Origin of the sequence: Winogradskyella wandonensis (genome assembly GCF_004346845.1) — a bacterium.
GTDB lineage: Bacteria > Bacteroidota > Bacteroidia > Flavobacteriales > Flavobacteriaceae > Winogradskyella > Winogradskyella wandonensis.
This window is the reverse complement of sequence record NZ_SMGI01000003.1, coordinates 57,672-173,014: the sequence shown is the minus strand read 5'-3', so window position 1 is coordinate 173,014 and position 115,343 is coordinate 57,672. Positions and strand designations below refer to the sequence as shown.

Annotated in this window: 113 protein-coding genes and 1 tRNA gene (2 of these 114 cut by a window edge); 41 read left to right on the top strand and 73 right to left on the bottom strand. The window is 34.5% G+C overall.

Annotated features, from left to right (window positions below; all coding sequences use genetic code 11):
- The 4 genes in view from DFQ05_RS10050 to DFQ05_RS10035 are tightly spaced (at most 4 nt apart) and all read left to right on the top strand, a layout consistent with a single transcriptional unit that may run on beyond the window.
- Positions 1-58: the 3' portion of an ABC transporter permease gene (locus tag DFQ05_RS10050; RefSeq protein WP_132705280.1), read on the top strand. 1,253 nt of this gene lie to the left of the window's left edge; the window shows 58 of its 1,311 coding nt (coding positions 1,254-1,311); its start codon lies off the left edge, out of view; the stop codon is at positions 56-58.
- A gap of 4 nt (positions 59-62) precedes the next feature.
- Positions 63-944, top strand: coding sequence for a mechanosensitive ion channel family protein (locus tag DFQ05_RS10045; protein ID WP_132705279.1), 882 nt, complete (start codon positions 63-65; stop codon positions 942-944).
- Positions 944-1,837 carry a DUF6268 family outer membrane beta-barrel protein gene (locus DFQ05_RS10040; RefSeq protein WP_241974252.1) on the top strand — a complete coding sequence of 298 codons (894 nt, stop codon included), beginning with the start codon at positions 944-946 and terminating at the stop codon, positions 1,835-1,837. Before DFQ05_RS10045 ends, DFQ05_RS10040 begins: the two co-directional genes overlap by 1 nt.
- 1 nt (position 1,838) lies before the next feature.
- Entirely contained in the window at positions 1,839-3,002 is a 1,164-nt protein-coding gene (locus tag DFQ05_RS10035; RefSeq protein WP_132705278.1) for a sigma-54-dependent transcriptional regulator, read from the top strand.
- 1 nt (position 3,003) lies between these two features.
- Here the strand turns inward: DFQ05_RS10035 and DFQ05_RS10030 are convergent, their stop codons facing one another.
- Entirely contained in the window at positions 3,004-3,735 is a 732-nt protein-coding gene (locus DFQ05_RS10030) for a hypothetical protein (protein WP_132705277.1), read from the bottom strand.
- A 196-nt stretch (positions 3,736-3,931) separates the two neighbouring features.
- Between DFQ05_RS10030 and DFQ05_RS10025 the strand changes: the two genes are divergently transcribed.
- On the top strand, positions 3,932-4,810 hold the full coding sequence (locus DFQ05_RS10025; protein WP_132705276.1) for a PPK2 family polyphosphate kinase: 879 nt from the start codon (positions 3,932-3,934) through the stop codon (positions 4,808-4,810).
- Complete coding sequence (locus tag DFQ05_RS10020; protein ID WP_132705275.1) at positions 4,803-6,215, top strand: M20/M25/M40 family metallo-hydrolase; 1,413 nt, start codon at positions 4,803-4,805, stop codon at positions 6,213-6,215. The genes DFQ05_RS10025 and DFQ05_RS10020 overlap by 8 nt, the downstream gene beginning before the upstream one ends.
- Here DFQ05_RS10020 and DFQ05_RS13600 read toward each other — a convergent pair.
- Positions 6,212-6,361 (bottom strand): hypothetical protein, encoded by a 150-nt coding sequence (locus tag DFQ05_RS13600; protein ID WP_158281908.1) that lies wholly within the window; start codon positions 6,359-6,361, stop codon positions 6,212-6,214. The genes DFQ05_RS10020 and DFQ05_RS13600 overlap by 4 nt on opposite strands.
- Before the next feature lie 54 nt (positions 6,362-6,415).
- On the opposite strand from DFQ05_RS13600, the gene DFQ05_RS10015 reads away from it, so the two are divergent.
- Positions 6,416-7,003, top strand: coding sequence for a hypothetical protein (locus tag DFQ05_RS10015; RefSeq protein WP_199221987.1), 588 nt, complete (start codon positions 6,416-6,418; stop codon positions 7,001-7,003).
- Positions 7,004-7,022: 19 nt separating this feature from the next.
- Entirely contained in the window at positions 7,023-8,564 is a 1,542-nt protein-coding gene (locus DFQ05_RS10010; protein WP_132705274.1) for a carboxypeptidase-like regulatory domain-containing protein, read from the top strand.
- A gap of 17 nt (positions 8,565-8,581) precedes the next feature.
- On the opposite strand, the gene lysA is transcribed toward DFQ05_RS10010, so the two are convergent.
- Positions 8,582-9,784, bottom strand: coding sequence for a diaminopimelate decarboxylase (gene lysA / locus DFQ05_RS10005; protein ID WP_132705430.1), 1,203 nt, complete (start codon positions 9,782-9,784; stop codon positions 8,582-8,584).
- Positions 9,785-9,970: 186 nt separating this feature from the next.
- Between lysA and sucC the strand changes: the two genes are divergently transcribed.
- Positions 9,971-11,161: an ADP-forming succinate--CoA ligase subunit beta gene (sucC, locus tag DFQ05_RS10000; RefSeq protein ID WP_132705273.1), complete on the top strand. Its 1,191-nt coding sequence runs from the start codon at positions 9,971-9,973 to the stop codon at positions 11,159-11,161.
- Between the two features lie 36 nt (positions 11,162-11,197).
- On the opposite strand, the gene DFQ05_RS09995 is transcribed toward sucC, so the two are convergent.
- Both DFQ05_RS09995 and DFQ05_RS09990 read right to left on the bottom strand, forming a co-directional pair.
- Complete coding sequence (locus tag DFQ05_RS09995) at positions 11,198-11,455, bottom strand: DUF1456 family protein (protein ID WP_132705272.1); 258 nt, start codon at positions 11,453-11,455, stop codon at positions 11,198-11,200.
- Between the two features lie 5 nt (positions 11,456-11,460).
- Positions 11,461-12,264: an alpha/beta hydrolase gene (locus DFQ05_RS09990; protein WP_132705271.1), complete on the bottom strand. Its 804-nt coding sequence runs from the start codon at positions 12,262-12,264 to the stop codon at positions 11,461-11,463.
- 147 nt (positions 12,265-12,411) lie between these two features.
- Here DFQ05_RS09990 and DFQ05_RS09985 point away from each other — a divergent pair, with 147 nt between their 5' ends.
- The gene (locus DFQ05_RS09985) at positions 12,412-12,813 is read left to right on the top strand and encodes a TerB family tellurite resistance protein (protein ID WP_132705270.1); all 402 of its coding nucleotides are present in this window, start codon (positions 12,412-12,414) and stop codon (positions 12,811-12,813) included.
- A 5-nt stretch (positions 12,814-12,818) separates the two neighbouring features.
- Here DFQ05_RS09985 and uvrB read toward each other — a convergent pair whose 3' ends face one another.
- The 11 genes from uvrB to DFQ05_RS09930 form a co-directional block, all read right to left on the bottom strand.
- Positions 12,819-14,825: an excinuclease ABC subunit UvrB gene (uvrB, locus tag DFQ05_RS09980; protein WP_132705269.1), complete on the bottom strand. Its 2,007-nt coding sequence runs from the start codon at positions 14,823-14,825 to the stop codon at positions 12,819-12,821.
- 35 nt (positions 14,826-14,860) lie between these two features.
- Entirely contained in the window at positions 14,861-17,209 is a 2,349-nt protein-coding gene (locus DFQ05_RS09975) for a T9SS type B sorting domain-containing protein (RefSeq protein ID WP_132705268.1), read from the bottom strand.
- A gap of 77 nt (positions 17,210-17,286) precedes the next feature.
- On the bottom strand, positions 17,287-22,125 hold the full coding sequence (locus DFQ05_RS09970; protein ID WP_132705267.1) for a T9SS type B sorting domain-containing protein: 4,839 nt from the start codon (positions 22,123-22,125) through the stop codon (positions 17,287-17,289).
- Between the two features lie 98 nt (positions 22,126-22,223).
- Positions 22,224-24,002 carry a T9SS type B sorting domain-containing protein gene (locus DFQ05_RS09965; RefSeq protein ID WP_241974251.1) on the bottom strand — a complete coding sequence of 593 codons (1,779 nt, stop codon included), beginning with the start codon at positions 24,000-24,002 and terminating at the stop codon, positions 22,224-22,226.
- A gap of 35 nt (positions 24,003-24,037) precedes the next feature.
- Positions 24,038-27,379, bottom strand: coding sequence for a T9SS type B sorting domain-containing protein (locus DFQ05_RS09960; protein WP_132705266.1), 3,342 nt, complete (start codon positions 27,377-27,379; stop codon positions 24,038-24,040).
- Between the two features lie 28 nt (positions 27,380-27,407).
- On the bottom strand, positions 27,408-28,235 hold the full coding sequence (locus tag DFQ05_RS09955; RefSeq protein ID WP_132705265.1) for an ABC transporter permease: 828 nt from the start codon (positions 28,233-28,235) through the stop codon (positions 27,408-27,410).
- 61 nt (positions 28,236-28,296) lie between these two features.
- A complete protein-coding gene (locus DFQ05_RS09950) occupies positions 28,297-29,196 on the bottom strand; it encodes an ABC transporter ATP-binding protein (protein ID WP_132705264.1) in 900 nt (299 codons plus the stop codon).
- Positions 29,197-29,342: 146 nt separating this feature from the next.
- The gene (locus tag DFQ05_RS09945; protein ID WP_132705263.1) at positions 29,343-29,858 is read right to left on the bottom strand and encodes an IS1096 element passenger TnpR family protein; all 516 of its coding nucleotides are present in this window, start codon (positions 29,856-29,858) and stop codon (positions 29,343-29,345) included.
- Positions 29,859-29,889: 31 nt separating this feature from the next.
- Positions 29,890-30,930, bottom strand: coding sequence for a COX15/CtaA family protein (locus DFQ05_RS09940; protein ID WP_132705262.1), 1,041 nt, complete (start codon positions 30,928-30,930; stop codon positions 29,890-29,892).
- Between the two features lies 1 nt (position 30,931).
- Positions 30,932-31,381: a GNAT family N-acetyltransferase gene (locus tag DFQ05_RS09935; RefSeq protein ID WP_132705261.1), complete on the bottom strand. Its 450-nt coding sequence runs from the start codon at positions 31,379-31,381 to the stop codon at positions 30,932-30,934.
- 51 nt (positions 31,382-31,432) lie between these two features.
- Positions 31,433-32,848 (bottom strand): CCA tRNA nucleotidyltransferase, encoded by a 1,416-nt coding sequence (locus DFQ05_RS09930; RefSeq protein ID WP_132705260.1) that lies wholly within the window; start codon positions 32,846-32,848, stop codon positions 31,433-31,435.
- 278 nt (positions 32,849-33,126) lie between these two features.
- Here DFQ05_RS09930 and DFQ05_RS09925 point away from each other — a divergent pair, with 278 nt between their 5' ends.
- The 3 genes from DFQ05_RS09925 to DFQ05_RS09915 are packed head-to-tail and all read left to right on the top strand — an operon-like array spanning position 33,127 to position 35,522.
- Positions 33,127-33,948 carry an FkbM family methyltransferase gene (locus DFQ05_RS09925; RefSeq protein ID WP_158281907.1) on the top strand — a complete coding sequence of 274 codons (822 nt, stop codon included), beginning with the start codon at positions 33,127-33,129 and terminating at the stop codon, positions 33,946-33,948.
- A gap of 20 nt (positions 33,949-33,968) precedes the next feature.
- Positions 33,969-34,754, top strand: a complete 786-nt coding sequence (locus DFQ05_RS09920; RefSeq protein ID WP_132705258.1) for a glycosyltransferase family 2 protein — start codon at positions 33,969-33,971, stop codon at positions 34,752-34,754.
- 9 nt (positions 34,755-34,763) lie between these two features.
- Positions 34,764-35,522 carry a Kdo domain containing protein gene (locus DFQ05_RS09915; RefSeq protein WP_132705257.1) on the top strand — a complete coding sequence of 253 codons (759 nt, stop codon included), beginning with the start codon at positions 34,764-34,766 and terminating at the stop codon, positions 35,520-35,522.
- Between the two features lie 2 nt (positions 35,523-35,524).
- On the opposite strand, the gene DFQ05_RS09910 is transcribed toward DFQ05_RS09915, so the two are convergent.
- Positions 35,525-36,286 (bottom strand): glycosyltransferase family 2 protein, encoded by a 762-nt coding sequence (locus tag DFQ05_RS09910; protein ID WP_132705256.1) that lies wholly within the window; start codon positions 36,284-36,286, stop codon positions 35,525-35,527.
- Positions 36,287-36,324: 38 nt separating this feature from the next.
- Here DFQ05_RS09910 and DFQ05_RS09905 point away from each other — a divergent pair, with 38 nt between their 5' ends.
- Positions 36,325-37,149, top strand: a complete 825-nt coding sequence (locus DFQ05_RS09905; RefSeq protein ID WP_132705255.1) for a glycosyltransferase family 2 protein — start codon at positions 36,325-36,327, stop codon at positions 37,147-37,149.
- Here the strand turns inward: DFQ05_RS09905 and DFQ05_RS09900 are convergent, their stop codons facing one another.
- The 4 genes from DFQ05_RS09900 to DFQ05_RS09885 all read right to left on the bottom strand — a co-directional run bounded on the left by DFQ05_RS09900 (position 37,150) and on the right by DFQ05_RS09885 (position 40,862).
- Positions 37,150-38,193, bottom strand: a complete 1,044-nt coding sequence (locus DFQ05_RS09900) for a CDP-glycerol glycerophosphotransferase family protein (RefSeq protein ID WP_132705254.1) — start codon at positions 38,191-38,193, stop codon at positions 37,150-37,152.
- Entirely contained in the window at positions 38,194-38,874 is a 681-nt protein-coding gene (locus tag DFQ05_RS09895; RefSeq protein ID WP_132705253.1) for a phosphocholine cytidylyltransferase family protein, read from the bottom strand. It abuts the gene before it with no gap.
- 26 nt (positions 38,875-38,900) lie between these two features.
- Positions 38,901-39,950 (bottom strand): glycosyltransferase family 9 protein, encoded by a 1,050-nt coding sequence (locus DFQ05_RS09890; protein WP_132705252.1) that lies wholly within the window; start codon positions 39,948-39,950, stop codon positions 38,901-38,903.
- Between the two features lie 96 nt (positions 39,951-40,046).
- Complete coding sequence (locus tag DFQ05_RS09885) at positions 40,047-40,862, bottom strand: 2,3,4,5-tetrahydropyridine-2,6-dicarboxylate N-succinyltransferase (protein WP_132705251.1); 816 nt, start codon at positions 40,860-40,862, stop codon at positions 40,047-40,049.
- A 203-nt stretch (positions 40,863-41,065) separates the two neighbouring features.
- On the opposite strand from DFQ05_RS09885, the gene ruvX reads away from it, so the two are divergent.
- From ruvX to mazG, 4 genes are all read left to right on the top strand, one after another.
- Complete coding sequence (gene ruvX, locus DFQ05_RS09880; RefSeq protein WP_132705250.1) at positions 41,066-41,476, top strand: Holliday junction resolvase RuvX; 411 nt, start codon at positions 41,066-41,068, stop codon at positions 41,474-41,476.
- A 77-nt stretch (positions 41,477-41,553) separates the two neighbouring features.
- A complete protein-coding gene (def, locus tag DFQ05_RS09875; protein ID WP_132705249.1) occupies positions 41,554-42,144 on the top strand; it encodes a peptide deformylase in 591 nt (196 codons plus the stop codon).
- A gap of 10 nt (positions 42,145-42,154) precedes the next feature.
- Positions 42,155-42,580, top strand: coding sequence for a DUF5606 family protein (locus DFQ05_RS09870; protein ID WP_132705248.1), 426 nt, complete (start codon positions 42,155-42,157; stop codon positions 42,578-42,580).
- A gap of 109 nt (positions 42,581-42,689) precedes the next feature.
- A complete protein-coding gene (mazG, locus tag DFQ05_RS09865) occupies positions 42,690-43,463 on the top strand; it encodes a nucleoside triphosphate pyrophosphohydrolase (RefSeq protein WP_132705247.1) in 774 nt (257 codons plus the stop codon).
- 283 nt (positions 43,464-43,746) lie between these two features.
- Here the strand turns inward: mazG and DFQ05_RS09860 are convergent, their stop codons facing one another.
- From DFQ05_RS09860 to recF, 14 genes are all read right to left on the bottom strand, one after another.
- A complete protein-coding gene (locus DFQ05_RS09860; RefSeq protein ID WP_132705246.1) occupies positions 43,747-45,702 on the bottom strand; it encodes a DUF349 domain-containing protein in 1,956 nt (651 codons plus the stop codon).
- 92 nt (positions 45,703-45,794) lie between these two features.
- Positions 45,795-46,553, bottom strand: coding sequence for a shikimate dehydrogenase family protein (locus DFQ05_RS09855; RefSeq protein ID WP_132705245.1), 759 nt, complete (start codon positions 46,551-46,553; stop codon positions 45,795-45,797).
- Entirely contained in the window at positions 46,522-47,541 is a 1,020-nt protein-coding gene (locus tag DFQ05_RS09850) for a DUF368 domain-containing protein (RefSeq protein WP_132705244.1), read from the bottom strand. The genes DFQ05_RS09855 and DFQ05_RS09850 overlap by 32 nt, the downstream gene beginning before the upstream one ends.
- A 1-nt stretch (position 47,542) precedes the next feature.
- On the bottom strand, positions 47,543-48,523 hold the full coding sequence (locus DFQ05_RS09845) for a DUF368 domain-containing protein (RefSeq protein WP_132705243.1): 981 nt from the start codon (positions 48,521-48,523) through the stop codon (positions 47,543-47,545).
- Positions 48,524-48,566: 43 nt separating this feature from the next.
- Positions 48,567-49,973 carry a tetratricopeptide repeat protein gene (locus tag DFQ05_RS09840; RefSeq protein WP_132705242.1) on the bottom strand — a complete coding sequence of 469 codons (1,407 nt, stop codon included), beginning with the start codon at positions 49,971-49,973 and terminating at the stop codon, positions 48,567-48,569.
- Between the two features lie 152 nt (positions 49,974-50,125).
- Positions 50,126-51,301: an aspartate aminotransferase family protein gene (locus DFQ05_RS09835; RefSeq protein WP_132705241.1), complete on the bottom strand. Its 1,176-nt coding sequence runs from the start codon at positions 51,299-51,301 to the stop codon at positions 50,126-50,128.
- 1 nt (position 51,302) lies between these two features.
- Positions 51,303-53,066: an OstA-like protein gene (locus tag DFQ05_RS09830; protein ID WP_132705240.1), complete on the bottom strand. Its 1,764-nt coding sequence runs from the start codon at positions 53,064-53,066 to the stop codon at positions 51,303-51,305.
- Positions 53,067-53,156: 90 nt separating this feature from the next.
- The gene (locus tag DFQ05_RS09825) at positions 53,157-54,431 is read right to left on the bottom strand and encodes an adenylosuccinate synthase (RefSeq protein WP_132705239.1); all 1,275 of its coding nucleotides are present in this window, start codon (positions 54,429-54,431) and stop codon (positions 53,157-53,159) included.
- A gap of 6 nt (positions 54,432-54,437) precedes the next feature.
- Positions 54,438-54,893 (bottom strand): Fur family transcriptional regulator, encoded by a 456-nt coding sequence (locus DFQ05_RS09820; protein ID WP_132705238.1) that lies wholly within the window; start codon positions 54,891-54,893, stop codon positions 54,438-54,440.
- A 90-nt stretch (positions 54,894-54,983) separates the two neighbouring features.
- Complete coding sequence (locus tag DFQ05_RS09815; RefSeq protein ID WP_132705237.1) at positions 54,984-57,191, bottom strand: RelA/SpoT family protein; 2,208 nt, start codon at positions 57,189-57,191, stop codon at positions 54,984-54,986.
- Between the two features lie 53 nt (positions 57,192-57,244).
- Positions 57,245-57,772 carry a CIA30 family protein gene (locus DFQ05_RS09810; protein ID WP_241974250.1) on the bottom strand — a complete coding sequence of 176 codons (528 nt, stop codon included), beginning with the start codon at positions 57,770-57,772 and terminating at the stop codon, positions 57,245-57,247.
- Between the two features lie 72 nt (positions 57,773-57,844).
- Complete coding sequence (locus DFQ05_RS09805) at positions 57,845-58,138, bottom strand: DciA family protein (protein WP_132705236.1); 294 nt, start codon at positions 58,136-58,138, stop codon at positions 57,845-57,847.
- Positions 58,139-58,216: 78 nt separating this feature from the next.
- On the bottom strand, positions 58,217-58,639 hold the full coding sequence (locus DFQ05_RS09800) for a lipocalin family protein (RefSeq protein ID WP_132705235.1): 423 nt from the start codon (positions 58,637-58,639) through the stop codon (positions 58,217-58,219).
- Positions 58,640-58,689: 50 nt separating this feature from the next.
- Complete coding sequence (recF, locus tag DFQ05_RS09795) at positions 58,690-59,769, bottom strand: DNA replication/repair protein RecF (protein WP_132705234.1); 1,080 nt, start codon at positions 59,767-59,769, stop codon at positions 58,690-58,692.
- Positions 59,770-59,906: 137 nt separating this feature from the next.
- On the opposite strand from recF, the gene DFQ05_RS09790 reads away from it, so the two are divergent.
- The 7 genes from DFQ05_RS09790 to DFQ05_RS09760 all read left to right on the top strand — a co-directional run bounded on the left by DFQ05_RS09790 (position 59,907) and on the right by DFQ05_RS09760 (position 66,524).
- Positions 59,907-60,671, top strand: a complete 765-nt coding sequence (locus DFQ05_RS09790; RefSeq protein ID WP_132705233.1) for a tetratricopeptide repeat protein — start codon at positions 59,907-59,909, stop codon at positions 60,669-60,671.
- A gap of 3 nt (positions 60,672-60,674) precedes the next feature.
- Positions 60,675-61,187, top strand: a complete 513-nt coding sequence (ribH, locus tag DFQ05_RS09785; RefSeq protein WP_132705232.1) for a 6,7-dimethyl-8-ribityllumazine synthase — start codon at positions 60,675-60,677, stop codon at positions 61,185-61,187.
- A gap of 404 nt (positions 61,188-61,591) precedes the next feature.
- Positions 61,592-61,897, top strand: a complete 306-nt coding sequence (locus tag DFQ05_RS09780; RefSeq protein ID WP_132705231.1) for a hypothetical protein — start codon at positions 61,592-61,594, stop codon at positions 61,895-61,897.
- Positions 61,897-63,756: a DNA mismatch repair endonuclease MutL gene (gene mutL, locus DFQ05_RS09775; protein ID WP_132705230.1), complete on the top strand. Its 1,860-nt coding sequence runs from the start codon at positions 61,897-61,899 to the stop codon at positions 63,754-63,756. Before DFQ05_RS09780 ends, mutL begins: the two co-directional genes overlap by 1 nt.
- 6 nt (positions 63,757-63,762) lie before the next feature.
- Positions 63,763-64,515 carry a rhomboid family intramembrane serine protease gene (locus tag DFQ05_RS09770; protein WP_132705229.1) on the top strand — a complete coding sequence of 251 codons (753 nt, stop codon included), beginning with the start codon at positions 63,763-63,765 and terminating at the stop codon, positions 64,513-64,515.
- Positions 64,516-64,517: 2 nt separating this feature from the next.
- A complete protein-coding gene (locus DFQ05_RS09765) occupies positions 64,518-65,390 on the top strand; it encodes a rhomboid family intramembrane serine protease (RefSeq protein ID WP_132705228.1) in 873 nt (290 codons plus the stop codon).
- A 120-nt stretch (positions 65,391-65,510) separates the two neighbouring features.
- Positions 65,511-66,524 (top strand): endonuclease/exonuclease/phosphatase family protein, encoded by a 1,014-nt coding sequence (locus DFQ05_RS09760; RefSeq protein WP_132705227.1) that lies wholly within the window; start codon positions 65,511-65,513, stop codon positions 66,522-66,524.
- Here the strand turns inward: DFQ05_RS09760 and DFQ05_RS09755 are convergent.
- From DFQ05_RS09755 to DFQ05_RS09680, 16 genes are all read right to left on the bottom strand, one after another.
- Entirely contained in the window at positions 66,516-66,830 is a 315-nt protein-coding gene (locus tag DFQ05_RS09755; protein ID WP_132705226.1) for a DUF6122 family protein, read from the bottom strand. The genes DFQ05_RS09760 and DFQ05_RS09755 overlap by 9 nt on opposite strands.
- Positions 66,815-67,444: a WbqC family protein gene (locus DFQ05_RS09750; RefSeq protein WP_132705225.1), complete on the bottom strand. Its 630-nt coding sequence runs from the start codon at positions 67,442-67,444 to the stop codon at positions 66,815-66,817. Before DFQ05_RS09750 ends, DFQ05_RS09755 begins: the two co-directional genes overlap by 16 nt.
- A gap of 12 nt (positions 67,445-67,456) precedes the next feature.
- Positions 67,457-69,079 (bottom strand): signal peptidase I, encoded by a 1,623-nt coding sequence (lepB, locus tag DFQ05_RS09745; RefSeq protein ID WP_132705224.1) that lies wholly within the window; start codon positions 69,077-69,079, stop codon positions 67,457-67,459.
- A gap of 66 nt (positions 69,080-69,145) precedes the next feature.
- Positions 69,146-69,847 (bottom strand): 4-hydroxy-tetrahydrodipicolinate reductase, encoded by a 702-nt coding sequence (gene dapB, locus DFQ05_RS09740; RefSeq protein ID WP_132705223.1) that lies wholly within the window; start codon positions 69,845-69,847, stop codon positions 69,146-69,148.
- A 10-nt stretch (positions 69,848-69,857) separates the two neighbouring features.
- On the bottom strand, positions 69,858-70,460 hold the full coding sequence (locus DFQ05_RS09735; protein WP_132705222.1) for a DUF5683 domain-containing protein: 603 nt from the start codon (positions 70,458-70,460) through the stop codon (positions 69,858-69,860).
- Complete coding sequence (locus tag DFQ05_RS09730; RefSeq protein WP_132705221.1) at positions 70,450-71,352, bottom strand: ParB/RepB/Spo0J family partition protein; 903 nt, start codon at positions 71,350-71,352, stop codon at positions 70,450-70,452. Before DFQ05_RS09730 ends, DFQ05_RS09735 begins: the two co-directional genes overlap by 11 nt.
- Positions 71,352-72,116 carry a ParA family protein gene (locus tag DFQ05_RS09725; RefSeq protein ID WP_132705220.1) on the bottom strand — a complete coding sequence of 255 codons (765 nt, stop codon included), beginning with the start codon at positions 72,114-72,116 and terminating at the stop codon, positions 71,352-71,354. The genes DFQ05_RS09730 and DFQ05_RS09725 overlap by 1 nt, the downstream gene beginning before the upstream one ends.
- A gap of 135 nt (positions 72,117-72,251) precedes the next feature.
- Positions 72,252-72,647: a hypothetical protein gene (locus DFQ05_RS09720; protein WP_132705219.1), complete on the bottom strand. Its 396-nt coding sequence runs from the start codon at positions 72,645-72,647 to the stop codon at positions 72,252-72,254.
- A 61-nt stretch (positions 72,648-72,708) separates the two neighbouring features.
- Complete coding sequence (gene scpA / locus DFQ05_RS09715; protein WP_132705218.1) at positions 72,709-74,838, bottom strand: methylmalonyl-CoA mutase; 2,130 nt, start codon at positions 74,836-74,838, stop codon at positions 72,709-72,711.
- A complete protein-coding gene (locus DFQ05_RS09710; protein ID WP_132705217.1) occupies positions 74,838-75,479 on the bottom strand; it encodes a hypothetical protein in 642 nt (213 codons plus the stop codon). Before DFQ05_RS09710 ends, scpA begins: the two co-directional genes overlap by 1 nt.
- Before the next feature lie 3 nt (positions 75,480-75,482).
- Positions 75,483-76,841: a methylmalonyl-CoA mutase subunit beta gene (locus DFQ05_RS09705; protein WP_132705216.1), complete on the bottom strand. Its 1,359-nt coding sequence runs from the start codon at positions 76,839-76,841 to the stop codon at positions 75,483-75,485.
- Positions 76,834-77,160, bottom strand: coding sequence for an FtsB family cell division protein (locus DFQ05_RS09700; RefSeq protein WP_132705215.1), 327 nt, complete (start codon positions 77,158-77,160; stop codon positions 76,834-76,836). Before DFQ05_RS09700 ends, DFQ05_RS09705 begins: the two co-directional genes overlap by 8 nt.
- A gap of 7 nt (positions 77,161-77,167) precedes the next feature.
- Positions 77,168-77,773, bottom strand: a complete 606-nt coding sequence (gene udk / locus DFQ05_RS09695) for a uridine kinase (protein WP_132705214.1) — start codon at positions 77,771-77,773, stop codon at positions 77,168-77,170.
- A gap of 46 nt (positions 77,774-77,819) precedes the next feature.
- Positions 77,820-78,263 (bottom strand): c-type cytochrome, encoded by a 444-nt coding sequence (locus DFQ05_RS09690; protein ID WP_132705213.1) that lies wholly within the window; start codon positions 78,261-78,263, stop codon positions 77,820-77,822.
- A 10-nt stretch (positions 78,264-78,273) separates the two neighbouring features.
- Positions 78,274-79,455 (bottom strand): PQQ-dependent sugar dehydrogenase, encoded by a 1,182-nt coding sequence (locus DFQ05_RS09685; protein ID WP_132705212.1) that lies wholly within the window; start codon positions 79,453-79,455, stop codon positions 78,274-78,276.
- A gap of 38 nt (positions 79,456-79,493) precedes the next feature.
- Positions 79,494-81,716 (bottom strand): TonB-dependent receptor domain-containing protein, encoded by a 2,223-nt coding sequence (locus DFQ05_RS09680; RefSeq protein ID WP_241974256.1) that lies wholly within the window; start codon positions 81,714-81,716, stop codon positions 79,494-79,496.
- A 308-nt stretch (positions 81,717-82,024) separates the two neighbouring features.
- Here DFQ05_RS09680 and DFQ05_RS09675 point away from each other — a divergent pair, with 308 nt between their 5' ends.
- Both DFQ05_RS09675 and DFQ05_RS09670 read left to right on the top strand, forming a co-directional pair.
- Positions 82,025-82,267 (top strand): GIY-YIG nuclease family protein, encoded by a 243-nt coding sequence (locus DFQ05_RS09675; RefSeq protein WP_132705210.1) that lies wholly within the window; start codon positions 82,025-82,027, stop codon positions 82,265-82,267.
- Positions 82,258-82,332: transfer RNA gene (locus DFQ05_RS09670), tRNA-Pro, on the top strand. The genes DFQ05_RS09675 and DFQ05_RS09670 overlap by 10 nt, the downstream gene beginning before the upstream one ends.
- 92 nt (positions 82,333-82,424) lie before the next feature.
- Here the strand turns inward: DFQ05_RS09670 and DFQ05_RS13595 are convergent.
- The gene (locus tag DFQ05_RS13595) at positions 82,425-82,574 is read right to left on the bottom strand and encodes a hypothetical protein (RefSeq protein WP_158281906.1); all 150 of its coding nucleotides are present in this window, start codon (positions 82,572-82,574) and stop codon (positions 82,425-82,427) included.
- Positions 82,575-82,649: 75 nt separating this feature from the next.
- The gene (locus DFQ05_RS09665) at positions 82,650-83,123 is read right to left on the bottom strand and encodes a hypothetical protein (RefSeq protein ID WP_132705209.1); all 474 of its coding nucleotides are present in this window, start codon (positions 83,121-83,123) and stop codon (positions 82,650-82,652) included.
- Between the two features lie 164 nt (positions 83,124-83,287).
- On the opposite strand from DFQ05_RS09665, the gene trxB reads away from it, so the two are divergent.
- The 4 genes from trxB (at position 83,288) to DFQ05_RS09645 (ending at position 87,005) form a co-directional block, all read left to right on the top strand.
- Complete coding sequence (gene trxB / locus DFQ05_RS09660) at positions 83,288-84,271, top strand: thioredoxin-disulfide reductase (RefSeq protein WP_132705208.1); 984 nt, start codon at positions 83,288-83,290, stop codon at positions 84,269-84,271.
- A 172-nt stretch (positions 84,272-84,443) separates the two neighbouring features.
- Positions 84,444-85,028, top strand: a complete 585-nt coding sequence (locus DFQ05_RS09655) for a YceI family protein (RefSeq protein ID WP_132705207.1) — start codon at positions 84,444-84,446, stop codon at positions 85,026-85,028.
- Positions 85,029-85,054: 26 nt separating this feature from the next.
- Positions 85,055-86,317: a hypothetical protein gene (locus tag DFQ05_RS09650; RefSeq protein WP_132705206.1), complete on the top strand. Its 1,263-nt coding sequence runs from the start codon at positions 85,055-85,057 to the stop codon at positions 86,315-86,317.
- 133 nt (positions 86,318-86,450) lie between these two features.
- Positions 86,451-87,005 (top strand): YceI family protein, encoded by a 555-nt coding sequence (locus DFQ05_RS09645; RefSeq protein ID WP_158281905.1) that lies wholly within the window; start codon positions 86,451-86,453, stop codon positions 87,003-87,005.
- Here the strand turns inward: DFQ05_RS09645 and DFQ05_RS09640 are convergent.
- The 5 genes from DFQ05_RS09640 to DFQ05_RS09620 all read right to left on the bottom strand — a co-directional run bounded on the left by DFQ05_RS09640 (position 87,002) and on the right by DFQ05_RS09620 (position 91,704).
- A complete protein-coding gene (locus DFQ05_RS09640) occupies positions 87,002-87,844 on the bottom strand; it encodes a GIN domain-containing protein (RefSeq protein ID WP_132705204.1) in 843 nt (280 codons plus the stop codon). The two genes, DFQ05_RS09645 and DFQ05_RS09640, sit on opposite strands and share 4 nt — an antisense overlap.
- A gap of 193 nt (positions 87,845-88,037) precedes the next feature.
- The gene (locus DFQ05_RS09635; RefSeq protein WP_132705203.1) at positions 88,038-88,772 is read right to left on the bottom strand and encodes a head GIN domain-containing protein; all 735 of its coding nucleotides are present in this window, start codon (positions 88,770-88,772) and stop codon (positions 88,038-88,040) included.
- A 189-nt stretch (positions 88,773-88,961) separates the two neighbouring features.
- Complete coding sequence (locus tag DFQ05_RS09630; RefSeq protein ID WP_132705202.1) at positions 88,962-90,824, bottom strand: PspC domain-containing protein; 1,863 nt, start codon at positions 90,822-90,824, stop codon at positions 88,962-88,964.
- A complete protein-coding gene (locus tag DFQ05_RS09625) occupies positions 90,821-91,162 on the bottom strand; it encodes a PadR family transcriptional regulator (protein WP_076620721.1) in 342 nt (113 codons plus the stop codon). Before DFQ05_RS09625 ends, DFQ05_RS09630 begins: the two co-directional genes overlap by 4 nt.
- 95 nt (positions 91,163-91,257) lie before the next feature.
- Positions 91,258-91,704 carry a DUF4870 domain-containing protein gene (locus tag DFQ05_RS09620; protein ID WP_132705201.1) on the bottom strand — a complete coding sequence of 149 codons (447 nt, stop codon included), beginning with the start codon at positions 91,702-91,704 and terminating at the stop codon, positions 91,258-91,260.
- A gap of 169 nt (positions 91,705-91,873) precedes the next feature.
- Between DFQ05_RS09620 and DFQ05_RS09615 the strand changes: the two genes are divergently transcribed.
- The 3 genes from DFQ05_RS09615 (at position 91,874) to DFQ05_RS09605 (ending at position 93,658) form a co-directional block, all read left to right on the top strand.
- Positions 91,874-92,338 (top strand): DUF4442 domain-containing protein, encoded by a 465-nt coding sequence (locus DFQ05_RS09615; protein ID WP_132705200.1) that lies wholly within the window; start codon positions 91,874-91,876, stop codon positions 92,336-92,338.
- A 169-nt stretch (positions 92,339-92,507) separates the two neighbouring features.
- Positions 92,508-93,308: a TIGR00266 family protein gene (locus DFQ05_RS09610; protein ID WP_132705199.1), complete on the top strand. Its 801-nt coding sequence runs from the start codon at positions 92,508-92,510 to the stop codon at positions 93,306-93,308.
- 152 nt (positions 93,309-93,460) lie between these two features.
- Entirely contained in the window at positions 93,461-93,658 is a 198-nt protein-coding gene (locus tag DFQ05_RS09605; RefSeq protein WP_132705198.1) for a hypothetical protein, read from the top strand.
- Between the two features lie 28 nt (positions 93,659-93,686).
- On the opposite strand, the gene DFQ05_RS09600 is transcribed toward DFQ05_RS09605, so the two are convergent.
- From DFQ05_RS09600 to DFQ05_RS09565, 8 genes are all read right to left on the bottom strand, one after another.
- On the bottom strand, positions 93,687-94,625 hold the full coding sequence (locus DFQ05_RS09600; protein WP_132705197.1) for a LysR substrate-binding domain-containing protein: 939 nt from the start codon (positions 94,623-94,625) through the stop codon (positions 93,687-93,689).
- Between the two features lie 150 nt (positions 94,626-94,775).
- A complete protein-coding gene (locus DFQ05_RS09595) occupies positions 94,776-95,189 on the bottom strand; it encodes a DUF2141 domain-containing protein (protein ID WP_132705196.1) in 414 nt (137 codons plus the stop codon).
- A gap of 124 nt (positions 95,190-95,313) precedes the next feature.
- Positions 95,314-96,645 (bottom strand): DUF58 domain-containing protein, encoded by a 1,332-nt coding sequence (locus DFQ05_RS09590; protein WP_132705195.1) that lies wholly within the window; start codon positions 96,643-96,645, stop codon positions 95,314-95,316.
- Positions 96,645-97,703 carry an AAA family ATPase gene (locus tag DFQ05_RS09585; RefSeq protein ID WP_132705194.1) on the bottom strand — a complete coding sequence of 353 codons (1,059 nt, stop codon included), beginning with the start codon at positions 97,701-97,703 and terminating at the stop codon, positions 96,645-96,647. Before DFQ05_RS09585 ends, DFQ05_RS09590 begins: the two co-directional genes overlap by 1 nt.
- Complete coding sequence (locus tag DFQ05_RS09580; protein ID WP_132705193.1) at positions 97,703-98,902, bottom strand: DUF4350 domain-containing protein; 1,200 nt, start codon at positions 98,900-98,902, stop codon at positions 97,703-97,705. Before DFQ05_RS09580 ends, DFQ05_RS09585 begins: the two co-directional genes overlap by 1 nt.
- On the bottom strand, positions 98,895-99,623 hold the full coding sequence (locus DFQ05_RS09575; protein WP_132705192.1) for a hypothetical protein: 729 nt from the start codon (positions 99,621-99,623) through the stop codon (positions 98,895-98,897). Before DFQ05_RS09575 ends, DFQ05_RS09580 begins: the two co-directional genes overlap by 8 nt.
- On the bottom strand, positions 99,610-100,536 hold the full coding sequence (locus DFQ05_RS09570) for a hypothetical protein (protein WP_132705191.1): 927 nt from the start codon (positions 100,534-100,536) through the stop codon (positions 99,610-99,612). The genes DFQ05_RS09575 and DFQ05_RS09570 overlap by 14 nt, the downstream gene beginning before the upstream one ends.
- A complete protein-coding gene (locus tag DFQ05_RS09565; protein WP_132705190.1) occupies positions 100,533-101,516 on the bottom strand; it encodes a stage II sporulation protein M in 984 nt (327 codons plus the stop codon). Before DFQ05_RS09565 ends, DFQ05_RS09570 begins: the two co-directional genes overlap by 4 nt.
- Before the next feature lie 36 nt (positions 101,517-101,552).
- Between DFQ05_RS09565 and DFQ05_RS09560 the strand changes: the two genes are divergently transcribed.
- On the top strand, positions 101,553-102,278 hold the full coding sequence (locus DFQ05_RS09560) for an RDD family protein (RefSeq protein WP_132705189.1): 726 nt from the start codon (positions 101,553-101,555) through the stop codon (positions 102,276-102,278).
- A gap of 211 nt (positions 102,279-102,489) precedes the next feature.
- Positions 102,490-103,101 carry a trimeric intracellular cation channel family protein gene (locus tag DFQ05_RS09555; RefSeq protein WP_132705188.1) on the top strand — a complete coding sequence of 204 codons (612 nt, stop codon included), beginning with the start codon at positions 102,490-102,492 and terminating at the stop codon, positions 103,099-103,101.
- 1 nt (position 103,102) lies between these two features.
- Here DFQ05_RS09555 and DFQ05_RS09550 read toward each other — a convergent pair whose 3' ends face one another.
- On the bottom strand, positions 103,103-103,792 hold the full coding sequence (locus DFQ05_RS09550; protein WP_132705187.1) for a peptidylprolyl isomerase: 690 nt from the start codon (positions 103,790-103,792) through the stop codon (positions 103,103-103,105).
- Positions 103,793-103,794: 2 nt separating this feature from the next.
- Between DFQ05_RS09550 and DFQ05_RS09545 the strand changes: the two genes are divergently transcribed.
- Positions 103,795-104,436 (top strand): NUDIX hydrolase, encoded by a 642-nt coding sequence (locus DFQ05_RS09545; RefSeq protein WP_132705186.1) that lies wholly within the window; start codon positions 103,795-103,797, stop codon positions 104,434-104,436.
- A gap of 49 nt (positions 104,437-104,485) precedes the next feature.
- Positions 104,486-105,295 carry a lysophospholipid acyltransferase family protein gene (locus tag DFQ05_RS09540; protein ID WP_132705185.1) on the top strand — a complete coding sequence of 270 codons (810 nt, stop codon included), beginning with the start codon at positions 104,486-104,488 and terminating at the stop codon, positions 105,293-105,295.
- 85 nt (positions 105,296-105,380) lie between these two features.
- Here DFQ05_RS09540 and DFQ05_RS09535 read toward each other — a convergent pair whose 3' ends face one another.
- Positions 105,381-106,022, bottom strand: coding sequence for a hypothetical protein (locus DFQ05_RS09535; protein WP_132705184.1), 642 nt, complete (start codon positions 106,020-106,022; stop codon positions 105,381-105,383).
- 4 nt (positions 106,023-106,026) lie between these two features.
- The gene (locus tag DFQ05_RS09530; RefSeq protein WP_132705183.1) at positions 106,027-106,521 is read right to left on the bottom strand and encodes an RNA polymerase sigma factor; all 495 of its coding nucleotides are present in this window, start codon (positions 106,519-106,521) and stop codon (positions 106,027-106,029) included.
- A 308-nt stretch (positions 106,522-106,829) separates the two neighbouring features.
- On the opposite strand from DFQ05_RS09530, the gene DFQ05_RS09525 reads away from it, so the two are divergent.
- Positions 106,830-108,980 carry a TonB-dependent receptor gene (locus DFQ05_RS09525; protein WP_132705182.1) on the top strand — a complete coding sequence of 717 codons (2,151 nt, stop codon included), beginning with the start codon at positions 106,830-106,832 and terminating at the stop codon, positions 108,978-108,980.
- A 91-nt stretch (positions 108,981-109,071) separates the two neighbouring features.
- The gene (locus DFQ05_RS09520) at positions 109,072-109,797 is read left to right on the top strand and encodes an energy transducer TonB (RefSeq protein ID WP_132705181.1); all 726 of its coding nucleotides are present in this window, start codon (positions 109,072-109,074) and stop codon (positions 109,795-109,797) included.
- A 152-nt stretch (positions 109,798-109,949) separates the two neighbouring features.
- Here DFQ05_RS09520 and DFQ05_RS09515 read toward each other — a convergent pair whose 3' ends face one another.
- A complete protein-coding gene (locus DFQ05_RS09515; RefSeq protein WP_132705180.1) occupies positions 109,950-110,507 on the bottom strand; it encodes a thioredoxin family protein in 558 nt (185 codons plus the stop codon).
- A 22-nt stretch (positions 110,508-110,529) separates the two neighbouring features.
- Here DFQ05_RS09515 and DFQ05_RS09510 point away from each other — a divergent pair, with 22 nt between their 5' ends.
- Positions 110,530-110,865, top strand: a complete 336-nt coding sequence (locus tag DFQ05_RS09510; protein ID WP_132705179.1) for a tRNA-binding protein — start codon at positions 110,530-110,532, stop codon at positions 110,863-110,865.
- A 66-nt stretch (positions 110,866-110,931) separates the two neighbouring features.
- Here DFQ05_RS09510 and DFQ05_RS09505 read toward each other — a convergent pair whose 3' ends face one another.
- The 3 genes from DFQ05_RS09505 to DFQ05_RS09495 all read right to left on the bottom strand — a co-directional run.
- Positions 110,932-113,436, bottom strand: coding sequence for a M14 family metallopeptidase (locus DFQ05_RS09505; protein ID WP_132705178.1), 2,505 nt, complete (start codon positions 113,434-113,436; stop codon positions 110,932-110,934).
- Positions 113,437-113,529: 93 nt separating this feature from the next.
- The gene (locus tag DFQ05_RS09500; protein WP_132705177.1) at positions 113,530-113,919 is read right to left on the bottom strand and encodes a PUR family DNA/RNA-binding protein; all 390 of its coding nucleotides are present in this window, start codon (positions 113,917-113,919) and stop codon (positions 113,530-113,532) included.
- A 66-nt stretch (positions 113,920-113,985) separates the two neighbouring features.
- Positions 113,986-115,343: the 3' portion of an ABC transporter ATP-binding protein gene (locus DFQ05_RS09495; RefSeq protein WP_132705176.1), read on the bottom strand. 397 nt of this gene lie beyond the right edge of the window; 1,358 of the gene's 1,755 nt are visible here — the last part of the coding sequence; its start codon lies off the right edge, out of view; the stop codon is at positions 113,986-113,988.

Genomic DNA, 115,343 nt, shown 5'->3' with positions numbered 1-115,343 from the left:
TTTAATGTATGGTAAAAAACCAACGTATAAAGAGATTTTTAAATGGTTAAAATATTAGGGTCATGATATTTCAAGATTTAGGAAAAATAGAGGAAGCCATTACAGAAAGTTCTGTTTGGGAGAAAGTGCAATCCTTTTTAAACTTACATGTTGACTTAACTAAAGAGATTTCGATATCTGTTTTAGATTTACTTGTATTAACTACGGTAATTTTTATTACTACCATAGTGTTAAGGATAATATATCGCATTCTAACTCGTAAAATACCAGAGAACGATACAGGAAAATTTCAGGTGGTATTTGGCTATTTTAGGTGGTTAATTTATGTAATCATCCTTCTTGTCACTTTAGATTCTATTGGCATTAACCTTAATGCTGTATTCGCAGCTTCAGCAGCATTGCTTATTGGTGTTGGTTTGGCGCTTCAAACATTTTTTCAGGACATTATTTCTGGAGTTTTTATACTAATTGACCAATCAGTTCATGTTGGCGATATCATAGAACTTGACGGAAAAGTGGGGCGCGTTGAAGAAATTAAACTACGGACAACAAGAGCAGTGACCATAGACAACAAGGTTTTGGTAATTCCAAATCATTTGTATTTAACAAATACGCTGTACAATTGGACTCAAAACGGAACATTGACCCGCGAGAGTGTAGACGTAGGTGTCGCTTACGGCAGTGACGTAGAATTGGTTAAAAAGTTATTAATTGAGGCCGCTAGGAGTCATGAGTCTGTTTTAGGGTATCCAGAGCCTTTAGTTCTGTTTACTAACTTTGGCGATAGTTCGTTAAATTTTAGATTAATTTTTACTTTAGACGATAGTTTTATAGGAGCTATTCCGAAAAGTGAGATACGATTTACAATAAACCGATTGTTTACCGAGAATAATATTACCATACCCTTTCCTCAAAGAGATATACATATCAAACAAGGCAATTAATGAAGTTAGCACAAGTCATAATTATCAAGCTTTTTTTAGGGTTAGCCTGCTTTTTAATATGCCAAAGAATAAATGCCCAATTGACGGATTTAGCTCGCCTAGAGTACTCATTTATTCCCAGCAGTAAATCCGAAGACCAGTACACGCGTCTTAGAGCTTTATTAAATTATCCTATAAAGGTTGGAGACGAAAATTATCTTGTTGTAGGGGCAGAATATAATAGGATATTACTAAACCTTGAAGAAGATTATCCGTTTAACACACAGGAATTAAGTGCGCTAAATATTATTGATTTAAATCTAGGTTACACTTTTAAAACAGGAGAAAATACAAGACTAGGTTTTAAAATCAATCCACGTATTGCCTCTACACTAAATGGTACGGTGACTATGGATGATGTGTTTCTTAATGGAGGCGTATTTTACATTAAAGACAGAACTAAAGCAGATGATTTAAAAAAGCCATATAGATTGGTATTAGGATTAACTTATAATACCACAGCAGGGATACCTTTTCCTTTACCATTTGTAAATTACTTTAGGCAAATCAACAAAAATTGGTCGTTTAGTGCAGGAATCCCCAAATCTAATCTTAAGTATTATTTTAATAGTAGTAGTATCTTACAGCTGTTTACAACCTTAGATGGTTACTTTGCAAACCTGCAAAGTCCAATTGTAGTTGATGGCAAAGAGGCAACAAATATATCCTTGTCTGTAGCAGTAGGAGGACTTGGGTACGAATATTGCTTTACAGATAATTTGGTAGCCTACATGTACTCGGGTTTTACCTTTAGATTAAACAACATTCTTAGAAATAGTGATAGAGATAATATTTTTCAATTAAATCAAAGAAATGCTTTCTATCTTAGAACGGGAATAAAATTTAAAATATAATATGCAACATATATTAATTATAGAAGATGAAGCGGCTATTCGTCGTGTACTAGTAAAAATTTTATCTGAAGAAAGTGATACCTACGCTGTTGAAGAGGCCGAAGATGGATTGGCAGGTGTAGAAATGATTAAAAAGAAAGATTACGACTTAGTACTCTGCGATATAAAAATGCCTAAAATGGATGGTGTTGAGGTATTAGAGGCTGTGAAAAAGATAAAACCAGAAACGCCAGTGGTTATGATTTCTGGTCATGGCGATTTGGATACAGCTGTAAACACAATGCGTCTCGGTGCTTTTGATTATATCTCTAAACCACCAGATTTAAATCGTCTTTTAAATACCGTACGTATTGCATTAGATAGGAAAGAATTAGTTGTAGAGAACAAAAGACTAAAGAAGAAGGTATCTAAAAAATACGAGATGATTGGAGATAGTCCTGCCATTGGTCGTATTAAGGAGATGATAGATAAGGTAGCGCCAACTGATGCTCGAGTTTTAGTCACTGGACCTAACGGAACGGGTAAAGAACTTGTTGCGCATTGGTTACACCAGAAAAGTGAGCGTAGTAAAGGCCCAATGATTGAGGTTAATTGCGCGGCAATTCCTAGCGAGTTAATTGAAAGCGAATTATTTGGTCATGTAAAAGGTGCCTTTACCTCTGCGGCAAAAGACCGTGCAGGTAAATTTGAAGCTGCCAATGGCGGTACCATTTTTCTTGATGAAATTGGAGATATGAGCCTTTCTGCCCAAGCAAAAGTATTACGTGCACTTCAAGAAAGTCGTATTCAACGTGTAGGTAGCGATAAAGATATAAAAGTAGATGTCAGAGTTGTAGCAGCTACAAACAAAGATTTAAAAAAGGAAATAGAAGACGGTAAGTTTCGTGAGGATTTATACCATCGTCTAGCTGTAATACTTATAGAAGTTCCAGCCCTAAACGACAGACGAGAAGATATTCCGTTATTAATAAATCATTTTGCAAAAAAGATTTCTGAAGAACAAGGCTCAGCACCAAAGTCATTTTCTGATAAAGCCATAAAACTGCTTCAAAATTACGATTGGACTGGTAATATACGAGAGTTGCGTAACGTTGTAGAACGTTTAATTATTCTTGGTGAAAAAGAAGTTAGCGAAGCCGATGTTAAATCTTTTGCGTCTAAATAATTTATTGACATTCTTCAAGTAGCTTAATATAATTTCTAGCTAAACGGATTGATTTATTTAGATATAGAATTTTCAACGCATCTATGTTTTTTTCTGCAATATCAATCATTTCATTTGGCTCATTGATTTTTCCAGAGCAATTGCAAGATTTTAACAAAGAATTGTAACTACTAATACTAGCTAGAACTGTTGCCTTGTTGCGCTTAACAAACTCTAGTTTTTCGAGTTGGGCTTTCTTTTTATTTTGTTTAATAAGTTGTTGTTTTAGTTCTTGTTCTTTTTTCTCAAGAACTTCTTGTTGTTGTTTTAAAGCGTCCTGCTGTTCTTCTAATTTAGATAAGTCATTTGTATTAGAATCTTCTGAAACTTCGCTACCATTGTTTAGGCTACATAGGTTATAGGCATTAAAAATTTCTACACTAGTCTCTTCAACCTTAATTAGGTGTGCCTTTGCTGTCGCAAAATCTTCAGTCAATAAGGCAGATTCTAAATGTATTGTAATACTCTTGGATAAATCGTACGCAGCATCACAAGTTATAAAATCGGTATTAGCAACAAGTTGGTCAATAGCATTTTTAGAGCGATTTGCATAGTACTTTAAATTCCCTAGATTATAGGATTTATGTCCAGAAACTGCGTTTCGACTGCATTTTCCTAAAATAACATGTACATCTTGAGCCGTTGCATAAAAACATAAAAATAGCGGTAGGATAAGTAGGTAATACTTCTTCATAATTTGGGGTTTGGTTTGGGTAAAAACGAAAATACTAAATCTAAATAGCTAGACAACTTTTAAGAGAAATAATCGATATACGGTAGTTTCTAGACCTAATATTTGTTTTCCGATGTAGCGTCACCTTACAATTTTTTATAATTACATTATATTTAAGGTTTAGTTTCAAAACATTAGTAAATAATAAACCGTTTTTATGAAAAGCATTAGTACGGACGAATTTAGAATTTCAGCACCAATTAAAATCAATGAGCTTACTACTAAGTATAATTTAGAAGAGGAAGAGAAAGTCATTGAAAAGAAAATGAATAAGCTCAGTAAAAAGCTTGCTGATATTCAAAATACTATGTATGCGCATGGTAAATATTCGGTTTTAATGTGTATTCAAGGTATGGATACCGCTGGGAAGGATAGTTTAATAAGAGAAGTTTTTAAAGAATTTAATGTTAGGGGAATTGAAGCACACAGCTTTAAAAAACCAACCGATTTAGAGTTAAAACACGATTACTTATGGCGTCATTATTTGGCTCTACCAGCACGTGGAAAATTTGGAATTTTTAATCGAACACATTACGAAAATGTTCTTGTAACGCGCGTGCATCCCAATTACTTGTTGTACGAGAATATGCCAGATATCCAGTCAGTAGAAGATGTTACTTATGATTTTTGGCAACGTCGTTTTCAAGAAATAAATAATTTTGAAAAACACATTGCAGATAACGGAACTATTATTTTTAAGTTCTTTTTAAACTTATCAAAAGATGAGCAAAAAAACAGACTGTTACGTCGCTTAAACAAGCCAGATAAAAACTGGAAATTTGAAGCTGGAGATTTAAAAGAGCGCAAACTTTGGGACAAATATCAAGACTGTTACGAAGATGCGTTAAACAACACGTCCAAAGACCACGCACCATGGTTTAATATCCCAGCAGATGACAAGCCAACCGCGCGATATATTGTTGCAAAAATCTTGTACGATACACTAAGAGAATACAAAGATATCGTTGAGCCAGTAATGCCAAATGACGAAAAAGAAAATATAGAATTATATAAATCCCAATTAGAAAATGAATAGAATAGCAGCCTTTATTTTTACGTTTTTAAGCATTTCACTTTTTGCTCAAGACGATGCCGCAACATTAAAAAACATCTACAAACAATCCTTAACCAATGGGCAAAGCTACGATTGGTTAGATTATTTATCTAACGAAATCGGAGGTCGTTTGTCGGGCTCTGAGAATGCTCAAAAAGCAGTAGAATATACAAAAGCTGAACTAGAAAAATTAGGACTTGATAAAGTTTGGTTACAAGAAGTTATGGTCCCAAAATGGGTTCGTGGCGAAAAAGAAGAAGCATATATTATAGTTGGTAATAATGATTTGAAAATTAAAGAATCTGTTAATATTTGTGCTCTTGGTGGTTCAACAGCGACTTCTGATAAAGGTTTACAAGCCAAAGTTGTTGAGGTCAAAAGCTTTGAAGAGCTCGCTGAGCTTGGTGAAGAAAAAGTCAAAGGCAAAATTGTATTCTTCAATGGCGCAATGCAAGCAGATTTAATCAACACGTTCGAGGCTTACGGCGGTTGCTCAAAGCAACGTTATGCTGGTGCTTATGAAGCATCAAAATTAGGTGCTGTTGGTGTTATTGTTAGGTCATTAAATTTACGTCAAGACGATTTTCCGCACACAGGAAGTATGGGCTATTTAGACTTACCAGAAGATAAGCGCATTCCCTCTGCAGCAATAAGTACTAATGATGCCAATACGCTTTCGGAAATAATTGCAAGCGGAGCAAACCCAGAATTTTATTTCAAACAAAGCTGTCAACAATACGATGATGTTTTATCGTACAATGTTATTGGTGAAATCACAGGAAGTGAATTCCCTAACGAATTTATGGTCGTTGGTGGACATTTAGATTCTTGGGATTTGGGCGACGGCTCGCATGATGATGGTGCAGGTGTTGTACAATCTATGGAAGTTTTGCGACTACTAAAAGAAAGTGGAATAAAACCAAAGCGAAGCATCCGTGTTGTATTATTTATGAATGAAGAAAATGGTCTTCGTGGTGGTCGTAAATACGCTGAGATTGCCAAAGAAAAGGGTGAAAACCATATTTTTGCTTTAGAAAGTGATTCAGGCGGATTTACACCTAGAGGTTTTAGTTTTGATTGTAGTGATGCTAACTTGGCTCAAATAGAGCAATGGCGTAGTTTATTTAAGCCTTATCTTATTCATTTTTTCGAAAAAGGATACAGTGGTGCAGATATTGGTCCGCTCAAAAACGATAATATTGTTTTAGCGGGTTTAAGACCCGATTCTCAACGTTATTTCGATTATCATCATGCCTCTAATGATACATTCGATGCAGTTAATAAACGTGAATTAGAATTGGGTGCAGCCACAATGACCTCACTTGTATATTTGTTTGATAAATATGGTGTGAATCAAATTAAAAATGTACCTCAGATAAAAGATTAATTAGACTTTTTTTGAGCAATTTTTTGTTTTTGAAGTTCTTTTTGGCGTTTTTTAGCCAAAAGGTCTTCATTAAAATATACACCATCGCCATGCATGTCGGCTGGAGTTCTGTGAGTCATGTAATTTTCGTTTTTATCTTTTTTCATTTTTTCCTTTAATATAATATATTGAAGGCTTAATCTCCGTTAAAGAAAGTATAAATGGTCTTAAAGAAATATAAAATAATCTGTGTTGTATTGGTTTCAATGGTCGGAAATTCAGTTTTATCAGCGCAAAGCAAAAAAGAATTACCATACTACGAAGTACCAGAATATTCAAAAGAATTTACAGCAGGAACTATGGCGGCTCGGATGGTTGATGCTTTGGGCTTTCGGTTTTATTGGGCGTCTAAAGATTTAACCGAAAAAGATTTAGCTTACAAGCTTAATTCTGATGGCCGTTCAACAGCTGAAACATTTGACCATATTTACGATTTGTCTAAAATCATTGTCAATTCCACTTTAAAAAAGGCTAATTCTAGAGGAGAGAAAGAAGAAATGACTTATGAAAAAAAACGTGCAGCAACCTTAAAGAATTTAAAAATTGCGGCGGATATTCTTCGCGAAAGCAATGACATTTCTGAATATAAAATCATTTTTGGAGAACAAGAAATCCCATTTTGGAATCAAGTTAATGGACCAATAGCCGATGCCATTTGGCATTGTGGACAGCTAGCCGTTTACAGACGTGTTACTGGCAATCCTATAAATCCGAAGGTTAATCACTTTACTGGGAAAGTAATGCAGTAACTATTAAAAAATAATTTACATGAGTTTAAATAGTAAATTTATAAAATCAATTCTTATACTATTCTGTTTTGTAGCCCACTCTCAAAATGAAAGTAAAGAACTACTCTTCAAAGTTGTTGATAAGGAAGATAATTTTCCAATTGCTTATGCTACTATACAATTTAGAGTAAGCCCTAATGGGATTATTGCTGATGAAGAAGGCGATTTTAGAGTTCCTTATAAGTATAAAGTTATTAATGACAGCCTTATTATCACGTCTATTGGGTATAAGACCAAGATAGTTGACTTGGAATCTGTAAAGGATAATAAGATTAATTTGATTCTCATGGAATCTAAGACCGAAGAATTAGACGAAATTATTATAACAACCAAGAAAAAGGATACCGATTTTGGCCCAGGTGCAAATGCAATAGTTCAAAAAGCTATAGAAAGGATTTCAAGCAATTATCCTATAGAACCTTTCTCTTACATCAGTTATTATAGAGATTATCAGCTTATTGATAATGTTTATTATAATATGACTGAGGGTATTATAGAATCTTTTGATCAAGGCTTTCAGACAGATAAAGTAAAGTATTATAAGAATAAAGATGCTTTATATAGTTATAAAGTTAATAAGGACTTCCCCGTAGACTCATTGTTAGCAAATTCAATTTATAATGATACTAAAGAAATAAAGGATGCAAATATGCGGAGCACTCTTGATAATGAGTTAAGTATTTTAAATATACATGATGCTATAAGAAATTATAACAATGATAGTTTCTCTTTTGTAAATGTATTTAAAGAGAATTTTATTGAGAACCATGATTTAACAAGAAGAAGAATAACTTATTTAGATGATGAACCATTATATGAAATAAGGTTTGTTGCTAATGATATTGCTTCAGGAAAAACATATGATTCTAAAGGAACTATCTATATTTCTAAACAGGATTTTGCTATACATAAGTTCAACTATTCGCTTTTTAAAAAAGATGAGAATACTCCAGTTTTTGAAGTTGTTATAGAGTATAAAAAAAGGAACGAAAAAATGTATCTTAACTATATTACATTCAATAACAACTTTATTATAAAACAAAAAGATGCTTTTAGAATTATCAAGGCTGACTTCGATTCTGGTGATAAGTCGTTTTATCTTACTTTCAATAAGAAAATAGATGAAGCATCTATAAAACGAAAGAGCAATATAAAACTATACTATAAGCGTCAGAAAATGTTAATTAGTAATGTCGCTTTACACAGCGATAAAGTCATAAAAGTTGAACTCGCTAATTGGAATTCTAGCATCACAGATGATAGTAAAATTAATGAGTCTGATTTTAGTTATAAATTAAAAAACATTAAAGATAAAGCTGGTTTTAAGATTAATAAACTCACTAAAATTGAAGGGTATCAATTTAGAGAATTGTTTGTGCAACAAGTTAATATTGAAAAAGCTCTAGATGAAAATTTGATATATATACAAAAAGATAAACCTATTTATCGCACTAGAGTAAATAAAAGTATCATAGTTGAGGATTTCTGGCTCAATTCACCTCTTAAAACAACGAAGGACTAAATTTGTTGATGTATAAATTAAATTGTTATCTCTATTTGCTTATTCAAAATATCCTCAAATGTTTCTCTTTCTCTAATAAGATGCGCTTCGCCATTATGGATTAAAACTTCAGCAGGTCTGTAACGTGAGTTGTAGTTGCTTGCCATTGTAAAGCAATAAGCACCTGCATTTTTAAAGCATAAAATATCACCTTCATTTATTTCTGAAATTCTACGGTTATTAGCAAACGTATCCGTTTCGCAGATATAACCAACAACAGAATAGAAACGCTCGCGACCTTCAGGGTTAGAGATATTTACAATTTCATGCTGAGAACCGTAAAGCATTGGTCGTATAAGATGATTGAAACCAGAGTCGATTTGTGCAAAAACAGTAGAGGTTGTTTGTTTAACCACATTCACTTTTGCCAAAAAGACTCCAGCTTCACTCACTAGAAATTTACCTGGCTCAAAGGCCAAGGTCAACTCTTTTCCATAGCTAGAGCAAAATTCATTAAATCTTTTGGAGAGTTTTTCCCCCAATTCTTCAATATTGGTTTCTATATCTCCGGTTTTGTATGGTACTTTAAATCCTGAACCAAAGTCTATAAAGTCAAGATTTTTGAAGTTTTTTGCCGTTTCAAACAAAATTTCACTGGCGTAGAGAAATACATCAATGTCTAAAATATCACTACCAGTATGCATATGTATACCGTTGATATTCATTCCTGTATTTTCAACAATACGCAACAACAAAGGAATTTGATGGATTGAAATCCCAAACTTACTATCAATATGTCCAACAGAAATATTTGTATTTCCTCCAGCCATAACATGCGGATTAATACGAATACAAACAGGGACTTTTGGGTGTTTCGTACCAAATTGTTCTAAAATAGAAAGATTATCAATATTTATCTGAACACCCATTTCTGCCACTTCTTCAATTTCTTGCAATGACACGCCGTTTGGAGTAAATATGATGGATTCTGCGGCAAAACCTGCTTTTAAACCTAATTTTACCTCTTGTATGGATACCGTATCTAATCCAGAGCCTAAAGAATTAAATAATTTTAAAATTGAAATATTAGATAGTGCTTTTGCGGCATAATTTAGTTTTAAACTCTTAACACCTTTAAATGCATTTTTAAGTCTGTCATATTGTGTAATTATTTTTTCTGAATCGTATACGTAGATAGGACTACCAAATTTTTCTGCTATTTTCAAGAGCTGCGTATTCATTAATTTTTTATTCAAATGTATTTGTTTTAGGAATATTGAAAGCTTTTTTCAGAGATAAAAATCATATTTAAAACAAAATGTTAATTATATAACATTTGAATTACGCTCTCTTTTTTACTTTGTAAATATTAGCGTAAGTAATAGCTATTAATTATTTTTGCGCAACGAATAAATTTCTGATTACAAATGAATCTACACGAATATCAAGGTAAAGAATTATTAAGCAGTTTTGGTGTACGTATCCAACGTGGTATTGTAGCACAAAGTGCTTCTGAAGCTGTTGAAGCAGCTAAAAAATTAACTGAAGAAACTGGTACAGGTTGGCATGTTATAAAAGCACAAGTTCACGCTGGTGGACGTGGAAAAGGTGGAGGCGTTAAGCTTGCTAAAAATCTACAAGAAGTAGAAGAATTATCTGGACAAATTATTGGTATGGATTTGGTAACACCTCAAACGTCTGCTGAAGGTAAACGTGTACACCAAGTTTTAGTTGCTGAAGATGTTTACTATCCTGGAGATAATGAGCCAGAAGAATATTACATGTCAGTACTTTTAAATAGAGCAACAGGAAAAAATATGATTATGTATTCTACTGAAGGTGGAATGGATATCGAAACCGTTGCAGAAGAAACACCACATTTAATCTTTACAGAAGAGATTGACCCAGCTTTAGGTCTTTTAGGCTTTCAAGCGCGTCGTGTGGCATTTAACTTAGGCTTATCTGGTACAGCATTTAAAGAAATGACAAAGTTTGTTTCTGCTTTGTATACGGCTTATGTGAAGTCTGATGCTTCTTTATTTGAAATTAACCCTGTATTAAAGACAAGTGATGATAAAATCATGGCAGTAGATTCTAAAGTAACTTTAGATGGCAATGCCTTATTTAGACATAAAGATTTAGCAGCTTTGCGCGACAAACGTGAAGAAAACCCTATTGAGGTTGAAGCTGGTGAACTAGGTCTTAATTACGTAGATTTAGACGGTAACGTTGGTTGTATGGTTAACGGTGCTGGTTTAGCTATGGCTACCATGGACTTGATTAAACAAGCTGGTGGTGAACCTGCGAACTTCCTTGATGTTGGTGGTACCGCCGACGCAGCTAGAGTAGAAGCGGCTTTCAAAATTATCCTTAAAGACCCAGCTGTAAAAGCAATTTTAATTAATATTTTTGGTGGAATTGTACGTTGCGACCGTGTAGCGCAAGGTGTTATTGATGCTTACAAAAATATGGGTAATATTAATGTACCAATTATTGTACGTTTACAAGGTACAAATGCAGACATTGCCAAAGAGTTAATCGACAATTCTGGGTTGGATGTCTTAAGTGCAACAGAATTTCAAGAAGCAGCAGATAAGGTTCAAGCTGTATTGGCTTAATCTCTAATTTTAGATATAATTAAAAAGAGCAACTATTTAGTCGCTCTTTTTTTGTGGTTTATTTTCACCTTTTTTAGGCATTGGACCTCGAAGATGAATAATAAGTCCGTTTAAAAAGTTACGCAAAATCTGGTCGCCACATTCCATATATTTTGGGTGGTCTTCACGTCTAAAAAAGGCACCTAGCTCACTCTTGGTAATTCTAAAATCTACAAGCGCCATGATTTTTACAATATCATCATCTCTTAATTTGTGTGCTACTCTAAGTTTTTTAAATATGTCGTTATTGGTCATCTTATTTAACGGTTTAACCAGAGATAGGCATCTCCAAAATATTCACCCCAAAAGGCTTCATTGTGTCTACCACCTTTTACGATAGTATTTTTTATTTGATTCTCTTTAATTCCTTTTTCTTTTAGGATTGTTACCATGCGTTCTACATTAGATACCATATTTTGGCCCTCTTCTGCGCCAACAAGGAAGTAAAATTTCTTTAATGCAGATATGTCCGTAGTTTTTACAAAATCATAAATCTGTTCATTTATCCAAAACGAAGGAGAAAATACACCAGCTTTTCCAAAAGTATCAGGATATTTTATCACACCATAAAATGAAATTAAACCGCCTAAAGAAGCCCCAAACAGTGTTGTATGCTCAGCTGATTTAATAGTTCTGTAGGTAGAATCGATATGAGGTTTTAAGGTGTTTTTTATAAAATTAAGATAATTATCTCCCAATCCACCACCGTACTTTTCGTTAGTGTAAGGAGTAAGTTCATCAATGCGTTTTTCGTTACCATGCTCTATACCAACAACAATACTATTTTTAGTTCTTAGTTTATCCAAAAATTCATCAACTTTCCATTCTCCGGTATAAGACGTTGCATCGTCGAAAATATTCTGTGCATCGTGCATGTAAATTACAGGATAAGAAATTTTAGAGCTATTATAATTTTTAGGAATATAAACCCATATTGTCTTGCTAGCATCTAATTGAGGCGCTTCAATATCAAAAGATTTAACTTGTTCTGATGCTGTATTCTGAGGAAACGCTTGGAATGTTTTAAGCAGAAGAAATAAGAAGAATAAAACGGCGTATCTCATAGATATTTAGAAAGTTACAAATGATAAAGGTTTAAAAATACCGATTAAATACATGAAACTTTTCGACAAGATACAATTTATGACTGACAATAAAATCTTACATCTATTTAAATTTGTATAATTCAAAAACCCTCGGCATACCCATATATGATTAATCGCGTTGAAAAATTAAGTTTGTTATCAGAAATGATAGCTTTTGCTCAGAACGGAGAAAATATAAACTCTATAGAGCATAAATTTTTAAGAAGTATTGCTAGACAGTTAGAGATTTCTGATGACGATTTTTATTATCTTTTCAAGCATCCTGTAACCTATGTCAACTTAAAATCGCATAGTGAGCGTATTGTACAATTCCATAGGTTAATTTTATTAATGAATTTAGATCAAAATGCTTCAAATAAGCAGTTGATTAAAATTCATAATTTCGGACTTAGAATGGGTTTAAGCCAAGAAGCAATAAATCGTGTTCTGGATTTAATGGATAGCTTCCCTAATAAAATTGTACCTCCAGATTTCTTAATTGATATTTTTAAAGTACAATACAACTAAAGACATTATTTTACTTTTAGTTTTTCTAGTCGCTCCTGATAGGCTGTTATTTCATCTCTAAAACGAGCAGCCTCCATAAAATCTAGAGCTTTCGCGGCCTTCTCCATTTGTTTACGCGTGTTTCTTATTTTCTTTTCTAATTCACTTTTTGTTAAGTATTTAGATTCTGGCTCTGCTGCTAGTTTAGCATCTAATTCAGTTTTATAAGTACTTACCGAGTTTTTTGCTAAGGCACTATCCAAACTCTTATTTAATGCTTTGGGAGTGATATTATTTTCAGTATTGTAGGCGATTTGTTTTTCTCGACGGTAATTGGTTTCATCTATTGTTTTTTGCATACTCTGCGTAATAACGTCGGCATACATAATGGCCTTCCCGTTAAGGTTTCGAGCTGCTCTACCAACTGTTTGAGTAAGCGAGCGATTACTTCGAAGAAAACCTTCTTTATCAGCGTCTAAAATGGCTACAAGAGATACTTCAGGTAAATCTAAGCCTTCCCTAAGAAGGTTGACACCAACTAAAACATCGAAAATCCCTTTACGTAAATCTTGCATAATTTCTACACGCTCTAACGTATCAACGTCACTATGAATGTAACGACAACGAATTGAGATTCGGGTTAAATACTTTACCAATTCTTCCGCCATACGCTTGGTCAACGTTGTAACCAATGTGCGTTCATCTTTTTCTACCCGAGTTTGTATTTCTTCGATTAAATCATCAATCTGGTTCAAGCTTGGACGTACTTCTATTATTGGGTCCAATAGCCCAGTTGGTCTTATCACTTGCTCCACATAAACCCCATCAGTTTTTTGCATTTCGTAATCTGCTGGAGTTGCAGAAACGTAAATAACTTGATTTTGTAATGCTTCAAATTCTTCAAACTTTAGCGGTCTGTTATCCATTGCTGCTGGCAAACGAAAACCATACTCAACTAGATTTTCTTTTCGGCTTCTATCTCCGCCATACATAGCGTGTACTTGGGATATGGTCACGTGGCTTTCGTCAACGACCATTAAATAGTCCTCGGGAAAATAATCTAATAAGCAGAATGGACGTGTGCCTGGAGCTCTGCCGTCTAAATAACGTGAGTAATTTTCGATACCAGAGCAATAGCCTAATTCTCGTATCATTTCTAAATCAAACTCCGTACGCTCTTTTAGACGTTTGGCTTCAAGATGTTTGCCAATATCTTTAAAGTAGTCGTGTTGCTTTACTAAATCATCCTGGATTTCTCTTATAGCATTTTGAAGTACATCTGGAGACGTTACAAACATGTTTGCAGGATAAATATTCAATCTATCATAACGCTCAATTATTTGATTGTCATAAGGATTAAAAGCTTCGATTTCTTCAATCTCGTCTCCAAAAAAATGAATTCTGAAGGCATTGTCTGAGTATCCTGGAAAGACATCTACCGTATCACCTTTAATTCTAAAGTTTCCGTTTTTAAAATCAGCTTCGGTACGCGAATACAAACTTTGAACGAGCATGTGCAATAGCTTAGTCCTAGAAATCACTTGGTCGCGTTCTAAAGTGATAACGTTTTTCTGAAATTCAACAGGATTCCCAATACCATACAAACAAGAAACGGAAGCCACTACCAAAACATCTCGACGACCGGAAAGTAGGGAAGATGTGGTGCTGAGACGCATTTTTTCAATTTCTTCATTTATAGATAAATCTTTTTCGATATAAACCCCAGAAACGGGAATGTAAGCCTCAGGTTGGTAATAATCGTAATAAGACACAAAGTATTCTACCGCATTGTCTGGAAAGAACTGCTTAAACTCCGAGTATAATTGTGCTGCCAAGGTCTTGTTGTGCGCCAGAACCAAAGTTGGTCTTTGCACTTTTTCAATAACATTAGCAACCGTAAAGGTCTTACCAGAACCTGTTACGCCAAGAAGTGTTTGGTATCTCTCGTTATTGGTTATGCCATCTGCTAATTGTTTGATGGCTTGTGGTTGGTCACCAGTTGGCTTAAATTCGGATTTTATCTTAAAACGCATAGCGCAAAGTTACGATAAAGATGAGCAGGAATCAATTAGCGTTTTAAGGCAAAATGCCCTGTAAAAGTTCTACCATCTCCAAAGTTTGCAGTAAACCAATAGTCAGAATTTGGCATTAAAGTACCATTGTAATTACCATCCCAACCAGAGCTTCTAGAGTCTTGCCTCGTCATGAGTTTTCCAAAACGGTCATAAATTGTTACTTCTAGATCTGGATATAGCTGAAAATTAATACCATCTAACTGCCAAAAGTCGTTTTGTCCATCGCCATTTGGGGTGAAGAATTTAGGAAAACCAAGTACTGAAAAAATTTCCGAATCTATTCCACAACCATTCTTATCACGAACAAAAACTGTGTGAAATCCCGGTAGTATGTTGTTGAATACATTTTCATCTTGATAAGGACCATTTTCATTGTCAAGTGCATATTCATAATCACCAAGGCCAGAAGCGACAATTGTAATAGTATTTATAGTATCTGAGCCAATTACATCAACAGCATCTATCTGAGCAATTTCTGATGGTACTACTATAATATCTCTAGTGTTACTACAGCCGTTAGGGTCTGTAATAATCACAGTGTAAGTACCTATTTCATTAACATCTATAAAAGAAGTGGTCGTGGTTAAAGGTGTTCCGTTTAATTGCCACTCGTAATAATAGTTGTTAGGTAAATCGTTAAGGACTCCACCAAAAAGTCTTATGGTTTCAGGAAAGGTGTTTGTACAATAAATTACAGTTATATCTTCTGAAACTGCTGGTGTAAATTTTACTTGTAAGTCCACTTCCGAAATTGCATAACACACATCATTATTTTCAACTTTTACAAATATGGTTTGAAAATCTGGAACACTATTATCAAAGTTTATAGTTAATGAATTGTTTCCTGTAAACGCATCGTTTTCCGTTTCGAAAAAATTAATTGTAGCACCTGTTGGTATTTGACTATCAATAGCAGTAATGACTTCGTTAAGGTCAAATGTTGTTAATCCGTCAAGCTCTCCAAAATCACAAGCTTCAATGGTAGGAATATTAAGTGTATTATTCGAAATTTGAAGCTCTAATTCTGCAACATCAAAACATCCAAATGGATTTTCTACTCTGGCGTAGACAATTTGATTCGGTATGGTATTTTCAAAGCTTGTAGGTGTCTCAATAGGGTTAATATTATCGATAGCTTCCATTTCCGATAAAAAGAAATTGCTTACGGTTAAATCAGGATCGTTATTACGAATGTCTGCCGCCAACTCTAACAAATTATAAAAGGTAAGTCCGTCTTGGTTGGCATCGCATTCCACCTGAATTACGTCTGAGCCTTCGGGATTTGGGCTATATTCTATAGTTATTTCTCCATTGGCCACGCACGTACCATCTAAGTTAACTTCTAAGGTATAAATGCCGGGTTGAGTCACTTCGTAGGTGCCACAATTAGTACAACCTACTGGGTCAGATTGTACAAGTACACCGTCCCTATACCAATCGTAACCGTTATTTCCTGATATGGTACCATCTAACAAAAGTGTTTCTCCTTCGCACAAAGGATTATTAGTTGCCAATAATCTATTTTGTCCTAAATCTCTAGAGGCCTGAAAACTACCTGCTTCAAGAAATACAGCTGAGTCAAATCTAAAATTTTGTTCGTCGGCAATCACCAATTTTATAGTGTATTCTTGACCTGAAATTATATCTGCAGTTGCTGTTAAAACTGCAGTTTGTCCATTGAAATTTATCGGTGACATAGCACCATTAAATCCACCAAAAAAAGTTTCATTCTGTGATGGGCAACTTCCTGATATGCCAGGCGTCACTGTTGTAACTTTTACAGGTGTGTTAGTACCAGGTATCACTGCGATGTTTTGAAAAGGCTGGGAATTATCAGACGGTTTAATTAGAAAGCCAAATAAATCTGAAAAGATACACGTATTAGAATTATTTTCTTGATATTCTTCTGATGCGAAAAGATATCTAAAGCTTATTTGATTGGTAATTGCTGTAAAATTAAATTCTAAAATGGTTGCATTAAATGTGTTATTTTCATCCAAAATCTCCTCTAAATCATCATCGCCATTCCAATTTGGAGCGTCATCATCGCTTAACGAGTTGTTTGGTCCAGGAACATTACTTAATCGTCCGGTACTCATCACTATACCACTTTCAAAAGGGAAAGTAGTTCCAGTACCATCAAAAAAACCATAACTGAATTCAACGCCTCCAAAGTCTCCACTTTGCGCATTAGTTACAACCACATTGTCGATGCAATCACTGTCTATCAAGATATCTTCTATAAGTTCTTGTGGATTGTATAATTGACTATCAACTGTAATGTTTTGAGAATTACTAAGTAAAAAGAAGAAAAAGCTAATAGCAAGAAAGTAATACCGCATTTTTTACATTGAAAATTCTTTGCAAATATACGGATAGGCTATAGTTTGAAATTTTTGAAGACTGTTAAATTTTATAGCTAGCGTCTAAGTGCAAAATGTCCTGTTGCTGTAAATTCTATATCACCACCTCTAACCTCTGCAGACCACCAGTAATCCGATGCTGGCATAAGTTTCCCATTGTAGGTTCCGTCCCAACCCAAAGAATTATGATTTAGTTGCTTTAAGAGTTTTCCGTACCTATCAAAAATATAAACTACAGTTCCAGGAAGTGTTTCTACTCCTATAATATGCCATCTATCGAAAGCACCATCGTTATTTGGCGTCATAAACTTTGGTGCATCTATAACAAGTACTTCTCTAGTGACAGATGCGCAACCATTTTGGTCAATTATCGTTAGCGTATGATAACCAAGATTCACATTTTCGAAGAAACCAGAATCTTGTGGTTCACCATCATCTAGCTGATATAAATAATCTCCTATACCAGATACTGTAATGGTTATGTTATTTGGGTCGGAAAAATCTACAGTCTCGACAGTTTCGATATTTGCTGGTTCAGACTCAATAACATTAAATTCACTAGTCCACTCACAACCGTTGGCAGTGGTTACCCTAACACTGTAAGGGCCTATTTCCGTTATCTCTATTTCTGATGTTGTTTCGCCTGTAGACCATAAATATGCATCACCCTCAAAACCAGTATCTGCATTAACTCGCAATGGGAAATTTTCTGGACATATAGCTTGATTTTCTATGTCGACTAGTGGTAAAGGATAAATTACTACATTGAATTGAGTAATGCTATAACATTGTGAATTTACGTTTGTAACTCTAGCAAATAGCGTTTGTCCGTCAAAAGTAGTGTACGGGCTTTCTAAAGCGTTGGCGTTTGCATTAGCATCAACCTCTGAAAGATGATAAGTCACATTTAAAAAAGTAGTGTCTTGAGATCCTAAAATTGAAGATGTCTGCGTTTCTAAATCAAATTCTAATCTTCCGTCGAAGTCGTCATCACAAGAAATCAAGTCGCTCGGTGTATTTGCAATTGGTAAGTCGTTTACGATAAGGGTAAAAGGATAGACAAAAAAACAGCCTGTAATCGTATCTTCAAGTCTAGCGTAAATAATATCGTTATTCGATTGATATTGATAATTTAATAGAAGAGGGTTGAGGTTACCTAAGGCATCTGATTCAGTTACATGATATGACAGATTTGTAGTGTTAGTATCATTTATAATAATTTCGCTTACTTCTTCTAAATCGAAAGAATTATCTTGATTATCGCAAATGGTTACCGAGTCAAATGCATTAAAATCTGGTGGTAAGTTGACATTTAATTCAATAGGTAAGACTAATGGACAATTAAAATCCGTGTTTGTAACCTTTACGAAAACTGTTTGTGGGTTTGAGGTGTTAGTAAAATTCTCTGGATTCTGAATTACGTTTGCATCATCATTCGCATCATCTTCTGTTGGGAAATAAGATACAACAACGTTGTCATCTCTTATATCTAAAATATTAATTTCTGCTTCTGTCAAGTCCCAAGAAATGCTTCCATCATAATCTACATCACAATCCGTAAAAGGCTCGATTTCTAAAACATTTGGAACTGGAATAACATTAATTATAAATGACGTGATAGATGTACAATTACTGCCGTTACTTATTTCTACATAAACTTCTTGCGGGTTTGTTGTGTTTGTAAAAGTTCCTCCAGTAATACCATTTGTCCCTGCTTGTATATCTTCTATGGTAGGATAATATATGATGTCTAAAGTTTCAGAAATAGTCTGAGTTATTTGAGCCGTTTTTTCATCCAAGTTTATTGTTGTAAACGTATCGTTAGAGCCGTCATCACAGTCAAAAATATCTGTAGGCTCATTAAAAGTAGGGTTAGTACCGACCGAAAGCGAGAAAGAATCTATACCATAACAATCTGTATCTGTGATATTCTGAACTCGCACATAAATTACCTGAGGATTTTCAGTATTCTGAAAATTACTATTCTTGTCAATCGGGTTATTACCAGTATTAGCATCAGACTCTGATAAAAAGTAGAGAACTTCTTTGCCTGTTTGTCCGTTTAGGATTTCATCGTCCTTAGAACTTAACAAAAATTCTCCGATATTATCGGTAGAATCTTCACAAAACTCGTAATTAGATATTACAGGGAATATTGGTAATGTATTTACAATAATTTCTAAAGGTTCTATAGAGAAGCATCCCGTATTTTCGTTTTCAATTCTTACGCTAAGACTACTTGTAGAAGCATTATAATTTGTTGGGTTTGGAATGGCATTACTACCATTTTCAGCATCTTCAACACTATTATAGAATGTAAACAATAGCCCAGAAGTGGATGTGGTAATCTCCGGTATTGTATTTTCTAAGTTAATTGTAGAAATACCATCATCGTTATCGTCACAAACTACAATAGAGTTTGGAGGCGATGTTAGAGGTGCTGGATTAACCAAAACCTCAAAGGTTGAAATATCTACACAGAAGGTTACGTTAGACATAATCCTAGCATAAACATTAAATGGATTTTGGGTGTTTGTGTATATCGTAGAAAGTTGATTATTCTGCGTTTCTGCATCAGATAAGGATTCAAAATACGTCACTGTATAATCATTTTCTTGACCTTGAGTAATGATACTGTTGTAAATAGATAAGTCGATTGTTGTTATTCCGTCTTGGTCCTCGTCGCAAACCAATTGTTGAGGTAAATCTGGAAACTCTGTTATAGCCAGAATATTAAGAATAATATCTTCTGCCTCGGTACATGTTGGGCTTGTTAACGTAATGTATAATGTTTGTGGTAAACTAGCTGGAACGTAGTCCACACTTGTATCTATTGGATTAACACCATTATCACGGTCATCCTCGGTCTCATAAAAAACGATATCTACATCTTGTATATCACCTAAAATAAAGCTTTCTACACCATTAAGATTAAAGGATTCGATACCATCATTATCTTCATCACAAATTTCATTTACAGAAAAATTAGGTCCTGATAAAAGTAGATTTGGATGAATCTCGAATGACGCTATTGAAGGGCAACCAGTAGTATTATCGACGACTCTTATGTATATAATTTGTTCTGTTTGTACTGTATTAGCAAAATTAGTTGGGTCTGGTATAGGGTTAGCTCCAGATAGTGCATCTTCTTGGGATAAATGGTAGGTAATTGTAACATTAGACAAACCATTTACAATATCTGCTTCTACTTCAGTTAAATCAAAATTTGCAAAGCCATCGTAGTCTTGGTCACAGGCATCAATAAAATAATCTTGAGCATTAGAAATTGCAGGTGGGTTAAGCACAGAAATATCTAAAGTTGTGGTTGTATTACACCCAGATGTTGGGTCTGTTACATTCACAAATACCATATCAAGCTGTGAGTCATTCACATAAGGTATAGGTATAGGATTAGAGCCAGAATCTGCCTCGGCTTGGGTATAATGATAGCTAACGACCAGGTTATTCTGACCATTGGTAATTAAATCATCATTTTCACTTAAATCAATAGTTGTAAATCCGTCGATGACTTGATCATCACATACCTCCATTAAAGGTGGTACTGAAATAACTGGTCTTGGTCCAACGACTAATTGAAATTGATTGATAGCCAAACAGCCTGTATCAATATCTTCAATCCTTACAAAAATTAGCTGAGGACTAACAACGTTAGTATAATTACCATTGATTGGGTTTATATTATTCTGAGCGTTTGAAATAGACGTATGATAGCTTACGACATAATTTCCTGGAACTACAGAATTTATGGCCTCAGCATCTTTTGTGTTCAAATCAAAAACTTCAACACCATCGTTGCTTGGGTCATCGCATAATTGATAATTAGTCATCGGAGAAGTACTTTGAGTATTACTAATATCAATTGTAATTTCATCGGTAATAGTACAAAAACCACTACCTAAAGGAATATTAATTTCTACGGAATAAGTTCCGCTTGATGTCACTTCATATTCAGGTAGATTCGCTTCTGAAATAGGATTATTATTTAAAAACCATTCGTAAGTGGCGTTACTATTGTTAATATTTGCATCAAGATATACGCTACTGGCACAAGTTGAAAAATCTTCACCAAGTTCTACCAAAGGGTCAAAACTATTGGCCTCTATAAATATTGCGGAGTCGTAGGTTTCGAAACTTTGGTCTGCAATGACTAATTTAACATGATAGGTTACATTAGGAATAATGTTAGCAGTTGCAGAAAGTACGGTAGTACGACCATTATAGTTCGTGTCGCCAATGTTATAACCTTCAAAAAACTGAGGATTTTCTTCTGCACAAAACCCTTCAATTTCATCATGAATCGTCATTGAATTGACTGGTGTTGAAGTACCTGGTATAGTAGCAATATTTATATAGGGGTTAGAAGTACCAGCTTCGCGAATTAAAAAGGCAAATGCATCTGTATATTGGCACGGAAAGTTAGCAAAGTATTCTTCCGAAGCAAAAATGTAATTAAATTGTAATACGTCTGAAACCGATATAAAATCGAACTCAATTGACGTCGCATTTTGGGTGTTTGTAATTCCTAAGGCGTTTTCTAAATCTACATCTGTACCCCAAGAATTATTTCCATCGCTTAAAATATCGTTATTAAATGTATTACCAGCAGAGGACGCGTCTCCAGAGGTTAATAGTATTCCACTCTCGAAAGGAAAATTTGAAGAAGCTCTATCAAAAGAGCCAAAGCTCCCTAGACCAACAACGCTACCATTAATAGTTGAAGATACATTAGAGATTTGAATGCATTGCGAAGCAAGTGTATTCTGAATAAGGTTTTCTATAGGTACAGCGTTATCTACCGTTATTTGCTGAGCAAATGCGAAGTTAATAAGCCATAGCCATACAAAATGGAATATTGATTTGAAACCTTTGGGCATTTAGCTAACTGTTTATTATATAACACATTCGAAGTCTGTTATACGCTCAAAAGTAATTAAAATTAGATGAAATGCAAAAAAAATCGTTATAATGTAATTTAATAGTTCACATAAACCCAGCCAACGATTGGCTCAAAATCTAAATCGTTAAGATTTAAAACGTAATAATATGTCCCTACAGGTATCAATTTTCCATGGTTAATACCTCTATTAGAAATGCCGTCCCAAGGCTTTTTATTGCTGCCTTCAAAGATAAGTGTGCCAAGACGGTTGTAGATTTTTAATTTGTGTTGCTCAAAAATATTGTACAAGCCTTGAATGTTAAACCAGTCGTTTATGGTGTCATTGTTAGGTGAAAACCCCTCAGGAATAACAGGAGGACAGTTTTCGATTTCTATATTAAACTGAAAAATCTCGTAGCATATATCTTTTTCTAAACGAATATAAATAGTTTGTGGATTTGTTTCATTTTCAAAATCTTCTGGAAAAGGAATATTGTTTATACCTTCTTTTAAATCTTCTAAACTTGTGTAGAATTCAAAACTATTGTTTTCAAATTGAATATTATTCTCGGTAGCTTCAAATAGGTTAAAAAAGGCTTTTTCAAATCCTAAATTACATTCAATTAGATTAGGGAGAATTACTATTTCAGGAATGATAAGAAGTGCTACATCTTCAAAATCTAAGTTGTTGTTTTCGTTAGTTTCAGTTATAATTCCATTTCCGCTACCATCGTCATCAACAATTATATTTAATACAAATTCATCTGGAATTGTCTCAGGAATCTCCAGTGTTATTACTGAAACTTCCGAACCGCCAATAGGAATATCGCTATTGGTTTGCGATTGCCCTATTAGAGTTGTGTTGGCATAAAAGGCTATAGGTGTGTTGTTTTCTAAAACACCAGTGCTGTTGGTGTTGTTTACTGTGTATTCTACCTCTATCGTTCTACTATCACATTCTAAATTAATGCTATCAATAACTACAGTAGCATCTGGTAATTGGCTATTTAGTACCGTAATTATATTATTAATCATTACAAAATCTTGACCCGATGTAAGACTTATGGTCGCAGACGTATCTCCAATAGCAATATTGTCTTGTATGTTGTAAACATCAATATCCATGTTGAATAAATCTGTAGCGCCAGTAAAGCTGATTGTGCCATTAAAAGCGTTATTGCTCGGGTTTAGAGGCGGATTACCAATAAGGTTTCCATTTATAGTCAATTGTTCATTCACTGCTAAAGCGCGGTCGCCTTCCCATGCAATAAAGCCAATTTTAGCATTATCGTTATCTAAAACATTAAGATTGTCTAGAGTGATTGTAAGCGATTCTGGAACACTCTGTAAACCGTCATAGACATTGAGTTGATTTAGTGGTAAAGCATCGTCTTCATAAATAACGGTTAGTGCCCAACCACCGAAATTTGTACCTGTAGGGCAGTAAGGTGCAATAACGTCTGTAATATCAAATTCTGAAAGTGTGTATAATGTATTTCCTTCTGCCGCAACAATACCAGTCACGTCTGCAAAAGCGGCGAAAAATACACGCGTATCATCTAAGCTATCACTAAATGTTCGTTCTGCTGTTACTACATTGTTATTGAGAGAAACCTCAAAATCTCCATTACCTGAGCCAGCCCAATACAAATAGGCAGCAATTATAGTTTGATTTGTGTCTAAGTCTAAATTGGCAGAAGAACTTGTGAGTATGTCACACACAGCCAAACTTCCATTTTCAGAGGTGTTTAATGTATTACCTATTGCAGTATAGTCATAGCGACCATTAAACTGTCGATATAGTGCAATATCTTGCGCATAGCCATTGTAACAGCTAAAAATAAATAAGAATAAGCCAAAGAGTTTTAGTTTCAAAAGACAAACTTTTACTAACTAAAAATACGTTTTATTTAGCGTTTTAAAGCAAAGTGACTCGAAAAGCGTCTACCATCTTGCAGAGTAACAGAAAACCAATAATCGCTGCTAGGCATCGGAGCGCCATTGTATGTGCCATCCCATCCAGAGCCTGTTGGATTAATTTTTGAAATCAGTTTTCCGTATTTATCAAAAATATAGATGATTGTATCTGGTTGAAATTGTGAAGAAATCCCTTTAACTTGCCAGAAGTCGTTTTGGTTATCGCCATTTGGTGTAAAGAATTTAGGGAAACCTACTACAGAAACCATATCTTCTGTAATACCACAACCATCTTTATCTCTTACATAAACGGTGTAAATACCTGGTCTTACGTTTTCAAAAACATTGCTGTCTTGGTATAGGCCGTTAGGGTCATCTAAAGAAAACTCAAACTCCTCAGGATTATTAACTAAAACGGTTATTGTATTATTTTCTGAAGCATCGGTGACTTCAATATCATTGATAGTCGCAACGTCAGAACCTCTAACAATAACAGTGCGTTCTTTGGAGCAACCCGCAACATTAGATACAGTTACAGTATATGTGCCTGGTTCATTAACTTCAATTTCTATTGTAGTCTCGTCGGTTGACCAATCGTAATAATAATTATTTGGTATATCGTTTATAACACCACCATTAATTACAATTGGCTCTGGAAAATTATTTAAGCAGTATAAGACTTCTTCCATTATTTCTATATTAGGCAGCGTTAATACTTCTAATTCTACCTCATTAATACCATAACAATTATTATTGTTTTCTACGCGAACAAAAATTGTTTGTCCACCTTGTATAGTATTTGTAAAGTTATTTGACAGTGGATTAACTTCTAATAAAGCATCGTCTAATGTTTCGTAATACACCAAGTCTAAGCCTGTTGGTAAACCATCTAAGACTTGAGCATCGGCTTCAGACAAATCGAACTCTACAAAACCATCTTCTACGTCATCTGTATCACAGACACCTAAGTACGCGTTGTTTGCAGAAGTAGCGCTAACTTCTAGTGTAATTTCGCTATAACTAAAGCATCCAGATGTAATGTCTGTAACCTTAGCAATAACTATTTGTGGATTACTAGTGTTATTAAAATTACTTGCATCTATGGTTGGTCCTCCAGCGTCTGCATCGGTTTGATTTAAAAAGTATTCAACACTAAAATCTGGGTTTCCTCCAGTAATATCTTCTTCTTTTTCAAGGATATTAAATAAGGTTCTTCCATCAGGCGTACCATCTTCGTCACACTGAAAAAGTCCGATGTCATTAACTTCTGGGGTTAGGTTTACTGTTATTAAAAAACTACCTATATCAAAACAGTCTGTATTGTTATTGTTTTCTATTCGTATAAAAACTTCGTCATTAAACGGTACGTTTTGGTAGCTATTTGGTAAAGGATTAGCGCCTGTTTGCGCTTCTGCATCTGTATCATGGTAAGTAACAGTAAAATCCGTTGGGTTTTGCGTGCCTAATACGGTTAATGTATAATCTGAAAATGTTAATGTAATGACCCCATCTGTTGTATCGCCTTCTAAATCACATTCATCAATATTGGTTACAATATTTACTCTAGGCTGGTCGTAAACCTCAATAAGAAAGCTAACGGTTAAGCCAGTATTCTCATCAGTCGTACTAAAACAATTTTCGTTGTTTACGTTTTCTACTCGAACAAAAATCTCTTGAGGATTTATAATGTTTTCATAAAACGTTGGGAGTTCGTTTACATCATCAATAGCATCTTGTTCACTGGCATAGTAATGTACTGTATATTGATTTGGGTCTTGACCTCCAAGAATATCAGCATCTTGTTGGGATAAATCGAAACGAAAAACACCATCGTTTAAATCATTATCACACTCGTCAATTTTTTGAGGTGTGTAGGCTTCAGGAAAAGGCGAATATTCTACTTGCGCAACACCCTCAAATATTTCACAATCACCAGTATTTAATTCAATCAAAACTTCGTATAAACCATTTTGAAAAACTTCGAATTCATAAGGGATAGGAGGTGTGGGTTGCACTGTACCATCAAAACTCCAAGTGTAAGTTGCTCCAGGGATATTATCTGCCGTAAGTGTATAAGACTCGCCTTCGCAGAGCGGTAAAAAGGTTGTTGTTATTTCCGGGTCGTTTATTATATCAATGGTTTCGGAGAAAAATGAGGCTATAAACGGCGGAAGGCCTTGTCTAGAATTATTTATTAGTTGAACTTGATTTTCTACGTAATTACATGCTACACCCAACTCGTTAGGGTTGTTTATAACAGATAAAAATGGCAGTCCTTGATTGTAAGTGGCGCTGGTGCTTCGATATATTTTTCCGTCTGGGCCTAGTTGTAATGCCGAACGATAGCCATTTCTTTGATTAATTGGAAAAAGACTAGCTTGAATATTTGCCGCTGTTAAATCAAATTGAACTAAAGACGAGAAATGATTAGAAGGAATCTCGTTCTGCGCTGGATTATTTTGATTAAAAAAATCATTAGAAGACGCAACATATAAAAACTGATTATTAGGCGAAAATTCTACACCGTAAGGGATATTAGCGCCGTTACTTGAATTTATGGTAAGTTGTTGCGGTGTTCCTGTGACAGTTCCAGTCGCTAAATCGAAATCGTAAATAAATAAACCACTTTGCGCATTTGCACAGGCTAATTTTGTACCGTCAGGAGAAAATTTAAGATAGCCTCTTTGGTCTGTTGCCGATATATTTGCAGGTGACGTAACCGCAGTTGTATTTACACCAGCTGCTGTAACCTCGAACGCATGAAACGTATTAAAAGAAAATGGGTTTGTAAGTGTTCCAAACTGATTTGCTAAAGTCACTACCCAAATGGCTTGGGTTTGGCAGTCTTTTAGCACTGCGGCTATTTTTTCTGAGCTATCTTGTAAAAGTGTGACGTTTTTTTGAGTAACCTCACCCAAGCCACCGTTTCTTGTAATATCAACTTCTGAATATTTAAAACCAAGGTCCGTCTGGTCAAATGAGTTTGTATCTACAGTAAAAATGTAATAAATGTCGTTATCTAGAGGCTTAGGAATAATAATACCTGACTGAGTACTCGATGGGCTACCATGCAATCCTGTTCCATTAAGCATAATGGCTCCATTTCTATCAAAAACAGTGATACCATCTGTATAAAAAAGTAAGTTTCCACTTCCATCAGAAATACTCGTACAACCCTCGTCCGTACTTAGCTGTCCTGTAACTGGAGTTATGCTTCCATCTGGATTAAAACTAATTCCGGCGTTATCACCAAAATACCAGTTTGAAGCCTCGTTTTGAGCCGATATTGAAACACTTACAATTGCAAAAGCAATTAAAAAAAGAATCTTTTTCATATTTGAGTAGCGCTAGCTACCAAATATATTACAAATCCCTCTTTTTTAATAATCTGTAAGATAAAAAGATAAAAAGTCCTGTCCAACCTAACACAATGGCAATCTCGCTAAAGTGTACAGCATAATCATAACCTAATTCAGCCTTGTCAGGGAATTTGGTCATAACTATACGTTGTATGGGTTGGTCAATTAATTTATACATAGACTCTAACGGCATGTAGTTTTTTACCTGAAATGCTTTGTCTGCACTATCAAAAATTTCGTAAGCTCCCCAAAAGACTAACCATTCAACAATGTATAAAACAAATAAAAATGCTAAGGCAAAAGCAGAACGTTTTAGCAGCATTCCAAAGAATAAACATAGACTAAAAAAGCCAACGAGTTTTACAAAATACGCCAATAAAAATTCTACTTCTCTAAATACAATAGAGGCTTCTGTATAGCTAGAATAGTACATGCCAATACAAAAAGTAGCAATGCCAATTAATAATGTAGCCGCGAGGGAAAAGAAGACTATGGTGTAAAATTTAGAGAGTATAAACTCTTTTTTACTTAGCCCATCTATTAAGTTTTGTTTCAAGGTTTTATTACTGTATTCATTGCCAATCATACTTACCACGACTATAGCAAAGAAAAACTTAAAATAAGATGCAAAAAATGTAGTAATATGCCAAATAATAGGAAAATTAAAGATGCCAAGTTCTCCAAGTTCTAAAGTAAAAAAGCCGAAAAAATTAATTTTTATAGAGGATAAAACTAAAACTGTAAAAGGCAGAATAAAGCTAATGAATATCAATATTTTGCTTGTTCTGTTAAGCCAAAGTTTTTGTAATTCGAGTTGTATGAGTCGTATCATGTTTTGATTGATTGTGTATGAATTCGAAATCGACGTCGAGGTCAAAGTCGAAAATTGAAATTTAGTTTAAGTTATCAGTAAGTTGAAGGAATTGTTCCTCTAAACTTTCTTTTCGTTTTACAAGATGCGAAAGCACTATTCCCTTATCGAACATGAGCTTGTTAAAGTCTGAAGCCGACATCGGTTCGTTTAAAAAGGCAGTTACTAAATCACCTTCGGTTTTTAGTTTTCCAAAGAGATGGTGTGCTTCTAATAATTCAATTAATTCATCTTGTTTATCGGTTTTTAATTCAAAAAAACCGTGACTACTAATCATTTCGTCCACACGGCCAGAGTATAATTTTTCGCCTTTTCTGAGTACAACCACATGAGAGCATACCTTTTCAACTTCGTCTAATAGGTGAGAGGCTAACAAAATGGTAGTGCCACTGGCAGCAATATCTTTAATAATCTGGCGTATCTGATGAATTCCTTGTGGGTCCAAACCATTTGTTGGCTCGTCTAGAATTAAAATCTCTGGGTCGTTAAGTAATGCAGAGGCAATAGCTAAACGTTGTTTCATACCCAAAGAGTAGGTTCTAAACTTACTGTTCTTTCTATCTAAAAGGCCAACGACTTCGAGTTTCTCGTCAATTTTATCTGTACTTACACCTTTAATTTTGCAGACCAATTTTAAGTTTTGTTCTGCCGTCATGTATGGGTAAAAGTTTGGTCGCTCAATTATAGCACCTACTTTTTTTAGAGCCTCATGGGTATTGATGTTCCCATCAAACCAATGAAAATCGCCATTGGTTTTGTTAACTACATTAAGCACAATGCCAAGGGTTGTAGATTTACCACTTCCGTTTGGTCCTAAAATGCCGTAAACATTACCTTTTTGAATGGTAAAACTTAAATCTTTAACTGCGGTGAGATAACCAAACTTTTTAGTGAGGTTATTAATGGTAAGGATATTCTCCAAAATTTGATTGGTTTAGATACTGAAATAACTTCAGTATAAATTGGTTTATGTGAGTAAGACGAGCAACTTATTCTTTTGTTACAGCTAGGTAAAAAAAACAGCTCTTTTTAGAGCTGCTTTTAATAGTTTCTATTATAGTTACTGGTTTAATTCCAGTTTTCGTCAAAATCTAAATCGCTGTAGTCATCTACATCGAGTCCGTCCTCAAATTCATTATAATCTTCTAAATCTTCAGACTCAAAATTCTTTATTGGAGCTTCGTCAGGGACTTGGCCTTGTACAAACATTAAGTTTGGATAATCTGTACTTTCTGCTTCTTCAACAATTTCGGCAAGTTCTACAAAAAACGTCCACATGTTTAGGAAATCGTATACATAAATCAACCGGGTAGAGGCTTCATGCACTAAATCGTTGATTTTTGTTGTGCTCATAACCTTTACTTTATTCGCGCCTTCGCTAACATCGAACATCGCTATTTCTTCGCCTTGATTCCATTCTTCATCACTTACATAAAATGATGCCATTTCCATACCATCAAAACCAAAAGATTGTGTAATGATGTTATGTAAATCTTCCATGGTATCCGACTCACGGATCTCTAAATCCCTGAAAATATCTTCTTCTGTATCGTTATCTAGGATAACTCTAAACCTGTAAATCATACTAAAATTTTTAGTGGCGTAAAGATACAATTTATGTAGAAGAAATAGTGCTTTTTAAATGCTTACTATTATGACTTTCTAAAATGATATAAAACTGAATTCCAATGAGTACAGCTGCAATAACTAAGTGTAAGGGTTGCGAAGAGAATGGGAAATTAAAATAGTACATTGCAATACCTGTAACAATCTCTAGCCCAATACAAACTATAACAAGTTTGAATTTATTGTAGCCTAATCTCAACTTTCGATTTCGCAAGAATAACCAAACATTTAAGACTAAAACTAAAATAGATAGTGAGCGGTGAATGTAAAATTCTAAAGGGGCTAGTTCTGCAATATCCCAATTGAAGTATCCTGCCAGCTTATTTTGCACATCAACAAATTGACGCACCTGCGTACCCAAAACAATCTGAACTAACGTTAGTATAGTAGCTGCAATAAGTACGTTTCTAAATTTAGAATCGAACTTTTGATCTTTGAAACTGGTTTTTGAGGCATAAATCAGATACAAAATGACGGCTACAATAACCAAAGCCATCACCATATGAATCGTAATCTTATATGGCGCCAGATTTGAATCTACTACGGTTTTACCGAGCCATGCCTGAAATGCCATAGCAAACACAGTAAAAATAGACAGTAGTAGAAACCGCTTTTTATCTTTCCATAACCAAATAGACATGATTGTAAAGATTAGAATAGGTAGTCCTGAAAGCGCACCAATTAATCGATTAATGTATTCTACCCATGTATGAAGCGGATTAAATATCGCATAATCATGTGCTGTATAAGGCTCCCAATTTTCTAAATTTCTTTCGTTTTCAGAGGTAAATGCTTTTTTTGCGACTTGTAATTCCTCATCAACAATAATAACAATGCCTTTTTTGTACTCGTGATAAGGTTTAAATTGTAATTCCGAAATATCTGTTGGCGGGATGTAGTACCCAAAGCATTTTGGCCAATCTGGGCAACCCATTCCAGAACCTGTCATACGCACAACGGCTCCGGCAATAATTACCAAATAAATAAGTACCAAAGCTACTTTTGCCGTTTTTCTGAATCTTTTTTTCATTTTAACCTAAATCTTTTTTAAAGCAGAGACTGTTTTCCATGTCTTTGTATTGTCCATACTTTTCAGTTTCGGTATAATTACATTTTCTGTAAAATTTTACAGCCTCAGCTTGGCGCTTGCCTGTTTCTAAAATACAAGACGTATAACCGAGAATCGCCGCCCAATCTTCTAAATCTTTAAGAATTTGTTTTCCTACACCCGCAGTTCTAGCCTCTGGCAATACATACATTCGTTTTATCTCAACAGAATTATCATTAAAAGGCTTAAATGCACCACAGCCTATAGGTGTAATATTGTCGTAAGCCACAACTACATTATTAAGTGCTTCAATAGAATTAAACTGATTGTAAAACTCATGCTCATCACCATCTGTAATTTTCAGATAGGCATCAAGCTGTTTGACCAGTTCAATAAAATCTGGATTCTTTGATGTGGTACGAATTAAATTCATTTTATTTTAATAATCATCAATCATCAATCATCAATCATCAATCATCAATCGTCAATCGTCAATCGTCAATCCTAACGCTTTCCCTTTTTCTAACATTAAGTTGAAAGCAGCTTCGTGTTCATTAGGTATATCGCCTTCTAAAATAGCTTCTTTTATAGCCTCTTTAATAATTCCAATTTCTTTTGAAGGCTTTAAATTAAAGGCTTTCATTATTTCTTCACCACTCACCGGTGGCTGAAAATTACGCACATGGTCGCGCTCTTCAACTTCAACTATTTTATCTCTAACAATCTTAAAGTTATTATGGTATTTTTTGAATTTCTTTGGATTTTTTGTAGTAATATCTGCTTCGCAGAGCGTCATTAAATCATCAACATAGTCCCCAGCATCAAAGACCAATCGACGTACAGCTGAATCTGTTACATCAGATGCTAAAACAATAGGACGTGAGCTCATCAATACCATTTTTTGAACAAACTTCATCTTGTCATTCAACGGCATTTTTAATCTTTTAAAAAGCTTATAGACCATTTTTGAGCCTACAAATTCATGCCCATGAAACGTCCAACCCACTTTTTTGCTGAAACGTTTTGTTGGTGCTTTGCCGATATCGTGGAGAAGTGCAGCCCACCGCAACCATAGATTGTCAGTAGTTTCACATATATTATCTACGACTTCTAGAGTGTGATAAAAGTTGTCTTTATGACGTTGCCCTTCTTTTTCATCAATACCTTTTAGAGCGGTAAGTTCTGGTAAAATATAATCGAGCAAGCCTGTTTTTTCAAGATGAATAAAGCCAAGCGACGGTTTATCACTTTCCAGAATCTTATTAAGTTCTGTAACTATACGCTCTTTAGTAATGATTTTTATGCGGTCTTTGTTTTTTGATATAGCTTTTAAAGACGCTTCCTCAATCTTAAAGTTCAGCTGTGTAGAAAATCTAATGGCGCGCATCATACGCAGTGGGTCGTCAGAATAGGTGATATCTGGATTTAGAGGAGTTCTGATAATTCCTTTTTCTAAATCTTCAACACCATTAAATGGGTCTAAAAGTTCTCCAAAATTTGAGTCATTTAAACCAAGCGCCAAAGCATTAATCGTAAAATCTCTACGATTTTGGTCATCTTCTAAAGTGCCGTTTTCTACAACGGGATTTCTACTATCTTCGGTATAACTTTCCTTGCGTGCACCTACAAATTCAATTTCAATATCGTCATGCTTAAGCATAGCGGTACCGTAAGTTTTAAAGATTTGAACTTTTGTTGCGTTTGGTAAGTTGCTAGCAACATGTTGCGCAAGTTCTATACCACTACCAATAGCAACAACATCTATATCTTTTGCATCGCCACGTTCTAGAAAATAATCTCTAACAAAACCACCAATAACATAAGCTTTAACACCTAAGGCATCAGCAGATTGCGAAATAATTTTAAAAATGGGATGTTGTAATGCGTTTTTGTAAGTCATTTCGATAAATTAAAGAGCACTTTAATTTTAGAATGCAAATTTACAATTTCAAAAATGAAGACCCTAATTTTAATGAAAGAAGAAGCATGAAGCAGAGCAAAAAAATAACATAATGTCTTTAAGGTCTTATAAAACAAGAATTAGTATTTTTACCCCTAATAATTCCTAATTTAATGCAATCCAGAGAAAAATTGCTTCATACGTTCTCGTCACTAAGCAGACGTCTTCCCAACAACAGATTTTTAAGGAAAATTTACAAAAGAATAAATTGGTTTTTTTTGAAAATCGGTACAAATCCTTTGGTTACGGCAAAAATGCAAGATGGAACTAATATCATAGTTAATCTAACAACTAGGACCGAAAGAGATGCCTTTTATACGGGTCTTTATGACGAAGATTTACTTTCTTCGTTCTTAGGGCTCGTAAAAGATGAGTCTATTATACTAGATGTCGGTGGAAATATTGGTTTTTATTCTGTAGCCAATGGAAAATATATCAGAGATAATAATCTTAATACAAAGCTAATATCTTTCGAGCCATTTGAAGGTAATTATAGACGTCACAAGAAGAACATTGAACTGAACCAACTAGAATCAATTTGCCAGCTAGAAAACTATGGACTTTCAGATGAGGACAAAACAAGTAAAATTACTCTGAGAGAAGATTTTAAAAAGGGCTCTAAGACTGGTAATGCTGCAATACCTACTGGTGGTAAACTCGACGAAGGATTTGAAGTGTCTGAAATTAAACTAAAAGTATTAGATGATATTTGGCCTAATTTTAAAAATGATTTTAACATCGACTTAATTAAAATTGATATCGAAGGTCACGAGGATTTTTTTCTTCGAGGTGCTCAGAAATGCATTAATGCTCACAGACCAACCATGCTAATGGAGGTTAATAAGCCGTTTTATACATCGCGGGGCGTTAATATAGAAACAATTTTTACAGATTTAATTCCGAAAGATTATTCTATGTATAAATTAGAAGATTCGAAATGGAATAAAATTTCATCCTTTGAGTCATGTAAGAAGATTGACAATGTATTTTTAGTTCCAAAAGAAAAATTAGAGATTCAGGCCTACAGCATTTTCAACTAGGTGATGAGAGAATAATAGAGATGAAGTCTTCATTAATTATAGCGACATACAATTGGCCAGAAGCATTAGAGCTTGTACTTAAAAGCGTGGTGAATCAAAAAACAAAACCAACTGAAGTTATAATTGCGGACGATGGCTCTTCTGAGGAAACCAAGAGTCTTATCGATATATTTAAATCAAAACTAAATATCCCAATTAAACATATTTGGCATGAAGATAAGGGGTTTAGAAAGGCAGAAATATTAAATAAAGCCATTGCATCTGCAACAGGCGAATACATAATTCAGGTAGATGGTGACTGTATTATGCATCCAGCTTTTGTAAAAGACCATTTAAGTTTTGCGAAGAAAGGCGTATATCTATTTGGAAGCAGAGTTAACATTCAAAAGCCTTATTTAGATGTGTTATTTAGTAAACAACAAACCTTTTTCAATATATTTTCTAGAGGTATAAAGAAACGAACGAGAAGTCTACATTTTCCTTTTTTGGCGCGTTTCTACAAAGCGCAAGAGAAGTTTTCTTCTAAATATAGAGGTTGTAATACATCGTTTTTTAAATCAGATTTTATCGAAGTTAATGGTTATGACGAAAATTTCGTTGGATGGGGAAGAGAAGACTCCGAACTTGCCTTGCGATTCCATAATAAAGGATTACTAGCAAGACGTTTAAGATATAAAGGGATTGTTTATCATATCTATCATCAAGAAAAATCAAAGGATAATCTTGAAAAAAATGATGTTATAGAACAAGAAACAATTAAAAGTAAACGAATTTTGAGTCCAAAAGGAGTCAATCAGTATTTGTAATTTCGTAGCATGAAAAAAGTCTTTGCTTCAGACGATTCTAAATTTAATAATCAACTTTCAGAATTTATTTCAAATTTTAATTCTGAAGGGCAGCTATTCAACAATGGTGAAAGGAACGTTATAAAGACCAAACAAATAGAGTCGACTTTAGTTAATGTTAAGTCATTTAGAGTACCCAACCTCATAAATAAAATTGTCTATCGATTTTTTAGAAAATCTAAGGCTCAGCGCTCTTTTGAGTTTGCGCAGTATCTGCAAAGCTGTAATGTTGGTACGCCAAAACCTTTAGGCTATTTTGAAAACAAAGGCTTATTAACATTTAAGGATAGTTATTACGCTAGCGAGCATCTTCAAGCAGACTTGACATATAGAGATTTAACCACAAACTTTAATTATCCTAATTACGAGGATATACTGCGTGCTTTTACGCGATTTTCCTATAGCTTACATGAAAAGGGTATTAACTTTCTAGACCATTCTCCTGGAAATACGCTTATTAAAAAAGACGAAAATCAGTATCATTTTTATTTAGTAGATTTAAACAGGATGAAATTTGGACACATGGATTTTAATACGCGAATGAAAAATCTGTCTAAACTAACAATCCATAAATCTATGATTGAAATTATGAGCAGTGAATATGCTCTTGTTTCTGGTGAAGATGAAGACAAAGTGTTTAAAACTATGTGGCAAGAGACCCAAGATTTTCAATACCGCTATCACCGAAAAAAGCGTCTTAAAAAGAAGCTCAAATTTTGGAAAAAATAAATCTAGACTTTACTCTTTTTCTGTAATTCGTACAACTTCGTGTATTTTAAAAATGTAATATTTGCCGTTTGTACACAGATTATAAAACCATTAAGTCCGTCTAAAAAACCAAGTCTAAGTACATACGCTTTAAAGAAGGCCCAGGTCGGATTAAAAACTATTTTAAAAATATTAGCAGTTTTACCTTCTTCAAAATAGGCTTGGGCTGCTAGAGTAGAAAATTGTTCGGTTTTTAGATTAAATTCTGAATACGATTGATATGTTTTATGTAGAATATCACCCTTTAATTTCCCAGCTTTCGTATTATCAATTAGGCTAATTTTATCGTGAGGATTTATACCAATCCATTTGGCTTTTCGTCTATCAAAAACGCGCAGTTTTTTGTTAGGATACCAATCTGAATATTTTATCCATTGCCCACAAAAATTATTAAAACGATTACAATAGTAACCATCGTGTACCCAATTACTTTTAAGCTCTTTTATAGATTTTTGAAGTTCCGGAGATAAACTTTCATCACCATCTAACGAGATAATGTAATCGTAAGAGGCAAGTTTTAAAGCTGCATTTTTTTGCTCTACATAGCCTAGAAATTTTTGTTCATAAAACTTAACACCAAATTCAGTACAGATTGCTTTTGTATTATCTGTAGAAAAGGAATCGAGCACAACTATTTCGTCTACAATACTGGTTAATGACTCAAGACATTGCCTAATATTGCGTTGCTCATTATACGTAATTATGACTCCAGATAGTTTTATCATCAAAAAATTCTATACTGTAAAAGTAGTATTTTTGTCCCATGTCTCAGCAATTAAAAGCTTCTGTAATTATCAGCACATATAATCAGCCAAATTGGTTAGAGTTGGTATTGTATAGTTACCATCTACAAACCATAAAAGAGTTTGAAATTATTATAGCCGATGATGGTTCTGATAATAAAACAAAAGCTGTTATAGATACTTTCTCCGAGAAAACACAAATAAGTGTTACACATCTATGGCAAGAAGATAATGGTTTTCAGAAAACAAAAATCCTTAATAAGGCTATAGTTGCTGCTAGTTCCGACTATTTGATATTTACTGATGGCGATTGCATTGCACGTAATGATTTTGTTGAAACACATCTTAAATTAAAAAGAACAAACTCGGCTTTATCTGGTGGATATTTTAAACTCACTAAAGCGATTTCGGATAAAATCACAAAGGATAGTATTAAGCAGCAAAAATGTTTTGATACGAATTGGCTTTTAGCAGAAGGTCAACCAAAATCATTCAAATTAAATAAGTTAACGACTTCTAAAAAAAAGGCGGCTTTTTTAAATTGGATTACACCTACCAAAGCAACCTTTGATGGGATGAATGTGTCGTGTTATAAAAAAGATATTTTAGCCGTTAATGGTTTTGACGAACGCATGCAATATGGTGGTGAGGATAGAGAAGTAGGAGAGCGTATGATGAATAACGGTATAAGATTTTTACAGATACGTTACAGTGCTATTTGTTTACATTTATTTCATGAGCGGCCTTATAAAAATGAGGAAGCAGAAAAGTTTAATAAAGAGATAAGAAAGATAACGAGAAGCACAAAGTCTACTTACACAAATTTCGGAATAAAAAAGCACTAGTTATTTTGATGCCTTACCAAATTTAGAGTTCATTTTTAAGCGTCTTAAGAAAGAGAGTTTTCGCTTTTTAGGTACGCCATGCTTTTTAATGTAAGTTTCTGTCGCTTCAACCATGCGCTGCGCGGAAAGACCATCTTCGTAAGGATGAAACTGCTGTTTTATTAACCTACGCTTCTCTGCAAAAACGTCTTCTTGAAGGTTAGATTTTACAAGGTGTTCGAGTTGCGAATAGTCGTCTGTATTTTCCCAATTAATCGTTTCGGAAATATTATTAAAAGTAATTACAGGTTTATCCAAGAGGATAAACTCGTAGATAACAGATGAGGTATCGCTAATTAAGAGGTCAGAAATCAAAAGAAACTTGATAATATTTTTTTCTTCTTGAAATAGAATATTTGAAACTTCCTTTGCAAGCGACTTATAGGCGTCTATCCATTCTTGTGCCATCAAAGGATGAAATTTTAATAATATCAAATAATCCTTGTTATCTGCTAATTGCTTTAATTCGTCTAATAGAAATGGAGCAGAAGTTAGCTTTGGCGAAAATGTTGGCGCATATAAAAGAATTTTTTCAGCCTCGTATTCTCTTAATAATAACAATTTATCATCATTGTATTTGTTTTTGTCTTTTCCGTAAATATCAAGTTTAGGCCAACCCGTTTCAATGACATCAAAATCTTTATGTATTTGACTTAGTTCCTTAAACCTATCCGTAAAATATGGGCCTTGAGTAAGATATAAATCGAAATAATGTCTAATTCTAAAGTGACCTTTTTTTTCTCCGGCCAATCCATGAAATATTTGCACTTTAAGACCTCTTAAATAATGAGGAATTTCATTACCAGGTACAAAAATAGCATCTGCTTTAAAAGCCTCTAAGTCTTTAATTTCCGAAGTATATGCATCTTCAGAGTAGGGAAAATCGTTTCTTATTTTATCAGCTACAAACCAGATAAACTGATAATCCTTATGGACCAAAACCTTTTTTATCGGGTTCAGTATCCCGAAGGCGTAATTATTTTGACAAAAAAGAATGGTTTTCATTTAAAGCATGTTATTTACATTCTCTAAATCTTCGACAAAATCAATCTCCATACAATTGTATTTAGAGATGTCAATAGCTTTGATTTGAAGTTGGTCTTTTTCTATGGCTAATTCTAAACCACGCTCAAAGTAATCGTTATCATCGCACTCTTCTAGACGTGTTATAAAAGTCTGAATATCATTAGAAGAAATAAAATTAATACCAACAGCTTCGCCCAGACCATTTTCAACGGTTTTAGATAGCTGGTTTATGTATCCGTTTTCTAAGGTGTATTTTACTTCCTCGTCCGCTACTTTGCTGGTATTTACAGCAACAAAAGATTGATTTTTTTCAATAGCAGGCATCAAGATATCCAATAGCTTTTCGTCAAAAACCACATCGCCATTAAACCACAAAACCGATTGGTCTTTTTGTTTTTTAAGAGCTTTTAAAAGACTTTTAGAGGTATTTGTTCTATCAAAAAATGGATTGTAAACATAGGTCAACTCTGGGAAACGTTCCATGATTAAGTCTTTTTTAAATCCTACAACTACATTTATATCGTCTATATCAAAACGCGATGCAATGTTTTCAGTTTGCATTTGCATAATACTTTTTCCGTTTTTTAGCGGTGTTAGTGGTTTTGGAAAGGGGTTACCTAATCTAGATCCTATTCCGGCTGCAAGTATTATAATTTTCATTTGATATAGTTTTTATTTAATGAGATTTATTGAATAGTTTTTAGAAATGCTAAAAGCTTTTCTCTAAAGTATTCGGGCTTAAATTTTTTATATAAATTTTCAACATCTTTTGAGCTATTAGCAGCCTCATGAATTTGGTCATTATAGTCTTCTAGATGTACAGCAACATGCTTTTTAGTCTCGGATGCTCCAAACCAGTTTTGTTTCTTTAAAACTGGGTTAAAGATAGTAAAGGTTGGGATATCCAAAGCTTTTGCCATATTTACGGCGCCACCTTCGTTACCAATTAATGCATCACAATTCGCTGTTATAGCTAAAAACTCTCGAAGGCTTTTTCCGTAGATATCAAAAAAGATGTGTTTTTGTGTTGCCTTGTTGCAAAAGTTAAAAATAGCTTTGGCTTCCTCTTCTTGTTTAGGGATATAATTGAATAATAGCTGAAGATTTAAAGTTGCCTCAGTAAGGTAGTCCAAACATTTAGCCATGTATTCTGCTGGGTAAGTTTTTTTTGGACTACTACCTAGAACGCTTATCATGTATGTTGGGTATTGCAAGTTTAAACCTTGTGCTTGCAAACTCTGCTTAGCCTCTTGCTTTTCTTTTTCAGTTAGATATATTTTTGGTAAAATCGGAGAAAACGAAATTCCTAAAGGTTCTAGCAATTTCATTCTATTTTCTAAAGCTAAACTAGAATTATATTCAGGTGTCTTTTTTCTTTCGACAATAGTATTATAAGCCAATGGCGTGTAATACTTACGATAACCAATTCTAATTTTAGATTTTGATAGGTAGGTTAGTAGTAGACTACTAATTTTTGCATAGACATCAATAACAATATCATACTTTTCGCTTTTAATTGTCTTTCCTAGTTTTATAAGATGTCTTATGGCCTTGTGCTTGGGCTCAAAAAATACTATTTTGTCTATAAACGGATTATTCTGAACTACAGGAAAAGTATGTGAGTTAATGAGGTAGTGTAATTCGCCGTCTGGATATTTTTGTTTAAGTGCTTCAATCAGAATACTAGACGTTAAAACGTCTCCAATCATTTTCTGTTGAATTACCAAAATCTTCATTTTGGCAAATTTCAACTAAAAAAAACAAATCCCAAAATCCATGCTTTAAAACTTCGGATTAAGGGATTTTATTTTGTCTTTTGAAGCGAGAAGATTCTAAACCGCAACATCATATTCTCTAAGAGCATCATTAAGCGATGTCTTTTTATCTGTACTTTCTTTGCGTTTTCCTATAATTAATGCACAAGGTACTTGGAACTCACCCGCAGGAAATTTTTTGGTATAACTTCCAGGTATAACAACAGAACGTGCAGGTACGCGACCTTTCATTTCAACGGGTTCATCACCAGTAACATCTATAATTTTAGTACTCATGGTTAAGACCACATTAGCACCAAGTACGGCTTCTTTTTCAACACGAACACCTTCTACAACGATACAACGGCTTCCGATAAAAGCACCATCTTCAATAATTACAGGAGCAGCTTGTAAAGGCTCTAAAACACCACCAATACCAACACCGCCAGAAAGATGTACATTTTTGCCAATCTGCGCACAGCTGCCAACTGTCGCCCACGTATCTACCATTGTACCTTCATCTACGTATGCACCAATGTTAACGTAGCTTGGCATCATAATTACACCGCTAGAAATATAAGCACCGTGGCGAGCCACGGCATTAGGAACAACTCTTATACCCTTTTTGGCGTAGTCTTTTTTTAATGGCATTTTATCGTGATATTCAAAAATACCAGCCTCAAGTGTTTCCATTTTTTGAATAGGAAAATAAAGGACTACAGCTTTCTTTACCCATTCGTTAACTTGCCAGTCATCTTTAACAGGCTCGGCAACACGAAGTGTGCCTTCATCTATAAGATTAATAACACTTCTTATAGCATCTATAGTCACCTGGTTCTTTAAGAGTGAACGGTCATTCCATGCGTTTTCTATAACCGATTGTAATTGTTGCATAATCTAAATTTTAGATGTCAAAGATAAGGGCATCAAAAAATTTTATAAAACTATTTTGAAAAATTTGTGAGTAAATGTTTGATGTGTGAAATAGTTAACGCTAAAAGCTTGAAGTTGGAAGAAGGAAGTAGTCATCTTTATGCTTCTAACTTCCAGCTTATATCTTCGCGCTTCCAATTTCAATGACTATCTTTGCGGCATATATGGGAAGACTTTTAGCAATAGATTACGGTACTAAACGCACTGGTATCGCTGTTACAGACGAATTACAGATTATCGCATCTGGTTTAACAACTGTCGATACATCTAGTTTGGTAGCATTTTTAAAGGATTATATATCCAAAGAAACTGTAGATAAAATAATTATTGGTTTGCCCAAGCAAATGGACAATGCGGCCTCAGAAAGCGAGGTGTACATTCAAAAATTCTTGATAAAATTAGAGAAAGAAATTCCTGAAATTCCAGTAGAACGTGTGGACGAACGCTTTACATCGAAGATGGCTTTTCAAACGATGATAGATAGCGGGCTTAGTAAAAAACAGCGACGTAATAAGGCTTTGGTGGATGAGATTAGTGCCACACTTATTTTGCAAAGTTACATGGCTGCGCAATAAAGATTATTAACTATTGCTTAAAACGTATCAATAATATATTAAGAATTGTATTTTTGCATCCGTAAAAAATTAAAAAGATGATTTTACCAATTGTAGCTTACGGTGACCCAGTCTTAAAGAAAAAAGCAGTGGAAATTGATGCGAGCTATCCAAATCTTAAAGAACTCATTGCCAATATGTACGAAACGATGTATGGCGCATACGGTGTTGGTTTGGCGGCGCCTCAAATTGGATTGGCTATTCGTATGTTTTTGGTAGATACATCGCCTTTTGCCGAAGATGAAAGTTTTTCTAAAGAAGAACAAGAAGAATTAAAAAATTTCAAAAAAACGTTTATCAATCCTGTCATTCTCGAAGAGGAAGGTGATGAGTGGGCATTTAACGAAGGCTGTTTAAGTATTCCGGATATACGAGAAGACGTATTTAGGCAACCTAAGATTAAGATTCAATACCAAGATGAAGATTTTAATACGTACACAGAAGAATATGACGGATTAATAGCCCGTGTTATTCAGCATGAGTATGACCATATTGAAGGAATTTTATTCACAGACAAACTATCATCGTTTAAAAAACGTTTGTTAAAAGGAAAGTTACAAAACATTTCTAAAGGAAAAATTAGAGCAGATTACAAAATGCGTTTCCCTGCAATGAGCAGAAAACGTTAAAAATATACACATGAGTTTAGATAAAATATTATCAATTTCTGGTAAGCCAGGATTATACCAAATCGTTACGCAAACACGTACGGGTGCTGTTGTAGAATCGTTAATAGACAAAAAACGTATCACTGTTGGTGCGCACAGTAATATTAGTATCCTTAGTGAAATTGCTATTTACACATTAACAGAAGAAGTGCCATTGCGTGAGGTCTTAAAAGCTATTAAGGTTAAATACAACGGCGAACAAACAGCTATAAGCCATAAAGCAAGTAAAGACGAACTTGAAGAGTTTTTCTTTGACATCTTACCAAATTACGATGAAGACCGTGTTTATGCTTCGGATATAAAAAAAGTGATTCAGTGGTATAATATTCTTCAAAAAAATGCGCTGTTAGAAAGTCTTGAAGAAGAAGAAACAGCCGATGTTTCCGAAGAAGAATAGGTATGCAGAGTACCAATCGCGATGCGTCGGGATTGAGTGAATCGCTTACACTGAGCTTGGTCGAAGTGTTGTATTAAAGATTTTTTGAATAAAAAACTAAGTTTTTATCATGTCCACCAGAGACGACCAATTAAAAGCCTTTAACCGTTTGTTAACCATTATGGACGAGTTGCGAGAGCAGTGTCCATGGGATAAGAAGCAAACAATGGAATCGTTACGTCATCTCACCATAGAAGAGGTTTACGAGCTCGGTGATGCTATTCTAGATAACGATTTAGACGAGGTTAAAAAAGAATTGGGTGATGTGCTTTTGCATATAGCATTCTACTCCAAAATTGCTAGTGAAACCAAAGATTTTGATATCGCTGATGTATGCCATAGTATTTGTGACAAATTAGTAGACCGACATCCTCATATCTACGGTGATGTTCAGGTTAAAGACGAGGAAGAGGTTAAGCGTAATTGGGAGCAACTGAAATTAAAAGAAGGTAAAAAAAGTGTTTTAGAAGGTGTCCCAAAAAGTTTACCAGCTATGGTAAAAGCCAACCGTATACAAGATAAGGTAGCTGGTGTTGGTTTCGATTGGGAAAAACCAGAACAAGTTTTTGAAAAAGTAGAAGAAGAGCTAGCCGAACTCAAGGCAGAAATTGCTTCAGGAAATAAAGACCGTATCGAGAGTGAATTTGGAGATGTGCTCTTCTCCATGGTTAATTATGCACGTTTCTTAAAAGTAAATCCAGAAAACGCTTTGGAGCGCACTAATAAGAAGTTTATTAAGCGCTTTCAGTACCTAGAAGCAAAGTCTAAAGCACTGAATAAGTCTTTAAAGGATATGACCTTATCCGAAATGGATGTCTTTTGGGAAGAAGCGAAGAAACTTTAATTTCTATTTGCCTAAAATTTAAGTTCGAGCGGTAGCTGAGAATACGTTAGAGCTATGACTAACGAGACTCGTCGACTCTCGTTCGAAATGATGTAAATTGTTAAAGTTTTATCGTTAAAAATCCAAATTAAAATTTAACTCGTAACTATATTGAAGCCTAGTAATAAGGGTTTCATTTTTGTAGAATCTTAATTATTGTTTAGCGGTTTTAATTAAGGTTAATTTAGTTTAGTTAGGGCAAAACCCATCCGTCAATGGCGGATGGGTTTTGAATGTTATAATACTATTCTTCCTCGTCTGTAGAGTACATCGCACGCACACGTTTTAGCTTACTTTTCCATGTGCTCAACTCTGTTTTGTGCTTAGCGATGTTTTTATGAACCTCTTGTACCAATGGATTATCATCGTTTACATTAGAGAAAAATTGAAGATTGTTTTCTAATTGATTAATTTGAGCTTTGACATCATCAATTTTTTTACGGATAAAATTTTGCTCATTGTCGAGTTGGCGTGTGCTTTCTCCACCTGAGATATTCTCTAATCGACCTTCGAAACGAATCATGTCTAACTTGGATTTTTCCATTTTAATATTGTCGAAGGCGTTATCCACAGCTTTATAGAACTTACCATCAATAAAGCGTTTGTTTTGTGGCACATGACCAGCAGATTTATAGGTTTTTACAATATCCTGAAGCTTAGATACATCGGCTTTTACATCATCAGAAAATTTAAAGTCCTTAATCTTATCAAGTAATTTTACTTTTTTGTCGAAAGCATCATAAAGTTCCTGATTTTCGGCTTTACGTTCTGCATGCATACGGTCGAAATAGTGATTGCAAGCATTTTTAAACTGTTTCCATATTTTATCAGAATCTTTTCTTGGTACATGACCAATAGCTTTCCATTCGTTCTGAATTTTCTTCATCAATGGTGTTACAGTCTTAAAATCGTCACTATCTTTATTATCTTCTGCTATTTTTATTAACTCTAATTTTTTCTGAAGGTTAGCATATTGGTCTTTCTTCAGGTTTTTGTAAAATTTGTTTTTACTACGATTAAATTCTCTTACAGCATCTTTAAATTTTTTCCAAGTTGCTTCGTTATTTTTTAATGGTACTTTTCCTGCATTGAAGAAGGCCTCGCGTAAAGTTTCCATTTCTTTAATACGCTTTTGTAAAAGGCCGTGCGATACGTTTTCTTTTGTATTAAGCGCCTTAATCTTATCAATAATTTCTTCTTTGCGTACTAAATTTTTCTCGTAGGCTTTGTCTAAATCGGCATAATAGGCTTGACGCTTATCATGTATAATTTTTGTAGCATTACTAAAACGCTCCCAAATCTCTTCACGATGTTCTTTAGCAACAGGGCCTAATTCTTCTTTCCAGAGTTTGTGTAGCACTTGTAATTCTCTAAAAGAATGATTTACATTCTCTTCGGCAGCTAATTCTTCAGCCCGCTCAATGATTTTTAATTTTTGGTCGTAATTGTGCTTAAAATCCATATCGCGTAAGTCGCGATTAAGGTGTAAAAAGTCGTAAAAGCGTTCTACATGATGGTGATAGGTATTCCAAGCGTTGTTATATTTATCTCTAGGAATAGGACCAGCATTTCGCCATTTTTCTTGGAGTTCTTTAAACTGTTTGTAGGTCTCGTTCATGTTCTCCTCGATACCCACAAGGCTTTTAATATCCTCGATGATGGCTAAGCGATTATCAAGATTTTGCTTTAGCGTTTCCTCGCGATTTTTATAATAAGCGTTGATGCTTTGTTTGTATTCTTTTACCGCAGAATTGAATCTCTTTTTTGTGTCGTTAGAAAAGTAAAAATCTATTGGATTACCGCCATCTTCTATAAATTGCTCTTTCTTTTCTTCTAAAAGTTGACTGAACTTGGCATTAAATTCAGACTTTATCTCGTTAACGTGAGAAGAAATGGTTTGTATTTTATTGTTTTTAAGAAGTTTTTCAAACTCAGAAACTAAGTCGTCCATGCTCATAGCATGGTAATCTTTATCTTCTAGTTTATGGCGTTCTGCATTGGTTTCGTCTTCGGCATCTTCTGCATTAGAGCTGTCTATTTCCTCGACATGTGCCTCATTAGGTTTAGAAGGTTCTTCTATTACAGGTTCTTGATTTTCTTCGACCTCTAAATTTGTTTCTTGTTTTGGTGTTGACGCTGCTTTTACAATTTCAACCTCGTTTTTTCCATCTGCATTTTGCAGGTTATCTATCTCAGACATTTTTTAATGTTTTTAAATGTGGATGCTAAAGATAATAAAAGGCTAGTAAATACAAAGGATTTAAGCTTTAAACAATGCTTGTTGTTAAGCCATTAAGAATTCCAGATAGCCCAAGATTTTTCAGCTTGTAATTCTAGCATTTTTAGCCCGTTAATGGTCTTAGCATTTTTATAGGCTCCAATGTTTAAAAATTTTGTTTCTTCTGGATTGTAGATTAAATCATACAGAATATGATTATGCGTAATACCGCCATACGGAATATCTGGGCATTCGTTTATATTAGGAAAAGTCCCGACAGGAGAACAATTTATTAGTACAAGGTGCTTTTGAATAATTGTATCAGTTAGGTCTGAATACGTGTAAGTAACACCTTCTTTTTTACTTCGGGAAACAAAATAATAGTCGATACCAAGTTTACTTAATACGTAAGCGATAGCTTTAGAAGCGCCTCCAGTACCGAATATCAGCGCTTTTTTATGGTGCTTTTTTAAATGAGGTTGTAGTGAGTTTTTAAAACCGTGGTAATCGGTATTGTAGCCAATGAGTTTTCCTTTTTTAGAAATCTTAATGGTGTTAACTGCGCCTATTTTTTTTGCACGTTTGTTTAATTTATCGAGATGTGGAATTACAGCTTCTTTATACGGAATTGTAACATTAAGACCCTTGAGATTATCCGAATTTGTTATTACAGAAGGGAATTGGGAAATGTTCTGTAAATCAAAATTTACATAGGTGTGAGGAAGGTTTTCAGCATGGAACTTCTTAGCAAAATAGCCACGTGAAAAGGAATAGTCGATATCTTTTCCTATCAATCCAAATTTATACTTTGATTCTTTTGGTGCGTTGTCCATACCATTCGAGTGCTAAAACTATTAAAATGCCAAGTAAAATATAAGCTATGGCAATGTAGGTCTCTGTATTTAATTCTGGGATAAATCGTTTGTAATTTTCTATTATTGGCGCTCCAGTAGAGTCGAGAATTTGCTGACCGTCTGGACTTGTTTTAAAAACTGTGGTTTTCCATGGCCAAACAACACCTAAAGACCCAATTATAAAACCAATAATGGTGGCAAGTGTTATGCTTTTATAGTGTTTTAAAATATAGTTTAGAATGTGAGAAAAAGTGACTAAGCCAGTGACAGAACCTAATGTAAATACCGTTAAAACTTTTAGCATTCGCATTCTGGCTTTATTGTAAATAAACTCAAAATTACCTGAGAATATATCGGCTATTGTATCATATAGCGCATTCACAGAATCGACTAACAACAAAACATAATTTCCTAATAAAATTAGAATAAAAGACCCTGAAAACCCTGGAAGTGTCATGCCAGAGACACTAATTATGCCGCAGAAAAACACGAAAAACAGGTTGTCGTTTTCTGTAGCTGGGTCTAAAAAACTAATACTAACTCCTACAATGGCACCGATAATTAAAGCGACTATAGTTTTAGAATTCCAGTCTTTAAAATCTTTATTTATGTAATAAATTGAGCCTAGAATCATACCAAAAAAAGTGCTCCATACGTAAAGTTCGTAATTAATAATCAGATAGTCTAGTAATTTAGATACACTAAAGTAACTGATAACTATTCCTAGAAATAAAAGAAACAAAAACTTTCCGTTTACATAATTATAAAAACTTTTGAAACGCCCGTTAAATAGTAGCTTAAAAGCTGTTTTATTAACGCGTTGTAAGGAGTGAATAAATTCTTCGTAGAAACCTGCAACAAATGCAACCACACCACCTGATACACCTGGGACTTTATTAGCCGCGCCCATGGCAAGGCCTTTAATTACTAAAAATACACGGTCTTTAAATGAGCGAGTACTTTCCATTTTATTCGGGTTTGGTTAGGATTTGCTTTTTTGTTCCTAATCGTTCTAGAATAAGAATGGTGAAAAAGCCGACGGCCATAAATACTATTGCGACCAATAATTTATTATCACCTTCAAAATGGTTAGGTAGAATGCTTTGTTCTAAAAGTGGTACTTCTATACCGTCAGAATTTAGTCTTGTAGTCATTGTTTTTTTCCATGGCCATATCTTATTTAATGAACCAATCATAAATCCTGTAAGTACCGCAAGAGTAATATTTTTTTTGTGTTTAAACATCCAATTTAAAACTTTGCTAAATACTTTTATTCCGACAACGGCTCCGATTGCCAGTAAAACAAAGTTTAAAAAGGCGTCTTTAAATAAATCCATATTGCCAGTAAACAAACCATCTCTTAAATTGTTAATTGTATCAATTGCTGTTTGGTATGCACCAAGAATTAATAAGATAAATGCGCCAGACACACCAGGCAAAATCATGGCAATAATAGCGATGAATCCGCAAAACAATAAATAGTAAGGACTATCTGGCGATGCGAAAGGTTCTGCCAATGTTATAAAGTAAGAAATTATAGAGGTTATAACAATTGCTACAACAACCAAAAATGACCATTTTTTTATTTGTTTAGCAACATATAAAACGCTAGCTAAAACTAATCCAAAAAAGAAAGACCAAAGTAAAATGGGTTCGTTTACTAAAAGCCATTTTATAGCTTTGGCAAGTGACAAAATACTTATGGCAACACCAGAAAATAATGCTAAAAGAAACGAGCCGTTTATAGACGTCCAGGCAGTTTTAAATCCTGAGTTTTTCCAAATTTTAAAGAAGCCCAGATTAAGATTATCTATACTTTCTATTAGCTCCTCGTAAATACCAGAAATAAAAGCAATAGTGCCACCAGAGACACCAGGTACCACATCTGCTGCGCCCATAGCAAGGCCTTTTAATGTAATAATGAAATAGCTAAAAAAGCTGCGTTGCATAATTTATTTTAAAAATGAAACGCTAAGGTATGGATTTTTAGGTTCAAGATTTTTTAGAACTCGAAATAACCTCTCTTACGGATTGCCTATTTATAATGTTTGGAAATAATTCTTCTAAAATAAAATCGTAATCACTATTTAAACGCAATGCATTTTTAAGGTGATAACGGCCTTTATCATTTTCCATTAATTTAAAATACAAACCACCAAGTCTATATTCAATTTCTTCTGATTCAGGGTAAAATTCTATAGCTTGAAGTAAATTATAAACAGCACCTTCGTATTCGCCAAGTTTAATAAGAATATCAGTTCTGTTAATCCAAGTTTCTAACTCATAATTCCCTAAATCTAGTGTACGTTTAAAACCATGTTCGGCCTCTTCTAAGAAATTAAGACGCAGATTAATTTGCGCGTAAAGCTTCCAATACAATACATTATCGTTGTCTATATTTACAGCTTTTCTAATGTAATGTAATGCTTTTTGATAATTCTGATGTTTTGTGTAAAACTTAGTAATTGCTATCCAGCCTTTGTCTAGTAGCGGGTCTTCTTCAACGGTGCGATTAAAAAACTGCACGGCTAAATCGTTTTCTCCTAATTTTTCATAGCAATAACCAATTCTAAGCAACGCGAAAGATGTCGGGTCTTCTAAGGCAAGGGTAATTTTATAATTTTCAATAGCCTCGTTATATTTTTTTTGTTTCTCTAAAACTTTTCCTTTTTCTAGATAGGCGCCAATAAATGTATCGTCGGAAATAATTGCAAAGTCAAAAGCAGCACTGGCTTTGTTATAGTCTTTTAATCCAAAATATTGTCTGCCTAATTCGTGCCAAGCGACCTCGCAATATGGATTACCATCTAGATAAGAATTTAAAAAATCAATGGCTTCTTGGTTTTTGTCGAGAAAGTCAAAGCAATAAATTACGTTATGCAAAGCAGAGTAATCTGTTTCATCTACTTCTAAACATTTTTTAAAATAGATGAGGGCATTTTCAAACTGGTCTAAAAACAAATATTCCATGCCGATAAGGCCATATAAGTCGCCATCATCTTGAGGTGAATTAGATAAATCTAAAGCCATAAGTAGTGCACTTATTGCTTTTTCATGCTCATCTTGTTTTGATAAAACATTTGCTTTTTGAATGAAGATTTCTTCGTTATTTGGTTCTAAATAATGAAGTTCTTCAAGTAGAATATTAGCGTCATCAAACTTATTTTCTAAAACTAGAATTTCAATTTTAAAGAGACGAAGATTTATAGAGGTAGGATGCTGTTGAAGCCCCAACTTAATCGCTTTTTTTGCAAGGCCTATCTTGCCATTTTCGAGATAGTGATTGATAATATTTTCAAATTCGTTTGAGTCAAAAAATAGTACGTCGTTAGTTTTCAGCATAGACTCAAACTTTGTGAGCGACATATTATTAAAATTTTCGTTTTGACTATACTCCATAGGCAGATGTAATATTCAACAAAATAAATTTAGTGTTCTAGTTTGAAGTTTGAGGTTTATGTACTCAATGTTTTTAACAAATTAATTAACATTTATTTTGTTGTAAGCGCAATAGTTATACCACAAGTTGTATTATTGAAATAAAAGGCAATTTAAATCTGGTCCAGGATTGAAGTGATAATGTTGCACCCTTTTATTATGTCGTCTTTAGAAATGGTAAGCGGAGGTGTTATCCGAATAGCTTTAGGCTCAAAAAGTAACCAAAATAGTATAAGTCCTTTGTCTTTAGCTTTTAATATTACTTCATTTGTAATATCTGCAGATTCGGTAAGCGCCGCGAGCATCAAACCTCGACCTCTTATTTCTTTAACTTTTGGATGTTGAAGATGCTGTCTTATTAGTTTTTCTTTTTCTAATGCTTGTGACATAAGGTCAGAGTCGGTAATCTCTTTAAGCGTTGCTAATGCTGCAGCTGCGATCACTGGGTGGCCGCCAAAAGTCGTAATGTGTCCTAATTTTGGATTATCTTTTAAACTATCCATCATTTCTTTAGAGGCTGTAAATGCACCGATTGGCATTCCGCCACCTAAACCTTTTCCCGTCACTAAAATATCTGGGACGCAATTATAATTCTGAAACCCGAAGAGTTTACCTGTACGTCCAAACCCAGGCTGAATTTCATCTAAGATAAGTAAGGCGCCAACAACATTACATTTTTGCTGCACCTTTTGTAAATAGTTATCATTTGGTTCTATAAAGCCAGCACCACCTTGTATGGTTTCTAAAATTACAGCAGCGGTTTTCTCGGTTATTTGATTTAAACACCATTCGCAATTAAATGCGATGTGCCTAGTGTCTGGTATCAGAGGTAAAAAAGGACGTTTACGCTCGTGATAATCCATTAAACTAAGCGAACCTAAAGTATTGCCGTGATAGGCATTTTTTGCTGAAATGATTTCGGAACGACCTGTATAACGGCGAGCAAGCTTTATACTACCTTCAATGGCTTCCGTACCAGAATTAACCAAATATGTGGTATTTAAAGATTCTGGTAAGTGCTTTGCTAAAAGTTTGGTGAGTTCTACAGCTGGCTCTTGGATATATTCGCCATAAACCATAACGTGTAAGTACTTATCAAGCTGGCTTTTAATGGCCGAAACGACTTTTGGATGCCGATGACCTAAAGGTGTTGCCGAAACTCCTGCAACAAAGTCTAAATGCGCGTTTCCTTTTGTGTCATAAATATAGCTTCCTTCAGCATGGCTTATTTCCATAGCTAAAGGATGCGGTGTTGTTTGCGCTTGATATGTAAAGAAATCCTCTTGCATATTAGTTACCTGATGCTTTCTTGGCCTCTTTTTTTTCTGTGGGTTTCTTTTCTGGGATATTTCTGGCAGCTTTATTTTCTTTGGTACTATCTTTTGGTTTTGCGGCTTCAACACGTTCTCTGATGCCTTCGTCAAAGAAATCTTCAGGCGGTATGTAATCATCTAGGCCTTTAATTCTTTTTAATTTTAAAGGTGGGTCATCCTTAAAAAGGTCTTCTATACTATTTGGTCGTTCGTCTCCGCGCCAATCAAAACCTCTTAGTCTATTTGCATTTTTAGGAAAAAGCGATTCTGGACTTAAATCGCCATCTACTTTATTTATTAGCCGAATCTCATCTACATTATTATCGCTAATTTTAATATTAATGCTTCCAGACTTGGATTTATTAATACCAATCAGTTCGCCCTCTTCATTTCTGGAGTAATAAATAACTTCAGCATTTTTAATAATATCAACGTTATAAAGTTCATTATCCTTAAAGAGACCAATAAGTTCTTTGCCTTTTGTTTGGTTAAAACCATCAGTGCTAATTGTGTCTTTACTAACCAAAAATGCATTATAAAAGACTTTTAAAGAGTCTAACTTTTCTGTTTTTACATCAGAAATTAGATGAATGGTATCACCCGACATTTGGTTGTCAATATTCCATAAAACAGGTTTACGTTTTGTAGCAAAAGGGTCTTTAGAGCTAAATCTAGAAAGATTTATCATCTCTGTTAATCCCGTTTTATGGTCTACGTGGATTGAGTCGGCCTTACCTGCTAAATCACTTTTATAAATTTTGGCATTATAATAAGCGCGTGTAATTCTATGTTCTTCTGGTCCAGTTAGCATTAAGGTGTCACTGTGCATGTAAATAGAGTCTTTTTCTTGTAAAGTAATAGCTAAGGCTCTTCCTGTAATAAACAATGAATCTTTTGCTTTCCAAACTTCGGCGTAGTTACCTTTTACAATACTGTTATTAATAGTGTCTGTGACCTTTATATTGTTTGTGGCAGATGCAAAATTAAGTTTACGATCAAAATACATACTATCGCCTTTAATTTCGCGGTCATCATAATCGATTTTTGCATTTCGCTCAAAATAGCCAAAGTCCTCTTGAGTGTCGTAAAACCCGCGTTCGCAATAGATGTTGTTATCTTCTCCTGTTATTGTCGAAGGCCCAAAGATATAGGCATGACCAGAATCATTAAAAAAATCGAGTCGTTTTGTTTTTAGCGTGTATTCTGGGTTTACAAGGACGACACTATCGATAAACTGATATTTTTTTGGCGTCATATAGTAGCGTCCTATTTTACTAGTGATTGTACCAGATGAATCTCTTACAACTTTGCCAGAGGTATCGTAATAAGCCTGTTGTTTTGTGCGGTCGAAATATAATTTGTTAGTGGTTAGCGTAGAAGAAGGCTCTTTTAAAACAACCTCACCACGAGCAAAAGCCAATTCTGTTTTACCGCTATACTCTACATATTTAGCTGTCATGGTAATGGTATCGCCTTGAACCATGCGTACATTGCTAAATGCTTCTATAAAATCTTGATTTTTATACCAGACTGCCTTATCGCAGTACAAATTAACACCGTTGTGGACAAAGTGTACCTGCTGCTGATTATCTCTTAGAAAGGTAAAAGCACCTTCTTCGGTGGTTTTGTCCTTATAACTTTTACCACTGTAGATAATTTCTAGCTTATCTTTTTTTTGTGAGAAGCCAAATGTTGTAAACAGACAACAGAAAAGTAATATGGTAAATTTGAATGTTTTCAAAACTTTGTATTTACTGACTAGTAACCGATTTACTTTTGCTTTAGTATCAGTTAACAGTTTTTTTAACAGCAATAAAGCAAAGTTCTTTTTTTACGTTCTATGAATCGTTTGCTTTCTATCTGGTCCTACAGAAACTACAGTAATTGGAATGTTCAATTCTTTTTCTAAAAATTCTACATAACCATTAAGCGCTTCTGGTAATTGTGAAGCTTCGGTCATACCTGTTAAATCAGCATCCCAACCTTTAATTTCAGTATAAATAGGTGTTACATTTTGGTCTTCGATATTATAAGGAAGGTGTGTAATAGTCTCACCTTTGTATTTATAGGCTGTACAAACTTTTAAGGTTTTGAAACCAGAAAGTACATCTCCTTTCATCATAATTAATTCTGTAACGCCATTAACTTGGCAAGCGTAACGTAATGCTACTAAATCTAACCATCCACAACGTCTTGGTCGACCCGTAGTTGCGCCAAACTCATGGCCAACACGTCCCATAGTTTCACCATCTTCATCAAATAATTCTGTAGGGAATGGACCGGAACCTACACGCGTGGTGTACGCTTTAAAAATACCATACACCTTACCAATTTGGTTTGGAGCCACACCTAAACCAGTACAAGCACCTGCTGCCGTTGTGTTAGATGAGGTGACATACGGATACGTACCAAAATCGATATCTAAAAGCGAACCTTGTGCACCTTCAGCTAGAATGGATTTTCCAGAGGCTTGTGCTTGATGGATATATTCTTCAGAATCAATAAACGTTAATGATTTAAGGGTTTCTACAGCAGCAAAAAATTCGGTTTCTAATTCTTTTAAATCATATTGAATATCAACGTTGTAAAAATCAATCATTGCTTGATGCTTATCTGCTAAAGCTCTGTATTTCTCTTTCCAATCAGCTAATTCAATGTCTCCAACACGGATACCGTTTCTCCCTGTTTTATCCATATAAGTAGGGCCAATGCCTTTTAGGGTAGAGCCAATTTTAGCTTTTCCTTTTGAAGCTTCACTAGCAGCGTCTAATAAGCGGTGAGTTGGCAAAATGATATGCGCTTTACGAGAGATTAAAAGCGACTTTTTATAATTGACATCTTGCTCATCTAGCTTATCTAATTCTTTCTTAAAAATAACAGGATCTATAACAACGCCATTACCAACTAAATTCACTGTGTTATCATGAAAAATACCTGATGGTATGGTATGTAACACGTGTTTTTTGCCATTAAAGACTAATGTGTGTCCTGCATTAGGACCACCTTGAAAGCGTGCAATAATATCGTATTTAGAGGTTAGTACATCGACAATTTTTCCTTTGCCTTCGTCACCCCATTGTAAACCTAGTAGTAAATCTACTGCCATTATATGTTAGTTTGTTTTGTTTTTGCGATTGCCATAGAAATAAAGTGAGTGGTTATTGATTTCTATATCAAAAACCTCTTCTATGGTTTTTTTTATGGATTGAATACGTGGGTCACAGAATTCTATAACCTCACCAGTATCTGTAAGTATAACGTGGTCGTGCTGTTTATCGAAATAAGACTTTTCGTAATGTGCTTGGTTCTGCCCAAACTGATGCTTACGAACTAATGCACAGTCTAATAGTAACTCGATTGTATTGTATAACGTAGCACGACTAACACGATAGTTTTTATTTTTCATTTTGATATATAACGATTCAATATCAAAATGTTCTTCACTGTCGTAAATTTCTTGAAGAATAGCATAACGCTCAGGCGTTTTTCTATGCCCATTTTCTTCTAAAAAATTAGTAAATACCCGCTTTACTATTTCTTGATTACTTTCTTCTGTATTTGTATTCATAATAAGGTGTAAATTTAAACAAAATTGTAGCAAATGTGAGATAATTATTTACTAAAAAAGAAAAGAAATCAACAAGTTTTCAAGGCATTTCTAGACACGTGTAACCTTATCGATACCGTTTATTTTCTTAAGGTTCTCCATAAGTTTTTTTAACATGGTTTGGTTTTTTACCACTACAGTAATTTTTCCTGTAAATATGCCATCATCACTAGAGAAATTTAAACTTTTCATGTTAACGTGCATATTCTCTGAAATAACTTTTGTAACGTCATTAACCAATCCTAAATCGTCTAATCCTGAAAGGACAATTTGCGAGGTATATTCTTGCTGTGTAGAGTCAATCCATTTTGCTTGCATGATTCTGTAAGCATAATTAGATTGCAAACTCACTGCGTTTGGGCAATTTTTTTTATGAACCTTGATGCCGTCATTTATGGTTAGAAAGCCAAATACAGAGTCTCCTGGAATTGGATTACAACATTTGGCCAAAGAATAATCTAACTTTTCTTCCTCTTTACCAAAAACAAGCATATCGTATTTAGAGGTAATCTCGTTTTTATCGATATCCTTTGATGGTTCTGGGCGTCTAATTTTACTCTTTATATAGCTAACAAATGCATTACTACGCGATGCTGCATAATTTTTAAGCATGGTGTTATCTATTGTGCCTAATCCTACACGATAGAATAAATCTAAGGACGTACTTAGCTTAAAATAATTAACGAGTTCGTTTACGGATTTCTCGTTAAGTGTAATTTTTAACTGCTTTAGTTTTCTTCGAAGAATCTCTTTCCCTTCTTCGGCCATTTCTTTTTTATCGGCATTGAGATAGGATTTTATTTTGCTTCGAGCTCTTGCTGTTGTGGCATAGTCAAGCCAGTTACTGTTAGGTTTGGCATTTTCGGAGGTTAAAATTTCCACACGGTCACCGCTAGTAAGCTCTTGACTTAACGGAACAAGCTTTCCGTTTACTTTAGCGCCACGAGTTTTCATACCAACTTCGGTATGTATACTAAATGCAAAATCTAATGGTGTGGCACCTTTTGGTAAAGATTTTAAATCGCCTTTAGGCGAAAAGACAAAAATCTCTTTAGAATATAGGTTTAGTTTAAATTGTTCTACGAAATCTACAGCATCAGCTTCGTTATTTTCTAAGGCTTCTTGAAGACGATTTATCCACAAGTCAAGACTATCTTCTTTTTCGCTTTCATTTTTGTATTTATAGTGGGCAGCATAGCCTTTTTCGGCAATTTCGTTCATGCGCTGGCTACGAATTTGTACTTCGACCCAACGCCCTTTTGGACCAACAACAGTAATATGTAATGCTTCGTACCCTGTTGATTTAGGAGACGATATCCAATCTCGTAAACGTACTGGATTAGGTGTAAAGTGGTCTGTTACGATGGAATAAATCTTCCATGCTAAAAACTTCTCATTCGGTAAATCTGATTTATAGATTATTCTAACCGCAAACTTGTCGTATACCTCTTCGAAAGAAACGCCTTGTTTAAGCATTTTACGGCGGATACTAAAAATAGATTTCGGGCGACCTTTAATCTCGTATTCGAGACCTTCTTTATCGAGCGAATCTTTTATAACTTTAGAAAAATCTTGGATGTAAGCATCTTGTTCTTCCTTACTATCTTCAATTTTACTAAGTATATCATTATAGACTTCGGGTTCAGTATATTTTAGTCCTAAATCTTCAAGTTCTGTTTTAATGTTATAAAGACCAATTCTATGGGCTAGTGGCGCATAAATGTAAAGCGTTTCTGAAGCTATTTTTACTTGCTTATCGTCGCGCATAGAATCCATAGTTTGCATATTGTGCAAACGGTCAGCGATTTTTATGATAATTACACGGACGTCTTCGTTAAGCGTTAACAACATTTTTCTAAAATTCTCCGCTTGTAGAGACACATCCATGTCCTTTTTTAAGGACGATATTTTTGTTAATCCATCTACAATTCTTGCTACAGTTTCGCCAAAAAGGCGCTCCATGTCTGCAATGGTATAATTAGGATTATCTTCTACTACATCATGAAGCAGGGCAGCAGCAATACTCGTAGCATCAAGACCAATTTCTTGAGCAACGATTTTGGCAACAGCTATAGGATGAAAAATATAGGCTTCGCCTGACTTACGTCTTTGGTCTTTATGCGCATCAACGGCAACCTCGAACGCATGACGAATTAGTTTTTTATCCTCACGAGTTAAGGTCTGATAGCTTACTTTTAATAGTTCTTTGTAAGCTTTAGCAATCGCTGCATTTTCTTGTTCAATAGCTTCTTCAGTCATATAACTAAAGTACTAAGACCGATTGTAATACACAATAGTTTTGTGTAGGGATTTTACTTTAATTGAATCTTGTCGATGAGTAGTTTAAAAGCTTGTTCTTTTTTGTTTCCGATAAGGAATGCGATTTCCTCCATTTCCTCGCCATTAAAGTTTGGTAGATTAAGTCTATTGCCACGAAACGATGCTACCATTTGGTCGAAAGGAATGGTGACTGTTTCCCATTCGCCCGAAGTTTGAAACTCGTAAATATAAGAGTAACGTTGGCGTTCACTACTTTTTGCTCTAAATTGATAAGGTTTTCCGTCACCTTTTAAACGAATTTTAAATGATGTGTATCCCGAAGAATTGATGGTTTTAAAATTATAACGAACCGAAGAAAAGCCACCATTGTTTTCTAATGATACATAACCAGAAAATTCGCCATGACCATCGGTGTTAACTTTAAAATTTCCGTTTGAGCGACCACCCATAACTACATCATCAATGATGCGCCAGTTTTGGATATTGCTTTCAGAATTAAAATCGAAAATGGTCATGGTTTGATAAGAAATTAGAATTAAAAAGAATAAAGCGTACTTCATTATCGTCATACTAAAAAGCCAAAGATAAGCCGAAGCTATAATTAATGATTGGGATTTAAGATAACTTTAGAATTACCTTAGAACTAGCTTTTTAATAGTCTCTTTTCCTATCGCTTCATTAAGCATAGCTATAATTTTTTCGGTTCCGTAGCTTAATTCTTCACGCAGAACGCTAGAGCTTAATTGCACATAAAGTGTTTCGTGCTTAAGCTCGATAGCTGTTGTATAGTTATTAACACCGTTGCCCATAAGATTTGCCCACGCATCACGAACATTGACTTTGTCTAACCCATGTTGTAGATTATTGGTAGAGACAAATTCTTTCAGAATATCTTCAATGCTTTGATTATCGTTATTGCGTTTCATTTTACTCTTCTTGTGCTGAGGTACTTGAAGCGACATTAAAATTTATACTAAAAATGCCTTCGAGAGCCTCGGCATCATTTACTCCAAATCCAATTCTAAAGGTTTGTAGCGTTTATAAATATATACGGTTTCTCTATCGTTAACAACTTTCATTTGGTTTTCGTTAGCACTTAAAACCGTTTCTTTCCAGCTAGCATAAGGTGTTTTGTAATAAAAATTTAAACTGTCATTTTCAATTTTTACTGTTATGCCTTCTGCATCTTTTGAGGTAATATATTTAGAATTAAAGCCAGGCTTTAACTTTTTACGAAAGCCCTTTAAACTATCATTAATAGAGATGTAATCTATAGTTTCGTTGTCTTTGTATTGTTTTTTTGCGCCATCTGTAAATAGTACTTGGTCTATCTCCCAATAACCATTTACATGTTCTAAGTAGCTTTCGGGATTTGTAGAACATGAACAAACTATAACTAAAAGAAATAAGATTAAAATTCGTTTCATAATGATAATTTTTATTCAAAAACCTTTCGACTGCGCTCAAGGTGACAAAATTAGAGTTTAAAAATTTTATAGGATTGATGAATTTGCTTCACCACATTTTCCGTACGCTCCGCATGGGTGTCGCTGATAAATATTTGCCCAAAATTATCATTGTCTACCATACTAATAATTTGTGCTACCCGATTTTCGTCTAGCTTATCAAAAATATCATCTAGAAGTAAAATAGGAGGTACGCCACTTTGTTGTTTTATAAAATCGAATTGCGCAAGCTTCAAAGCAATTAAAAACGATTTCTGCTGACCTTGACTTCCAAATTTTTTAATGGGATATTCGTCGATTTTAAAGACTAAATCATCTTTATGAATACCAACACTGGTATATTGGATAGCGCGGTCTTTGCCTAAGTTGTCTTTAAGAAGCGTCTCTAAATTGGTTTCGAACAAATCGCTTTTGTAAGATAGATTAACCACCTCGTTGCTATTACTTATAGATGCGTAACGCTCCTTAAAAATGGGTATAAATGTTTGTAAAAAGGCATCTCGTTTTTCGAAAACAGGCTGTCCAAACTGGTTTAACTGCTGATTGTAAACTTCTAAAGTGTCTGCATTAAATGTATTATTAGCAGAAAAATATTTCAATAGCGCATTGCGCTGGGATAGTACTTTATTGTAGTTTATTAAATCCGAAAGGTAGGTTTTATCACTCTGTGAGATAACACTATCAATAAATTTTCTTCGTACGTCGCTACCTTCGCTAATTAAATCTCTATCTGCCGGAGAAATAATTACCAGAGGAATAAAGCCAATGTGCTCGCTAAATTTTTCATAGACTTTTCCGTTGCGCTTTATAACTTTCTTTTGTCCTTTTTTTAGTGATACTATTATTTTTTCGTCGCGTTCCTTTTTTTCAAACTGTCCGTCTACGACAAAAAACTCTTCGCCGTGTTTAATGTTTTGAGAAGCAACTGGGTTAAAGTAACTTTTTCCGAAGGCTAGATGATAAATGGCATCTAACGCATTGGTTTTTCCGATGCCGTTTGCCCCAACAAAACAGTTAATTTTAGTGTCAAACTCAAAAGTCGAACTTTCAAAATTCTTGTAATTCACTAAAGAGAGTTTGTTTAGAAACATAAATTGTTGATTAACCGTAGCGTTTTAAAGGTTTTTTGCTGAATTTATTAAGAGCGAAATTATTGAAAAATAACAAATAAATAGGCTTTTATATACCAATAAAAATTTTATTTTTGCCAACGCACAAATTAGAAATTATGGCAACATATAAGAAAAGAGGTTACAAACCAAAAACCCAAAAAGAAAAGGTAGAGCATATAGAAGAAGAGTCAACAACGGCAGAGGTGTTTAACACCTTAGACGAGTCTGCTTCTAAAACGGAAGAATGGGTTATCAAAAATCAAAACTGGATTTTTGGTATTGTTGGTGTTGTAGCTTTAGTTATTCTTGCAAAAATGGGTTACGATAATTTTATAGCAGAGCCAAATGCGGCTGAGGCTATGAACGAAATGACTGTAGCTCAGGGTTATTTTGATGAAGCGCTTAATGCCACAGAAAAAGATTCTCTATTTACAATGTCTTTAGAAGGTGCAGATGGTAAATTTGGAATGCTAGATATTATTGAAGAATATGGCAGTACACCAGCTGGCAACCTTGCTAACTATTATGCTGGTATGGCTTATCTTAATATGAACAAATATCAAGAAGCGATTAAGCATTTAAGCGATTTTTCTAGTGATGACTTAATGTTATCTGCAATTTCTAAAGGTGGCATTGGAGATGCGTTTGTTCAGTTAAACCAATTGCAAGATGGTTTAGATTATTACGAGAAAGCTATTAAAACAAACGCTAATGAGTTTACTACGCCACTTTATTTAAAGAAAGCTGCAATTGTAAGCATGAATTTGGGTAACAACCAAAAAGCGTTAGATTATTTGAATAGAATAAAAACGGATTATCCAAAATCAGACGAAGCCAAAGACATTGATGTTTTAATTGGTAAAGCATCAGCAAGCTTATAGATTATGGCTACCGAAAATAAAAATTTATCTAACTACGATAAAGCTACAATCCCAAACGCGAAAGACTTTCGGTTTGGGATTGTTGTTTCAGAATGGAATGACAACATAACCGAAGGTTTGTACACAGGTGCGATTGCAGCTTTAAAAGATTGTGGTGCTGTTGATAAAAACATCACACGCTGGAATGTCCCAGGAAGTTATGAGTTAATTTACGGTTGTAAAAAAATGCAGGAGCAAAATGTGGATGTTGTTATTGCGATAGGCTCTGTAATCCAAGGAGAGACCAAACATTTCGATTTTGTGTGTGATGGCGTTGCACAAGGCATAAAGGACCTTAATGTTAAAAGCGATACCCCTGTAATTTTCTGCGTGCTTACAGATAACAATATGCAACAATCTATTGACCGCTCAGGAGGCAAACATGGTAATAAAGGCACAGAAGCGGCAATCGCAGCTATTAAAATGGCAGAATTGCGTAAAAATTCTCGCGGACGTGGTATTAGTATAGGGTACTAACTCAGTTCAAAGTTATAAGTTTTATACTCCGTAAGTAACTAACTAGGAACTTCCTACTTCAAATTTATAACGTCATACTTCGCAGTTGGCAGGCTTTTTGTTAACAATTTTTAGGAGTTGCTATACATGGTTTCCTTGTATTTTAAGTATTTTTGAAAGGAACGATAGAAATGCTTAGACCATGTTTAATCAGCGACAACCTCGACGCTTCAATATTAAATCTCGATTGCCAGATTCAAGAAAGACTGAATCAAAAGAAGAGTTAAAGGCAAAATGGGAAGAGATGAGAGGTCATAACAGGCGCAAAGGTAATTTTTTAACGTCCTTACCAATGCTTCTTGTTTTTTTAGTCTTTGTATTTGTATTAATCTATATTCTAAATGGGTATATAAACTAGTTGTATTATGGGGCCGATAAAGTTTAAGTTATTTAAAGGATTGCCGAGAAATAAAAGATTTAATTACACACCGAGATATTATAAAGGTAAAGATAGTGTCGACGAGTCAGCTTATCCATCAAAATTTGACGCATATGCTGAAGAACTAAACAAAAATGATTTTTCTGGACATTGGCATGAAAGTAGATTAAATAGTAGGAATAGAAGTAATTCTGGTTTCAATACTACGATTTATATTATAATCTTAATTTTAGTTTTTATTTCACTTTACATTTTAGATTTCGATTTATCTATATTTTCTTCTAAAAGCTAATGTCCGACATCATACAACTATTACCAGACCATGTTGCTAACCAAATAGCTGCGGGAGAGGTCGTACAGCGTCCTGCATCCGTAGTAAAAGAGCTATTAGAAAATGCTATTGATGCTGGTGCTTCAGATATAAAATTAATCCTAAAAGAAGCAGGAAAAACCTTAGTGCAAGTTATAGATAATGGTATGGGTATGAGTACTACTGATGCCAGATTATCTTTTGAGCGTCATGCGACTTCAAAAATTAGAACTGCAGAAGACTTGTTTCAGCTTAGCACAAAAGGATTTAGAGGAGAAGCCTTAGCAAGTATTGCTGCAATTGCTCATGTAGAGCTTAAAACTAAACGCGACGAAGACGAACTTGGTACACAAATCGTAATTGAGGGAAGTGCCGTAAAATCACAAGAGGTCGTGGTAACCCCAAAAGGAACTTCGGTTGCGGTTAAAAACCTATTTTTTAATATTCCTGCGAGACGAAATTTTTTAAAATCTAATACTGTAGAGCTTAGGCATGTCACAGATGAGTTTCATCGTGTTGCTTTAGCACATCCAAATATTGGGTTCTCGATGTTTCATAATGGGAGTGAACTATTTAGTTTAAATCAAAGTAACTACCGTCAACGTGTTGTGAATATTTTTGGTTCTAAAACAAATGAGAAGTTAGTTCCTGTGGAAGAGACAACTGAAGTACTCAAGGTGTCAGGTTTTGTGGGAAAACCCGAATTTTCTAAGAAAACAAAATCAGAGCAATTCTTTTTTGTCAATAACCGCTTTGTAAAGAGTCCTTATTTAAATCATGCCATCAATGCCGCATTCGAAGGCTTACTAAAAGACGGTTATCATCCGAGTTACTTTTTAAATTTGTCGGTTAATCCGCAGACTATAGATATTAATATTCATCCTACAAAAACAGAGATTAAGTTTGATGATGAGCACACGCTTTATGCTATTTTAAGGTCATCTGTTAAGCACAGTCTCGGACAATTTAATATTGCACCAGTTTTAGATTTTGATAGTGATACTAATCTAGATACACCTTACGATTACAAAGATAAGTCAGGGAAAACACCAACGATTACTGTAGATAGGTCGTTTAACCCATTTAAGAACGAATTTGAAACGGCAAAGTCTAATGCAGGCTCACATCGCAGTTCGCAACTTAAAACGCAGGCCCATTGGGAAAGTTTATATGTAGGCTTAGAATCTAAGTCCAATGCGTCTAAAAATGATTTTGCAGAAGTCACGTTTGAAAGTGATGCCAAAACAGAATCGATTTTTAAGTCTAATGAGGTTGCTCAAGAGAAAACAACCTATCAATTACGGCAAAAGTATATTGTAAGCACCATCAAGTCTGGTATGTTAATTATAGACCAAAATCGTGCGCATCAACGTATTTTATACGAAAATTTGTTGAAGCAATTAACATCTAAGGAGGCAACCACCCAGCAGTTGTTATTTCCTCTAAATATCAGTTTTTCGAATTCTGATATTGCTATTATTAAAGAATTGCAGGCGGATCTAGAGTTTGCTGGTTTTAAATTTGCTGATGTAAAAGACGAGCAAATTGTAATTACAGGCGTGCCTGTTGGTGTTCCAGAAAGTGAGGTAACTATCGTTTTTGAGCAACTGATTAGTGATGTACAAAACGATGTGCCAGACCAGAATTTTAGTGCTTCTGATTTATTAGCTAAATCAATGGCAAAAAGTTTAGCAATAAAAACTGGCCAAACCTTAAACGCAGAAGAGCAAGAGCATATTCTTAATAGTCTATTTGCGTGTAAAGAACCATCGGTATCGCCTTCCAACAAAACGACTTTTATTACTTTGGGTGTGGATGATATCGAAAAGAAATTTATGTAAAGAATTATGAGATTAAATATAACAGATGCGGTAAAGCATATATTAATTATAAATGTAATTATGTTTATCGGTACCGTTAGTATCGGTAACGGTCAGACATTTTATGATTGGTTTGCTTTATACTTTCCGAAAAATCCTGCTTTCGAGCCTTGGCAAATTATTACACATATGTTTATGCATGGTGGAGGAGCGCATTTGTTTTTTAATATGTTTGCGCTTTGGATGTTTGGGACTTCTGTTGAACGGCAAATAGGCACTAAACGATTTCTGTTTATTTATTTCTCAGCTGGATTAGGAGCAGTACTTTTTCAACTTGGATATTATTATGTCAATTTTTTACCAGATTATAATAGTTTAATCGCTTCGGGCGTTACTCCAGAATCGATTAATCAAATGTTCGAGACAAACCGAATTTTACCAGGTATAACTGAAGTTCAGTTACAACAACTACGCAATATAGCGCCAAGTTTAGCGGCTTCCATGGTTGGTGCTTCGGGTTGTATTATGGGCGTATTGGCAGCATTTGGTATGATGAATCCTAATGCGGAATTAATGTTGATATTTTTCCCAATTCCTATTAAAGCCAAATATTTTATTCCAGGAATCATCATATTAGATGTAATTTCTGCAATAACGGGCCAATCCTTTTTTAGCCCAAGCAACACGGCATATATGGCTCACGTAGGTGGTGCCGTTGTTGGATTTTTAATCATGTGGTACTGGAAGAAAAATAGTATGGATAAATACCGTTGGAATTAGTTATGGGAACTTTAGACGAGCTTAAATACAAGTATTATAATCTTAATGCTTTCGGTAAAATCATTGTAATTAATGGTCTTATTTTTATTGCTTTAATCCTATTGCGTGTTTTTAAGTTAAGCGCCTTACAGTCATTCTTAGTTTTACCAGCAGATTTTAATAGCTTTATTTGGCAACCATGGTCTTTAATCACTTATGGTTTTATTCATGCTAGTTTATGGCATCTCATAATTAATATGTTAATGCTATTTTATTTATCACGAGTGGCAATTAATCTGTTTAGACCAAAATTAGTTCTCAATGTTTTCTTTTTAGGAATTATTGTCGGAGGCTTATTGTTTATGGCTATTGCTAATTTATGGCCTACAGATTTTTTCGGAGCTGGAGGTACGTTAAGAGGTGCTTCGGCAGGTGTTGCTGCACTACTAGTATTTGTAGCGACTTACATGCCTGATTCAGAAATTAGACCTTTTAATTTATTTACAATCAAATGGAAATATATAGCACTTATTTTTATTGGATTGGATGTTTTTAGGATGCTTTTGGGGCTAAATTCTGGAGGTTATGTATCACATATCGGCGGTTATATTTTGGGGTATTATTATGCGAAAAAACTTTTAGATGGTACAGATATCGGTTTGGGCTTTGAAAGACTGGTAGACCATTTTGTTAGTTTATTCAAGCCAAAATCTAATTTAAAAACCGTTCATCGAAAAAAGAGGTCGACCAAGCCAACTCCAAAGACCAAAAAAGAGTCTGATGCGTTAAATAATCAAAAGAAGATAGATGCCATTCTAGACAAAATCAGTAAGAGTGGCTACGAAAGTTTAACATCCGAAGAAAAGGAGTTTCTGTTTAGGCAGGGCAAGCAGTAATACTTATGAAATATCCATGACTAAATTTTAGTCATACCTACAGGTAATTATATAGGATGTTCCATGCTTGCACTGAGTGTAGTCGAAGTGTGACCATTTTAAGAATAATAAAATTAATACATGAAAGGACTAAAATTTATAGATAAAGTCATTTTTTTTGTCAATACATTGGCGGCTTTTCTATTATTGGTTTCTTACATATTACCTTATGTGCCGCCTAAAACATTTTCTTTGTTGTCTGTTTTAAGTCTTGCTGTACCATTACTTATTTTCTTTAATATATTGTTTTTACTGTATTGGCTTTTTAATGTAAAAAAGCAACTGATGCTGTCGCTCATTGTTTTGGTGCTTGGGTTTAATTATTTAACCTCTATATATAAATTCACGGGTTCTAAGACAGTTGTAGATACTTCCAATTTCTCAGTAATGAATTATAACGTTCGGTTGTTTAATCTTTTTGAATGGCTGCCGAGTAAAACTGTCGAGGCTGATATTTTGGCGTTTATAAAAAGAGAAAATCCATCAATAATAAGCTTTCAAGAATATAGAAAGAGTGTTCATTTTACTTTAGAAGGTTACGAAAAATTCGAATATGTGTCTGGTGAAAAAGTAAAAAGTGGTCAGGCTATCTTTTCAAAATTTCCTATTGTTAATTCAGGCTCTATCACATTTCCTAATACATCTAATAACGCCATATTTATCGATGTTGTAAAAGAAAAGGATACCATCCGAATTTATAATTTGCACTTACAATCTTCTAAAGTAAGTACCAAGGTAAAGGATTTACAAAAGGAAGGTTCCGAGCGTTTAACTAAACGTATCGGTGAGGTGTTTAAAATTCAGCAAACGCAAGCAGAATTGGTTATGAAACATAAAGCGAAAAGTCCTTATAAAACTGTAATTACCGGAGATTTTAATAATACGGCTTATTCTTATGTTTATAATAAAATTAAGGGCGATTACAAGGATGCTTTTAAGGTCGCGGGCAATGGCTTTGGTAAAACTTTTGACTTTAATTTTATTCCGCTTCGGATTGATTTTATTTTGGCAGATAATGCTTTTACCGTCAATGGTTTTAAAAACTACGATGTTAAGTTATCCGACCATTATCCGGTAATGGCTTTCTTAAAGTAGCATAAAACTGCAATCTGCAATATCTGCTAAAATATGGATAAGTAATCCTAGGCCAATTAAACGTGTTTTTTTAAGTAGCGCAAGTAAGCTATAAATAGCTATAGCGTAAAAGGTATGTAATACATGATAATTTATACTACAACGATTAGCATCAAAAATAGGCGTTGCTAGAAGATGGTCTACATCAATTAGAATTCCTAAGACCATGATTATAAACGCAGTTTTCCATTGATTTTTAAAGAATAGCAGTGCTACAATTAAAGGTCCTAAAAAGTGAATACCGTAATGTGTTATTGATTGAAGCACGATGTATCTAATGTTAAACGTTCTAGATAATTTAGAGTATTTGGACCTTCATTAAATAAAATATCCAGAATACTTAGATTAGATATAAACCCATGTTTCTGGGTAAAAACTTGCGTATAAAACGGAAAGTTAAAATCGCTATGCTTTTTTGCATTTACAAGACAACGATAGTCAGTTTTTGCGTCTTTTGGAAGCGTAAAAACGTTTGAAATTGAATAATTTAAATCAAGCTCTAAACACTTCAAAATTAGTTCTAAGCTCTTTAGATTTAAGTCCAAAAGACTGTAGAATTTATTCTGAAAAACAGGCATTAAATCGTCGATGTAAAACTCATAGAACGGTGACATTCTGTATGCCGAATCTAAAGATTTTAGGTGTTGCGACTGCCAATCTTCGTTATTAAAGATTGCTACATCTTTGTATTGCTGTCTTTGTTTTTGCGTGTAAGAAACAGGAACTGTTAGTGTTAGCTTACCATTAGCACCGTAGATTTCGCAACGGTTTCTAAACGTTTGCTTTTGGTAGTTGTCACATATTTCTAAAGTAAAATAATCTTTCTGTAACATTGCTGCAAAATGCGCAATATTAGGAAAGTAAGTAGGATGCAAAAGCATGATTAAAAAAGATTACTTATTTTTCTTCTCTAGCTTTTTCTTTTTTCTCCAACGATTAAAGAACGTCAAACCAAAGACAACTACTAAAAATGGAATTAAATATGAAACGCGCTCGCCTTTACCGTTAACGGTTGTAAACACGCGGTCCCAACGAAATTTAATAGGTCTATCGTCATCCATTAGACCATCAATACTCATCCAAATAAATACAGGTTTACCTATAATATGATCAAACGGTACAAAACCCCAAGCACGGGCATCTACAGAATTATGCCTATTGTCACCCATCATCCAGTAGTAATCCTTTTCAAAAGTGTAAGAATTAACGACTTTTCCATCTAAAACCACTTCGTTTCCTCTAGCAAAAACCTTGTGACCTTCGTATTCTTGGATTAATCTATCATAAAGCGGTAAATTCTCCACTGTTAAATCTACTGTCTCCCCAGCTTTTGGAATATAAAGTGGTCCAAAAAAATCAATATTCCAAGAGTAATTAGGGTCTCGAGGGAATACACCACCATACTGACCTTTTTCTTGTATGTTACGTTCTACAGAAAGGACTTCAGGGTGATTTTTAAACGCTGCAATGGCTTTATCTGATGCGGCATTAATTCTATATTCCCCAGAAGGTAATTGACCAATACCGTCATCTATATCCGCACGATCTAAAATCTTCAAGATGCGGTTAACATCAGCTTGAGAATTTATTGGATTTTTTAATTTTACATTATACGAAAACTGTAATTGCGCTCTATCTGGTAGTACATTTTTCTTCCCATTAATATACACATAGCCTTCTTTAATCTCCAAGGTATCTCCAGGAATTGCAACGCAACGTTTTACCAAGTTTGTTTTTTTGTCTATAGGCTTGTAATAATTTCGGTCTGGTGTAAATTCATTCATGTCCCTAAGCGTATCCGCAGGTTGGCCAAAGACGACATAGTCATTTCGTTCTACCGACTCAAAACCAGGAAGCCTAAAGTAGGGCAGCTGTAATTTATTTTTCCAAGAGGTATTACGTTTTTCGAAATTATCATCGTATAGATACGATTTTATACCCAACTTTGGTATGGTGTCATGTACCATTGGTGCAGCTACTGTGGTCATTGGTGCTCTTGCTCCATAATGTATTTTACTAACCACTAAGAAATCGCCCACTAAAAGTGATTTTTCTAAAGATGAAGACGGAATTACAAATGGTTGAAAAAAGTACGTATGCACTATGGTCGCTGCTACGATGGCAAATAAGATAGAGGTAATCCACTCTCCAGTACTTGTTTTTGGTTTTAATTGACGGTTTTCTATAAATTTTACGTCTTCAATGTAATTGAGATAATACAAGTAAAAACCTAATGAGAGAATACAAATTAGCGCATCTAATTTACTGTCTTTACCAAAGGCTCTTGCTGTTTCTACCCAAACAGCAGGAATCATAATTAGATTAACGATTGGTAAAAATATAAGTATAACCCACCACCAAGGGCGTGTAATAATTTTCATTAAAATTACAGCATTATACACTGGGATGAATGCTTCCCATGCACTGCGACCTGCTTTAATGTAAAGTTTCCATGTACCTAAGCCATGAATTATTTGTATAATTATAAAAAAGATTGACCACTCTGTCCAGTTCATAGTATTGAATGTTAATTGTCTACTAAATGCAGAAAATTATAGTTTTTGTTTTAAAAAAGTTACAAATTAACCAATATTTAATACGTCTTTCATGTTGAAGACGCCTTTTTTGTCGGCAATCCATTCTGCCGCAATAACTGCACCTAATGCAAAACCTTCTCGATTATGTGCTGTATGTTTTATTTCTATTGAATCAACATCGGAATTATAGTTGATAATATGTGTTCCAGGAACATCTACAATGCGTTTGGCTTTAATCTTTATGTTGTTAGAATCAGCCTCGTCTAATGTCCAATTCTTATAGTTAGAATTTTTAATAATATCTTCTGCCAAAGAAATTGCGGTGCCACTTGGCGCATCCAGCTTTTGTGTATGGTGAATTTCTTCGATATTTAATTCGTAATCCGGGTAATTAGCAATTAGTGAAGCTAAAACTCTATTAACTTCGAAGAAGATATTAACGCCCAAGCTAAAATTCGAGGCGTATAAAAATGCTCCTTTTTTAGACTTGCAATACGTAACAATGTCGTCGTAATGTGATAGCCAACCTGTTGTTCCAGAAATAACAGGGATATTATGGTCTAAGGCAGCTTTAATATTTTTTACGGCGGTAGTCGGTAGGCTAAAATCTATGGCCACATCTGTCTGGGAAAAATCTAGCGTTGTCGTTTTACTATCTACTTTTAAAGCTATAGAATGTCCGCGTTCTTCCGCAACACGTTCAATTATCTTTCCCATTTTGCCATAACCTAGTAAAGCTATTCTCATATGTTTAAGGCTAAAATTTAAAGTTTAGAGTCACACCCAAATCGGAAGAGTTTTCCATGGGATTGTATTGAAAATGGGGTCGCATTGCTAAATTTTCGTCAACATTAAATTGTAATAAATGGGCATCGACATTAGCATCTATGATGTTTAAAGCATAAATACCAATGGTAACCAACATAGCAATATCTCTATTCCGTCTAAACTGACGTTGCGCTCTAATTAGGGCGTCATCAGAAATAAAAGGTGTTGTTCCCGTTCCAAAAAATTCGTCATCGGTGAAACCTGCAAGGCGCCTCTTAAAGGCATCTCTGTAGCGGTTGTATTGTTTATTGTTAAAATCATAGACAAGGATTCCTCCTGTAAGTCCGCCAAGAACTATAGGTATTTTCCAATACTTCTTATTGTATGCTTGCCCTAGTCCTGGTAATATTGCCGAGTAAAAAGCGGCTTTCGATGGGCGTAAAGGATCTATTTCTTTTTTAGAGAGTAATGCTTTATCGATACTTAACTCGTCTACAGTAGTGTTTTGTGTGCTGTCCTTTTGTGTTTGAGAAAAACCCAGAACAACAAAAGATAGACAAAACAATAAAAAAACACTTCGCTTATTTAGCACTTTTTACCAGTTTAATAATGCGGTTAAAATCTTCTTCTGAGTGAAAAGGAATTGAAATTTTTCCGCTCCCGTTCTTAGCTAATTTAACGTCAATTTTATGCCCAAAGTATTCCGAGAATTCTTTGATTCCTTTTTTAATGGGTTTAGGAACTTCTATTGCTTCATTTTTGGAAGATGTGTCTTTCGGTGAATTTAAGTTTTTCACTAAGGCTTCTGTAGCTCTAACGGATAGTTTGTTGGTAATTATCTTTTCGTAGACTTCCAGTTGGTCCACTTGGTTTTCTATATTTATCATAGCCCGACCATGTCCCATGGTAATAAAACCATCTCTCATTCCTGTTTGTATAATAGGGTCGAGCTTTAATAAGCGCAAATAGTTAGCAATAGTAGAGCGTTTTTTTCCAACGCGCTCGCTCATCTGCTCTTGTGTAAGATTAATTTCGTCGATTAAGCGTTGGTACGACAATGCAATTTCGATTGGGTCTAAATCGTGACGCTGAATATTCTCTACCAAAGCCATTTCCAAAGACTCTTGATCGTTTGCAATACGGATATATGCAGGAATAGTTGTATTACCAATGAGTTTTGAAGCTCTAAAACGACGCTCACCAGAAATTAACTGATATTTGTTAAAGGCTAATTTCCTAACTGTTATTGGTTGAATAACGCCCAATTCTCTAATAGAAGACGCCAATTCGCGAAGTGTTTCTTCGTTAAAGTTAGTTCTAGGCTGAAATGGATTGATTTCGATGTCATCGATATCTAGTTCTACAATATTGCCAACAACCTTATCAGCATTTTTATCCGATGCAGAATTTATATCATTATCAGGGTCTTTAAGCAGTGCAGAAAGTCCACGTCCTAACGCTTGTTTTTTAGTTGCCTTCGCCATTATAAATTCTTTTTAATAATTTCTTTTGCTAAGTTAAGGTAATTTGCGGCACCACGACTGCTTACGTCGTAGTTGATGATGCTTTCTCCATAACTTGGCGCTTCACTTAAACGTACGTTACGCTGAATAATAGTGTCAAAAACCATATCGCTGAAGTGTTTCTGAACTTCTTCTACAACTTGGTTAGACAAACGTAATCTCGAATCGAACATGGTTAATAACATCCCTTCGATATCTAAATTTTCGTTATGGATTTTTTGAACACTCTTAACTGTATTCAATAGTTTGCCAAGACCTTCCAGCGCAAAATATTCACATTGAATAGGAATAATAACCGAATCTGCTGCTGTTAGTGCATTTAGAGTTAATAGACCTAGCGAAGGCGCACAATCCATGATTACGTAATCGTAATCGTTTTTAATGTCCTGTAGTGCTTTTTTTAGCATGTACTCGCGCTCTTCCTTATCGACGAGTTCAATTTCTATTGCAACTAAGTCGATATGTGCAGGAATAACATCTACGTTTGGCGCATTAGAGGATACAATAGCCTCCTTTGCCGATTTTGTATGCTCCAACACTTGGTAGGAGCCAACTTCCACGGCATCTACATCTATGCCTAAGCCAGATGTTGCATTGGCTTGTGGGTCCACGTCTATAAGTAAGACTTTTTTTTCTAAAACTCCTAGTGAAGCGGCTAAGTTTACTGATGTTGTTGTTTTACCAACGCCTCCTTTTTGGTTTGCTATGGCTATGATTTTACCCATTAATTGATTTGGTTAAATAAGGGCTAAAAATACGATTATTTATGGGTTTTGAAAACGGAAGTTGTTAACAGTTCCAATAAAAAAGAGCAACAATTTTGTTGCTCTTTGCTTTGAGTTTGATAAAGACGCATTGGGTTAGTTTACTTTATTATATACCAGCTTGTGTTTATGAAAGTCATCAAAAAGTACAAGTCGGTATTTTGTTAATGTAATGATATGATATTCAAAAAATCTTGTGAATTTTTCTCCTTTGATAACCATTTTTTTAAACGGATAGTTTCTGTATTTTGACTTTTTTAAATTCGTTGCTTGTAATAGTTTCAATGAGTCTTTAGAGAATTCCCATCTTCCATAATATTTTTTACTTTTTTTTCTGACATATTTTGTTTCAGAAATATATGTACTGTCTGATTTATATGAAATTATCCTTGAGGTAATTTTGCGGTTATTATATAGTTTGTCATCAATCTTATTATTACTTAAATCATAAGTTCCAACATATTGCCAGTCACCAACTAAAGTTTTATTCAATTGATTTTGACTAAAACTGAATTGAGATAGTAATAAAAAAACTAAAAACCTGAATTTCATTCTAATCAATCAGTATCTCTAAAATTTGAATGGCAGCATCACTAATTTTGGTGCCTGGGCCAAAAACAGCAACAGCGCCAGCATCAAACAAGTATTGATAGTCTTGTTTAGGTATCACACCACCAACGATAACCATAATATCATCTCGTCCGTAAGCTTTAAGCTCTTCAATAACTTGTGGAACTAAAGTTTTATGACCCGCGGCTAGGGAAGATACGCCAAGAATATGCACATCATTTTCTACAGCTTGCTTTGCAGCCTCTTTTGGTGTCTGGAACAATGGCCCAATATCCACATCAAAACCAACATCGGCATAACCTGTTGCGACCACTTTAGCACCGCGGTCATGACCGTCTTGCCCCATTTTTGCAATCATAATACGCGGACGGCGTCCATCTTGTTCAGCAAACTTATCAGCCAATTCTTGTGCTTTCTTAAAACTACTATCGTCTTTTATTTCTTTACTATACACGCCAGAAAATGATTTTATTTGTGCCTTGTATCTTCCAAACTCTGCTTCAAGTGCATCACTAATTTCGCCTAGAGTTGCTCTTTTCCGAGCGGCATCTACAGCTAAAGCTAGTAAATTTTCTTCACCTGATTTTGCCGCAGCAGTTAATTTTGATAGCGCAATAGATACATCATTAGAATTTCTGTCTGCTTTTATTTGATTCAAACGTTCGATTTGTTGCAATCTTACGGTCTGATTATCGACTTCTAAAATATGTAATGGGTCTTCTTCCGCAAGTCTATACTTGTTAACACCAACAATGACGTCTTGTCCAGAGTCTATTCGCGCTTGTTTACGAGCAGCAGCTTCTTCAATTCGCAGTTTAGGAATGCCAGCTTCAATAGCTTTTGTCATTCCGCCTAAATTTTCAACTTCTTCGATGAGCTCCCAAGCTTTCTGAGCAATATCGTGTGTGAGCTTTTCAACATAATAGCTGCCAGCCCATGGGTCGACCGTTTTGGTAATATGTGTTTCTTCCTGAAGATAAATCTGAGTATTTCTCGCAATACGAGCTGAGAAATCTGTTGGCAGAGCAATAGCTTCATCTAGTGCGTTGGTATGTAAACTCTGCGTACCACCAAATACAGCTGCAGAGGCTTCGATACAAGTTCTAGCCACATTGTTAAATGGGTCTTGCTCTGTTAAACTCCAACCAGAGGTTTGGCAATGCGTTCTAAGCGCTAATGATTTTGGATTTTTTGGATTGAATTGTTTTACCAATTTTGCCCAAAGCATACGTGCAGCACGCATTTTGGCAATTTCCATAAAATGATTCATTCCAATGGCCCAGAAGAATGACAGGCGAGGCGCAAAGGTGTCTATATCCATACCAGCTTCAAGTCCTTTTCTAATGTATTCTAAACCATCTGCAAGTGTGTAAGCCAACTCAATATCACAAGTAGCACCAGCTTCTTGCATGTGGTATCCCGAAATACTAATACTATTAAAACGTGGCATGTTTTTACTCGTATATTCAAAAATATCCGAGATAATTTTCATCGAAGGTGTTGGCGGATAAATGTAAGTATTACGCACCATGAATTCTTTAAGAATATCATTTTGGATAGTACCTGCCAACTGCTCTGGTTTTACGCCTTGTTCTTCCGCAGCAACAATATAAAATGCCATAATTGGTAATACAGCACCGTTCATGGTCATGGATACCGACATTTTATCTAATGGAATTTGGTCGAACAAGATTTTCATGTCTTCGACCGAGTCTATAGCTACGCCAGCTTTCCCAACATCGCCAACAACACGTTCGTGGTCACTATCGTAACCGCGATGCGTGGCCAAATCGAAAGCTACAGAAAGACCTTTTTGTCCTGCAGCCAAATTACGCCTGTAAAATGCATTACTTTCTTCTGCTGTAGAAAACCCTGCGTATTGTCTAATTGTCCAAGGTCTTCGCACATACATTGTAGAATAAGGGCCGCGAAGGTTAGGAGCAATGCCTGCAACAAAATTAAGGTGCTCTAAATCTTCAATATCTTCTTTCGAATACTGAGATTTTACAGGTATGCCTTCAGCAGTGTTAAAAATCTTGCCTTTTCCAGTAGATTTATCTTTTGGAAATGGTGTTTGCTTTATGCTAATATGTTGAATGTCTTTTCTTTTCATTAGAAAATCATTTTCTGGATGTACTTATCAAAGTCAATATCTTCTGTTGTGATTAAGTTGAGCAGTACCGATTTTTGATTAGAATTTATAAAATAGGTATGCTGATATTGTGTTTGCTTATGTCTTTTAAAATTCGCCTTAAAAACGGCTTTAAATATTTGAGCTCCCGTAATTGATTTAAACTTTGCGGTAACTTTACTAAATTCTACTTTATAATTCTCTGCAACGTTGTCCTGATTTTGTCTTATGATGCCTAATAGTTTTTGGGCATCTTCTTTTTTTATTTCAGAATACGGAATGGTATTTACAAAATAGGACGATTTTCCTTCGGGCGTTCTAAAAATGTAACTATTACCATTTAAACTCCGTGTGTTTTTTAACTCTTGCCGTTCCAATAAAAATTTAGATTTATTTGATTTTTTTTCTAGAATTTCTGAATATTCTGCGATAGATAGACGCTTGAAGTTTTCTGGTAGTTGAAGCTGTATACCATCTTCTTCTAAAAAATGTTTTTCGCCGATAAGCGTATTTTTTGGTGCTTCGTTTTCGAAAATAGAATCAACTTTTATATCACCTTTACACGATTGTAATAGTAAGGTAAGGCAACATAAAATTAGGGGTATTGATTTATTTATTCTCATTATTTATTCGTCTTTTAATCTTTCAATTTCTAGTTTTTCAGCCAGTCGTCTCTCGATAATTGGTTCGATAAGTGTTTTTCGTTTTTCAATTTTAAGAAAAGGTTCTTTTTCTAAAACAGATTTCATTTTATCGAGTGTATTTGGATGTTTGTTTGTGCCTAAAAGCACCACTTCGCCTTTATCGAAAGCATCCTGTTCTTTGGCAGCACTTTCTTTTATCTTCCGTTGAATAGTGCTGTCTTTTAATTGCGATAAAAAGCCACCATTTGCCTCAATATTTTTAAATAAACCTAGAGCCTTTTCTGCCAGCTGTTCCGTGAGTTTTTCGATGTAATAGGCACCATCCGACGGATTGTTAACGGCATCGAAATAGCTTTCTTTTTTTAATACAAGGAGTTGATTTCTAGATATACGTTCGCCAAACGCGGTCGGGTTTTGAAACAATTGGTTATAAGGTAGATTACAAACCACATTTGCACCGCCTAAAATAGCACTCATACATTCGGTAGTGGTTCGCAACATGTTTACGTTGTAATCGTATATGGTTTTGTTGCGCTTGCTTGGCGTGGCTAGAATTCTACAATCTTTATTAAACCCATAGGTATCTGCTAGCGTAGTCCATAAAATACGTAATGCACTAAGTTTAGCAATCTCGAAAAAATAATTGCTACCAACAGCCACATTAAAAGTGACTGTTAGTGTTTCTTTTTTGTCTTCTGTTAATTTAGAATCTAGATGATTTAAGTACTCGTTAACGTGAGCAATTGCATAAGCCAATTGTTGAATGTTATTTGCTCCAGCATTTTGATAGTGACTTGCATCTACGTAAATCTGATTAAAGGTAGTTACGCTGTTTTCAAAGTTAGTGTGGTCCTCTTTTAAATTTGAATACCAATTTCCTGTTTTGCCTAAATGACCAATAATATCATTATTTATAGTCACTTTGGAAGCGTCAACCCTGGAAGTATCTCCAATAACCTTTGCAGAAAAACTACTCGGATTGATATGTATTGGCACATCTATATCCGCAACTAAATCTTTAATTAGTGTTTCTGAAGTTAAACTATTAAATATGATATATTCAGCACCATTTTTAATAGCTTCTTTTGCCGTTTTGTTAGCTACTTTTGCATCTGTTACATCGATAGCTTGTGCTACTTCCCATTCTGTTGCTTTAGAGTTTGAAAGCTCTGGTAAATCGTTAAACTCATCTGCATGGTAAAATGGTTTAACGTCGATGCCATCGTCAGTTTTCCAAATTAAGGTATCATTATAGTCTGCACCTTTAAGGTCGACTTGTATTTTTTGCTTCCATTCTTTAGATGAAACCGCGTTAAAATCTTTGAATAGTGGTTTACTCATCTTCTTTGGTTTTAGGGATACTATCTTCGTATTCTATAATATAGATTTCTTCGTTTGGCTTTTTCATGTAATAGGTCTCTCTTGCTACTTTTTCAACACCTTCTTCGGTACTTAAGGCTTCGATAGCTTTCTTATCCTTCTTCATTTCATTTCGATAATATTCTTTTTCTTTCTCTAATGCTTCGATATCTTTATTTAAATCGCGATGCAAAAGCCATGAATGGGTGTCGAAAAAAATCATCCAAATAGCAAAGCCTAAAGCAGTTAGAACAAAAAAGTTCTTAAATGGCTTTATATATTTTTTGTTGAATTTTGCCATAATAAACCTACAAGCGGTCGCTAATAATAGTTTTTACAATATCAACCGCTACTGTATTGTATTTATTGTTTGGTATAATAATATCTGCGTATTCTTTCATCGGCTCAATAAACTGCTGATGCATTGGCTTAAGCGTTGTTTGATATCTATTTAAAACCTCGTCTATATCTCTACCACGTTCTGTAATATCGCGTTTTAAACGCCTAATTAATCGCTCGTCGCTATCTGCGTGGACAAATATTTTTATATCAAATAATTCTCTAATTTCTGGGTTAGTTAAAATTAAGATACCTTCAACAATAACCACCTTGCGTGGTTTGGTTAAAACTGTATCACCCGTACGATTGTGCTTTACAAAAGAATAGACAGGTTGTTCTATTGATTTTCCTTCTTTTAATTGGTTGAGGTGGTTTACCAATAAATCAAAATCAATAGAACGTGGATGGTCAAAGTTAATCTTAACACGGTCATCATAACTGAGATGTGACGTATCTTGATAATAGGAATCTTGAGATATAACAACAACCTCACCTTCAGGTAGCTGTTCGATTAATTTATTTACAACGGTAGTTTTTCCACAGCCAGTTCCGCCAGCTATTCCGATAATTAGCATTAACCTTGAGTTTTTTTAACACCACAAAGTTAATTAATCTAACTCATTATTTAGTGACTTTTGTCACTTCTTCTACAGTGACTTCTTTGCCAAAATTATTACCCCAACTGTTGTTTATGTAGTTCATTACATCTGCAACTTCATCATCTTCTAGACCCATTGGCGCCATAACACCATTGTAAGTTACACCGTTTACAACCATTTCGCCTTTTTGCCCATATTTAACGCCTCGAATACTTTCGGTTTGATTTTCTTTTAAATAGTCGGAATTTGCTAAAGGTGGAAAAACCTTTGCAACGCCTTCTCCATTGGCCATATGGCAAGTTATGCATAAATCGTTATAAACCAATTTGCCGCGTTCTATACTTTTTTCTAGGCTACTTTTATCGTTAGATTTTCCGTAAGACACATTTTTTGAGGTGTCATTTTTGCAACTTAGTACCAGTGAAGATAGGAGTATATTTATTACAAGGATTTTGGCTGATTTCATGTTTTTTCTTTTATGAATTTGGGACTATTTTTACGATACCTTTATTCTCTATGGCCACGTAGATAAAACCATCTGGTCCTTCGTGAACATCTCTTACGCGTCCCATACCTTCCAGTAATTTTTCACGCTTTACTACTTTGTTATTTTCTAAAACAAGACGCTCTAAATATTCAAATTTTAAAGAGCCTACTAAAACGTTACCATTCCAATCTGGGTATTTATCTGAAGTTACAAAAGCCATTCCGCTAGGCGCAATCGAAGGTACCCAATAAAATAAGGGTTGTTCCATACCTTCTTTTGCTGTAATATCTGTAAATCGTGTACCGCTATAATTAACACCATAACTAATTACTGGCCAGCCAAAGTTTTTTCCTTTTTGTACAATATTAATTTCGTCTCCACCTTTTGGACCGTGCTCGTTCACCCAAATTTTTCCTGTTGTAGGATGTTTTGCCATACCTTGAGGATTACGATGTCCGTAGCTAAAAATAGCGGTTTTTGCATTTTCTGTATCTACAAAAGGATTGTCTTTGGGTATGCTGCCATCATCATTAAGTCTATAGATTTTTCCGCAATCGCGAGTAATATCTTGTGGGTTTTCGTCACGATTTCCACGGTCGCCTATTGAGAAATATAAATAACCGTCATTATCAAACTCTATGCGTGAGCCAAAATGTTGGCCACGTTTAGAATTTGGGCCAGCTTTGTAAAGGCGTTCAACATTTGTTAATTTGTTACCTTCAAGTTTGGCTCTAATTAGTGCCGTGTTTCCGCCATCGCCTTCGCCGTCTGTTGAGGCATGCGTTATATATATCCATCCATTAGATGAATAATCTGGATGTAATTCTATATCTAGTAAACCACCTTGACCACGGACGTAAACTTCTGGTAAACCTTCGATTTGTGTCTTTTTCCCTTCTTTAAAATGAATTAACTCACCTGTTTTCTCGGTAACCAAAATGGCGCCATCAGGAAGAAATACAAATCCCCATGGAATGCTTAAATCGGGAACAACAGTTTCTGCTTTGTAATTGACATTTGTAGCGGCCTGAGCTTCAATAGAAGATTCTGTACCTACTTCTATTTGTTGTTCTACTTGAGCAATTTCTGGTGTTTCTGCAGTTTTCTCTTCTTTTTCCTTGCACGAAGCGACTACTAAGGCTAGAATTAGTAAAAATTTAAATGATTTCATTATCTCTGATTTTACTTTATAAAGGTATTGTTTTTTGTTTAGAATGTGTAGTTAAAATTAATGCCCGCATAATAATTCACTGGGTTTCCAGGATAGAAATATCTGGGTTGGCTACCACCAAAACCTCTGGCGTTAATTAAAATTTGCGAGGCATATTTTTTGTCAAAAATATTATCTAAGCCGTAGAAAATATTTAGACTTATTTTTTCTGAAAATACGTTTTTGTACCCAATTTTTATGTTGGTTAAATTGTAACTATCACTATATAAACTATTATTGTCTGTTATAGGTTGTTCACCAACATGCTGAAAATTAATATTTCCATAAAATCCAATCTTGGTTGAAACATCTAATCCAGCATTAAGAATATTTGAAGGAACACCCGTTAAATCATTTCCTGAAAAATCGTCATCACCATCTACAAAGTCTTCAAACTTGTAATTATTAAGGCTGTAGTTAAAGAATGAATTCAGCTTTAGATTTCTTGTGTTAACTATATTCGAGTTGAGGCTAAATTCAATACCATCATGTAATGTTTGTCCTGCATTAACACCGACAAATTCGTCTTCAGCTGTCCGTCTAGCAACCAAAAGGTTTCTTACATCTAATCTATAGATTGCTAAGTTGAATTGTATTTTATTTTTAAAGATTTGACCTCTTGTACCTATTTCGTAATTCCAGCCTGTTTCTGGCTCCAAATCATTGTTTATTTGTCCGTCTGGAAGTAGAGTTTCGTTTAAAGAAATAGGAGAGAAGCCTTGACTTGCATTTGAATACACACTTACGTTGTCTGAAACTAAATACGATAATCCGAGTTTTGGTGAAAAGATGCCATCAAACTGAAAAGTGCCAGATTGGTCAGGATTATTTATAGATACCGGGAAATTATCCTCTAAATCGTATTGGGTTTGGTTGTAGTTTAATCCAGCGACCAGAGTGGCTTTTTCGGATGGTTGATAATTAACTTCAAAAAATAAGTTGTAGTATTGTCGGTCTTCTTCAAAATTGGATAATTCATTTCCTTGAACGCTTCCTGTACCTGTAGGGAAATCATCGTATAAATTCTGAAATGTTTTCGATTTGTAGTTGTCCTTAAAAAATTCGCCACCGAAAGTATAGGTAAGTGGTTTGCTAAAAAGTTGAGTGTTTCCGAGTAGACGACTTCTTATGCCGTAGGCAAAAGTATTTTCATCTAAAATATTAAATGGTCTAGGCTCGTAACCATTCCTAAAAGAGCTAAATATACTAGTTATTTGTTTGATTTTAGGATTAAATGTGTGATTCCACGTTAGACCAATAATTCCGCGTTGTGAATCCTCAAAACCTTGAGCTTGTCTCCAGGTAAATGCCGCAGCACTAGGATTAGATTCAAATGTATCTTGGTTAATTGAGCTGGGAATAAATGCTTTTAAATCCACATAACTCCCGAGAAAAGTAAGCTCGTTTTTTTCATTTATAAAATGATTTGAAGTTAACGTTAGCGTCTGCCTGTTGTAGTTGTTATTATCACGATAACTGTCTGAAGATGTATTGCTGTAAATACCTCTGAAACCGTTTTTTGATGTACCGTGATTAAAATTGATGGTCGATTTGTATAAGTCAAACGAGCCAATGGTTAGCTCAGTATTTACAGATGAAGAATTGAGATACGCGTTTGTTGGGTTAAGTTGAATAGTGCCACCTAATCCCGCACCATAAACACTTGAGGTTGCACCTTTAGTAATTTTGATTTGTGAAATAGCATTAAGTTCAAAATCTTCAATGTTGGTTTCGCCGCTCCCATTTGTTAATGGAATGTCTTTGAAGTAGGCTCTGATTTTTGATGTACCAAACAAATTGCGAGAACCAATACCTCTAATGGTCAATCGGTTGGTATTGAGTGCACCACTTTGCATAAAAACTCCCGGAGCTCGATTAATAGCTTGCGAAATGTTTAGGTCGTTACCCAATTCTATGTCACGTTCTGAGATAATTGTAGACGTTGCTACAGCTGATTTTAATGGTTTTGGAATGTGGCTAGCATCGATGATGACTTCGTTTAATTCTGAAGGTTTTAATTTTAACTGAACGACTATAAAATCTTTTGAATTTATAGTTACAATTTGAGTTTCGTAACCCAATCGCTTAAACGTATATAGACCAAGATTTTCAATTTCAAAAAATCCGAATTCGTCTGTAAATGTAGTTTTTTCAGTTTCAGCAGTAATAGAAACGTTTGGAATTGGAGCGCCAGAATTAAGGTCTGCAACTTTTCCTTTTATTTGGGCCGTAAGTGACGTAATGAAAAAGAAAAATAAGCCAGTAATTGAAATTTTACTTCTGATGGTTTGTTGGTTTTGATTAGTAATTCTATCTACAAATTAACTGATATATATAATGATGTCCTCTAAATTATTTGTTAAGGTTAAATAGAATGAAAAAGTTATTTGGTTAACCTTGTAATTTGTATATATTTGCAGTCCGAAAATGATAACCAATATTCGGGGTGTAGCGTAGCCCGGTTATCGCGCCGCGTTTGGGACGCGGAGGTCGTCACGCTGAAAGCGTGACCACCCACTAAAAATAAGTTATGTATGTAGTATATATACTTTTTAGTAAAGCACGTTCTAGATATTATGTAGGTCAAACTTCAGATATCGAAAAAAGATTTAAAAGACATAACCAAGGAAAGGTTCCATCAACAAAGTTGGGTATACCTTGGGAATTAGTTTTGCAGATAGAGGTAGAAGGTCGCTCTGAGGCTATGGTCTTAGAAAAGAGAATTAAGAAGAGAGGAGCAAAACGATATTTAGATAACTACTTCGGGGTGTAGCGTAGCCCGGTTATCGCGCCGCGTTTGGGACGCGGAGGTCGCAGGTTCGAATCCTGCCACCCCGACATTTGGAGGTCGTCACGCCAAAAAGCGTGACCACCCCGACAAAAAAAGCCAGAGTGAAAACTCTGGCTTTTTTTATAATTTTAATGTCTTACTAATATTCAAAAAATATTCCAGACATTGTTACAGCGCTTATTAACACTAAAAGTGTAAACGCCACAAATTTTGCTGTGTTTTTAGTGAGTTTGTCTTTTTGAAAGATATAATCTCTTCTTTCATCATCTTTTTCTTTTATAAATTTCATATCTACTTTTTTTTGATTCATTTATAATGTAAGAAAAATATTTCAAAAATCCAAATTTGTTCAGTATTTAAAGGGCTATTGTATTCGTCTGTAATTTTCTGAATATACTAAATTGCCATCTTCGTCTAACCTAATTTGGCTAAACGTACTATCGGTAACTACTAGTTTGTAACTAAATTTTTCTTGTTCTGCTATGACCTTATTCATTACGCTAGAACCATACTCCATGAGTTCAGTTAACGTTGAGTCTGTGGCTGTATAACTACCATAGCCGAACCATTCAATGGAGTCTGTAGGCACCAATTTGCTCCACATGACTTTGTCTTTATTAAACATTTTAACTTGTCTGTAGCCTTCATTTGTTTTAAACGAATCAATAACTTTATTGTTTTCGTAATTGTAAAACCCTATCATTTCCCAATTGCCCTCTAAAGGATAATAAGTCGTATTTATAGTTGTTTCCTCTTGTAAATCGGTTTCGCTTGTTTCGGAATTTTTACACGATATCAAAATGCATAAAATGATTAAAATGTAGGATGCTTTTTTCATAAGTAGTTGATTTGAAGAAGTTAATAGTCAATAATTTACAAAAAAAATGAATATGAATTTGAAAATCTTGAATTTATCAATAGTTCTACAGTTACTGTTAATAACTTCTAAGTAAGATTTTAGGTAAAAAAACTACTTTTGTTTTGAGAATAAATGAACAACATATGTCAGATACAATCGAAAGAGTAAAGTGTTTAATTATTGGTTCTGGACCTGCAGGTTATACAGCCGCTATTTACGCAGCTAGAGCTAATATGGCACCAGTTTTATATCAAGGAGAGCAACCAGGAGGACAACTAACAACTACCAACGATGTTGAGAATTTTCCAGGATACCCAGATGGGATAACAGGTCCAGAAATGATGATACAATTACAAAAACAGGCAGAACGTTTTGGAACAGATGTACGTCATGGATGGATTACTAAAGTTGACTTTTCCGGACCAATACATAAAGTTTGGGTTAATGAAGAAAAAGAAATTCATGCAGATACTATTATTATCTCTACAGGTGCTTCTGCTAAATATTTAGGATTGCCTTCGGAGCAGAAATATTTACAATTGGGCGGAGGCGTTTCTGCTTGTGCTGTTTGTGATGGGTTTTTCTACAGAAATCAAGAAACTGTAATCGTAGGTGCAGGAGATTCAGCTTGCGAAGAGGCACATTACCTTTCTAAGCTATGTAAAAAAGTAACTATGCTAGTACGAAGAGATGAGTTTAGAGCTTCTAAAATTATGGCTGAACGTGTTAAGAATACAGAGAATATAGAAATTTTATACAACACTGAAACTGAAGAGGTATTAGGTGATGGGCAAGTGGTTACTGGTGTAAAAGTGAGAAACAATGTAACTGGAGATATTCACGAAATTCCTGCTACTGGTTTCTTCGTAGCTATAGGTCACAAGCCAAATACGGACATTTTTAAAGATTATCTAGACTTAGACGAGACGGGCTATATTATTAATGCCGTCCCAGGAACGAGTAAAACAAATGTAGAAGGTGTTTTTGTGAGTGGAGATGCCGCTGATCATGTTTACAGACAAGCTATTACTGCAGCTGGTACAGGATGTATGGCGGCTTTGGATGCAGAACGTTATCTCGCTGCAAAAGATTCTTCTTTTGAGGTGAGTACACCCACCTACAACTAAGAAATTAATAATAAATTACAGAAAAGACCGAGGGCTTCCTTCGGTCTTTTTTTATTGAATTATCAAAATCATCGTCTTTTATTGATATTTATTCAATAAAATCTCCGTATATGATAAATATCATAAATTTTAGCTAATCTTATTACAATCTTTGTACTACAAAATAAGTACAATGAAATCTTTAATAACTACCCAAAAAAAAGTATTGTTCAGCTCACTTTTTTTATTTGCAAGTCTTTCAATTTTATGTGCTCAATCTTATAAGTTAGATAATAAAACGTCTTTTTTACAAGTCAATGGAACATCTTCACTTCATGATTGGCATGTCGATGCAGAACGTCAGTCAGGAATTTTAGAATTTAGTAACATTGATGAAGGCGCTATAAAATCCATAAAGTTTTCTGTTGAGAGTGAAAGTCTAAAAAGCGGAAAATCTGGAATGGATAAGAATACATACAAAGCCTTAAAGACTAAATCATTTAAAACGATAGACTTCAGTTTAACAAAGATCATATCCGTAAATGAGCTTTCAGAAGGGCACTATAATGTCAAAGCAGAGGGTAAACTACTTATCTGTGGTGTTTCGAAAGTTATTCCTATGGATTTCGAGCTTATAATAAAAAATGAATCAGCTCAGATAATTGGTAAAAACACTTTATTAATGACTGATTATGGTATTGAACCACCAAGAGCATTGTTAGGAACAATTAAAACTGGAGACGAGATAGTAATTTCTTATAAAACTGTATTCAAATAACTACAAAACTTAAATACCAATTAACTATGAAAACAACGATAAAGTTTACTTTACTTTTAGCATCAATGCTATTGGGAGTTAGCGTTTATGCACAGACAAGAAGCCTAGACAATTTTAGGCAACCAGACCAACGTGGAATAAATGTTTTTGAAGCACCTAAAGACACGGTATCAACCTTTAATGGTATTAAAGTGCGTATTGGTGGTTCTTCAACTTTACAGCTTCAGGGATTATCTCACGAGAATTCTGGCGCGGTTCCGTTAAAAGAAATTGGAACGAATTTTAACTTGGCTACAGCTAATCTAGATTTAGATGTAGCACTTTACGACGGTGTTCGCGTGCACTTAAGAACTTATTTGTCATCTAGACACCACCCAGAGCCTTATGTAAAAGGTGGTTACATTCAAATAGATAAATTAGACTTTGTAAGTGAAGGATTTATGGGTGATTTTATGAAATATGCAACACTAAAGATTGGCCATATGGAAAATAATTATGGCGATGCACACTTTAGACGAAGCGACAACTCACAAGCCATTTATAATCCATTTGTTGGGAATCTTATTATGGATGCCTTTACTACAGAAGTAGGAGCAGAGCTTTACTACCGACGTAATGGATTTATTGGTATGCTTGGTTTTACCAATGGTAAATTAAATCAAGATGTAGCTAACCCAGACACTGGTGGTGCATCGTTCCTTGCAAAAGTTGGATATGACAAGCAAATTAATGATGACTTTAGATTTAGATTAACAGGATCTATGTATAACACTGGTGCTGTAAGAAACTCTTACTTATACGCAGCAGATAGAGCAGGTTCTAGATACTACTTAGTTTTGGAAGATGAAGACGCTACACCAAAGAGCAATTTTAGATCAGGACGCTACAATCCAGCCTTAAGAAATGAGATTACTGCAATAATGATAAATCCTTTTGTAAAATTCAAGGGCTTAGAGTTTTTTGGAACTTTTGAAACAGCAACTGGTAAAGCTAATTCTGAACTCGAGGATAGAACAGCCACGCAATTTGCAGGAGAGCTTATTTACAGATTTGGTAGAAATGATAAGTTTTACTTAGGTACACGATACAATAAAGTTGATGCCGATGATGTTAGCGGTGACAGTATAGAGATTACCAGATTTAATCTAGCTGCTGGTTGGTTCTTAACCAAAAATATCCTTGCAAAATTTGAATACGTAAGTCAAAAGCATGAAGGATATAATGCAAGTAGCATATTTAATGATGGAAAGTTTGATGGAATAATGCTAGAGACCGTTATTAGTTTCTAAGATTGTTTTATGTAATAATTTTTTCAATTAGGTCTCTCGTTAAACACAGATAAGGCAAATAGCGAGAGACCTTTTAACGTTACTAAGTATGAGAGTTTTAGTGAATATAATTTACTTTTTAGTCGGATTTTTAATGTTTAATTATACTTTCGATGAGGGTTTTTCTAAAACTAAATCGTATCGTATTTATTTTTCCCCTGAAAGTTCGCTAATAATCAAAGGAACATCTAATGTGAATTCGTTTAAGTGCGAATACAATATCAGTAAATTTTCAGACTCGTTATCGGTGAATTTTTTAGAAAATTTAGATATCATAGAATTTAAAAATACCGAATTAATTCTACCAAATATCAACTTTAATTGTGGGCATCGAGGTATTACTAAAGATTTCAATAAACTTTTAAAAACAGAAGAGTTTCCGCAAATAAGAATAGCACTTTTAAGGGTTATATCTCTTGATAATAGTGAAAATGAAGCGATTGTTAGTTTAGATATCACCATTTGTGGAATAAGCAATACCTACGATATACCCATAAAAGTAAATGGAAATAACGAAGTTAGAGTACAAGGTTTACTACCTATTAATATAGAAGATTTTAAACTAGAAGCGCCAACAAAAGTACTGGGTATTATTAAAGTTTCTAACAAAATCGAGATAGACTTTAATCTCAAAATCCTTAAATGCTAATTTTCTTTCTTCTGTAGTTTAGCAGTCCCAGTAAAGGTTTCCAAATCTATTTTAGGTTCGCCATAAATATAAGTCTCCGTACTACCCGAAGCCTTCAAAATTAGTGATGTAACCACATGTAATGACAAATCACTACTAGATTCTATTAGAACTTCTGCATTATTCACAGCATAGTTTTTACCTACGAAATTTGAAGAGTTGTCTAATCTTAATAACGCCGTTTCGGCATTCCCTTCAATCGTTGCGTCTGCACTTTGGTATAAATCAAAAGAAGCCGATTTTCCGCTAATTAAGGCATCTAGTTTGCTATTATCACTCATTACAATAGACGTACTATCCGCTGAGACATTAAGTCTGCTTTTTGTTCTATCTGTTGAAGAAAATTTAAATTGTTTTGATTTTATATTAAGATAAGCTCTTGAGTTATTTTGAATTTTTAAATCGAGATTTTCTAATTCCATTGAGGTTAACGAGCGCAATTCGGCAGAGTCGTAAAGCTGAATATTTTCTAATTGGTTACTATAATTTACGGTTATCATAAGTCTCTTCTTAGAGGTGATACGCTTAGATGAGCTTATGGAAAGGACGCCTGATGATACCTCTGCAATAATAACATCATGCAAGTTATCATCGGCTTCAATCTCTACAGAAGCTTTACTGTTGTAAGCAATTTTAACTTCAAAATCGTCTTTTATTATTAAGGTATTAAACTCATCTAAATAGGTTTGTTTAATAGTAACATCACGGTTTCCTTTTATTTTTTCTTTGTTTTGAGATTGTCCAACTTGTACAACTAAAAACAAAAAAAGTAACGTATATATTAGTTTAGTTAATTTCATAATAGTTTTAATTTCTAGTAATCTCTTTTTAAAAATACGTAATTACAGAGATTATAGATGTTTATTGTATTTGTGTTACATTAACAAATATATACAAAAACCATCCCAAACTGTAATTAGTTAGGGATGGTCTGTTATACCAAATACTATTTTGGTATTAATTGGTTGATTGGTTTGTTTTTATATAAATTGACTAATTCTCTCTTATACTTCCCGAAACGCCGTCACTTTTATTCACCTTTTCTGGATTACCGGAATATTTAATGCTACCGCCACTTGTGGCTTTTGCCGTAAGTTCTTTAGATGTGTTTACACTAATACTTGCACCACTTGTTGCCGATACGCTTGTAGTTTTTGCTCTTAAATTTTCCGCCTTAATGTAACTTCCGCTAGTTGCCGAAATATTTAAACATTCTGTTGTGCCACTAATTTTTATACCAGCACCGCTTGTAGAATTAATTTTTAAATTATCTGTATCGAACTCCACATCCATCTGGCTTCCGCTAGTTGAAGAAATAGTTAACTGGCCTGTTTGGAATAAGTCTTCGGTTGAAATAATAGCACCACTCGTACAACTTATTGAAGATAAATCTTTTACATTAAGAATCACCATCTTGGAACTTGCGGATTTAATATTCTCGTTTGCAGAAATTCTTAATGTGCTATTGTCTTCATCAAATTCTGTAGTAATGACATCTAATAGATTCTCGTCTGCTTGGACTTCTAAAGATTCGACATTATTTTGAATTAAAATAACCTCAATTCCTCTACTGACTTTAAGATTGTTAATCTCACTTTCAAAGTCTCGTTTTTCGGTTGTAACATTTCCGTCTCCGTGTACGCCAGGTCCAATATTAATGTCAAAATTGCATGACGTCATAAGAAGCGCCAGGATACTTGCTGCGATAATTCTTGCTAATGTGCTCATAATTGTTTGTTTTTTGATTTGTGCTCCGAAGCTTTAGCGAAGGAGCATTGATGATTGATTATTAAATAACAGTTCAAATATTAAAAAAGTGGTTGGTTAATTAAATTTTTAATACCTGAACTGTCGGTCTAGTCGTCCAGACTGTTTGATTGATTGGTCTGAACCGAATGTTATTATGGATAAAAAAGTTTAATTATCGTTGTTTTTAGTTTTTATTTCTACGCCTGTTTCTTCATCGATTTTTACTTGTACTTCGGAGCCATTTGCATTGATGCCCTCCGAATCTATTTTTAGCTTTATGCTGTCACCAGATTTGATAAGAATTCCTTCTTCTGAGTTGATTTTTAGAGTGGTCTTGTTGTCCTCTTCAGTTTCAATCTCTGCTGTGTCTTCATCACAGTCTAAGCATTTTAGTTGATTGTCTAAAACCCTTAGATAATGTTCTTCCATGCCATTATCTAAAATATCATCGTAGATTCTTCTATTTCTATGATATCTGTAAGTGTTATCATCTGCATATAGCGTACTGCCTTCTGGTAAATAAATAATTATTTGGACGCCTTGGTCTCCATATTTATAGCGCGTGTCGGTTGTGATGTATTTGTCTAAAACTAATTCGTTATTGGCAAAATTATAATTGTAGTCGATGTTTTCTGCCCGGTTAAAAGCACGCTCGTAGCTACTTCCATAGGCATTCTTTGAAATTTCTAATTTTGCGATAGAATCTTTAGTAGACCTTACAATAAATCTTACTTTGTCATTAGTTATATTTTTGCGTCCATCTTTATCTATAAAAGCGCCAAATCCACCATTATTTATGTACAGACGTTTTCGAGAAATTCCATTATTAGCCATCGAAATTTTTAGTGTATCGTTGGCAGTAATATTTAATTCTACCTCTTTGGTATCAAAAGCATTATAGCTGTATTCAGCAGCCTGTTTTACACCAATCGTTATTAAACCTAAAATTGCAATTATCCATAAACCTAAAAGTGTAAACTTTGCAATATTACCGATAGACTTTAGGTTATTTACCAAAATTTTTAACCCTAAATAAAATAGGAAGAAAAATGGGATTCCAACAGCGAGAAACAAGAATAGCGACATTAGCCAAATTGGAGTGTTTGTAGCATTGGTCATTACTAAAAAGTCAATACCAGGAAAATTTATGGCGTCAGTGATACCAACCGTAAAAAGGGCGATGAGTAATGCTATTAACGCCGAAATCCCTGTAATAATCATTATAACTCCAAAAAACTTTGCAAAAACTTTGAAGAAGAACATGACGATGTCTCCAATAGTTTCAAAAAAGTTTCGTGATTTATTTTTTAGACGGTCACCCTGTTTTTCAAAATCGACGCTTTTTACAGTTTCAGAAATGTTATCGGCCACGTTTTCAAAACCTTCTTTAATAGTGTCGCCATGCTTTTTAAAATCTACATTTTTAACCTTTTCTGAGACAATATCAATACCATCTTTAATTTTTTTTTCGATGTTGCTAATATTTACAGGCTCACCAGTCATTGTTAGCTTTTCAGCTGTGGTCGTTGCCTCGGGTACTAAAGCCCAGAAGATAATGTAAATGACTATGAAAGAGCCGCCAGAAGCCAAAGCAAAAATTACCCATAGCAGTCTTACCCATAGCATATCAATACCTAAGTAATGACTTAAGCCTGCTGCAACACCACCGATATAGGAGTTGTCTGTATCTCTATATAATTTTTTGGTTGGACCGCTTTTGGTTTGTCTTTGTTTCGCGTAAGTTGGTTCGTCTTCAAAAATTTCATCGTCGACTAAATAGTCTTCGGGCTGTCCCATAATGGTAATGACCTCGTCTACGAGTTTAATGCCTACAACTTGTTTATCGTTTTGAATACGCTCACTAAAAAGTTCGGCAATACGAGCTTCTATGTCTGCTATAATTTCAGAACGCCCTTGGGAGTCTGTAAATGAACGTGTTATAGCCTCAAGATAGCGCGATAACTTAAGATATGCGTCTTCGTCTATATGGAAGAATATCCCTGCTAAATTTATATTGACTGTTTTATTCATTTCTTTGTTGTTTTTGTACTTGTTACTAGGTTTACTGCGTTTTGTAATTCACTCCAAGTGGTGTTTAATTCATTAAGAAACAATTTGCCTGTTTCTGTAAGACCATAATATTTTCTTGGTGGTCCAGAGGTAGATTCTTCCCAACGATAGTTAAGAAGACCTGCATTCTTTAGCCTTGTTAGTAGCGGGTAAATAGTACCTTCTACAACAAGCATTTTTGCGTCTTTTAGTGTTGCTAAGATTTCTGCAACATAGGCATCTTCATCTTTCAAAATGGAGAGGATACAGTATTCTAAAACACCTTTACGCATTTGTGCTTTTGTGTTTTCTATCTTCATAAGATGTGATTAAATTTTAATAAACTGTTCATTTTTTGATTTGTACTCCGAAGCTTCAGCGTAGGAGTATTGATTGATTGATTTATTTGATGATGTTATTTTAAAAAATTGATAGTTAATGGGTATTGATAGTCTTTGCCATCTCTAGCTGATAGACTAGCTCTTACTATTAGAGCTAACTCTATTAAAAACCCTAGAAAGGCTAAAACGCCTATGCCACCTGTAATGTATAATAGAGGAGAAGGTCTGCCGATATTAATATGAAAATCATAGAAACCATTAAAATTGATAAAATCGATTCCGTTAAAAACTTTAAAAATGAAAAACGGAATACTAATCGTTCCAATAATTAAAGCATACAGTAAAATACTTATCTGAAAATTTATAGCCTGCTTACCGTGCTTATCTACAAATTCGGATTTATCTTTATTTGCAATCCATAGTATTATAGGACCTAAAAAATTTCCAAACGGAATTAAAAACCTAGAAAAGGTTGATAAATGTATAAAAGTAGCAATGTTTTTATGGTGCTCAGTTGTCATTTTAAAAAGTATATAATAGTTTCTTATACAAATATATGTCTAAAAGAAGGTATTATGTTACGCATAGTACTTAAAATTAACATTTTATTAACATTAGTTAAGAATGAATATTTGACTTATTTTAGTCATAAATAATTAGAATAAACAATTCGGATTTGAATCTATTATTATGAAAATAACAGCCTCAAAACTCAATAAATACTGTATGTTTAAGCTTCCCGCGGCTTACTTTACAGGTGTAAGAGCTACGTATATCGATGATACAAAATGTACGGTTAAAGTGAAGCACCGATGGATAAATCAAAATCCTTTTAATTCTATGTTTTGGGCAGTGCAAGGTATGGCAGCAGAGCTAACAACTGGTGCTTTGGTGATGCAGAAAATTCAGAATTCAGGCGAAAAAATATCCATGTTAGTTGCTAATAATAATGCCTCATTTAGCAAAAAGGCTACTGGTCGTATTACATTTGAGTGTGCCGAAGGCGAAAAATTAGACCAAGCCATTAAAAATGCTATTGATACAAAAGAAGGTCAAACCGTTTGGCTAAATGCTAAAGGAGTCAACGAAGATGGTGTTGAGGTATCAAATTTTAATTTTGAATGGACTCTGAAAGTGAAAAGTAAGAAGCAATAAATGATGTAAAATGTATGTAAAATAGTTTGTTGTTAGGTCGATGGCAATTAAAATTGATTGTTTTGATGTAACAAACATTAATGTTTTTCTACATATTAGTCAGAGTTGAATCTTTCAATTTGAGTAAAACAACTCCACAACTAATTAACATAAAGCAAAACCAAAAAAAATGACAGCACACGAAATAGACTACCGTATTTACGGTGAAGAAATGCAATATGTAGAAATAGAACTAGATCCAAACGAAGGCGTTATAGCGGAATCGGGTAATTTTATGATGATGGATGAAGGTATTAAAATGGATACCATTTTTGGTGATGGCTCACAAAAAGATAAAGGATTTTTAGGTAAAATACTAGGTGCTGGAAAACGAATATTAACGGGTGAAAGCTTATTTATGATAGCATTTTATAATGACTTAGTTGGTAAACGTAACGTATCTTTCGCTTCACCATATCCCGGTAAAATTATTCCAATAGACTTAACGGAGTTTGGCGGTAAATTTATTTGTCAGAAAGATGCTTTCTTATGTGCCGCCAAGGGTGTAAGTGTAGGTATTGAGTTTTCAAAAAAAATAGGACGTGGTTTATTTGGAGGCGAAGGCTTTATCATGCAAAAGCTAGAAGGTGATGGCATGGCATTTGTACATGCTGGCGGTACAATGGCAGAGCGTACTCTTGAAGTAGGAGAAACAATGCGTGTAGATACGGGTTGTATCGTTGGTTTTACTCAAGACGTTAATTACGATATTGAGTTTGTAGGCGGAATTAAAAATTCCATCTTTGGCGGAGAAGGTTTATTTTTTGCTAAGCTTGAAGGTCCAGGAAAGGTCTATGTTCAATCGCTACCATTTAGCCGATTAGCTGACCGTGTTATTGCATCAGCTCCAAAATCAGGTGGAAAGAGTAGAGGTGAAGGTAGTATTTTAGGTGGTTTAGGAGATTTGTTAGATGGTGATAATCGGTTTTAAGTTCCATTTATCGGTAATTTTTAACATAAGAAGCTGTTAAATTTTCAATATCTAAGGTTGAACAAAACAGATTTTTCAATAAATTTAGACTTATTAAAATTTGGCTTATAGAAAAAAAATTACTTTCGTTTAACTAAAATCCCCTTAAAACTATGGCGAGAGCAATGTTTGAATACACTAAGACTATTCTTAGTAAGGTAAGTTTTGATGCCACGTTATTTTGCAAAGAAGTTCAGAAAGCTGTAAAAAGGCTTTTGCCGTACGAATTAGAAGAGCTTAGAATATTCATAAAAAGTTTAATACTACAAAATCCAGAACTAAATCAATGTTTAGTTTATTTAAAAGCATAAAAAAAAAGCGACTTAGGAGTCGCTTTTTTTATTTTGGTAAGGGACTTATAATATTTACATTCTGAAACGCAATAGCACCTCTTATTACACCAGAGATAACAGAATGCATTGCATCTATAATTTGCATTTTTAATTCACTTTTATGATAGATTATACTCACTTCTCTCGCTGGTGACGGTTCTTCAAAATGTCTAAGTTTATGACTTAGTTTTTCTCTAAAGTCTAAGGTGTGTAGATAAGGAAGCAAGGTCATGCCTAGGCCTTCGTCACTGAGCTTAATCAACGTTTCAATACTTCCGCTTTCTAATTGAAAATTATCATCTGGTTGATTCTTTAGTGTTTTGCATAGATTAATAACGCCATCTCTAAAGCAATGGACGTCTTCTAATAAGAGCATATCTTCGATATCTAAATCCGATATCTCAATGATTTTTTTGTCTCTTAATCTGTGATTATCTGGGATATAAGCTACAAAGGGTTCGTAATACAAAACACGCTCTTTTATGTTGTCATTTTCAAGAGGTGTTGCTGCTATTGCGGCATCGAGATGACCTTCGTTAATACGCGCCAGAATTTCTTCGGTGGTTAATTCTTCAATCTTAAGCTTTACTTTTGGGTATTTTTTTATAAAGTTCTTAAGAAACATAGGAAGCAGCGTAGGCATTACTGTTGGTATGATGCCCAACCTAAATTCGCCACCAATAAATCCTTTTTGCTGGTCTACAATATCCTGAATTCTATCTGCTTCGTTAACAATATTTCGTGCTTGAAAAACAATTTTTCGACCTACTTCGGTCAATTCAATGGGTTTTTTTCCTCTATCGAAAATAACAACGTCTAGTTCGTCTTCTAATTTTTGAATTTGTGTGCTTAATGTAGGTTGCGTTACAAAACAACTTTCGGCCGCTTTAGTAAAGTTTTTGTGCTCTGCTATAGCCAAAGCATATTTCAGTTGAGTTATTGTCATTTTCAATAAAATTGAATTGTAAAATTACTAAAAACTATTCCTTCTGAAGTGATTTCGATTGAATTTTTAATGAAAAAAGACCACTAAATTGTGGTCTTTAAGGTTAATTGGCCCTTTGGCAGGCTCAGGGCAAATTTGTTTTATTGGTTATTAGAATCTTATGGTTAACTCTATATCTTTATCTGTTACAGTAAACTTGGCATCTGCGAATTGTGGTGGTCCAAAATTCATTACATTATTAGAAGCGCCATAAGCTTCAAGCGGCATTCCGTTTTCTCTAAAGTCCATCTTGCCGTTATCATTTGCATCGTGGTTTGCCAAAACAGCATATACGCCTGGTTGTACATTTTCAAAAGTAATTACGACTTTGTTATCTTCAATTTTAGAAGATTTTGCCATTATTGGTGCGGCTTTCATAAAGGTATTTTCTGTATGCAATGCCATACCAACTGTACCGTTATTATTGGCTACATTGTCTATGGTCACGGTTATGGTTGCGCCTTCTTGAGAAAATCCGATAAATGACGTAAAAACTAAAGCGATGGTAAAAAATAAATTCTTCATAATGGTACTGTTTTAATGGTTTCTTTGTAATTGATGATACAAATATCCACTGCATACTAAATTTTACATAATTATAAATACCGAAGTGTAATTTTAGAATGACGAACTGTAATTATTCTATGACTTAGAGCAAACCACGTGCTTTAATCTCTAAATATTTATTGATGGTGTTTACCGTTAAATGCTCTGGAGCCGTTAAAATGGTTTGAATCCCATATTTATGTAACTCATTAACGATAAGTTTCTTTTCGTAGATAAATTTTTCGGCTATCGTTTTCTGAAAAATTTCATAGGTATTTTCAGCCTTATCTTTTGTAAGCTGATGTAGTTCCGTATTTTCAAAAAAGATAACCACTAACAAATGGTTCTTTGCAATAGCTTGCAAATAGGGCAATTGGCGATGTAAGGCATCTAAAGTTTCAAAATTGGTATAAAGTAATAATAGGCTACGCTGCGTAATGTTTCGTTTTACATCGACGTATAATCTGGCAAAATCAGATTCTGAAAAATTGGTATTAACATTGTATAAAGTTTCAAGAATCGTATTCATCTGCGACGGTCTTCGTTCTGCGATTACTCTATTTTCAACTTTTTTAGAGAACGTAAACATACCGGCTTTATCTTGCTTCTTTAGAGCCACATTACTAATAACAAGCGTTGCGTTTATGGCATAATCTAATAGGCTTAAACCCTCAAAAGGCATCATCATAGCGCGACCTTTGTCAATAACACTGTAAATGGGTTGAGAGCGTTCATCCTGAAATTGATTAACCATTAACTGGTTACGCTTAGCGGTGGCTTTCCAATTAATGTTTCTAATGTCATCACCCATGACATAGTCTTTAATTTGCTCAAATTCCATAGTATGTCCGATACGTCTTATTTTTTTCAAGCCGTATTCAAACAACTTATTAGAAAACGCCAATAACATGTATTTACGCAGCTGTAAAAATGAAGGGTAATTAGGCACCATTGCATCTTTACCAAACTGATAACGACGTGTTAGAAGATTAATTGGCGAATTGGCGTAAACGTTTAAGTTTCCAAAATAATATTCGCCACGCTCTAAAGGTCTTAGCGTGTAGGTTATTTTTTTCTGTTCCTGAGGTTTTAGCGAGGTATTAATTTCAAAATCACGCTTCTGGTATTGAAACGGTAGCTCATCAATTAATAGAAGGTCAGCCTTATAATTGTAAGTGTTGGTTAGATGTATTTCAATTGGGTTATCATCGCCATTACTTAACTTTTCTGGTAAAATTCTGGTGGCATTAATTCCTCTTTGTTTAAAAAGTAAAATAACATCCACAACAAAAAGACCTATGGCTATATAAAACAATAGTTTTACAATAGGGAATAAGCCAGGAAATAGATACGCAAATATGCTTAGCCCTACCAGAGTACCAGCTATTGTAAAAAAGCGAGAGGTTAAATAGATATGTTTAAAAAGGCGTTTCACTATCTAGGAATCTCAATAGTTTCAAGAATTTGGTCAACAACCTTATCTACTGTAAATGCCTCCATTTCGCGCTCTGGAGTTAATACTAAACGATGTTGAAGCACGGCTTTTGTACAGCGTTTTATATCGTCTGGTGTTACAAAATCACGTCCATTAATGGCTGCGTTTGCTTTCGACGCGTTTAAGATTGCCAAAGACGCTCTTGGCGAAGCACCAAGATATAAGTTGGCATTGGTTCTAGTATTATGCACAATGGCAGCAATGTAGTTTAGTAGATTGCGCTCTACAACTACTTGTTTTATCAATTCTTGATATTTAATAATGTTTTCTGCCGACAGAACCGAAGCTATGGCATTAAAATCCATTTTATCTTGTCGATTATGGTTGTCGGTAAGAATCTGAATCTCGTTTTCTAAAGACGGATAATCTACATTTATTTTAAATAAGAAACGGTCTAACTGCGCTTCTGGTAAACGGTAAGTGCCTTCTTGCTCTATAGGGTTTTGCGTCGCAAATACCAAGAATGGGGGTGCCATTTTGTACTCTGTACCATCCATAGTTATTTGGCGTTCTGCCATAACCTCGAAAAGGGCAGCTTGTGTTTTTGCTGGAGCACGGTTGATTTCGTCTATAAGAACAATGTTAGAGAAGATTGGGCCTTTTTTGTACTCAAACTCATTGGTTTTAACATTAAAAACCGAAGTTCCTAAGATGTCACTTGGCATTAAATCTGGCGTAAATTGAATACGACTAAAATCTACAGCCATGGTTTTGGCCAGTAACTTAGCCGTAACTGTTTTTGCGACACCAGGTACACCTTCGATTAAAGCATGACCATTTGTAAGTATAGAAATGATTAGAAGTTCTATCATTTCATTCTGACCCACAATTATTTTGGCGATTTCATTTTTTATTTGTTCTACACTATCCTGAAGTGGTTTTAAATCAATACGACTTTCAAAGGTACTGTCTGCATTTTGCTCGCTACTTTCGGGTGCAATGTTCTCGTTAAGAGGTTGGTTATTTTCCGCCTCGGGCGATGTATTTTGTTCTTCCATTAGAGATTGTTTTTTGTGAATTTTTCAATTTTTTTATTGAGCTCTATCAGCTCACTTTCGCTATGTACGGTTTTAGATTTTAAATACAATAAATAATCGACGATTGCTTTTGCGTCTTCTTTTGAGTTTGAAGATTTTAAAGCTAGCTTTTCGATAAAACTACTGTTTAGGTTAGTGGTATTTAAAAAATATTTTGTTCTAATAAATTCTAAAAAATATTGAATTTTCTTAGCAATAATATTAGAGTAGTCGCCATGTTGATAGTAGAGTTCGCCAATAGTTTGGGTAAATTCTACGGTTGAGTTTTCTAATTTCTCTACAACTGGGATGATACGTTGTGTCCGTTTACCTTTGAAAATTACAAAGAGAATCAAGCTAAAAAGACTAATGTAAAAAGCCCATTTTAACGCAGGATTAGTTAAAATATAGCGCAACGGGCTTGTGATTACTTTTTTGCCGCTTTTATTATAGTTGTCCCATATAATCTGTTGTTTTGGTAAGTAAGACAAAACTGTAGCGGCATAATTTTCGTTTTCATTTAGTAGGTGATAATTGGTAAACGCATATGGATTGGTATGAATGTAAAACGAGCCACCTTTCTCACCAAATTTTGTTTTAATAAAGTTCGGGAAGCTTTCACTCTCGTCTTCGTCCATCATTGTACCTAAAACCGTCGTATTTAATGTGTCTAGTGAAGTGATGTATGCATTTTCTATTACATCTTTGTATAGGGTTTTGTTTTCACTTTGGTTAGGACTTGTAAATGAGTTGTAAGATGGTTTCTTGTAAAAATTGGTGTAATCTAGCGTAATATTAAGATTTAGTGTATCTCGCAAAATGCCATATAGTCCTTTACTGCTTAAAAATACAGTATTACCATGGTCTACAAAATCGATAATGGCGTTGGCGTCTTGTTCGGTTAAACTTACATAACCATTAATGATGAAAAGCGATTTTTTGGCTTCTAAAGAATCAATAGTCTTTAAGTATAAATAGAGAGATTCCGTATTTTCTAATACGTCTCCATCACTAAATGTCTCAAGTTCATTGTAAAGCACATAGCAACCTAAAGGGATTTTGTCTGCCGCAGAGTAGGAGTCGCGCCAATTTAACGGTTTGGGTTTGGCGACTTCTGCAATCATCAATAATAGAATGACCGCCCCAATGGCATATAATGCAATTTTAGAGCGTTTATCCATTTGATTTTAGTTTTATAAGAGAATTAAAATCGTCTTTATTTTTATTAAAGCCAGCCTCGTCTATGGGAAACTCACCATACCATACGTAGTCGTAAATATAAGATGCCCTTTTAAACAATGATTTAGTATCGTTACTTTTTATTTCTCGTAAATAATCATTGTTGGTTTTGTCATAGTGCCACTCTATAATACCTTTTGAACTTAGGGATTTAAGGGATTTTAAATACAAAAATCGAGTGGCAAGTCTATAATTATTTTCTTTTAGTGCGGAGTTGATGAGTTTATCAAAATCGACGGTTTCTATATCTTCTTCAACATAATTAAAACCATCTATAGTCTTGGTTTCAGTCTTAAAAACTGAGCTCACAGGATTCTCTAAAAGAAACTTTAGTAATAAGTAGAATGCACCACATCCTAATAATCCGTAGATAATATATTCTAAGGTTTGGTAATTAACATAACTAATATCAAAACCAAACAAATCACTTAGCCATCCAAAAAATTTTCTTAGAATTCGTTGTATGAGGTTTACACCGCCAGTATCATTAATATTATAATTAAACTCATCTCCAGAATAGCGCTCTTTTATTCCTTCTTTAAAAGGAATAACATCTATGTCCGAAGAGTCTTGTGCAACCTGTTTTATGGTGTCCTGAGCTTTTGCAAACGCATATACAAAAAAGCTTAAAAAGGTGATGTATTTTGCTTTACAACTGTTCATTAACACCTATTTGATTAATTTTCTGTTGTAAGTATGTATTGTGTTTTAACTCGAACAAATTATAATACAAAACACCAAATGCCACTTGAGTTAGGGCTTGGGTGTATATAAAAGACAATATAAAGGCAATAAAACCAAAGGTAAACACTAAAGTTGCAAATGTATTACCTACAAGTTCTATATTATTTTCTACTGAGAAATAGGTGTAGATACCAATTAAAAAGCCAGGAATTGCTAATATTAAAGCAGTTACCATTAAATTAAGAATGCCAATAACCAAACCGTAACCAATTACCTTAAGAAAACTATTAAACGTAAAATTAAACCCTTCTGAAATAGCCTGACTAAAACCGTTACTCCTAGAAAACATTGACATAAATGTTAAACCAAATATAGCAGATAGTGTAAAGCTCATTGCATATTGTGCGATAAAGCCTAGAAAAGGAATAAACGATATCATTACCGATATAATTAAGTAAGCAAAATACATAAGTGCGCCCACAATAACTAAAATAATGATGTCTCCTATATTACGCTTTATTTGCTTCCATATAGATTTAGATTCAACTTTTCCGTTGTTATTTACATAATCTACCACATATGCACTAGAAAAACTATAATTAATAAGGGAAGTAACAAAAATAATAAGTAAAAGAATAATCATACCTCCGAAGAAATAACCTTCAGTTTCAATATTTGTACCCATTCCAAATCTAAAATCTCGGCTTGCCAATCCCATAAATCCTGTAACAAGCAAATACGACGCTATAATGGTTAAAACAATACTTACAGCGTTGTATCTTAGATATAGTGAACTGTATTCTTTAAAATTGTATTTTAAAAACAAAAAGTAATTGTTAATAATATCGCCGAAACCGCTACGATTTCTAAATTCTATATATTGTTTCTTCACGTTAATTGCAGTTTAGGGGCATGTTGTTTGGCTGCTTTTTCCAAAAGAATTGGGTAAAATATATAGTAGTAAACAATGATAAAAAGCGATAAAAAGATAATGCCGTAAGCCAAAAACCAAGGCATCTGTTCGCCGTAACGTGTAATAAAACCTTCTATAAAGCCAGCAATAATAAAAAACGGAATGGTACTTACTACAATTTTTAAACCGTCTTTGGCGCCTTTCATAAAAGCAACTCTACGTGAATAGGTTTTTGGGAATAAAAAACTATTTCCCATAACCAAGCCAGCACAGCCAGCGATAACAATTACCGAAATTTCTATTGTACCATGCAACCAAACCGTAGAGGTTTTTTCTAAAATACCGTAATTGTAAAAGAAGGTAATAAAGGCACCAAGCATTATGCCATTGCTAAAAAGCACATAGATGGTACCAACACTAAAAAATACACCAAAGGCAAAGGCTATTATAGCCACGCGTATGTTGTTAATAGTTATCCCTAGAAACGAGCCAATATTACTTCCGCTTTTATAAACGGCCATAGGCTCACCTTTTTCAATATTTTCTATAGTCATATTTACATAACCATCGCCTAAAATAAGTCTTACAAAAGAGTCATCGTTAAGCGTAGAAACAGCACCGATGACTACAGCTACCATAAATATTAAAAATGTGTGTAATAGGGTTTTATGGTACTGTCTAAAAAAAAGAGGAAACTCATCCCTCCAAAACGAAACAATCTTGTTTTTGGATTCCTTTTTGGTAATATAGATTTTTTGATGCGCTTGCGAAGCTAGAGAATTTAAATAAAGTAAGGTTTTACTTTCAGGATAATAGGTTTGAGCGTAAGCCAAATCATTGGTGAGTTGGATGTAATATGACGCCAAGTCATCTGGACTTATTTTTACATTATTATCTAATGCTTTTTCAAATACAATCCATTTTTCCTTATTTTGCTTAACGAAAGATGCTTCGCGCATAAACTGTTTTAAATTTAAAAACGAATATACATTTCCATGGGCAAATTAGCAATTAACACTGCACAAAATGTAAACTTAGATTATAAGCTTATTGGTCTTGGCGAGCGCATGGTGGCATTTCTAATAGATGGTGTTATTTTACTCACATATATGACCATTATGGAAAATTTGGTGAATATGTCACAGATTTTCGATGCGGATGGTTGGACAAGAAGAGGTTTTTTGGGTCTATTTTATTTACCTGCATTTTTCTATTCGCTGATTTGTCATATTATTTTTGGTGGTCGTACCATTGGTAAAATGATAATGAAAATAAAGGTGGTTCGACTGGATGGGGCGCCGACACAATGGTATAATTTGTTAGTCAGGTGGATGTTACGTATTGTTGATATTTGGTTGTTCTTTTCATCTATTGGAGTCCTAAGTATTTTATTATCTGAAAGAAAACAACGCGTCGGAGATGCAGCAGCAGGAACAGTGGTTATAAGTGTAAAAAAGAAACATAAAATTACAAGTACTATTCTTGAAGATATAACAGATGATTACCAGCCTGTTTTTAGCAATGTTACCCAACTTACAGACAAAGATGTACGCATTGTTAAAGAAGCCTTTTTGGTTTCAAAAAAGAATAATGATTACAAAACACTTCATCTGTTACGAAACAAAATTTGTGACGTTTTAGGCATAAAATCAGACTTATACGACTTACAATTTATAGATACCATATTAAAGGATTATAATTATTACACTCAGAATATGTAAGTAGAGAATTAATTCCGAATGTCGGGATTGTGCGAATCGCTTATACCGAATTTATTTCGGCATCTGAGAAAGTAAGAAATGTAGCAGAGAGCTTCTTTTCTTAATCTAAAAGGATATGAATCGCATATGCTGAGCAAAGTCGAAGTGTGATTGTTAGTATTTCTTTTTATATAAAAAAAGAGATGAATTATAAATTAAAAATGAAACTTTAGTGTTTATACAAACCATCGATGTTTTAGGTACAATAGCTTTTGCCATTTCTGGTGTTTTGGTTGCCATGAATAAGCGAATGGATGCTTTTGGAGTATTTATTATTGCCTTTGTTACGGCAGTAGGTGGCGGTACACTTAGAGATACACTTATTGGTGCAACACCGGTGTTTTGGATGAAAGACATGACGTTTATAATCGTTATTTCTATAGCTTCACTTTTTGCGGTTTTATTTAGAAATTATCTTAAGCACTTAAGGCGTTCACTGTTTTTGTTCGATACTATTGGCATTGGGCTCTACACGGTAATTGGCATAGAAAAAGGGCTAAATGCAGAATTACATCCTATAATATGTATTGTTTTAGGTACAATGTCTGCCTGTTTTGGCGGCGTGATTCGTGATATTTTATGTAACGAAATACCTGTAATATTTAGAAAAGAGATTTATGCAACTGCCTGTATCATTGGTGGATTGACCTATTTTTTATTGTTAGAATTTTTAGAGGATAGAAACTACCTTTTCTTAATTGCAGGTGCCGTTGTAATTGCCATTCGCTTATCGGCTGTGATTTTTAAATTAAAATTGCCCAACCTTTACAAGGACGAGGTTTAGATTAATCTAATATTTCAACGGTCTTAATAAATACATTTTTCAGTGGCCATTCGCCATCATCCGTTTCTACAGCGTTAATTTTATCTACCACATCCATTCCTTTAATGACCTCTCCAAAAACGGTATAATCACCATCTAAAAAAGGCGCGCCACCGATACGGTTTACAATAAAGAATTGGTATGGAGACGCCAACTTGTAGGCGTTTTCAATTTCGCTACTAGGCATAGAAATAGCACCGCGTTTGTGGGTATAACCTCTTTTGGTATCTGGTGGTAAGAGATATCGACCAATTTTTCTGCGCCGCTTGGCAATATTCATTCCATCACTACTACCACCTTGAATCACGAAATTTGGGACAACACGGTAAAATTGTGTATAATCGAAATAGTTTTGTTTTGCTAAAAAGATAAAGTTAGCACGATGGTATTTTGTTTTATCATAGAGCAGGATATCTATGTTACCAAAATCGGTAACAATACGTACTTTGTTTTCTTTATTCTCATCGCCAAAATCAGATAAAAACTGTAAGGCATTGTCATCCGTCAGTTTGGGATATTCACGCTTTTGCTCCGTCTTAACTTCGGTTTTTTTCTCTACTTTATCTTGTTTTACAGTGGTGTTTTGTTTTGAAGTTTCTTTATCTTCACAGCTAAAAACTAGGCAAACTAGGACAAAAAGAATAACTCTCATAAATGAATTTTAATACGTTTTTAGATTCAGTTGTAAATATAAAACATCTTCCGCTTTTAGGCGAAGAGGCGCATAGAAAGCTCTCGCCGCCATATCGTCTAGAATTGGCAGAGAAATACAAAGAAAAGCGCAAAACAGCATCCAAAGCTGGAGTTATGGCTTTGTTTTATCCAGATGTAAAAGAAACGACACATGTTGTGTTTATTCTCAGAAAAACCTATAAAGGCGTACATTCGGCGCAGGTGGGTTTCCCTGGTGGTAAGGTAGAGGACATTGACAATAACCTTATGGAAACAGCTTTGCGAGAAACAGAAGAGGAGATAGGCGTGCCAGTAAAACAAATAGAAGTCTTAAAAACCTTGTCTCCGCTTTACATACCACCTAGCAATTTTATAGTGCATCCTTTTTTAGGTGTTTCCAAACAACCTTTAACGTTTACAAAGCAAGACGAAGAAGTCGAGGCTGTTATCGAAGTTAGAGTGAATGAAATTCTTGAAGACCAAAATCTTATAACTACAAAAGTACCAACGAGTTATAATGTAGATGTTGAGGTGCCAGCATTTCGTTTAAATAATTACATCGTTTGGGGTGCAACAGCTATGATGTTAAGTGAAATTAAAGTATTATTAAAACAGATACTCTAAGTAGCATATTTTCTTACTTTTGCTATCCGACTAACGACAGATTGATACTATGGGTTTATTTAAAACCAATCCTTTTGGGCATATACTTTGGGTAAAAAAATGGTTAATCCGAATATTAGGGTTGCTAACACATCGCCGTTTTAGAGGCTTTAACGAATTACAAATAGAAGGCTCTGAAATTATAAAAAACTTACCAGATACTAATGTACTTTTTATATCTAACCATCAGACTTATTTCGCAGATGTTATAGCAATGTTTCATGTGTTTAATGCTAGTCTAAGTGGACGTTTAGATAATATTAAAAATGTTGGTTACCTCTGGAATCCTAAGCTCAACATGTATTATGTAGCGGCAAAAGAGACAATGAAATCTGGTCTTATCCCAAAGATTTTTGCTTACACTGGCTCTATAAGCATAGAGCGTACATGGCGCTCCCAAGGTAAAGATGTTAACCGCCAAGTAAAAATGAGCGATATTAGTGCTATTAAAAAGGCGCTGGATGATGGTTGGGTTGTAACATTTCCGCAAGGGACAACTACACCTTTTAAACCAATACGCAAGGGTACAGCTCATATCATAAAACAATACAAACCTATAGTAGTTCCTATAGTAATTGATGGATTTAGACGTTCTTTTGATAAAAAAGGACTACGAATTAAAAAGAAAAATATTTATCAGTCGTTTGAGATTAAACAACCTTTAGAGATTGATTACGAAAACGAGACTATTGCAGAAATTGTAGAAAAAATAGAGTACGCTATCGAGCAACATCCTTCGTTTTTAAAAGTAATTCCTCAAGAAGAACTCGAAGAAAAAGAACGTTTAAACAAGGAACTTAGAGAAATTAGTGATTGGTAATATAAACCGTAATTAGTGGCCTAGTTTCTGCCTTAAATTGTCACGTCAACAAAGCAAATCTAAGTTCAATTATTAGTCTTCTAGATTAAATCTCCAATTTTTTCAACTCCTTGTAGTTGCTGTTAAGCTGTTTCAGTAATAATCCGTAAATCAACCAATAGAACAGCAGTAAAACGGCAATAGCACATGCTAACAGTAAAAGCGTTAGAGCAATAATACTAGCATAAAATTTAAAAATCTCACCATTTGCAGCGGCGGCATCTATCATAGATTTAGAGGTTTCATCATTCTGAAGTGCAAAATAAACGCCATAAAATGTAGCTATAACTAAAAACGCCAGATTAAAAATAACATATGCTTTAACCGTTTTTCGGGTTTTAAGAATATTTTTCATTAAGCGTCTAGCACTATCTGTAGCAGAAATATTTTTGTAGTTTATGTAAAACTTATATAAAAAATATAATAAAACAAAATAGCTTATAACCGCAAAGACTATGAATACCGTACTAGACTCAAGTTTTTTTATTTCGTCTCCAAATCCAAGAGATTTTAAACCAATAGAGACAATAAACCAAAAGGCAAATTCTAGTAGTCCAATATAAAATATCCACTTTACGATGCTCGACGATTTTGCATGTGTCATTTTATAAATATCCTCGCGAGAAACCTGAGGAAAATTATCCGCACCTTTCTGCCAATCTTTTTTTAATAATTCTAATTCATCCATAGTGTTACGGATTTAATATTGCTTTTAATTTCTTTTTCACACGATTCATTTTCACACGTGCATTAACCTCGGTTATACCAAGTGTTTCACTTATTTCTCTGTAATCCTTATCTTCAAGATATAAGAAAACAAGCGCTTTTTCTATATCATTTAACTGATGTACGGCTTTGTATAACAGTTTTAGTTGCTCTTCTTCAGTGCTATCGTACTCCTCAGCCTTTATCCTAAATTGGTGGACATCAAAATCATCTGTTTGTACACGGCGTTTAGACTTTCTATACAACGTAATCGCTGTATTTAAACCAACACGATACATCCAAGTGCTAAACTTACTATCACCTCTAAATTTTGGATAGGCACGCCATAATTGTATGGTGATTTCCTGAAAAAGGTCATTGTGCGCATCTTGATTATTGGTGTAAAGCCGACATACTTTATGTACAATATTCTGATGTTTTTCAAGCTGTTCTACAAAGCTATGTTCAAGTTCTTTGTTCAATAGTTAGTTGTGGTTGATTGATTTTTAATAGTAAGTCTATAAAGATACACTTATGTTACAGTTATGCTAATCTTTTTTTTGGGCGTTTACACCGTCGCATATTGCTATGGTGTACCGTGTTTTCCGTTATATCTTTTTGTTGTGGCGCAACAAAAAGGATGCCACTGCAACCACTAACGCAATTCATCATTCATTATTTACAGTTCGGTAACTAATAATTTTAAAACTTCACATAAGATTAGAAGTTTACTTCATCAATTTAAGCTGAATTCATTTCAAAACAAAAAACGAACAGTAAACAATTAACCATGAAAATCATCAATCTCATTCTAATCTTGTGTCTTGGCCTAATCAGCCATGGGCAAACAACAATAAGTGGCAAAGTAATAGATACTAAAGGTACGCCTATAGCTGGCGCCAATGTGTATTTAGAAGGTACTTACGACGGTGCAACCTCTAATGACAAAGGTGAATTTTTATTTACAACATCAGAAAAAGGAACTCAACAACTAATTGTTTCTTTTTTGTCTTACGAAACAACATCAGTAAAACAAGATGTTTCCGCGCTTAATAATTTAGAAATCAAATTAAGGGAAGATGTAAACTCATTAGACGCAGTCGTATTATCCGCAGGAACCTTCGAAGCTAACGACAATAGTAAAGTATCAGTTTTAAAACCTTTAGATGTGGTCACTACAGCAAGTGCGCTTGGTGATTTTGTTGGTGCGTTGCAAACACTACCAGGAACGTCTAATAACGCCGAAGATGGTCGATTATTTGTTCGTGGTGGTAACGCAGACGAAACTCAAATTTTTATAGATGGTATTCGTGTATTTACGCCATATACGCCCACGACAAATAATTTACCAACGCGTGGACGATATTCTCCCTTTTTATTTGATGGTATTACATTTTCCACCGGAGGTTATTCTGCCGAATACGGACAAGCTTTATCTAGTGTTTTGGTACTAAACACCATTGACGAGCCAGACCAAGAGAAAACAGATATAGGGATTTTATCCGTAGGTGCTGCTCTAGGAAACACCCAGAAGTGGGAGAAATCATCCCTAAGTGTAAACGCAACTTATATTAATTTAGCACCATATTTAGAAGTTTACGAAGACCGTAACGACTGGGAAAAACCTTTTGAAGCTGCCCAAGGTGAGGCGGTTTTTAGACGCAAATTTAACAACGGCACACTCAAGTTTTATGCGGCTTTCGACACTACTAATTTCGAATTAACGCAAGAAGATATCAATGAAGATGATGGGTTGCAATTTAAGCTTAATAACAAAAACTTCTATGTTAACACCTCTTATAAGGGTGTTTTAAATAACAATTGGAGTATTGTAACGGGACTAAGCTACACCCATGCTAATAATAGAATCGGTGTTGAAATAAACAACATTGATGATACTGAGAATTCTTTTCATGCAAAACTGAAACTAAAAAAACGCTTTAATAGTCGATTTAAACTCAATTTTGGCGTGGAGCAATTTTTAACGGATTTTAATGAAGATTTTTCAAATTCCTCTGTCGATGCATCCTATGGATTTAATAACAATATCACGGCAAGTTTTGCAGAAGCCGATTTAGTGTTTTCAAAGGATTTAGCTTTAAAATTAGGCGTACGTGCCGATTATAGTCAGATTTTCGATAATTTACAGGTAGCACCTCGAGCTGCACTTGCTTATAAAGTATCAGATAATGCACAAGTATCTTTGGCCTATGGCGACTTTTATCAGAATCCAAGTGCGGGAACTCTAAAGTTTACGCAAGATTTAGAATCACAAAAGACATCGCATTATATTTTTAACTATCAATATGTAAATAACGGAAGAATTTTTAGGGCAGAACTTTACAGAAAGACCTACGATAATTTAGTGAAGTTCGATACGCCATTCGAGAGTTTTGATAGTACCTTTAATTCTAACGGAAGCGGCTATGCCCAAGGTTTAGATGTATTTTGGCGAGATAATACGAGTATCAAAAATCTAGATTACTGGGTAAGTTATTCGTTATTAGACACACAACGAAACCACCGAAATTTCCCAACTTTGGCACAGCCTAATTTTGCGAGCAAGCATAACTTTTCTATTGTAGGTAAATATTGGGTAGAAAGTTTAAAAAGTCAAATAGGTTTAGATTATGTGCATGCTTCTGGTCGTCCTTATACTAATCCAAATACGAGTCAATTTTTAGGAGAACGTACTAAAAGCTTTAATAATATTAGTTTTAATTGGGCGTATTTAATCAGTCAGCAAAAGATTTTATATTTTTCTATTAATAATATTTTTGGTTTTAACAATATTAATGGCTATCAATACGCGGACATGCCAAATTCCAACGGAACGTTTAACAGGCGAGCTTTAAGGCCAGCCGCAGACCAGTTCTTTTTTGTGGGATTCTTCTGGACGATTAGTGAAAAAGGAACTGATAATCAGTTAGACAATCTTTAAAATACAATAATGTTTTACATCTAAGCATGACAAATGTCATGTCTATTCCATCTTCTAATGGGTAACTTTATACTATAAAATTTTAGAAATCATGGAAGTAAAAAAGAACCCCAGTGCCGATGTAGGAAGAAATAGCAGCTTATACTTTGCTGTAGGCCTAAACATCATGTTATTGTTAACGTATTTTGGTTTCGAGTACAAAACCTATGATAAAACGTTATCAGAGTCAGATATTTTAATGCTTAGCGAGCAGTTAGAAGAGGATATTCCTATTACTAATATAGAAATTACACCGCCACCACCACCACCTAAAACAGTAGTTACAGAAGCTATCCAAGTTGTAGAAGATGTTGCAGAAATTGAAGAAACTGTTTTAGAAAGTACAGAGATTGGTCAAGACGATGTAATACAAGAAGTAGTTGCTGTAGACGATGTAGAGGTCGAGGAAGTTGAAGAAGACATCGAAGTGCCTTTTGCAGTAATAGAAAGAGTTCCAACATTCCCAGGATGTTCAGGTAATAACGACGAGCTTAGAGCTTGTTTCCAAAGAAAAATTACCGAGCATTTACAGAAAAACTTTAGATACCCGGAGGTTGCTGAAGAGTTAGGAATAACAGGTAAAGTATATGTATTCTTCTTAATAGATAAAAACGGAAACATAACTAAAGTAAAAAGTAGAGGTCCGGATAGACACTTAGAAACAGAAGCAGAGCGTATCATTAAAATATTACCTAAAATGATACCAGGTAAACAGCGCGATAGAAATGTAGGTGTCCCATACAGTATCCCTATTAACTTTCAGCTAAGAGGTAATTAGATAAGAAATAAATTAAAGGTTGGTTACTACAAAAGTCTTGGTAATCTTAAACTAAAAGGTTGTATTTTACTTCCATAAACAGGTTACGACCTGACTCCCAAAAGGAGAACGTTTAAGATTATCGAGGCTTTTTTAATGGATTAAGAAAGTAACTAATTTCTCCATTTAATATTGCAACCCATACTAGGTTTCTGGTTTTGGTCTATACTTTCTCCTTTAACCAGTGCATTCATAGCATTTCTTAAATCTTTTCCTGTAACGGGAATTTTATTTCCAGGTCTAGAGTCGTCTAACTGACCAGTATAGACAAGTGTCATGTTATCATTAAATAGAAAGAAATCTGGTGTGCAAGCCGCATCGTAAGCCTTAGCAATTTCTTGCGTATCGTCGTACAAATAAGGGAACGTATACTTGTTTTTTTTGGCATGAATTTTCATTAAGTCCGGACCATCTTGCGGATAATTCTCTACATCGTTACTAGAAATAGCGATACAATTAATGCCTTTGGCTTTGTAATCGTTAGCTAGATTTACAAGTTCTTCGTTAACATGAATCACAAAAGGGCAGTGGTTGCATATAAACATAATTAAGGTGCCTTTGCTTCCTTTTAATTCATCTAGCGACTTAAAGTTGTTGTCTATAGTATCTACTAATCTAAAATTAGGGGCTCTTGTACCTAGAGGTAACATATTAGAAGGCGTTAGTGCCATAATTTTTTTGTAGTTTTAATTTATGGATAAGATAATAACATTCGAAGACTTCACCAAAGTAGATTTACGCGTAGGTACGATTTTAGAAGTAAATGATTTTCCCGAAGCGCACAATCCTTCATATCAGTTAATCATTGATTTTGGAGAATTGGGCATCATGAAATCTTCAGCACAGATAACAACACGCTATTCAAAAGAAGATTTATTGAATAGACAGATTGTTGCTGTGGTCAATTTTCCTAAAAAGCAAATCGCTAAGTTTATGAGCGAGTGTCTTGTTATGGGTGCAGTAAATAAAGATGATGTTTACTTACTCAGACCTGAAACCAAAGTAAAAAATGGAGCTCAAGTGAGTTAACAGTCTCGGTTTGTAGTCACAATTATCATCTAGACTGAGAGCTAAAAACTGAGACTGCTTACTAAGCTAAAGGTCTTCCCTAAAGAAAATCGCATTCATTAATAGACGATTAGTACCATACCAAAACGCTCTAAAATTGGTATTATCGGTAAATGCAACAATAGTTCCGCGGCCGTAATTTCCTATTTTTAGTGGTACAGTTTTAGAAATACTATCTAAATTCTGTTTAGAGATATAACCACTTAATAACGGATTTTTGGTATACTGTATTGGATTGTTGTAACTGTTTCTATCTGGTTTTACAAATAGAGTGGTGTTTCTAAATAACGGTAACTTATCATTTTTATATCCAAAATTAATTGGATGAGAGCGGTCGATATCTGCTTCAAAAATGGCACCGCCAATTACTTGTGCACCTCTAAAATCGCTCGCCTGTTCTCTAGAAATAGTTTTAGCTACGATTTTAGGTTTTTTAAAATCTAGTTTTAAAAGTTTTTTGCTATTTAGGTAGTTTAATGCACGTCTGTAGGCAATTAGGGTACCACCTGCCTGAATCCAAGATTGTAATTTTTTAGTATTACCATCATCCAGGCCAGAACCATTGACCATAATTATTGTATTGTATCTACTTATATCTGCTCTAGAAAAGTTTTTAGTATCGAGTTTTGTTACCGGAATATCATAGCGCGTATCTAGCAAATGCCATATTTCACCAGCATCGTAAGACGTCATTCCATCACCGACCAATAAAGCGATTTTAGGCAGCTCTAAAGGTCTAAAATTGTTGCTTCCTAGGTCGATACCTTCATTCAATCCCGTGGAAACAGCATCAACCATTAGATGACTTTCTTTTGCTAATTCATTGAGTATATTATAAATTTCTGAAGCAGATTTATTTTGATTTTGAGCAGGTATCATTAATGTTCCGTAGTCATAAGATTTTCCGTTGGCTGTAAATTGCTTCTGGCTCACTCTAGCACGAATGCCTTTATCTAATAGAGCGTATAGAAATTTTGGCGTATAATATTCGTGCCATTCTATTAAATAGGCGTAATCACTTTTAGAAGAAACGCCTCCTGTTTTTAATTTTAAATCTTTTACTTCTGGGCCAGCCTTGGCTGTTGAGGTCTCTGCATAATCTAGATTAAATGCAAGAGGAAAAGACCATGCGGAAATATCGTAAAACAAGCTATCTTGAAACGTTGTACGCTTCTCGAACATAGCATTTATTAAACGTGTGTTGTTTTGATTTTTAGGAACAATAAAGCTGTATCCTTTTTTAAAACGCTTGCCATCAACTTCAAAGTCATTTTCAATTTCGTGGAATTTAATTTTATGACGATTCAAAATTTCAGCCATATGATAGGTTCTTGCAGCATCTTTTTCGTCACCAAAAACAATCGCTTTATTGCCTTGTTTTTTAGCTTCATTTCGTGCATTCTTAAAAAAGTTAGCTTGATAATTTAAGATATCTTCTCGCATGGCATTTGCAGCTTCAAGCGTAGATAATGCTGCGGTAAATTGATTTCTTATTGTAAACGGAAAAGTTAATAGTCCATTATCGCTCTCTTGTACATGACCCCGAGAACTTGCTTGTTCAAACAAAATACCTATACCTCCATTAATATCCGGAAATGTTGAGCCTTTACCATAATAGAAATCGTCGAAGCTTTCTTCGGAATAATATAAAGAACCAATTTTATCGAATGCTTTAGCATGAAACGTTGCTATTTGTTTTGTTAAATCCTGATTCATTTGTGGAGTAAGAGGATGTGTGCGAGATGGAATTCCTGGTTGAAAGAAAAAACTAGAATTTGTTCCCATTTCGTGATGGTCCGTCAGAATGTTTGGCATCCAATCGTGAAACGTTTTAATACGCGCTCTAGACTCTGGTAATTGTACAGGTAACCAATCTCTATTCATGTCAAACCAATAATGGTTTGTGCGTCCACCTGGCCAAACCTCACTATATTCTCTGTCGTTTGGGTCTGGATTTAAGTTTTGACTTCGATTGGTGTTTGCCCAATAGGCAAAACGTTGCAAACCATCTGGGTTAAAAGATGGGTCAAAAAGTATTATTGTATTTTTTAATAATGCATCTATCTTAGGTCCTTGTGCAGCTGCAAGATAATAGGCTACTGCTAACGCGGCATTAGAACCGCTAGGTTCGTTCCCGTGTATAGAAAAGCCTTGATAAACAACAATGGGTCTATCTGTATTAACATTGTCTGTCTTGGTTGCATTGACATGGTTTTCTTTGATGGTCTTGATATTCTGCAAGTTTTCAGGCGAAGAAATTGTTAGTAATAGAAGTGGCCTATCTTCAAACGTTTTTCCTCTATTTTCTATTGATATTCGGTTGGATGATTCCGCTAATTTGTACATGTATTGTACCAATTTATCATGGGTTATATGCCATTCCCCAACCTCGTGACCAATTACGCTTTTTGGTGTTGGAATATTGCTATTGTACGTTACATCTTGAGGTAAATAATACGATAGTTCAACTGTTGATTGGGCGTAAATAAAAGACGTTAATACTGTAAGACTTAATAAAAGAATGCGGCGCATGTTTAAGTATTTGGTTAGTGTTTAGTTATCTCCATAAAAATAAAAAAACCGCTACTGTTGTAACGGTTTTTAATATAATTTAACAAGATTTTTCTAGATGTCTTCGAAACTTATATCCGTAAAACTATCTGTAGAGGTATCTTCAGTTGTTTTTGCTTCTTGTGCTACAAATTCATCATCCTCTCTTTTAAAATCTTTTTGATGACGTTCACTAATCACTTCTTCGCCTTTTTCGTTTATGATGTAATCAGTCATTTCGCCTAAAATCTCTCTAAACTCAACAAAGTCTTCTTTATACAAGTATATTTTGTGTTTCTTGTAATGAAAAGAGCCATCATCGTTAGTAAACTTTTTACTTTCGGTTATAGTTAAGTAGTAATCGCCTGCCTTCGTAGCACGAACGTCAAAGAAGTACGTTCTTCGTCCTGCACGCAATACCTTTGAGAATATCTCTTCTTTGTCCATCATTTCGTAATCGCTCATAATTTGGATTTGAGTTAATAATTCCATCCAAAAATCTAAAAAAAAAGTAAAGTAACCAACAAATAGTTACATTTCTTTTTCCGAACGCTGTTTAAGATATAAGTCTTTGTAGTAACCCTCTGTTTTCTTAAGGGTTTGGTGAGTTCCTGATTGAATTATTTTACCATTATCCAGTACAATAATTTTATCGGCATTCTTTGCGGACGAGATACGATGACTAACGATAATTGTTGTTTTATCGCTAGAGATACGTTCTAGATTTTTTAATATTTTCTCTTCAGTTTCAGTATCAACCGCAGATAAGCAATCGTCTAATAGTAAAATTTCTGGAGATTTTATAATCGCTCGGGCTATAGAAACACGTTGTTTTTGGCCACCAGATAAGGTAATACCACGTTCTCCAAGAACAGTGTCGTATCCTTTCTTAAATCCAATAATATTTTTATGCACTTTAGCATTCTTCGCTGCTTCTATAACCTCATCATCGGTGGCATCTTCTTTGCCAAATTTAATATTGTTCTTTATAGAGTCTGAAAATAAAAAGGCGTCTTGAGGAACATAACCTATACTTTCTCTCAGGTTAAAGAGGTTGACTTCGGTAATAGGTTTGTCATCTATCTTTATAGTGCCTTGCTCTGTATCGTATAAACGACCTATTAAATCTAAAATGGTTGATTTACCAGAACCTGTCATTCCTAAAATGGCTAGTTTTTCTCCTGCTTCTAGCTTAAAGCTAACGCCGTTCAACGCTGTTATATTAGTATCTGGATAGGTAAAGGTTACATTTTGAAATTCTATTTTCCCCTTAATTTTAGTCTCCTCTTCTACAGTATTTTTAATTTCTGGTTCTTGGTCTAGAAACTCGTTGATTCGTTTTTGCGAAGCTTCTGCTTGTTGTACAATAGAAGTAACCCAACCTACTGTTGCAACCGGCCAAGTAAGCATATTTACATAGATAATAAATTCTGCGATTGTTCCAATATTTTCAATCTGACCATCGATATACTGTTTTCCGCCAATGTAAATAACCAATAAATTACTAACACCAATTAATAAAATCATTAAAGGAAAAAATAAGGCTTGTACCTTTGCCAAATCTATTTGTTTCTGTCTGTTTTCTGAAGAAAGCGTTTCAAATTCAGAATTTACACTAGACTCAATAGTGTAAGACTTAATTACAGAAATACCACTAAACTGCTCTTGGGTAAAGGACGAAAGTCCTGATAACGACTCTTGAACAATTTTACTTCGTAGATTAATAAGACGACTTAGCTTGTATATAACAAAAGATAGTACCGGTAACGGTAACATGGTGTATAATGTTAATTCTGGTGCCGTACTTATCATTTGCGTCAGCGCAACTGTAAAAAGTGTTATTGTATTTATGGTATACATTATTGCTGGCCCAGCGTACATTCTTACCT

What these genes read in the sequence shown, in the direction of transcription:
- DFQ05_RS10045 (WP_132705279.1), top strand. Translation starts at nt 63, where the DNA reads ATGATATTTCAAGATTTAGGAAAAATAGAGGAAGCCATTACAGAAAGT.
- DFQ05_RS10040 (WP_241974252.1), top strand. Translation starts at nt 944, where the DNA reads ATGAAGTTAGCACAAGTCATAATTATCAAGCTTTTTTTAGGGTTAGCC.
- DFQ05_RS10035 (WP_132705278.1), top strand. Translation starts at nt 1,839, where the DNA reads ATGCAACATATATTAATTATAGAAGATGAAGCGGCTATTCGTCGTGTA.
- DFQ05_RS10030 (WP_132705277.1), bottom strand. Translation starts at nt 3,735, where the DNA reads ATGAAGAAGTATTACCTACTTATCCTACCGCTATTTTTATGTTTTTAT.
- DFQ05_RS10025 (WP_132705276.1), top strand. Translation starts at nt 3,932, where the DNA reads ATGAAAAGCATTAGTACGGACGAATTTAGAATTTCAGCACCAATTAAA.
- DFQ05_RS10020 (WP_132705275.1), top strand. Translation starts at nt 4,803, where the DNA reads ATGAATAGAATAGCAGCCTTTATTTTTACGTTTTTAAGCATTTCACTT.
- DFQ05_RS13600 (WP_158281908.1), bottom strand. Translation starts at nt 6,361, where the DNA reads ATGAAAAAAGATAAAAACGAAAATTACATGACTCACAGAACTCCAGCC.
- DFQ05_RS10015 (WP_199221987.1), top strand. Translation starts at nt 6,416, where the DNA reads ATGGTCTTAAAGAAATATAAAATAATCTGTGTTGTATTGGTTTCAATG.
- DFQ05_RS10010 (WP_132705274.1), top strand. Translation starts at nt 7,023, where the DNA reads ATGAGTTTAAATAGTAAATTTATAAAATCAATTCTTATACTATTCTGT.
- lysA (WP_132705430.1), bottom strand. Translation starts at nt 9,784, where the DNA reads ATGAATACGCAGCTCTTGAAAATAGCAGAAAAATTTGGTAGTCCTATC.
- sucC (WP_132705273.1), top strand. Translation starts at nt 9,971, where the DNA reads ATGAATCTACACGAATATCAAGGTAAAGAATTATTAAGCAGTTTTGGT.
- DFQ05_RS09995 (WP_132705272.1), bottom strand. Translation starts at nt 11,455, where the DNA reads ATGACCAATAACGACATATTTAAAAAACTTAGAGTAGCACACAAATTA.
- DFQ05_RS09990 (WP_132705271.1), bottom strand. Translation starts at nt 12,264, where the DNA reads ATGAGATACGCCGTTTTATTCTTCTTATTTCTTCTGCTTAAAACATTC.
- DFQ05_RS09985 (WP_132705270.1), top strand. Translation starts at nt 12,412, where the DNA reads ATGATTAATCGCGTTGAAAAATTAAGTTTGTTATCAGAAATGATAGCT.
- uvrB (WP_132705269.1), bottom strand. Translation starts at nt 14,825, where the DNA reads ATGCGTTTTAAGATAAAATCCGAATTTAAGCCAACTGGTGACCAACCA.
- DFQ05_RS09975 (WP_132705268.1), bottom strand. Translation starts at nt 17,209, where the DNA reads ATGCGGTATTACTTTCTTGCTATTAGCTTTTTCTTCTTTTTACTTAGT.
- DFQ05_RS09970 (WP_132705267.1), bottom strand. Translation starts at nt 22,125, where the DNA reads ATGCCCAAAGGTTTCAAATCAATATTCCATTTTGTATGGCTATGGCTT.
- DFQ05_RS09960 (WP_132705266.1), bottom strand. Translation starts at nt 27,379, where the DNA reads ATGAAAAAGATTCTTTTTTTAATTGCTTTTGCAATTGTAAGTGTTTCA.
- DFQ05_RS09955 (WP_132705265.1), bottom strand. Translation starts at nt 28,235, where the DNA reads ATGATACGACTCATACAACTCGAATTACAAAAACTTTGGCTTAACAGA.
- DFQ05_RS09945 (WP_132705263.1), bottom strand. Translation starts at nt 29,858, where the DNA reads ATGATTTACAGGTTTAGAGTTATCCTAGATAACGATACAGAAGAAGAT.
- DFQ05_RS09940 (WP_132705262.1), bottom strand. Translation starts at nt 30,930, where the DNA reads ATGAAAAAAAGATTCAGAAAAACGGCAAAAGTAGCTTTGGTACTTATT.
- DFQ05_RS09935 (WP_132705261.1), bottom strand. Translation starts at nt 31,381, where the DNA reads ATGAATTTAATTCGTACCACATCAAAGAATCCAGATTTTATTGAACTG.
- DFQ05_RS09930 (WP_132705260.1), bottom strand. Translation starts at nt 32,848, where the DNA reads ATGACTTACAAAAACGCATTACAACATCCCATTTTTAAAATTATTTCG.
- DFQ05_RS09920 (WP_132705258.1), top strand. Translation starts at nt 33,969, where the DNA reads ATGAAGTCTTCATTAATTATAGCGACATACAATTGGCCAGAAGCATTA.
- DFQ05_RS09915 (WP_132705257.1), top strand. Translation starts at nt 34,764, where the DNA reads ATGAAAAAAGTCTTTGCTTCAGACGATTCTAAATTTAATAATCAACTT.
- DFQ05_RS09910 (WP_132705256.1), bottom strand. Translation starts at nt 36,286, where the DNA reads ATGATAAAACTATCTGGAGTCATAATTACGTATAATGAGCAACGCAAT.
- DFQ05_RS09905 (WP_132705255.1), top strand. Translation starts at nt 36,325, where the DNA reads ATGTCTCAGCAATTAAAAGCTTCTGTAATTATCAGCACATATAATCAG.
- DFQ05_RS09900 (WP_132705254.1), bottom strand. Translation starts at nt 38,193, where the DNA reads ATGAAAACCATTCTTTTTTGTCAAAATAATTACGCCTTCGGGATACTG.
- DFQ05_RS09895 (WP_132705253.1), bottom strand. Translation starts at nt 38,874, where the DNA reads ATGAAAATTATAATACTTGCAGCCGGAATAGGATCTAGATTAGGTAAC.
- DFQ05_RS09890 (WP_132705252.1), bottom strand. Translation starts at nt 39,950, where the DNA reads ATGAAGATTTTGGTAATTCAACAGAAAATGATTGGAGACGTTTTAACG.
- DFQ05_RS09885 (WP_132705251.1), bottom strand. Translation starts at nt 40,862, where the DNA reads ATGCAACAATTACAATCGGTTATAGAAAACGCATGGAATGACCGTTCA.
- ruvX (WP_132705250.1), top strand. Translation starts at nt 41,066, where the DNA reads ATGGGAAGACTTTTAGCAATAGATTACGGTACTAAACGCACTGGTATC.
- def (WP_132705249.1), top strand. Translation starts at nt 41,554, where the DNA reads ATGATTTTACCAATTGTAGCTTACGGTGACCCAGTCTTAAAGAAAAAA.
- DFQ05_RS09870 (WP_132705248.1), top strand. Translation starts at nt 42,155, where the DNA reads ATGAGTTTAGATAAAATATTATCAATTTCTGGTAAGCCAGGATTATAC.
- mazG (WP_132705247.1), top strand. Translation starts at nt 42,690, where the DNA reads ATGTCCACCAGAGACGACCAATTAAAAGCCTTTAACCGTTTGTTAACC.
- DFQ05_RS09860 (WP_132705246.1), bottom strand. Translation starts at nt 45,702, where the DNA reads ATGTCTGAGATAGATAACCTGCAAAATGCAGATGGAAAAAACGAGGTT.
- DFQ05_RS09855 (WP_132705245.1), bottom strand. Translation starts at nt 46,553, where the DNA reads ATGGACAACGCACCAAAAGAATCAAAGTATAAATTTGGATTGATAGGA.
- DFQ05_RS09850 (WP_132705244.1), bottom strand. Translation starts at nt 47,541, where the DNA reads ATGGAAAGTACTCGCTCATTTAAAGACCGTGTATTTTTAGTAATTAAA.
- DFQ05_RS09845 (WP_132705243.1), bottom strand. Translation starts at nt 48,523, where the DNA reads ATGCAACGCAGCTTTTTTAGCTATTTCATTATTACATTAAAAGGCCTT.
- DFQ05_RS09840 (WP_132705242.1), bottom strand. Translation starts at nt 49,973, where the DNA reads ATGGAGTATAGTCAAAACGAAAATTTTAATAATATGTCGCTCACAAAG.
- DFQ05_RS09835 (WP_132705241.1), bottom strand. Translation starts at nt 51,301, where the DNA reads ATGCAAGAGGATTTCTTTACATATCAAGCGCAAACAACACCGCATCCT.
- DFQ05_RS09825 (WP_132705239.1), bottom strand. Translation starts at nt 54,431, where the DNA reads ATGGCAGTAGATTTACTACTAGGTTTACAATGGGGTGACGAAGGCAAA.
- DFQ05_RS09820 (WP_132705238.1), bottom strand. Translation starts at nt 54,893, where the DNA reads ATGAATACAAATACAGAAGAAAGTAATCAAGAAATAGTAAAGCGGGTA.
- DFQ05_RS09815 (WP_132705237.1), bottom strand. Translation starts at nt 57,191, where the DNA reads ATGACTGAAGAAGCTATTGAACAAGAAAATGCAGCGATTGCTAAAGCT.
- DFQ05_RS09810 (WP_241974250.1), bottom strand. Translation starts at nt 57,772, where the DNA reads ATGAAGTACGCTTTATTCTTTTTAATTCTAATTTCTTATCAAACCATG.
- DFQ05_RS09805 (WP_132705236.1), bottom strand. Translation starts at nt 58,138, where the DNA reads ATGAAACGCAATAACGATAATCAAAGCATTGAAGATATTCTGAAAGAA.
- DFQ05_RS09800 (WP_132705235.1), bottom strand. Translation starts at nt 58,639, where the DNA reads ATGAAACGAATTTTAATCTTATTTCTTTTAGTTATAGTTTGTTCATGT.
- recF (WP_132705234.1), bottom strand. Translation starts at nt 59,769, where the DNA reads ATGTTTCTAAACAAACTCTCTTTAGTGAATTACAAGAATTTTGAAAGT.
- DFQ05_RS09790 (WP_132705233.1), top strand. Translation starts at nt 59,907, where the DNA reads ATGGCAACATATAAGAAAAGAGGTTACAAACCAAAAACCCAAAAAGAA.
- ribH (WP_132705232.1), top strand. Translation starts at nt 60,675, where the DNA reads ATGGCTACCGAAAATAAAAATTTATCTAACTACGATAAAGCTACAATC.
- DFQ05_RS09780 (WP_132705231.1), top strand. Translation starts at nt 61,592, where the DNA reads ATGGGGCCGATAAAGTTTAAGTTATTTAAAGGATTGCCGAGAAATAAA.
- mutL (WP_132705230.1), top strand. Translation starts at nt 61,897, where the DNA reads ATGTCCGACATCATACAACTATTACCAGACCATGTTGCTAACCAAATA.
- DFQ05_RS09770 (WP_132705229.1), top strand. Translation starts at nt 63,763, where the DNA reads ATGAGATTAAATATAACAGATGCGGTAAAGCATATATTAATTATAAAT.
- DFQ05_RS09765 (WP_132705228.1), top strand. Translation starts at nt 64,518, where the DNA reads ATGGGAACTTTAGACGAGCTTAAATACAAGTATTATAATCTTAATGCT.
- DFQ05_RS09760 (WP_132705227.1), top strand. Translation starts at nt 65,511, where the DNA reads ATGAAAGGACTAAAATTTATAGATAAAGTCATTTTTTTTGTCAATACA.
- DFQ05_RS09750 (WP_132705225.1), bottom strand. Translation starts at nt 67,444, where the DNA reads ATGCTTTTGCATCCTACTTACTTTCCTAATATTGCGCATTTTGCAGCA.
- lepB (WP_132705224.1), bottom strand. Translation starts at nt 69,079, where the DNA reads ATGAACTGGACAGAGTGGTCAATCTTTTTTATAATTATACAAATAATT.
- dapB (WP_132705223.1), bottom strand. Translation starts at nt 69,847, where the DNA reads ATGAGAATAGCTTTACTAGGTTATGGCAAAATGGGAAAGATAATTGAA.
- DFQ05_RS09730 (WP_132705221.1), bottom strand. Translation starts at nt 71,352, where the DNA reads ATGGCGAAGGCAACTAAAAAACAAGCGTTAGGACGTGGACTTTCTGCA.
- DFQ05_RS09725 (WP_132705220.1), bottom strand. Translation starts at nt 72,116, where the DNA reads ATGGGTAAAATCATAGCCATAGCAAACCAAAAAGGAGGCGTTGGTAAA.
- scpA (WP_132705218.1), bottom strand. Translation starts at nt 74,838, where the DNA reads ATGAAAAGAAAAGACATTCAACATATTAGCATAAAGCAAACACCATTT.
- DFQ05_RS09710 (WP_132705217.1), bottom strand. Translation starts at nt 75,479, where the DNA reads ATGAGAATAAATAAATCAATACCCCTAATTTTATGTTGCCTTACCTTA.
- DFQ05_RS09705 (WP_132705216.1), bottom strand. Translation starts at nt 76,841, where the DNA reads ATGAGTAAACCACTATTCAAAGATTTTAACGCGGTTTCATCTAAAGAA.
- DFQ05_RS09700 (WP_132705215.1), bottom strand. Translation starts at nt 77,160, where the DNA reads ATGGCAAAATTCAACAAAAAATATATAAAGCCATTTAAGAACTTTTTT.
- udk (WP_132705214.1), bottom strand. Translation starts at nt 77,773, where the DNA reads ATGCTAATTATCGGAATAGCTGGCGGAACTGGCTGTGGAAAAACTACC.
- DFQ05_RS09690 (WP_132705213.1), bottom strand. Translation starts at nt 78,263, where the DNA reads ATGAAATCAGCCAAAATCCTTGTAATAAATATACTCCTATCTTCACTG.
- DFQ05_RS09685 (WP_132705212.1), bottom strand. Translation starts at nt 79,455, where the DNA reads ATGAAATCATTTAAATTTTTACTAATTCTAGCCTTAGTAGTCGCTTCG.
- DFQ05_RS09675 (WP_132705210.1), top strand. Translation starts at nt 82,025, where the DNA reads ATGTATGTAGTATATATACTTTTTAGTAAAGCACGTTCTAGATATTAT.
- DFQ05_RS13595 (WP_158281906.1), bottom strand. Translation starts at nt 82,574, where the DNA reads ATGAAATTTATAAAAGAAAAAGATGATGAAAGAAGAGATTATATCTTT.
- DFQ05_RS09665 (WP_132705209.1), bottom strand. Translation starts at nt 83,123, where the DNA reads ATGAAAAAAGCATCCTACATTTTAATCATTTTATGCATTTTGATATCG.
- trxB (WP_132705208.1), top strand. Translation starts at nt 83,288, where the DNA reads ATGTCAGATACAATCGAAAGAGTAAAGTGTTTAATTATTGGTTCTGGA.
- DFQ05_RS09655 (WP_132705207.1), top strand. Translation starts at nt 84,444, where the DNA reads ATGAAATCTTTAATAACTACCCAAAAAAAAGTATTGTTCAGCTCACTT.
- DFQ05_RS09650 (WP_132705206.1), top strand. Translation starts at nt 85,055, where the DNA reads ATGAAAACAACGATAAAGTTTACTTTACTTTTAGCATCAATGCTATTG.
- DFQ05_RS09645 (WP_158281905.1), top strand. Translation starts at nt 86,451, where the DNA reads ATGTTTAATTATACTTTCGATGAGGGTTTTTCTAAAACTAAATCGTAT.
- DFQ05_RS09640 (WP_132705204.1), bottom strand. Translation starts at nt 87,844, where the DNA reads ATGAAATTAACTAAACTAATATATACGTTACTTTTTTTGTTTTTAGTT.
- DFQ05_RS09635 (WP_132705203.1), bottom strand. Translation starts at nt 88,772, where the DNA reads ATGAGCACATTAGCAAGAATTATCGCAGCAAGTATCCTGGCGCTTCTT.
- DFQ05_RS09630 (WP_132705202.1), bottom strand. Translation starts at nt 90,824, where the DNA reads ATGAATAAAACAGTCAATATAAATTTAGCAGGGATATTCTTCCATATA.
- DFQ05_RS09625 (WP_076620721.1), bottom strand. Translation starts at nt 91,162, where the DNA reads ATGAAGATAGAAAACACAAAAGCACAAATGCGTAAAGGTGTTTTAGAA.
- DFQ05_RS09620 (WP_132705201.1), bottom strand. Translation starts at nt 91,704, where the DNA reads ATGACAACTGAGCACCATAAAAACATTGCTACTTTTATACATTTATCA.
- DFQ05_RS09615 (WP_132705200.1), top strand. Translation starts at nt 91,874, where the DNA reads ATGAAAATAACAGCCTCAAAACTCAATAAATACTGTATGTTTAAGCTT.
- DFQ05_RS09610 (WP_132705199.1), top strand. Translation starts at nt 92,508, where the DNA reads ATGACAGCACACGAAATAGACTACCGTATTTACGGTGAAGAAATGCAA.
- DFQ05_RS09605 (WP_132705198.1), top strand. Translation starts at nt 93,461, where the DNA reads ATGGCGAGAGCAATGTTTGAATACACTAAGACTATTCTTAGTAAGGTA.
- DFQ05_RS09600 (WP_132705197.1), bottom strand. Translation starts at nt 94,625, where the DNA reads ATGACAATAACTCAACTGAAATATGCTTTGGCTATAGCAGAGCACAAA.
- DFQ05_RS09595 (WP_132705196.1), bottom strand. Translation starts at nt 95,189, where the DNA reads ATGAAGAATTTATTTTTTACCATCGCTTTAGTTTTTACGTCATTTATC.
- DFQ05_RS09585 (WP_132705194.1), bottom strand. Translation starts at nt 97,703, where the DNA reads ATGGAAGAACAAAATACATCGCCCGAGGCGGAAAATAACCAACCTCTT.
- DFQ05_RS09580 (WP_132705193.1), bottom strand. Translation starts at nt 98,902, where the DNA reads ATGGATAAACGCTCTAAAATTGCATTATATGCCATTGGGGCGGTCATT.
- DFQ05_RS09575 (WP_132705192.1), bottom strand. Translation starts at nt 99,623, where the DNA reads ATGAACAGTTGTAAAGCAAAATACATCACCTTTTTAAGCTTTTTTGTA.
- DFQ05_RS09565 (WP_132705190.1), bottom strand. Translation starts at nt 101,516, where the DNA reads ATGCGCGAAGCATCTTTCGTTAAGCAAAATAAGGAAAAATGGATTGTA.
- DFQ05_RS09560 (WP_132705189.1), top strand. Translation starts at nt 101,553, where the DNA reads ATGGGCAAATTAGCAATTAACACTGCACAAAATGTAAACTTAGATTAT.
- DFQ05_RS09550 (WP_132705187.1), bottom strand. Translation starts at nt 103,792, where the DNA reads ATGAGAGTTATTCTTTTTGTCCTAGTTTGCCTAGTTTTTAGCTGTGAA.
- DFQ05_RS09545 (WP_132705186.1), top strand. Translation starts at nt 103,795, where the DNA reads ATGAATTTTAATACGTTTTTAGATTCAGTTGTAAATATAAAACATCTT.
- DFQ05_RS09540 (WP_132705185.1), top strand. Translation starts at nt 104,486, where the DNA reads ATGGGTTTATTTAAAACCAATCCTTTTGGGCATATACTTTGGGTAAAA.
- DFQ05_RS09535 (WP_132705184.1), bottom strand. Translation starts at nt 106,022, where the DNA reads ATGGATGAATTAGAATTATTAAAAAAAGATTGGCAGAAAGGTGCGGAT.
- DFQ05_RS09525 (WP_132705182.1), top strand. Translation starts at nt 106,830, where the DNA reads ATGAAAATCATCAATCTCATTCTAATCTTGTGTCTTGGCCTAATCAGC.
- DFQ05_RS09520 (WP_132705181.1), top strand. Translation starts at nt 109,072, where the DNA reads ATGGAAGTAAAAAAGAACCCCAGTGCCGATGTAGGAAGAAATAGCAGC.
- DFQ05_RS09515 (WP_132705180.1), bottom strand. Translation starts at nt 110,507, where the DNA reads ATGGCACTAACGCCTTCTAATATGTTACCTCTAGGTACAAGAGCCCCT.
- DFQ05_RS09510 (WP_132705179.1), top strand. Translation starts at nt 110,530, where the DNA reads ATGGATAAGATAATAACATTCGAAGACTTCACCAAAGTAGATTTACGC.
- DFQ05_RS09505 (WP_132705178.1), bottom strand. Translation starts at nt 113,436, where the DNA reads ATGCGCCGCATTCTTTTATTAAGTCTTACAGTATTAACGTCTTTTATT.
- DFQ05_RS09500 (WP_132705177.1), bottom strand. Translation starts at nt 113,919, where the DNA reads ATGAGCGATTACGAAATGATGGACAAAGAAGAGATATTCTCAAAGGTA.